We start from the raw sequence: 113448 nt of genomic DNA on the forward strand, positions 1-113448 counted from the left end.
TGCCTACCTGGCTCCAGCACTACAACCTAGAACGACCCCACCTCGGCATCGGCGGCCTACGACCCATCGACCGAGTCAACAACGCAACGAGTCAGTACACCTAGGTGGGAGTGCTGCACGAAGTGCCGGACAGTCGCACCTTAGCGGCACGACCGAGCAGTGCCCGTTTCGATCCCGATCAAGGCGGCGGTGCCTCTTGAAGCCGAATCGCCTTATCTACTGTGTAGATCCACCTGGGCACATTCTCCTCGAAGGTCTCGCGACTGAACTTCAGATCGTGCATCCAGAGCCCTGCCCGCCCAGGTGACAAGTCGCTGCGAACTGACGGTCTCGACGCCGGAACGTCGACAGCACCTACCAAATCGCAGAGGTGACCCCGTCACAGGGGTGTGCCATTACAGCGAGCGCGGGATACGAAGCCACCCACTTGGTCGCTTTGGAACGCCTGCGTACTGACTGCTGTCTTTGAAGCAATAAAACTCACGAGACCGTCCGGCGATATGCGCTGACGGGAGACCAATGGCGATCCGGAGGGCCTGGAGTCGTCTCGCACAAAGGTCCGTCACAACAGGACCCTCGTCACGGTCCGCTTTAGGAGCGTCCAGGGGCGAGTCGTGTGGTGCCCGAACCTGGTGGACGTGATCAATCGCGCTTGCGCGCTTGCTATAACTAGGGTACTAGTCATTGTCTGCGCGTTCCGGAAATGCAAACTGTTTTGTAAATCCCTCCCTAATGCCTAGAAGCTCGAATTCTGAGGATGGAACTACGACGTGCTTTCGGGTATGGCCTGGCGTATCCGGCCTACTCACGAAACTAACTACGTACTGGAAGTAGCTGACGCTCACAGGCGTAAGGGAGCCGCCACGCAGGTCAAACTCAATCGCGTCGAGGAGTTCGATCACGCCGGCAGAAAGGTCCGAACGCTGGTATGATTTCACCAGAGATACCACGTTATCCGCAAATCTGTTCCAACTGCGTGGAGCGGCGACTTCGTCTAAAAGTCCTTCCTCAACGAACATTCGGAACCGCTTTAGTACAGCTTCGGCTGCGTCGGTCTCGGGCCACGGTGAAGATCTCACCTGACTCGATGCCGCGTCGAATGCGGCGATCATCAATTCGATCTGCTCAACGCTGGCCTTCAAGTGTGCAGCGAGGCGCAGTCGTTTCCAATCCGCATGCTCCCCTTTGTAGACCAGATCATGAGTAACCTTGCCCCAGGCCCACTCGAATGCGGTTACGATCTGAACTTCGAAGACTAGTTCTCCGAACCCAGGTTGCTTCTCTGATGCGACTTCGGGCTGGACGTTTCCATACCATCTCAGCCCGTCGAATCTGAAGGTGGATGGATCCTTCCTCGTGGACCAGCGGGCGCGGACCTCGCTCCTCGAGAAGGCGCCATCGAGAAATGCCAGGACTGCGTCTTCGTGCTCCACGAGTGGTACGACGATGGTAGCGGCGTATAGGTCGTTTACTTCAGACCAGGAGTTGAACCTCCCCGTGTCAAGTTTTTCGGCAAGCGACTCTTCGTTTTTTACTCGATCCAGGAATAGGTAGCCGTTCCTCTTGGCCATTGGGCGGAGAGTCTTCTGAACGTAGCGCTCGACCTCGCGAACCACCGGTAGGGCTTGGTTGTACGCGGTCCGCACGGACTCAGGCGTCACCTTGGTCCTGCTTTGCAAGGATTACGTTCTTCAAGATGCGGATGCGGTCGCGCCGTTGTGCTGCGTCATTTGATGCAGACCTTGCCGCGTCGTAGTAGCGGCGCCCGTCCTTGTCGCCACTTCGAGAGTCTTCACTGCCAACCTTGACCATGAAGGCTGTGAGTCGCTCGATCACAGTCGACGGTTTGGGTAGTTCATTATCGCGCTGCAATTCGAGGACGGTGCCGTAAAGCGAATAGAAGTCCGCCTGGTTGCGCAATCTCTTGGTATCGGGGTTGGCGAGGATGCCTTCTTGGAGCCCCTTTAGTGCCTGTATTGTGTCGCGGAACTCTTGTTCGACTTCCGACTGACGCTCCCATTCTTCTTCTTTTGCGCTGTAGGCCGCATCTAGGTCGTCTTGGGACTGGCTGGCGACGCCGTTCTCGGTGAGTAGCAATAGTTGTGCAACAAACTCGACGTCCTTCATTTGGCGCCGCGACTGTGTTGCAACACGGGGAAAGTCCTTGGCCAGTTCCTCTTCCAAGTATTCGGCAAGGCGTTCGGTTGCACCAACAAATTGGCCTGAGTACTTCGCGTGTCGAAGTTCTTGACGGGTAAGGCGGGCAACATTCTTGTTAATTCGGTCAAATATGTTGCTCAGAGTGCCCTCATCCGTAGAGGGGAGTTGCTCGATTGAGAACTGGTAGCGATAGAAGTCGCGCTTCTCATCGGACGTAAGATCTGAGAAATAGGCTCCTCGGAGCCGTTCAACGGTTGCGGACTCGCTAACCGGGAATGCGCCTTCCAGAAACTCAATTACAGCCGACAATCGCTGTTTTCCGTCAACCACAGAGTACTCGGTTGTCCCGTCGTCCTGGATGTCCTCGTATAGAAAGATCGCAGGTGCCGGATATCCAAGAAGGACTGTGTCAATAAAGTAGTCTTTGTAGGGTTGTGACCAGACGCTCCGCCGCTGGTACGGCGGGTCGAGCTGTAGTAGGCTGCGCTTATAGAGATCCCAGAACCATGCAATCGATTGCGTCGTTAGTCTTCGGGTAGTTGCCATGTCTCCTCGGTCCTGTGCGCTGCCTTGACCTGTGACTATAGCGGAGCACTCTCGTGCGCACGGGGCCAGCTCTGAGGGCGTTGCCGACCGACTGAAGTTGCGGTTTCGTAGCACTTGACGATCAGGGGCGCCCGCGTCGTGGCCTGCGCTTCGCTCGCTGCGCGCGCTTAGGGAGCGCGGGCGTGCTCGGGACGCTCGACCACATCGAACGGCTCTCCTGAGTCTTCGCCATCGCGACGACGAACTCTCCCGCGTCGATTTGCCCGGCCGCCCAGCGAACGCCTGCTTCAACACAATTCTCGCGCTGCACCGTTCGGGCCTCGACGAGCGGTACGTATTGCCGAAGCGGGACTTGGTGCACGGGCTCGGACCTGCGCGAGGTCGCGCGTCGGGCGGTGCTCGAGCTGGGGACGTCGTTCGACGAGCGGGCGCTGCGGGACGTCGCCACGTCGGGACGGTGGAAGCCTCAGGCGGACGTCGGTCAGTACCTCTGACCGGTTCGCCGGGTTGTCGTCGGTCGCCGTCGCGCATCGCCGCAGACGCTCGCGCCGTCGCGACATGTCCGGTCCGCCCGAGATGAACCGGCCGGTCGTGCCCATTGGTGGAAGAGTGTCCCCGTGACCTCGAACGACGCCGACAGCGCAGACGACCAGCCGAGACCGTCCGGTGCGTTCGCCGCAGCCCCCGACGTCGACTCGGTCTTCCCCGCGCGGCCGGCACCGGACCCGGCCGACCCGGCTGGCCCGTCAACGCCCCAGCAGCCCGGCGACCTCGACGCGGAGCACGAAACGCACCAGGACCCCGCCCCCACCCGCCGCCCCTGGTCGTTCGTTCGCGAGGTCGGCATCATCGTCGTCGCGGCGCTGATCATCTCGTTCCTCATCAAGACGTTCCTGGTCCAGCCGTTCGTCATCCCGAGCGAGTCGATGGAGGACACGCTCATCGAGGACGACCGGGTCCTGGCGTCGCGCCTCGTCCCGCGGTTCCTCGACGTGCACCGCGGCGACGTCGTGGTCTTCAAGGACCCGGGCGGCTGGCTTGCGAGCCAGCCGCAGAACGAGTCGACGGGGCTGGTCAAGGCGGGGGAGACGTTCCTGACGTTCATCGGGATCCGTCCGGTGGACGCGAACGAGCACCTCATCAAGCGGGTCGTCGGCGTGCCGGGGGACCATGTGACGTGCTGCGACGCGCAGGGTCGGGTGTCGGTCAACGGTGTGCCGATCGACGAGACGTACATCAAGGCGGGTTCGGCCCCGAGCGAGGTCCCGTTCGACGTGACGGTGCCCGAGGGGCACCTGTTCGTCCTGGGCGACAACCGTCAGAACTCGGGGGACTCTCGCTACAACACGGACAAGCCGGGGCAGGGGTTCGTGCCCATGGAGAACGTGGTGGGCACCGCGGTCGCGAAGGTGTGGCCGCTCGACCGGGCCGCGTTGATGCGCAACCCCGGCAGCGTGTTCGAGGACGTCCCGGCGCCCTGAGCGGACTCACCCGCCCGACGATCCCGCCGCCCGGGCGCTCCGGCCCCGCATCCCCTAGCGTGAGGGCACTGCCCGCACGCAGAAGGGACTGCCCGTGTCGTGGAGCTCGGCCCGACCTGTCGGGGGACTGCGCCGTGCGGCGCTCGGGGCGACGGCCGCAGCGGTGGCGCTGGTGGTGGTCGCGGGCTGCACGGGATCGCCCTCGGCGTCCCCGGGCCCGACGCCGGAGCGCCCCTCCGCGGGCGCCTCGCCGTCGGAGCGGACCACGCCGGCACCCGCACCGGCCCCCAGCCCGACATCAACACCGACACCCACGCCCACCCCGACTCCGACGCGTGCCGCGTCGAACGTGCCCATGACGCGTCTCGCGCCGGGCGAGAACCCGCCGCAGTTCGTCATCTTCTCGTTCGACGGCGCCGGGTGGCACGACCGCTGGACCGAGTTCCGTGAGGCGGCGGCACAGGTGAACGCGCGGTTCACGGGGTTCCTCACGGGCATCTACCTCCTCACGGACGACCACCGCGACGCCTACACGGGTCCGGGGCATCCGACGGGCAAGGCGTCGGTGAGCTTCGGGGGTGACGCGGCGACCGTGACGACGCTCGTGGGCGACCTCAACGCGGCGTGGATGGAGGGGCACGAGATCGGGACGCACTACAACGGGCACTTCTGCGCCGACAACCCGCCGGGCGGGGCGTCGTGGTCCACGGCCGACTGGAACAGCGAGCTCGACCAGTTCTTCGGGTTCTGGAACGGCTGGCAGCAGATCGACGGCCTGCAGGGCACGCCGCCGCTCGCGATCCCCGCGTCCGAGGTCAAGGGTGGCCGGACGCCGTGCCTCGAGGGGAGCTGGGACCAGATCGCCCCCGCGTGGGCGGCGCACGGGCTGACCTACGACTCGTCGATCCCGGGCAGCGGCATCGCGTGGCCCAGGCAGGAGTACGGCGTGTGGGAGTTCCGCATGCAGACCACGAGCTCCCCGTCGCTCGGCAGCGTCATGGCCATGGACTACAACTTCTGGTACAAGTTCAACAAGGCTCAGAACCAGCCGGAGCGGGCCCCGGAGATCCGGGCCGCGGTCCTCGACACGTACCGCCACATGTACGACGCGGCCTTCACGGGCAACCGTGCTCCGGTGCTCGTGGCGAACCACTTCAACCAGTGGAGCGGCAACGCGTTCAACCCGGCGGCCAAGGACTTCATGCTCGAGACGTGCGGCAAGCCCGAGACGATCTGCGCGACGTACCAGGACGTCATCGCCTGGATGAACCTGCAGGACCCGGCGGTGCTCGCAGAGCTCCAGGCCCGCCCGGCGGTGTACTGAGCCGTGGTCACGAGCGCGGGGCTCCTGCTCTACCGGGTCGCGGACGACGGCGCGGTCGAGGTGCTGCTCGGCCACATGGGCGGGCCGTTGTGGGCCCGCAAGGACGAGCGCGGGTGGACGATCCCCAAGGGTGAGCACGCCCCCGGCGAGGACGCGCACGACGCCGCGGTGCGCGAGTTCACCGAGGAGCTGGGCTCGCCGCCGCCCGACGGCTCCGAGGTCGACCTGGGCGAGGTCCGGCAGCGCGCGGGCAAGACGGTCCGGGCGTGGGCGCGCCGCGCCGACCTCGACGTGAGCACCGCGGTGAGCAACACGTTCGAGATGGAGTGGCCGCCGCGCTCGGGCCGCCGGGCGACGTTCCCGGAGCTGGACCGGGTCGCGTGGGTGCCGCTCGCGCGGGCGCGCGACCTGGTGGTCGCGGGTCAGGTGAGCCTGCTGGACCGCCTCGAGGAGGCGCTCACGAACCCCTGAGGTGCCCGACGACGGAGCGCGCCCCGGGCGACCACCTCTCCGTCGTGAGGTGGCCGCCCGGGGCGCGCGGCGCCGTCGGGCAGGGGGGTGCGTTGGCGGCTAGCCTGCGAGGCCCGAGACGCCCGTCAGCTCGTTGGGCACGACGTCGAGCGTGGTGCTCGCGTAGACCTCTCCGGACTCGACGTCGACCGCGTGGACGGTCTTGGTCGCGGGGTCGGTCACGTACGCGGTGTGGTCGAGCACGAAGAGCGTGGGGCGCGGTGCCTGCCAGTCGTCGGGCTCGGTCCAGGCGCCCGTCACGGGGATCGTGCTGGTGATCGCGCCCGTCGCGGGGTCGATGACGCGCAGCGACCCGTCGGTCCCGAGGACGAGGGCCTCGCCGTGCGGGCCGCGGCCGAGCGAGCGGAACGAGTAGCTCGCACCGGTCTCGACCAGGGTGATCTGCTTGCTCACGGTGTCGACGAGCGAGACGCGCGTGGGGCGTTCGAGCTCGGCGTCGGGGTCCGCCTTGTAGTCGCCGAGGACGACCGCGGACTCCTCGGACCCGGCCTGGTTGCCGATGCGGCCGTACGCGTCGGCCGACGCGATCTTGGTCAGCTCGCCGCCCGCGTAGACGACCACGCCGTCCTCGCAGCCCACGACCACGGCCTCGTCGGACGCGACGGCCTCGCCGTGCACCCCCGGGCAGGCGTCGGTGCGCGCGATCTCGTGGTGGCCGCTGTCGAGGACGACGACGCTCGACCGGGCGTCCTCGGTGCCGTCGGTGACCAGCAGGTTCCCGTTCTCGAGCTCGACCGCGACGCCGTGGTGAGGCGACGGGGTCGTGTACGTGGTGGTCTTCGGCGTGCCGTCGGCGAGGTCGTGCGGGTCGAACGACTCGACGAGCCCCGAGCCGTCGTTGAACAGGACCGTGCGGCCCGCGTGGCGGACGACGTGCCCGGGGTGGTTCGCGGCGAACTCGACCTTCGTGAAGGCCGGGTCGGACGTGTAGAAGTGCGAGTGGTTGCCGTGCGCCTCGCCCCACGTGCCGAGGTCGAGGACCCGGAACGCGTCGCCCGCGGAGACGATCACGTGGCGTTCGTCGCCTGCGGGGTTGAGGCGCGTGAAGCCGTCGACCGGGAGGTCGGCGACCTGTTCGAGGCTCGTGCCGTCGAGCACGACGACCCCGCCGTCGTAGGTCAGGGCGATGCGCGGGGTGTCGGTCGCGGCCTCGGTCCCGTGGCCGCCCTGCTCGTGCTCGTGCTCGTGCTCGTGGTCGTGCTCTGCCGCGTCGGACGCGGCGGGTGAGGCCTCGCCCGTGGCGCAGCCGGCGAGGACGGCGGCGGGCAGGGCGAGGGCGATCCCCAGGGCGAGGCTGCGGTGTCTGGTGCTGGTCATGGCGTCACGGGACCCTGACGGGTCCCACCGTCCTTCCGGTAGGTGGATGGGTTCCGACGCAGGAGCGACGGACCTCGCACACCGTAGCAGAGAATGAGAATCACTCTCATTCTCAATCGACAGGGGTCCGCTCGACGTGCCGGAACGTCCGGCGCGCTGCTGACGACCTGCAGTTCTCCGGGGGGCTACGACGCCGGCGGTGCCGACGGTGCCTGCGGTGCGTGCGGTGCCGACGACCCCGCCTCGACGGTCGGCGTCGCGCCCTGCGGCACGCGGCGTCCCCGCTGGACGAGCCGGACCACCGCCCCGACGAGCAGCACGACGAGCGCGACGTTGCGGACCGCCGCGAGGAGGACGATCCACGGTGTGCCGACCGTGAACTCCCAGTACGCGACCGGGTAGAGCACCTGGGTCAGCACAGCGGTGCCCAGGACGGCGAGGGCGGGAGGCGACCAGACCGGCCGTGCGCCCGGCCCCGCGAGCGCGATCGCGACGGCGACCGGGGGCCCGATCCACGCGACGAACTGCGGCGAGCCCACCTTGTTGAACACGATGAGGCTCAGCAGCAGCGCCGTCACCGCGAGGAGGAACACGTCGGTGCGGGCCTCGGGCCGGCGGCGGACGGCCCACCAGGAGGTCGCGGCGATCGCCACGACCGCGAGGGGCAGCAGCACGTCGAGGAGCCTGCCGGTCGTGCTCGTGCCGGGACCGAGGATCTCCAGGGTGCGGATGTCGGGGTTCATCCAGACCCGCCACTGCGGATCGACGAGCCGCAGGACGCTGAACGGCGTCGCGAACACCGACTCGGACTGCAGGCCGCGCGAGTCCTGCGTGCCGAACACCCCGAGGACCCGGGCGCCCGAACCACCCGCCAGGGCGAGCGCGACGACCACGACGCTGACCGCCGCGCCGGGCAGGATCACGGTGCGCCACGGGCGCCTCGCGGTCGTCAGGAGTGCGACGACCACGGCACCCGGCGCGATCTTGACCCAGGCGCCGAACGTCGCGATCGCCGTCGCGACAGCGGGCCGGCGGACCGCGACCGCCAGCGAGACGACCAGCAGCGCCCCGGCCACGCCGTCGAGGCGCCCCAGGAAGATCGGCCCGAGCGCGACGAGGAACAGCAGCCACCACCAGGCCGCGACCCGGCCGCGCCCCGGCAGGCGCGCGAGGAACCAGAGCGCGACCGCGTCGAGCACGACGACCAGGGCCAGGAACTGCGCGTAGTACGCCTCGAACGACGTGCCGACGACGGCGGGGGCCGACACCGGCAGCAGGGCCCCCACGGGGTACACCCAGTCGTAGTCCAGCACGGGCCAGATCCCGCGGTCCCAGCCCGCACGGGCCCAGTACCAGTAGAGCTGGACGTCGCCCGAGATCCGGTACCCCCAGGTCAGGGCGTCGACGATCAGCCAGGCGTGCACGAGCGCGAAGCCCGCGACCAGGGCCCAGGGGGAGCGCAGCATCCAGGCGAGGAACCGGCGTCCGGTCGAGAGGGGCCGGGCGGCGGTGGTCTCGGGCACGGGCTCATCGTCGCACGACGGCGCCACGCACGGAGGGAGAGCAGGGCGCCGTGGACGGGGGCGCCGTCGGGCACGAAGAAGCGGCCCGCCCGGACGGAGAGGAGGCCCGGGCGGACCGCTGGGTCGCGCGGTGAGGCAGCACCGCGCGACGCGAGGAGGAACGACTCAGGCGCGCAGGATCAGCGCATCCCCCTGACCGCCGCCGCCGCACAGCGCGGCGACGCCCACGCCGCCCCCGCGGCGCTGGAGCGCGAGGGCCAGGTGCAGGGCGAGGCGCGCGCCCGAGGCCCCCACGGGGTGGCCCAGGGCGATCGCGCCGCCGTCGGCGTTGACGACCGCGGGCTCGACCCCGAGGTCCGCGATCGACTGGAGCGCGACGGCCGCGAAGGCCTCGTTGATCTCGACGAGGTCGAGCTCGTCGGCCTTCATGCCCTCGCGTTCGAGCGCACGGGTGATCGCGCGCGCAGGCTGGGAGTGCAACGAGTTGTCGGGGCCCGCGACCTGGCCGGCCGACCGGATCTCGGCGAGCCAGGTGAGGCCGCGCGAGACCGCGAAGGCCTTGCTGACGACCACGACCGCCGCGGCGCCGTCGGACAGCGGCGACGAGGACCCGGCCGTGATGGTGCCGTCCTTCACGAACGCAGGACGCAGCCCCGCGAGCGCCTCGACCGTGGTGCCGGGACGGATGCCCTCGTCGTCGGCGACGACGACCGGCTCGCCCTTGCGCTGCGGGACCGTGACGGGCGCGATCTCCTCGGCCAGGCGGTCCTCCGCGCGGGCCGCGGCGGCGAGGGCGTGCGAGCGGGCCGCGTACTCGTCCTGCTCGGCGCGGCCGATGCCGCGCGTCGCGCAGCCGCGGTCGGTGGCCTCGCCCATGATCTGGCCGTCGAACGGGTCGCGCAGGCCGTCGTGCGTGAGCGAGTCCGCCATGGTCACGTCGCCGAACGCGAAGCCCTTGCGCGAGCCGAGCACGAGGTGCGGCGCGTTCGTCATGGACTCCTGGCCGCCCGCGACGACGACGGACGCCTCGCCCGTGCGGATCAGGCGCGCCGCGTCGATGATCGCGGTCAGGCCTGACAGGCACAGCTTGTTGATCGTGACGGTCGGGACGTCCCAGCCGATCCCGGCGGCGATCGCGGCCTGGCGGGCGGGGCCCTGCCCGCCGCCCGCCTGGATGACCTGACCCATGACGACGGCGTCGACGTCGGCCGCCTCGACCCCCGCCGCGTCGAGCGCTCCGCGGATCGCGTGCGCACCCAGCTCGTTCGCCGACAGGGACGCGAGCGCGCCCTGGAAGCGCGTGAACGGCGTGCGCGCGCCGTGCAGGAGGACGGGGACGTGTGCGTCGTTGCTCATGAGGTGCTCCGTGGGAAGGGTCGAGGTCGGGCGGGTGCGGCGCTCCCGGTACGGGGGAGCGCCGCCGACGAGGGGCTACGCGAACGCGGAGACGCCCGTGATGTCGCGGCCCACGATGAGGGCCTGGACGCTCTCGGTGCCCTCGTACGTGTGCAGGGCCTCGACGTCCGCGAAGTGCCGCGCGACGCGGTTCGCGAGCAGGATGCCGTTGCCGCCGAGCATGTCGCGCGCGCTCGCCGCGATCTCGCGGGCGCCGCGGGTGCACGTGTACTTGGCGATCGACGCCTGCGGGCCGCTCAGCGTGCCCGCCTCGTCGAGGCGCGTCATCTGCGCGACGAGGAGCTGCATCTGGGTGAGGGTCGAGAGCATGCGGGTCAGGCGCTCCTGGACCATCTGGTTCGCGGCGAGCGGGCGCCCGAACTGGACGCGCTGCTTCGCGTAGGCGACGGCCGTCTCGTAGCAAGCGGTCGCATGCCCGACGGCGGACCACGCCACCCCGAGGCGCGTCGCCTGGAGCACGCGTGCGGTGTCCTTGAACGACCGGCCGCCCGGGAGCATGGCCGAGGCCGGGACGAAAACGTCGGTCAGGACGATGTGGGCCTGCCAGATCGCGCGCAGCGAGACCTTGCCCTCGATGGTCGTGGCCGCGTAGCCCGGGGTGTCCTGCGGGACGAGGAACCCGTGGACCTGCTGGTCCTCGGTGGACCGCGCCCACAGGACCGTGACGTCGCCGCACGACCCGAAGCCGATCCACTTCTTCTCGCCGTCGATCACGTAGCCCTCGACGCCGTCGCGGGTCTCGCGGCGGGCCGTGGTCTCGAGCGAGACCGAGTCCGAGCCGTGCGTGGGCTCGGTCAGGGCGAACGCGCCGAGCTTCTCGCCGCGCGCGAGCGGGCCGAGCCACGCGGCCTTCTGCTCGTCCGAGCCGAGGAGCTGGATCGAGCGGAGCGCGAGGCCGCCCTGGACGCCGCAGATCGTCGCGACCGAGCCGTCGCCGCGCGACATCTCCATCTCGGCGAGGCCTGCACCCATGAGGCTGATCGGCGGCGCGCCGGGGACGTCGACGCCGTCGCGCAGGAAGTCGAGCTCTCCCATGCGCTTGGCCAGGCCGAACGGGACCTCGGCACGCTCCCAGTACCCGTCGATCACGGGCAGGACCTCGTCCTGGACGAACGTGCGGACCCGCTGCTGAAGGTCGCGGTCTGCGGGGGTCGCGTCCGAGAACGCGCCGGCGTAGTCGATGTCGAGGGGCTGCGAGAGGTCGTAGTCCGGCTCGGTCACGGTGCGGCGGACGGGGTTCTCGATCGTCATGGGGGTGCTCCCGGGGCTCGGGCCGGACGTCGGTGTCGGGCGATGCTCCCATGGTGCGTGATATCGCGTCTCAGGTCAAGAGACGGAGTATCAGTCCCCTTGTCTGGCCGCCTCGACGAGGACCGGCAGGTGCTGTGCGGCGAGCCGGAGCGGCTCGTCGTCGCCCGAGACGCGGCTCAGCAGCTCGGCGCCCTCGAGCGTCGAGAGCACCGTGCAGGCCAAGGAGTCTGCGGCGTCGTCCGGGAGCCCGCCGCGGCGGAGCTTGTCGGCGATGAGGGCGCGCCAGTCGCGGAGTGCGTCGTCGGAGGCCTGCTGGAGGAGGGGGGAGCGGCCGATGAGCTCGAGCGCGGTCGCGGCGACGGGGCAGCCGTCGGTCCACTCCGACTCCCGCAGGGTGTCGGCGAGCAGGAGTGCGCAGCTCGCGACGGCCTCGGCCGGGTCCTCGGTGCTCGCGAGCCCCTCGCGGAGCAGCCGGGCGAAGTCGTCGGCGCCGAAGCGCAGGGCCTCGGCCGCAAGCTCCTCCTTGCCGCCCGGGAAGAAGTGGTAGAGCGACCCGAACGTGGCTCCCGCGTCCGTGGTGATCCGCTTGATGCTCGTGGCCTCGTAGCCCTGGCGCTGGAGCAGGGAGGCGGTCGTGGTGACGAGTCGGGTCCGGGTGTCGGGCGCGGTGGAGGTCTCCGTCGTGCCGTCGGGGCTGCTCATGCCTCAAGCGTACCCCCTGTTAGAACGATCGTTCTAGCGTCTGCTACGGTCCACTAGAACGATCGATCTAGTGGAGGCGTGATGCAGCAGCACCCAGGACCGGGCACCGACCCGAACCCTCTGACCCAGGAGCACCCGGGATTCGCCCGGATGTTCGCGCCGGGACGGCTGACCGTGGGCCTGTTCCTGCCGCTCTGGCCCTACGCCGGGGACATGAGGGGCATGGCCGGCCAAGGCGAGGTCGTCCGCCGTGCCGACGAGTCCGAGCTTGCCGCGCTGTGGGTCCGGGACGTCCCGCTGAACGTGCCGGGCTTCGGTGACGTCGGGCAGGTCTACGACCCGTGGACGTACCTCGCCTGGCTCGCCGCCCGCACGAGCAGGCTCTCCCTCGCCGCAGGCAGCGCGGTCTTCTCGCTGCGCCACCCGATCGACCTGGCCAAGCAGGCCACCTCGATCGACCACCTCAGCGGCGGACGGCTCGTGCTCGGGGCCGCCTCGGGAGACCGAGGGCAGGAGTTCCCGGCGTACGGGCTCGACCTCGCGACCCGGGGGAAGCGGTACCGCGAGGCCGTCGAGTGGTTCCGGGCGCTGACCGAGTCCACGAGCCCGACCCTCACGGGCGACCTGGGGCATCTCGACGGGAGCGTCGACCTGCTCCCCAAGCCCGTCGTCCGCCGGGTCCCGCTCGTGGTCACGGGCTCGTCGCAGCAGACGCCGCAGTGGATCGCGGACAACGCCGACGGCTGGCTCGTCTACCCCGGGGCGACCGTCACCCAGGACGGACCGGCCGCACTCGGGCGCAAGATCGCTGCCTGGCGCGAGCTCGTGCCGGGCGGTGCGTTCCGCCCCGTCGCGACCAACGAGTGGCTCGACCTCGTCGAGGACCGGAGCTCCAGGCCCACCGCCTTGCGGGGCGGGTTCGTGCTCCGCACCGGGACCGACGGGTTGCTCGACCTGCTGCAGCGCTGGCAGGACGCGGGCGTGAACCACGGCGCGCTCGGGGTCCAGCACGGTGCTCGCCCCGCGTCCGAGACCGTGCAGCAGATCGTCGAGGAGGTCGCCCCGCACTTCCCTGCGCTCCTCGGACCGGCGCCCGAGGCTCCCGTGTGGTGACCCGTCAGGTCGGCGGGACCCCTCCGGTCGGCGCGCCAGTTCCGGTCGGCGCGCCCGCGGACGCGCTCGCGACGTCGTTCCACGGCGCGATGCGCCGTTTCCCCACGGGCGTCACGGTCATCACGACCGCCACGGCGGACGGGCCCCACGGCATGACGGCGAGCGCCGTGCTGTCCGTCTCGCTCGATCCGCCGACCGTCCTCGTCTCGCTCGACCACCGCTCCCGCACGTGCGAGATCCTGCGCAGCCGGGGCGCGTTCGCGGTCAACGTGCTTGCCGACAGTCAGCACGAGGTGGCGAGCCTGTTCGCCCGCTCGGGCGGGGCCGAGGCGTTCGACGGCGTCGACTGGCACGTGCTGCCGGGTACCGGGACGCCCGGCCTGGCCGGCGTCGTCGCCTCGCTCGACTGCCGTGTGGTCGAGAGGTTCGACGTCGCGGACCACCAGATCGTCGTCGGTCGGGTGGTCGGCGTCCACGGGCGGCCGGACGTCGAGCCGCTCGTCCACCTCGACCGTGCCTACGGGACGGTCGTGCGGAGGTGAGCCGCGCCGGGACGAGCGACACGGCCGCGGGCTCGGCTACGGCCGCGACGGCCGAGCGAGTCGGGACTCCGGTCGGCCCGCTCTGGGTCGTCACGGAGGGTGAGGTGCTCGTGCTCGCGGGCTTTGCCCCCGACCTGGAACAGGTCACGGGCGCGCTCGGGGTGCCGACGGTCGCGGCGCGGGTACGGACGCGGCAGGAGGGGGCGAGCCGGGCCGCAGCAGCTGTGGCGGCCTATCTCGAGGGCGACCTCGGGGCGCTCGACCGCGTCGCGGTGCGTCAGCCCGGCACTCCTCGGATGCAGGACGTCTGGCGCAGGCTCCGCGCGGTCCCCGCAGGCGCCACGACGACCTACGGGACGCTACTCCCGGAGGCGCCTCGCCTGGCCGCGAGGGCGTGCGCGGTGAACCGTGTGACTCTGTTCGTCCCGTGCCACCGCGTGCACCGGGCCGACGGCCACCTGGGCGGCTACACGTGGGGGCTGGAGGTCAAGACCTGGCTGCGAGACTTTGAGGCCTCGTCCCCTACGGGAGGTTCCTGACGCGGCCTCAGCCCTGCGCGGCCGCGATGTTGACGAGCCAGCCCACGCCGAACCGGTCGACGCACATGCCGAACGCGTCACCCCACGGCGCGACCTCGAGCGGTACCGTCACGGTCCCGCTCGACGACAGCCTGTCCCAGTAGCCGCGCAGCTCGCCGTCGTCGGCCTGCTCCCCGCTGAGCGACACCGAGATGCTGGAGCCCGACGTGTACTCCATCGAGCTCGGGGTGTCGGCGGCCATGAGGACCAGGCCGTTCGGCGCCTCGAGCTGGGAGTGCATGACCTTGTCGGCGTCGGCCGGGTCGTCGGCAGCCTGGAAGTCCGCGAACGTGCTGATCGTCAGCTCGCCACCGAACACGTCGCCGTAGAACTCGATCGCTGCACGGGCCTCGTCCCGGAAGTTCAGGTATGGGTTGAGTCGAGTCATGGTGTCGCCTTCTCCGTCGAGATCGTCCGCCTTGCCGCGTCGTCCCGGCTGCGGCCTGCCCTCGGGCCTGCGCCGGCCCGGACGTGGTGCGCCCCGCGCGAGCAGGGGCGCACCTTCGAGTATCCGCCCGGACCAACGGGACGCAAGAGGTGACGCGAAGGGCCTGATCAGGCCTGCCCGCCGGACGAGGCGGTGGGAGACGCAGCGGGCGAGGCGCCTTCCCGGAGCAGCGCCTTCGAGCGCCGGTCGATGCGCCACCACACGAAGAACCCGACGAGCGTGAACGCGCCGTAGAACACGTACATGAACGCCGACGCGTAGAACCCGGCGTCGATCAGCAGCGGCACGCCCACGATGTCGACCGCGACCCAGATGAGCCAGAACTCGACCCAGCCCTTGGCCATGCCGTACGTCGCGAGCAGCGAGCCCATGAAGATCCAGGCGTCGGCCCACACGGGCTCGTACGACTCCAGGGCACGGAAGAGCGGGGTCAGCAGCGCGGTCCCGGCCACGAGCGCGACGACCAGGAAGACGCGCTGGCGCCACGTCGCCCAGCGCGGCTCCACGGCCACGCCGTGGCTGTCGGCCTCGGCCTCGCCGAGGCGGTCGCGCGTGCGGCGCCACTGCACCCACCCGTACACCGACACGACGACGAACATGACCTGCCGTCCGGCCTGGCCGAGCAGGTTGACGGGGTTGGGCGTCGCGAACACGGCCCCGAGGAACACCGTGAGCAGCAGGAGGTTCCCGACGATCCCCACGGGCCACGCCCAGATCTTGCGGCGCATGCCACCGAGCGCGGACGCCAGCCCGAACCCGTTGCCCACGATCTCGCGCCACAGCAGGTGCTGGTCGCCGATCGTGAGCTGCGCGTCGAAGAGCGCGTGGATCAGGTCCATGGGGTGTTTCCTCGTCGTCCCGGGCGCGTCGGCTCCGGGGTGAGGGCGGGCGGCGGGTCGGCGCGCCCTCCCGGGCTTCCCGACGGCGTCGCTCACCACGGCCGGACCGCTACCGCCGGTCGTGGGCGGGCTCGACGGATCGTCGTGCCCGACCCGGCCGGGGACGGCCGTGCCGCACGTGCTTCCTCCCATCCGGACTTTCACCGTCGGTCCTGGAGTTCCACCAGGTCAACCGCGCGTGGGCGCGGGTCGCGGACTGTCACCGCCGGCTCGGAATTGCACCGACCCCGGAGCACGTTCGTGCGTACTGCTTGCTGTGTGCTGCAACCGCCGATGCTACCCGGGCATTCCCCGGGGCCCGTCAGCGCGACGCTGAGTGCATGATTCGGCGGCGACACGCCCGGCGAGTCGCGGCCGAGTCACGCACTCAACGCGTCGCGGACCGCTCGCGCGACCTCGTCGGGGTCGGCGTCCGCGTCGAGCACGGTCACGACCACACGCCGAGCGGGTGCGTCATCGGTCCGTGCGGCGCCGTCCTCCGAGCCGCGCGCGGGCGACGTGGACGCGGGGGCGGGCTCCGCCGTCGGGCCGACGGGGTTGCGGGCCGCGCGACGCAGGTCCGCGAACGCCTCCTCGAGCTCGGGGCGCAGGTCCTGGTCGGGGTCGCGCAGCCAGCGGCGCAGGATCGCGTTGTGCACCGCGACGACCGACGCCGCGAACGCGACCGACGCGGTCGAGTTGCGGGTGTCCGCAGGCAGCGAGTCGCGCAGGTAGGACGTGAACGCGCGCTCGTAGCGGTGCGTCGTCACGAGCTCGCGGTCGCGCAGCGCAGGCACGTCCTGCAGCAGGCGGTGCCGTGCGACCGACGTCTCGCGCTGGCCCACGTGGTGGTCGAACACGAGCCGAGCCGCCCGGCACACCTCGACGTACGGGTCGACGTTCTCGAGCTCCTCGGGCGTCACGCCGCGCGCCGCGGGACGCGTCTCGCCGAGCAGGACCACGACCGCGTCCAGGAGCAGCTCGTGGTCCGCGAAGACCACGTCCTCCTTGGAGCGGAAACGGCGGAAGAACGTGGCGCGGCTGATCTGTGCGGCGTCGGCGATGTCCTCGACCGTCGTCTGCTCGTAGCCCTTGCGGGTGAACAGCTCGATCGCCGCGTCCACCGCCTGCGCGTGCGTGTTGCTTCGTGCGGCACTCATGGACGCCGACGCTACACGCCGCGCGCGGCAGCCGAGCAGCGGCGGGGGGCGGTGGGCGCGCTGCGTTCGTCAGGTGGTCGGCGGAAGGTCGCCGCGCGAGAGGCCCGACGGCGTCGCTACAGTGACGAGAGAGGCGGCGGCAGGCGGTGCGACCGGGAGGCGACGCGGATGACGGACGGCGACGAAGCCAGGGCGAGCGACCCCGACGAGGGACGCGTCGAGGGCGGTGAGAGCACGGCGCGCTCGTGGAAGAACGTCGACCACCACGCCCAGCGGGACGCCATGAGCGACCGGTTCGCGCGCGGCGGCCCGGCGGACTTCCTCTACGGGGCCGTGGTGTCCGGATTCATGCTCGCCGTCTCCAGCACGCACTCCGCGTCGGACGACTTCGTGATCCTCGCGGTCGCGGGCGTCCTCGTCGGGTACTGGGCCGCGCACGTGTACGTGTCCGCGATCGGTGGCCGCTTCCGCGACTCCGACCACACCATCGCCGAGCGGCTCAGGCTCGCGGCGTCGGAGGAGGTGTGGGTGCTGATCGGCGGGGTGCCGGCGCTCGCGGTCTTCCTGGTCGGCAGGGTGTTCGGGCTCGGCGTCACGGACTCCGCGCTGATCGCGCTGTGGTTCACGGTGCTGATGCTGGGAGTGGTCGGCCACCTCGCGGCGCACCGTGCGGGTGTGCGCGGCTGGGCGCTGACCGTGGAGACCGCGGTCGCGGCCGGGTTCGGGCTGCTCATCATCGGGTTGAAGACGCTGCTGCACTGAGGTGCGGTGGCGCCTTGGCTACGGCGAGCTGGTCAGCTCACCGCACGCCAGCTCGACCGCGAGCGTGTTCCCGGGCGGTGCGAGCGGGCACGCCCACGCCGGGTCGTACGCGCACGACGGGTTGTACGCGAAGTTGAGGTCGACGACCAGGGGCGCGACGCCGTCGGGCCCCGGACGGGTCGACGCGGACCCCAGGTCCGCGCCCTTGATCGTGTCCAGCAGGTACCGCCCGCCGCCGTACGTCGCGGTCGACCGGTCCTTGACCGGCACGAACAGCCCGCCGCCGTACGACCGCAGCGCCCACACGTCGAGCGACCCCAGGCCCGGGAGGTCGAGGCGCCCGACGCGCTCGAACGGCACCACGCCGTCGGTGCCCGTGGGGACGTCGAGACGGGCGGCGTCGGGGGTGCCGCACGCGGGGTCGGGTACGAGCGGCACCTCGAAGCGCAATGCTGCGTCGTACGGGGCGACCGGGACCCCGGTGAAGGTGGGGCGGTCCTCGGGCAGGATCGGCGACGCCGGGTGCTCGGCCAGCAGGGCGTCTCGCGACGCCACCCAGCACTCGTGCGCGGCGGCGGGGTCCTCTGCCGCCAGGTCGCGGACGTGCGCGTACAGGTGCTGGACGCGGCGGCGCCAGTCGACGACGTGCAGCTCGGTGATCATCTGGCCAGGGTGCCAGCCGGGGCGCCACCCGGCACCCTGTCGGACGTGGTCGGCGGTCGCTAGTGACCGGCGCCGAGGTTGCCGGCGAGACGGCCGTGACGTGCGGCGCTGTCGGCGTTCATGCCGACGATGGTGACCGTCTTGCCGCGGGCTGCGTACTTGGTGGTGATGGCGTCGAGCGTCGCGACGGTGGAGGCGTCCCAGACGTGGGCGCCGGTCATGTCGATGACGATGTTCTTCGGGTCACCGGTGTAGTCGAACTGGTAGACGAGGTCGTTGGAGGAGGCGAAGAACAGCTCGCCCTCGACGGCGTAGACGCGCTGGTCGTCGGCGTCGGAGGCGTCCAGGCGGGTGACGGTGGTGAAGTGCGCGACGCGGTGGGCGAACAGGACCATCGCGACCAGGACGCCGACGACGACGCCGTAGGCGAGGTTGTGGGTCGCGACCGTGACCGCGACGGTGGCGATCATGACCGCGGTCTCCGACTTCGGCATGCGCTGGAGGGTGCTGGGCCGCACGGAGTGCCAGTCGAACGTGCCGACCGAGACCATGATCATGACCGCGACCAGGGCGGCCATGGGGATGATCGCGACGACGTCGCCCAGGCCCACGACGAGGATCAGCAGGAAGACACCGGCGAGGAACGTGGAGATGCGGGTGCGCGCCCCGGAGACCTTCACGTTGATCATGGTCTGGCCGATCATCGCGCACCCACCCATGCCGCCGAAGAAGCCGGTGATGATGTTCGCGGCGCCCTGCCCCCACGTCTCCCGGGTCTTGTCGGAGTGCGTGTCGGTGACGTCGTCGACGAGCTTGGCCGTGAGCAGGGACTCGAGGATCCCGACCAGGGCCATCGCGAGGGCGAACGGGGCGACGATGCGCAGCGTCTCGAGGTTCAGCGGGACGTCAGGCAGGAACAACGACGGCAACGATCGCGGCAGCTCACCCTGGTCGCCCACCGTGGGGACGGTGATCGCGGCCAGCACGGTCGCAGCCGTCAGGAGCACGATCGCCACCAGCGGGGCGGGGACGACCTTGGTCCAGCGCGGCATCAGGACCATGATGACCAGGCCGACCGCGACCAGCGGGTAGACCATCCACGGCACGCCGCGCAGGTGCGGGAGCTGGGACAGGAAGATGAGGACGGCGAGGGCGTTGACGAACCCGACCATGACGGAGCGGGGGATGAACCGCATGATCTTCGCGATGCCCAGGAGGCCCAGGACCACCTGGAAGACGCCCGCCAGGATCACGGTCGCGATGAAGTAGTCGATGCCGTACTCCCGAGCGACCGGCGCGATGACCAGGGCGACGGCACCGGTCGCGGCCGAGATCATCGCGGGGCGCCCGCCCAGGAACGCGATCGAGACGGCCATCGTGAACGAGGCGAACAGGCCCAGGCGCGGGTCGACCCCCGCGATGATCGAGAACGCGATCGCCTCGGGGATCAGCGCCAGGGCGACGACCAGGCCCGCCAGCACCTCGGTCTTGAGACGCCGCGGGGACCTCAACGCGGCCAGCACGGAGTGCGCCTGGTCGGCCTCGGGGGCCCCGGTCGAGGGCTGTGGGTGAGGGGCGGGATCGGGCAGGGACGCCCGGGGCTCGTCGGACACGGTGAGTGTCTCCGTTCAGGTGCTCGGGGCGCGCGAGAGCCCCACGGCCCGGGCGCACGGCCCGGCCCAGATGGACAAGACAGGGGGCGCGCAACGGTGCGCACGAAGTCGAGGGTGGGCCGACGTCGGCAAGGGGGCGCTCGCGCCGACCCGGAACCAGACTCTACCCTAACGTGAGGGTAGAGTTGGCGGCGGAGAATCAGGGGAGACTGGACGCATGAGCGAGCACAGCACGACGACGACCGGCGAGGCCACCATGCACATCGGGGCCGTCGCCGAGCGCACCGGGCTCTCGCTGCGCACCCTGCGCCACTACGACGAGGTCGGCCTCCTGCGCCCGTCCGGGCGCACCGACGGAGGCTTTCGCCTCTACACCGAGCCCGACGTCGAGCGGCTCCTGCTCATCCGCCGCATGAAGCCCCTGGGCTTCACGCTCGAGGAGATGTCCGACCTGCTCACCGTCGTCGACGAGATCGCGGCCGCCGCGGGCGACCGGTCACCCGCGCTCGCCCAGCGGCTCGAGGGCTACATCACGGCCGCGCAGACCCGCCGGGAAGAGCTCGCGCGCACGCTCGACATGGCCGACGAGTTCATCACGCTCCTGCGCGACCACCAACCCCACGAGGAGACCCGCTCATGAAGAGAACGTCCCTGCTCTGGTTGGCCGTCTGTGCCGGAGCCATCGTCGCCACCCTGCTCGTCATCTCGCTCCTCACGGGCTAGGGGTGTCGCCAGGATCGCAGGAGTCGCTGGACGACTCGCCGACGGCGCTGGTGACGAGCCTGAAGCGTTCCCTGGGACTCTTCGACGCCGTGGTGATCGGGTTGGGCTCGATGATCGGAGCGGGGATCTTCGTCGCACTGGGTCCTGCGGCCGACGTGGCGGGATCGGGGCTGCTGCTCGCGCTCGCCGTGGCGGCGGTGATCGCGTTCGCCAACGCCACGTCCACGGCCCGGTTGGCGGCGTTGTACCCGGCCTCGGGCGGGACGTACGTGTACGGGCGCGAGCGGCTGGGACCGTTCTGGGGCTACCTCGCCGGGTGGGCGTTCATCGTGGGCAAGACGGCCTCGTGCGCGGCGATGGCCCTCACCGTCGGGCTCTACGTCTGGCCGCAGCACGCCAACGCGGTCGCCGTGGCTGCGGTCGTCGTCCTGACGACGGTCAACTACCTCGGGGTGCAGAAGGCCGCGTGGGTGACGCGCGGCATCGTGGCCGTGGTGCTCGGGGTGCTCTGCGCCGTTGCCGTCGCATCCTTCTCGGGACCGGCTTCCGCGCAGTGGACCCCGCTGGGTGACGCCACCGTGACCGGGGTGCTGCAGGGCGCAGGCCTGCTCTTCTTCGCGTTCGCCGGCTACGCCCGCGTCGCCACTCTCGGCGAGGAGGTGCGCGACCCGGCTCGCACGATCCCGCGGGCTGTCGTGATCTCGCTGGGTGTCACGCTCCTGCTCTACGTGCTCGTCGCAGGTGCAGCACTCCGGCAGCTCGGTCCCGAGGGCCTGGCTGCTTCACCCGACCCGCTCGTCGACGTCGTCCGCCTGGCCGGTGCACCGTCGTTGGCCCCCCTGGTCCAGGTCGGTGCCGGCGTCGCCGCTCTCGGAGCGTTGCTCGCCCTGATCCTCGGTGTGTCTCGCACGACGTTGGCGATGGCCAGGGACAGCTACCTGCCCCGGTCGCTGGCCGTCGTGCACCCGCGCTTCCAGGTCCCGCACCGGGCCGAGGTCGTCGTCGGTGTGATCGTGGCGCTCGTGGCAGGTACCAGCGACGTGCGTGCGGCGATCGGGTTCTCCTCGTTCGGCGTGCTGGTCTACTACGCGATCGCCAACGCCAGCGCGCTGACGTTGACGGCCGCGGAACGCCGACCTCCCCGGGCGGTCCCGCTGGTGGGCCTGGTCGGGTGCCTCGTCGTGGCGGCTCTCCTTCCGGGGGCGTCGGTCCTTGCCGGGGCGGGTGTGCTCGCCGTGGGGGCTGTCGCGTTCGCCCTGACCCGTGGTCCGCGTCGGCGGTCCGGCGCCGGCTGACGTCCCGCGCGCCCGTCCCGGGACGCGGCGGCCCAGCGGCGTCCCAGGGCACCTCAGCGGCGGCCCAGGGCGGCTCAGTGGTGCAGCCGGTAGAACCGGAAGAAGCCGAACCCCTCGATCGGCAGCACCTCGACGCGCTCGAACCCGGCGTCGAGCGCGTACCGTTCGAGCGTCGCGGGCCGCATGACGGTGCCCGTGCCGACCGACGGCGACGACGACAACCCGTCGGGCAGGCACACGAACTGGCTGAAGCCGTACATGAGCCGCTCCACCTCGTCTCCTGGCGCGGCGAACTCCTCGGCGACGGCCTCGTCCATGACGACCACGGCGCCGTCGGGCAGGACGGCGCGCCGGACGGCGGACAGGACCTCGACCGGGCGCGGCATGTCGTGCGTGCACTCGAACGCGAAGGCCGCGTCGAGCGGCACGTCCGCGGGCAGGGCCGCGGCGTCCGCGGCATGGAACACCACGCGGTCGGCGACGCCCGCGGCGTGCGCGTTCGCCCGGGCCATGTCGACCGAGGGGCCGTCGACGTCGTACCCGTCGAACCGGGCCTGCGGGTAGGCGCGTGCGAGCGCGACCGTCGACCACCCTGCCCCGCAGCCCACGTCCGCGACGCGCGCGGTGGGCCGCGACAGGACCGCGTGCAGGTCCGGCGCTCGGCTGAGAGCCCCCGCGAGCTCGTGCTCGAACCACGGCCGGTTGAGGTCCGCCTGCGCCTCGCGCGCGTCCGCGCCGAGCCGCTCCCACGACACCCCGCCACCGTCGCGGTACGCGTCGAGGAGCTCGTCGAACGTCCGCCCCACGGCCGCGAAGAGCCGCGGCAGCGGCGCCAGGTACGCGAGGCTGTGCTCGTCGGTCAGCACCTCGGCGGGGCCGGGCGGCAGGGCGTAGCGTCGCCCGGCACCACCCGGCGTGCCCGACGGCGGAGCGTCACCCTGCGCGGGCCCCCGTGCGTCGGGTGCCACGAGCGTGAGGATCCCCGCGACCGCCTGGCCTTCCAGCCACTCGCGTGCGTAGCGCTCCTGCGTCCCCGTCCGGGCAGCGAGCTCGGCCGTGGTCGCGGGCCCGTCGGCCGCGAGCGACCGGTACCAGCCGAGCCGGTCACCCAGGTAGACCGAGAAGACGTCGAGGGCGCCGAGCGCCGACGTGAACAACCGCTCGGCGAACTCGTCGGCCCCCGACCCCTCGCCCGACGGGCCGCCGGGGGTGCCGGGGCCGCTCGGGCCACCGGGGCCACCGGGGCTGCCGGGGGTGCTGACCGGGACCTGCGGTGTCGTTGACATGACTGCTCCGTCCGTCGAGGACGCGCTGCCCGCGGTCGTCGTCGACGCGCGGACGCACGGACCACCTCCAGCGTAAATCCGTTGCGCCCCCGTGGGACCATGCACAGCATGCTGGTCACCCTCACGACGACCGCCGGTGCGCCGGCCGGGTCCGTCGAGCACGGAGCCCCCCTGACGGACGCGACCGACCTCGGGTACCTGCTGCACAAGCACCCGGCACGGGCCCAGTCGTTCGACCTGCCCGTCGGCACCGCGCACGTCTTCTACCCCGAGGCCGACGCCGCCCGCTGCACGGTCGCGCTGCTGCTCGAGGTCGACCCCGTGGGGATCGTGCGCAACAAGCGGTTCGGCGGGCGCGACGCCTTCTCGCTGGCCCAGTACGTCAACGACCGCCCCTACGCGGCATCCTCGATGCTCGCGGTCGCGCTCGGGGCCGTGTTCCGCACCGCGATGACCGGCCGCTGCGACGCCCGGCAGGCGCTCGCGGACGGCCCGGTCCCGCTCGAGATCCACGTCCCCGCCCTGCCCTGCCGGGGTGGCGCACGGCTCGCCGAGCGCCTGTTCGGACCCCTCGGCTGGATCGTCGACGCGACGCCCGAGCCGCTCGACCCGACCGTGCCCGAGTGGGGCGACTCGCGCTACGTCGACCTGCGCCTGACCGGGACCGCGCGCCTTGCCGACGCCCTGCACCACCTGTACATCCTGCTGCCCGTGCTCGACGACGCCAAGCACTACTGGGTCACGGGCGACGAGGTCGACAAGCTGCTGCGCGCGGGCGAAGGATGGCTTGCCGAGCACCCCGAGCGCGACCAGATCATGCGCCGCTACCTCGCGCACCAGCGCCGGTACGTCGAGGACGCGACCGACCGGCTCGTGACGCTCGACGGCGTCGCGCCGCCGGAGGACGACACCACCGAGGGTGAGGTCCCCACCGCGGGGAGCGACGCCGTCGGGCAGGGGAGTGCGCCCACGCTCGCCCGGCAGCGTGCCGAGGCCGTGCTCGCGGCGCTGCACGAGGTCGGGGCGAGCAGCGTCGTCGACCTCGGGTGCGGCGAGGGCGCGCTCCTGCGCCTGCTCGCCGCGGACCGCCGCTTCACGCGCGTGCTCGGGACCGACGTCGCCGCGCGCGAGCTCGAGCGGGCCGCGACCCGGCTGCGCCTCGACGACGCGAGCGACGCCGAGCGTGAGCGCGTACGGCTCGTGCAGTCCTCGCTCACGTACCGCGACGAGCGGATCGCGGGCTTCGACGCCGCGGTGCTCATGGAGGTGATCGAGCACGTCGACCCGCCACGCCTGGGTGCGCTCGAACGCGTCGTGTTCGCCGAGGCGAGGCCGGGGACCGTCGTCGTCACGACGCCCAACGTCGAGTACAACGCGCTGTACCCGTCTCTCGAGGAGCACGGGCACCGGCACGCCGACCACCGGTTCGAGTGGACGCGCGCCGAGCTCCAGGCCTGGGCCGACGGCGTCGCGCACCGCCACGGGTACGCGGTGACGTTCCGCGACGTCGGGCCGCAGGACGTGGGGCCGCGTGTGCTGGGCGCACCGACGCAGATGGCACTCTTCACGCTCGGGTTGTCAGAACGAGCGAGCACCGGAGACCACGCTGGTTCTGACAACTCCCAGGACGTGACCGACCGGAACGAGGCGAGGGCATGACCGAGCAGCACGAGACCAGCGGGGAACCGCGCGTCCTGGCCGTCCCCGAGCTCTCGCTCGTGGTGCTCGTCGGGGTGTCCGGGTCCGGGAAGTCCACGTTCGCAAGCGAACGTTTCGCGCCGTTCGAGGCCGTGTCCTCGGACTTCTGCCGGGGACTCGTCTCGGGGGACGTCAACGACCAGTCGGCCACGTCCGCGGCGTTCGAGGTGCTCGAGACCATCGTGAGCAAGCGCCTGGAGGCCGGCCGCCTGACGGTCGTCGACGCGACCAACGTCCAGTCCGCGGCGCGCAAGAACCTCGTCGCGCTCGCGCGGGCGCACGACGTCCTGCCCGTCGCGATCGTGCTCGACGTGCCCGAGTCCGTCGCGATCGAGCGCAACCGCTCCCGCCCCGACCGCGACTTCGGCGACCACGTCGTGGGGCGTCAGCGCCAGGCTCTGCGCGCCTCGCTCAAGTCCCTGAGCCGCGAGGGCTTCCGCAAGGTCCACGTGCTGCGCGGCGTCGACGAGATCGAGCGCGCCACGATCTCGCGCGAACCGCTGCTCAACGACCTGCGCGACCAGACCGGGCCGTTCGACGCGATCGGCGACGTGCACGGCTGCCGCGCCGAGCTCGAGACCCTGCTCACCGAGCTCGACTACGTGATCGAGCGCGACGACGCGGGCCGCCCGGTCGACGCCGCGCATCCCCAGGGGCGGCGCGCGATCTTCCTGGGCGACCTCGTCGACCGCGGGCCCGACTCGCCGGGCGTGCTGCGCCTCGTGATGGGCATGGTCCGGGCGGGGCACGCGCTCGCCGTCCCCGGCAACCACGAGCACAAGCTCGTGCGCGCGCTCTCGGGGCGCAACGTGACCGTGAGCCACGGGCTGGAGACGACGCTCGCACAGCTCGCCGAGGAGCCCGAGGAGTTCCGCCAGGACGTCGAGACGTTCTGCCGCGACCTGGTCTCGCACCTCGTGCTCGACGGCGGTCGGCTCGTGGTCGCGCACGCGGGCCTCAAGGAGTCGTACCACGGGCGGGCCTCGGGCCGGGTGCGCAGCTTCGCGCTCTACGGCGACACGACGGGCGAGACCGACGAGTTCGGCCTGCCCGTGCGCTACCCGTGGGCGAACGAGTACCGCGGCCGGGCCATGGTGCTCTACGGGCACACGCCCACGCCCGAGGCCGAGTGGGTCAACAACACGATGTGCCTCGACACGGGCGTCGTGTTCGGCGGCAAGCTCTCCGCGCTGCGCTACCCGGAGAAGGCGCTCGTACAAGTGCCCGCGGGCCAGGTGTACTACGAGCCGGCGCGCCCGTTCCTGCCGGATGCGGATGCCGTGGAAGCCGGCCCGCAGCGCGACCCCGACGTCCTCGACGTGACCGACGTGCTCGGCCGCCGCTCGGTCGTCACGGGCACGCGCGGGCGCATCACGATCCCCGAGGAGAACGCCGCCGGGGCCCTGGAGGTCATGAGCCGCTTCGCGACCGACCCGCGCGCGCTGCTGTACCTGCCCCCGACCATGAGCCCCGTCGCGACGTCGCAGCGCCCCGGCTACCTCGAGCACCCCGAAGGTGCGTTCGACGCGTACGCGAGCGACGCCGTCGGGCAGGTCGTGTGCGAGGAGAAGCACATGGGCTCGCGCGCCGTGGTCCTCGTGAGCCGTGAGGCTCACGGGGCCTCGGCCCGGCGCTTCGGCGTCGACGCCCAGCCGGGCGGGCGCGGGGTCGCGCACACGCGCACGGGCCGCCCGCTCGTCGACGGCCCGACGGCGCAGGCCCTCCTCGAGCGCGTCGCGAAGGCCCTCGACGGGGCCGGGGTGTGGGACGAGCTGGACGCCGACTGGGTCCTGCTCGACGCGGAGATCCTGCCCTGGTCCGCGAAGGCCGACCAGCTCATCCGCGACCAGTACGCGAGCGTCGGGGCCGCGGCCCGGGCCGTCATGCCCGCGGCGCTCGCGGCGCTCGACGCGGCCGTGGCCCGCGGCGTGGACGTCGGGGACCTGCGGGCGCGCACAGCGTCGCGGGCCGAGGACACCGAGCGGTACACGCAGGCCTACCGGCGCTACCGCTGGCCCGTCGACGGCCTCGACGGCGTGCAGCTCGCGCCGTTCCAGGTGCTCGCGAGCGGGTCGAGCGTGGGGGGAGAGCCGACCGGTGCGACCTATGCGACGCGCGACCACCTGTGGCACCTGGGGGTCGCCGACCGGCTCGTCGAGGTCGACCCCGTGCTCTTCCGCACGACGAGGCGCCTCGTGGTCGACCTCGACGACGAGGCCTCGCGCGCCCAGGGCGTCCGGTGGTGGGAGGAGATGACCGACGCGGGCGGCGAGGGCATGGTCGTCAAGCCGCTCGCCAACCTGGTGCGCGGCCCCAAGGGGATCGTCCAGCCAGGGCTCAAGGTCCGCGGCCGTGAGTACCTGCGGATCATCTACGGCCCCGAATACACCCAGGTGCACCACCTGGAGCGGCTCCGGGTCCGGTCGCTGGGGCGCAAGCAGTCGCTCGCGCTGCGCGAGTACGCGCTGGGGCTCGAGGCGGTCGAGCGCGTGGTCGCGGGCGAACCGCTGTGGCGGGTCCACGAGGCCGTCTTCGCGGTGCTGGCCCTCGAGTCGGAGCCGGTCGACCCGCGGCTGTGAGCGCACCGCGAACCTGTCAGAACGAGCGTGACCTCCAGGTCACGCTCGTTCTGACACGTCGGCGGGGGAGCGGGGATCAGGCGGCGAGGTCTCCCGCGGGGTCCAGCACGACGACGGTGATCCCAGGGGGCGCCGCGACGACCGTGAGATCTCCCGAGGCGTCGACGTCGACGTCGAGCGTGCCGCCGCCGATCCGCAGCCCTCGGACCGACAGGGCTCCGAGGAGCGCGGGGCGGGCGGGCGTCAGCTCGACGACGCCGGCCGGGACGTCGACCCGGAGGCCGAGCGCGGAGGTGACGAGCGAGACCGCCGTCGTCGCGGCCCAGGCCTGAGGCGAGCACGCCGTGGGGTAGGCCAGGGGACGCGCGGTCGATCCGCCGGGGCCGTGGGCGCCGGACTCTCCGCCCCAGAGCTCGGGCAGCCGGAAGTCGAAGGCGGGAGCCGCGGCCACGAGGCCGCGGGCCAGGCGACCGGCGACGTCGGGGAGCCCCTCCGCGACGAGGCCCGCGACCGTGATGGCGGTGTCGTGGGGCCAGACCGACCCGTTGTGGTACGAGATCGGGTTGTAGCGGGGTGAGGCGCTCGACATGGTCCGCAGCCCGAACCCCGAGTCCAGGTCCGGGGCACCGAGCCGCTCCGCGACGAGCCGAGCCTCGGCAGCGTCGACGATCCCCGTCCCGAGGAGGTGGCCCATGTTGGAGCCGACCGCGTTGGCCCGCCGCGCGTCGGGCCCGAGGGCGAGCACCGGGTACGACGGGCCGTGGCCGTGCTCCCAGAAGTGCTCGCGGAAGCGCGTGGCGAGCCGGTCGGCCCAGTCCCGCCAGTGCTGACCGTGGTCGCGGCCGAAGGCGTCCGCGAGGTCGGCCGCGGCCTGGGCGGCCTGGTAGGCGTACGCCTGCACCTCGGCGAGCGCGACGGGGCCGTCGATGAGCACGCCGTCGGCGTCGTGCACGGCGTCGCCCGAGTCCTTCCACCCCTGGTTCGTCAGTCCTTGGGCGTCCGGGACGTAGCGGACGAAGCCGTCCTCGTCTGGGGTCGCGTGCTCCCCGAGCCATGCGAGCGCGGCGTCGAGGTGGGGCAGGAGCGCCTCGATCTCGCGAGCGTCCGCCCCCCACCGCCAGGCCTCCCACAGCAGGATGATCCACAGGCATGTCGCGTCCACGGTGCCGTAGTAGACGGGGGGCAGGAACTCGGCGACCTCCGGGTCGCGGAGCTCGTGCAGGATCTTGCCGGGCTGCTCTCCCGTGGTCGGGTCGACGACCTGGCCCTGCCGTCGGGCGAGCGAGCGCAGGGTGCCGAGCGCGAGGTCGACGTCCACGGGGAGAAGCATCCGTGCGGACAGCAGGGAGTCCCGGCCGAACAGGGTGAGGTACCAGGGGCTGCCGGCGCACAGGTAGCGGTCCGTCGGGTCGTGCTGGTCGGTGCGCACGAGGGCGTCGGCGTCGGCGAGGGACCGGGCGACGAGGCGGTCGAGGAGGCCGTCCGGGGTCGAGACGGCGAGCGAGTCGGTGAGGGGAGGGGCAGGGGTGGGGGCCGGCGTCGACGGGGTCACCGTGGCGCGCGCGGACCACGGGGCGCCGTCGAGGACGACGTCCCACGTGGCGACGACCTCGTGCGAGTCGTCGTCGACCTGGAGCGTGTCCGGCCGGGGGTGAAATTCGACCGCGGGGCTGCCGTGCGTGGCGGGCCAGGTGGCGCCGCCGTCGAGCAGGGTGGGCGTCGAGGGGCGCGCGACGCTGCCTGCCCGCGCCGAGCTGACGGACACGCCGTCGGAAGCGAGGCGGATCTGGACGGTCGTGCGCAGCCCGCGCGCGTCGGCGCTGAGGAGCTCGATCGTCTCGACGAGCCGGCGGCGGTCGACCTTCCGTCGGCGGCGCAGCCGCACGGAGGCGTCGAGGTCGAGGCCCGCCGTCGCGGTGCCGTGAGCGGTCCCGACATCGGGCAGGAGAGCGACGAACTCGGCCGTCGACGGGTCGCTGAGCGTCGCGGAGACGGGCTGTGCCTCACCGTCGCCGACGCCGACCCAGAGCGCCGAGACCATGCGACGGTCGTCGAGGTAGTAGCCGTGGATCGCGCTGTCGCCGATGTCTCCGGAGCGGTCCGAGACCACGCATGCCGGTGCGGCGAGAACCGTGACGAGATCAGCCAGGAGGGGCTGTCGGGGTGTGGTGCTGGGCATCGTGCTCCTTGGAAGGGTCTCGCGGGTCGGTTGATTTGACCGTTCAAATTCGTTAACGTCCACCCTAGTTGCTGGGAATGAGCCCATCAACCACACCGGGCACCGACGCCAGGTGCCTTCGAGTGGATCGAGGAGTCATGAAGAGATCACTGTCTGCCGCAGCACTCGTCGCCGTCGCGGCGGTCGCGTTCGCAGGGTGCAGCACGGGAGAGTCCGGGCAGGAGTCGTCCGAGGGAGGGCGCGGCCCGATCACCTACGCACAGGGCAAGGACACCTCCGGCGAGCTGCAACGGATCGTCGACGCCTGGAACGCCGACCACCCGGACGAGAAGGTGACCTTCGTCGAGCTGCCCGAGTCGGCCGACGACCAGCGCACGGCCTTCGTGCAGGACTTCCAGGCAGGCGCGGGCGCGTACGACGTCGCGGGGCTCGATGTCGTCTGGACCGGCGAGTTCGCCGCGCGCAAGTGGCTCCTTCCCCTCGACGACATCGACACCAGCGCACTCTTCGAGTCGACCGTGGCGTCGGGCTCCTACGACGGGACGCTCTACGCCGCCCCGTTCAACACCAACGCCGGCTTCCTCTACTACCGGACCGACCTGCTCCCCACCCCGCCCACGACCTGGGCCGAGCTCGACGCAGCGTGCGACGTCGCCACCCAGGCCGGGATCGGCTGCTACGGCGGCCAGTTCGCGCAGTACGAGGGACTCACCGTGAACTTCTCCGAGGCGGTCAACTCGGCAGGCGGTGCCGTCGTCGACGAGAACGGCGACGCCTCGCTCGACACCCCTGAGGCAGCAGCAGCGCTCCAGCACATGGTCGACGGCTTCACGAGCGGGCGCACCCCCGCCGAGGCCATCACGTACCAGGAGGAGGAGGGGCGCCGCGCGTTCCAGCAGGGCAACCTGCTCTTCCTGCGCAACTGGCCCTACGTCCACGGCCTCGCCAGCGAGGAGGGCGAGGACTCCGTCATCCAGGGCAAGTTCGGCATCGCGCCGCTGCCCGGCCTCGACGGCCCCGGCGCCTCGACGCTGGGTGGCTACAACCTCGCCGTGTCCAAGGCGACGGACAACCCGGAGACCGCCAAGGACTTCATCCGGTACATGCTCACCGAGGACGTCCAGCGCAAGGTGCTCACCGAGATGTCCGGCGCCCCCACGGTCAGCGCCCTGTACGACGACCCGGCCCTCCAGGAGCAGGTGCCCTACCTCGCGACGCTCAAGTCGGCCCTCGAGGAAGCCGTCCCCCGTCCCCAGGCCGTCGCCTACAGCGAGCTGAGCCACCTCGTCTCGACGCAGGTGTACTCGGCGCTCCAGGGCAAGACGTCCGTCGAGGACACGCTCGCATCGCTCCAGAAGGACATGCAGAAGCTCATCGACGAGAGCGCCGACAAGTAGGTCGTCGGGGAGAGCCAGCCGAAAGGAAGTGAGATCGTGACAACGCTCCTCAAGCCGTCCGTGTCCGACGGCGCCTCCGCGCCCGACGGCGTCACCCGCCGTCGTCGTCGGACGACCGGTGACGGAAGGCTGGCCTTCTGGCTGGTTCTCCCGACCCTCGTCATCCTGCTCGCGGTCATCGGGTACCCCGTGGTGAAGGCCGTCTTCCGGTCCTTCTTCGACGACCCGATCTCGCGCGAGCCCGAGTTCATCGGCCTCGCCAACTACACCGACGCCCTGGTCGGCGACGGCGCCGCCGAGTTCTGGGGCGCGATGCGCGTGACCGCCTTCTTCACGGTCTCGACGCTGCTGCTCGAGATCGTGATCGGCCTCGCGATGGCGCTCGTCATGAACCGGACGTTCCGCGGACGAGCCTTCGTCAGGGCGGCGATCCTCGTCCCGTGGGCCATCCCGACGGCGGTGTGCGCGGTCCTGTGGCGGTGGACGTTCGACGCCAACGGGATCGTGAACCACCTGCTCGGGACCCAGGTCCTGTGGACGGGCTCCGAATGGCCCGCGAAGTGGGCCATCGTCTTCGCGGACACCTGGAAGACCGCGCCCTTCATCGCGCTCCTGATCCTCGCGGGCCTCCAGGCCATCTCGGCCGAGGTGTACGAGGCGGCGAGGGTCGACGGCGCGGGCCCGGTCCGCCGGTTCTTCTCGATCACCCTGCCGCTCGTGAAGCCCGCACTCGTCGTGGCGGTGCTCTTCCGGATGCTCGACGTCCTGCGGATCTACGACCTGCCGAAGATCTTCACGGGGGGAGCGAACGACACCACGACCATGTCCATGCTCGTCGTCCAGGAGTCCATCGGGAACCTCAACGCGGGAGCGGGGTCGGCGCTGTCGACGCTCACGTTCCTGTTCATCTTCGCCATCGCCTTCCTCTACATCCGCAGCCTCGGAGCCAAGGTGATGGACGGCCACGCAGGAGGTATGAAATGAGCACGACCGCCCTCTCCCGCAAGCGTCGGCGCACGGCGCGCACGTTCGCGGACCGGGTCTGGTTCGTCCTGGGCATCGGCCTGCTGGTCGCGTTCTGCCTCGCCCCGTTCTACTGGATGCTCGTCTCGAGCCTCAAGGCGCCGACCGCGATGTTCAACAACGAGCTCTGGCCCTCGAAGATCTCGACCGAGAACTTCGAGGCGGTCTTCAGCGGCGGGAGCGACTTCACCAGGGCCCTGTGGAACTCGTTCGTCGTGGCGGGGTCGACGACCATGATCGCCATGCTGATCGGCGTCTTCTCGGCGTACGCGCTGACGCGGCTGCAGTTCCGCGGCCGCAACGTGGTGCTCGCCGCGGTGCTGGCAGCGTCGATGTTCCCGGGTGTGGCCATCCTGACGCCGCTCTACCAGATGTTCGCCGACTGGGGGTGGATCAACACCTACCAGGCCATGATCGTCCCCGACATCTCGTTCGCCCTGCCGCTCGCGATCTGGACGCTGACGACGTTCTTCAACCAGATGCCCTGGGAGCTGGAGCAGGCGGCGAAGGTCGACGGCGCCACACCGGGCCAGGCGTTCCGGAAGATCATCATGCCGCTGGCAGCCCCCGGGCTCTTCACCACGACGATCCTGGTCTTCATCACGGCGTGGAACGAGTACCTCATCGCGTCCAACGTGTCGATCGACGCGAGCACCAACCCGGTCACGGTCGCCATCGCGAAGTTCACGGGCGAGTCGCAGTTCGAGCAACCGTTCGGCACCCAGATGGCCGCCGGGGTGATTGCTACGATTCCCCTCGTCCTGATGGTCCTGCTCTTCCAACGGCGCATCGTCGCCGGACTGACCGCTGGAGGCCTGAAGTAGATGACCAACGACCCCCCGGCGGCGTCCCGGCCGACCGTGCGGACGATCGCCGACCGCGCCGGGGTGTCGTACCAGACGGTCTCGAACGTCCTGAACTTCCCCGAGAGGGTGCGTCCGGCGACCCGTGAGCGCGTGCTCGAGGCGATCCGAGAGCTCAACTACCGACCCAACGCCGCGGCACGCTCGCTCGCGATGAGCACGACCAGGCTCGTCGCGCTGCGGGTCGGTGACGGTCGGCAGAACGAAGCCTCGATCCTCGACCCCTTCATGCGCGAGCTCGCCCGCATCGGCGGGCAGCACGGGTACCGGCTGGTCCTGGACTACGCCCCGGAGGACGACGCCGCGCAGATCGCGTCGTTCGAGGAGCTCCACGCGCGCCAGGCGGTCGACGGGGTCGTCATCCCGCAGACGCACGTCGGTGACCGGCGGCCCGCGTGGCTCCTGGAGCACGGTCTGCCGTTCGTCGCGTTCGGCCGGCCGTGGGGCGACCTGGACGCCGTCCACTCCTGGGTGGACGTCGACGTGTCGCTCGGCATCCGGATGGCCGCAGAGCACCTGCGCGACCTGGGGCACACGCGCATCGCGTTCCTCGGCGCGCCCCTGGACGGGGGCCTCGAGGACGCGCGCCTCGCGGGCTGGCGTGGCGTGGTCGAGGACCTCGTCGACCCTGGCACGCTCGCGAACCTGCAGCGGCTGGTCGACCAGTCCTGCCCGGCAGGCCCGGTCTCTGACCTCGTGAGGTCCGCCGCGCCCACCGCGCTGATCACGCGCGACGACTCGTACGCGGTCGAGGCGTCGCACATCCTCGAGCGGCTCGGCCTGCGGGTCGGCCGCGACATCGCGGTGGTCGGTTTCGACGACTCGGAGCTGGCCCGGCGTGCGAGCCCGCCCCTGTCGTCGGTCGCCCAGCCCGTCTCCGAGGTCGCCGAGCTGATCTGGGAGTCCCTCATCGATCAGCTCGACGAACGGCCGAACCCGCCGCTGCACCGGATCGTTCCCCCTCGCCTCGTCGTGCGCGAGTCCTCGGCGCACGCGCTCGGACGCTGAGGTGAGGAGGGACGCGCTCGCCCCCGGCTCCGGCGACGTGTCAGAACGAGCGTGACCTCGAGGCCACGCTCGTTCTGACAGGTGTGGGAGTCAGCCCAGCGTCGAGAACGAGCTCAGCGCGAGCGCCGAGAACAGCGCGATGGCGACGAGGACCGAGCCGGCGACGAGCCAGCCGTTCGCCCGCTCCGACGGGTCGGACGACGCGCCGGGGCGACGTTCCTGCGGGCGGGGCGCTCCGCCGTCGGGCCGGGAGGCGGGGGAGGGGCCCGCAGGGCGAGCCGACGTGCGCGCGCGGCGGGCCGTCGTGTCGTGGCCGCGGAGTGCGACGCGGATCGGCGTCGAGGTCGTGACCTGCGTGGTCATGGCTTCCTCCCCAGGAAAGTTGGCCGCCCTCGCTGTCGCGGGGCGTGCCACCAGTCTCTTCGGGGCGGGGGTGCGGGCACATCGGCCCTCCGAACCATCCTCGGCGGGGGGCCTGTCCTCCCGGAGGATGACGGGCGCCCGTCGGATGGGGGACATCCCTTCCGGGACGCCCCTGAGCCGGGGGCAGGGTTCAGCGCGGGGCGTTGCGCTGGTGGTCGATGCGCTGCAGGTAGCGGATCTCGCGGAAGCCTACCGCCACGGCGACGAGCAGCGGGAACCAGGCCCACGTGCGGCCCCTGAGCAGCGAGAACAGGCTCACCAGCCCGACGACGGCGCACCCGAGCACGGTCAGCAGGCTCGCCCAGCGGATGCTCTTCATACGGTCCTCGGCTTCTCGGTTGGGCTCGCTGGTCCAGGGGGTGAGGCGGGGGCGAGCACGACGCCCTCGATGCTGCGGACCGCCATGCGCAGCGCGTCGCTGCGCGACGTGCAGTCCTCGGTCACGACCGACCACGCGTTGAACAGGGTCCACCAGAGCGTGCGCTGGTCCCACGAGACCGTGAGGGTCCGGTCGAACACGCCGTCTCGCTGCCCGCGCTCGAACAGGTCGCGCACGGGGGCCTCGGCGGTGTCGCTCTCCTGCCAGAACGCCTCGTCGTCGGCGAGCAGCGGGTCGGCGAACAGCAGCATGTACCAGGGGCCGAGGTCGAAGTACTCGACCACGAGGCGGCGCAGGGCGGTCGCGGGGTCGCCGTCGTCGAGGCGCGCGGCGCGGATCGCGGCGCGCGTGCGGTCGAGGGCCTCGGCGCCGACGGCGCGCATGAGGTCGGCGCGCTCGGGGAAGTAGCGGTGCAGAGTGCTGCGCCCGACCTGGGCGGCCTGGGCGACCTCGCCGAGGGACGCCGCCTGGTTCGAGCTGAACACCGAGACCGCGGCGTCGAGGATCGCGCGCCGTGTCCGGGCGCGCGCGCCCGTGGCGGGGGCGTCGGGCGGGGTGCCGACGCTCGTCTCGTCCGGTGCGGCGTCGGTGTCGCTTGCTGTCACGTGCTCAGCGTAGCCGTCACGCGATGGGACGGGCCTTGTCTAAAATGGGACACCCATGTTCCACTGGAGCATGGCCGACAACGACCCCGCGCCCACGACCCAGCCGGCCCCGACGGCCCGGGCGACCGGACCCACGGACAACCCGACGACGGAGCCCAAGGGGCCGCTGCTCCCACGCCTCAAGATCCTCTGGACGTTCGTCACGCCTCACCGCAGGACGCTCGCCGTCGGACTCGCGCTGGGCCTCGGCGCGACGGCTGCGAGCCTCGCGACCCCCATGGTCACCAAGGCCGTGCTCGACACCCTGGGCACGGGCGCCTCGCTCGTCCCGGCCGTGAGCCTGCTGATCGGTCTGCTCGTCGTGGGCCTCGTCCTGGGGATGTGGCAGTGGATCCTGCTGGGCGCGCTCGCCGAGCGCGTCGTGCTCGACGCCCGCACCTCGATGGTCCGCCGCTTCTTCCGGGCCAAGGTCGGGGCGCTCGGGTCGCGCCCCACGGGCGAGCTCGTCACGCGCGTCACCTCGGACACGGTCCTGCTGCGCGAGGCCGCGTCGTCGAGCATCGTGAGCCTCGTCAACGGCGTCGTGAGCCTGGTCGGCACCGTCGTCCTCATGGCCGTCCTCGACATGGTGCTGCTCGGGACCACGCTCGCCGCGATCGTCGTCATCGGCATCCTCGTCGGCCTCCTCATGCCGCGGATCGCCAAGGCCCAGGAGCAGGCGCAGGAGTCCCTCGGCCGTCTCGGCGGCGTCCTCGAGGGCGGCCTGCGGGCCCTGCGCACCATCAAGGCGAGCCGCGCCGAGGAGCGCCAGATCGACCGCGTCGTCGCCGACGCGCAGGACTCCGCGCGCCACAACCTCAAGGCCGTCCGCACAGGGGCCGTCGCGTGGACCATCGCAGGCGGCGGCATCCAGCTCGCGATCATCGTGATCCTCGCGCTCGGGGCGTGGCGCGTCGACCAGGGGCTCCTCGCGGTCTCGAGCCTGGTCGCGTTCCTGCTCTACGCGTTCCAGATCGTCGACCCCGTCACGACCCTCACGCAGAACGTCACCGAGCTCCAGGCGGGTATCGCGGCCGCGGGCCGCATCCGCGAGGTCGAGGCCATCGAGACGGAGGAGCCCGAGCGCACCTCGGGCGCACCCGGGCGAGACGCCGCGGGGAGCCGCGTGCCGTCGTCGGGCCCGGGGACCTCGCTGCCCGACGGCGCCGCGCACCACCCCCCGCACCTCGCCGCCGCGGAGGCCGAGCCGCCCGTGCTCGCGTTCCAGGACGTCACAGCGCGCTACCTGCCCGGCGGCGAACCCGTCGTGCGTGACCTGACGTTCGAGGTTCCTCGACGAGGGCAGGTCGCGATCGTCGGGCCGTCGGGCGCGGGGAAGACCACGACCTTCTCGCTGCTCCTGCGCTTTCTCCAGCCCGAGTCAGGGACGCTGCTGCTCGACGGTCGGCCGTACTCCGACTACACGTTCGACGAGGTGCGCTCACGCATCGCGTACGTCGAGCAGGAGACGCCCGTCGTGCCCGGCACGATCCGCGAGAACCTCCGCCTCTCCGACCCCGCCGCGTCCGAGGATGCCATGTGGGACGCGCTCGCCAAGGTGCGTCTGGACGCCAAGGTGCGCTCGCTCGCCGACGGGCTCGACACGTCGCTCGTCGGGACCACGGTCTCGGGCGGCGAACGCCAGCGCGTCGCCCTCGCCCGCGCGGTGCTGCACGCGCCCGAGGTCCTGCTGCTCGACGAGGCCACGGCCCAGGTCGACGGCCTCACCGAGGCCGCCGTCCACGCCGTGATCGAGGACCTGTCGCAAGACCGCGCCGTCGTGACGATCGCCCACCGGCTCTCGACCGTGATCGACGCCGACCAGATCCTCGTCATGGAGGACGGGCGCGTGCGGGCGCGCGGCACGCACGCCGAGCTGCTCGCGACCGACGAGCTGTACTGCGACCTCGTGGCCGCGCTGCGGATCTCGACCGAGGCGTCCGCGGGGGTCGAGGTGCTCTGAGACCCGTCAGGGCGCACGGCACGAGATGCTGCTCGTCGTCGGTCGACGGCCCGCCCGGGCGACGACGAGGACCATCTCGGCGGGGTCGGGCTCAGCCGAGCTGCGCGAGCCCCTCGACCGCGATCCTCTCGAACGTCGCCTGGTCGGCCGCGAACTGCGAGTCGGCGACCGGCCAGTGCAGGACGATCTCCGTGATCCCCTGCTCGCGGTACGCGGCCGCGGTCCGCACGAACGCCTCGACCGAGTCGAGCGGGCGGTCCGGCGTGAAGCCCGTCAGGAGGATGCGCTCGATGCCGCGCGGGTCGCGGCCCGCCTCGGCGCACGTTGCCTCGAGCCGGGCCACCTGGGCGCCCACGGCGGCACGCGAGGCGGCCGGTGTCCCGTCCTCCCCGACGGCGGCGTCGCCCGTCGTGACCCATGCCTGCCCGTAGCGGGCGGCCAGCCGCAGCCCGCGGGGCCCGGTCGCGGCGATCGCGAACGGGATGCGCGGCGACTGGACCGGGCCGGGGATCGTCCGGGCCTCGTGCGCGCGGTAGTGCCCCTCGTCGTGCGTGACGGCGGGCTCGGTGAGCAACCGGTCGAGCAGCGCCGTGAAGTCCCGCAGCCGGTCGGCGCGCTCGCGCGCCGACCATCCGCTGCGACCCAGGACCGTCGCGTCGAACCCTGTGGTGCCGGCGCCGAGCCCGAGGGTGATGCGACCGTCCGACAGGTCGTCGAGGGTCATGAGGTCCTTGGCGAGCGTCACGGGCTCGCGGAAGTTCGGCGAGGTCACGAGGGTCCCGAGCCGCATCCGCTCGGTGACCCCGGCCGCCGCCGCGAGCGTGGGCAGCGCACCGAACCAGGGGCCGTCGCGGAAGGTCCGCCACGACAGGTGGTCGTACGTGTACGCCGCGTGGAACCCCAGGTCCTCGGCACGGCGCCAGACGTCGCGCCCCTCGGACCAGCGGTAGATCGGCAGGATCACGGTGCTCAGTCGCATGGCCCGACCCTACGGTGCCGCGGGCCGCCGGGTCCGGCTCGAACCGCGCCGCCGAGGTGTGATGTGCTGTCCGGAGCTTCGTCCACGCACCACCGGAGGTTCCTCATGGCTGTCGTCGTCAACGTGTCCCACCGCTTCCCGCGCACGGGATCGCGCGCCGAGCAGCTCGCTGTCGTCCGTGGCGACTGGCCCGTGCCCGAGGTCGACACCCCTGAGGCCTTCGCCGACTCCGACGACGCGCAGGAGCTCCTCGACGCGGCGGACGTCCTGATCGCGGCGGCGGGCAACGAGGTCGTCGACGTCCAGCGCATCACGGGGCTCCAGGTCGACGAGGGCGGGCACGTGCGCTTCGAGACGGTCGACGAGCCGGTCCTCGTGGGGATGATCGGGCAGCGCCTGCGGCCGGGGGCTGCCTGGGAGCCGGGCGAGAGCTGGCCCGTGAAGCTCGCCGAAGCGACGGGGGCCGTGAGCGAGTACCTCGACCTCGTGGGGGGACCGGTCCGGGAGGAGCCCGCACCGGTGGCTGCCGGCGCACCCGAGGCCGCGGGCGCACCGGAGGGCGCGGCCTCGGCGACGGCAGGCGACCCGTCCGACGATCTCGAGCTCGGCGGGTTCCGCCTCGCCCTGGGCGCTGACGGGAACCTCGTGGTCACGGCCCCGGCGGGCCGTTCGGTGACCGTGCTGGCTGCGCGCGAGGCGTGAGCCGGGGCGTGCGGGAGCGCGACCACAGCACGCGTGGCGACGTGGCAAGGTGGACGCCATGACGATCGACCTCCGCATCTTCACCGAGCCCCAGCAGGGCGCCACCTACGACGACATCCTCGCGGTCGCGCGCGCGACCGAGGAGCTCGACTTCGACGCCTTCTTCCGCTCCGACCACTACCTCGTCATGGGGGACGGCGACGGGCTGCCCGGACCGACCGACGCCTGGACCACGCTCGCGGGCCTCGCGCGCGAGACGAGCCGCATCCGCCTGGGCACGCTCGTGTCGTCGGCGACGTTCCGCCACCCGGGCGTCCTCGCGATCCAGGTCGCGCAGGTCGACCAGATGTCGGGCGGCCGCGTCGAGCTGGGCCTGGGCGCGGGCTGGTTCCCGCAGGAGCACTCGGCGTACGGCATCCCGTTCCCGGCCAAGCGGTTCGGGCTCCTCGAGGAGCAGCTCGCGGTGATCACCGGGCTGTGGGAGACGCCCGTGGGGGAGCGGTTCGACTTCGCGGGGGAGCACTACACGCTCACGGACTCCCCGGCGCTGCCCAAGCCTGCGCAGTCGCGCGTGCCGGTCATCGTGGGTGGTCACGGACCGCGTCGCACCCCGGCGCTCGCGGCGCGCTACGCGACCGAGTTCAACGTCGCGTTCCCCGACCCGGGCGTGCTGGGCGACCGCATCGAGAACGTGCGCGTGGTGTGCCAGGACGCGGGTCGCGACCCCGACGACCTGATCTGCTCGGCGGCGTTCGTGGTGTGCGTGGGCAAGGACGAGGCCGAGTTCCGGCGTCGCGCCGAGGCGATCGGCCGCGCCCCCGAGGAGCTGCGGGTCAACGGCATCGCGGGTACGCCCGCCGAGGCCGCGGACAAGCTCGCGGCCGCGAGCGAGCAGGGCGCGACGCGCTTCTACCTGCAGGTCCTGGACCTCGCGGACCTCGACCACCTGGAGCTCGTCGCGCGCGAGGTGAGGCCTCAGGTGAGCTGACGTCGGCCTCCTGCCCGACGGCGGAGCGCACCTTCTTCCCGAGGGTGCGCTCCGCCGTCGGGCGCGTCGTGGTGCGAGGCGGGCGCGAGCGCGGTGACGGGCTGGGGGCGTGGGACGGGGCTGTCCACGCCCTACCGGCCGGTAACGGGCGGGGCGGGGGCGGCAGTACCCTTCCCTTCGGCACTTCACCAGAACTTCACGAACGGAGCCCCCCTCATGGCAGCACTCGGCTGGAAGATCCACGGAGACGGGAAGCGCGTCGAACCCGGCGCCGTGGTCAGCACCGACGAGCGCCTGAGCTGGCCCCGCACGATCGGGATCGGCATGCAGCACGTCGTCGCGATGTTCGGCGCGACGTTCCTCGTCCCGCTCCTGACGGGCTTCTCGCCCGCGACGACGCTGTTCTTCTCCGCGATCGGGACCATCGGGTTCCTGCTCGTCACGCGCAACCGTCTCCCCAGCTACCTCGGGTCGAGCTTCGCGTTCATCGCCCCCATCACCGCCGCGACCGCCTCCGGGGGGCAGTCGGTCGCCGTCGGCGGGATCCTCGTCACCGGTGTGGTGCTCGCGCTCATCGGCGTCGTGGTGCACTTCGCGGGACCGCGCTGGATCGACCTGACCATGCCGCCCATCGTGACCGGCACGATCGTCGCGCTCATCGGCCTCAACCTGGCCCCCGCAGCCTGGAACAACTTCCAGCAGTTCCCCGTCACGGCCGTCATCACGCTGGCCTCGATCATCCTCATCACCGTGCTGTTCAAGGGCATCGTCGGGCGCCTCGCGATCCTGCTCGGCGTGGTCGTCGGCTACGTCGCGGCCTGGATCCAGGGCGAGGTCGACTTCGCCCCGGTGCGCGACGCGTCGTGGTTCGGCTTCCCCGAGTTCGTGACGCCGACGTTCGACGTCGCCGTGCTCGGCCTGTTCGTCCCGGTCGTGCTCGTGCTCGTCGCGGAGAACGTCGGCCACGTGAAGTCCGTCGCGGCCATGACGGGCAAGAACCTCGACGACCTCACGGGCCGCGCCCTGTTCGCCGACGGCCTCGCGACGACGTTCGCGGGCATCGGTGGCGGCTCGGGCACCACGACGTACGCCGAGAACATCGGCGTCATGGCGGCCACGCGCGTCTACTCGACCGCGGCCTACTGGGTCGCCGGCGCCACGGCCCTGCTGCTGAGCATGTCGCCCAAGTTCGGTGCGCTCATCGCGACCATCCCCGCGGGAGTGCTGGGCGGTGCGACGACCATGCTCTACGGCATGATCGGCATCCTCGGCGCGCGCATCTGGGTGCAGAACAAGGTCGACTTCTCCGACCCGGTCAACCTGACCACGGCGGCCGTCCCGCTCATCGTCGGCATCGCGAACTTCACGTGGGTCGTCGGCGACGTGACGTTCGAGGGCATCGCCCTGGGTACGGCGTCGGCCCTCGTGATCTACCACCTCATGCGCAACATCGCCCGGTGGCGCGGGACGTCCCAGGAGCCCGCGAGCCCGGCGTCGGTGCCGGGCGGCACGGAGATGGCGGACCGCTGACCCTGGTGCCGCAGCCGAGGCCGGTCCGGCCCCCCTCGGGCAGACCTCGGCTGCGGCAGCCGGAGACCGGCCAGCTCTAGAGCTTGAGCCCCAGCACGTAGCCCTCGTCCGTCGGCACGCGTTCGAGGCCGAGGTGCTCGTAGAAGCCGATCGCCGACGTGTTGGTCTCCGAGACACCCAGGTGGACCCCCTGGACGCCACGTTTCCGGAGCGCGTCGAAGAGCACCTCGAGCAGGCGCCGCCCGTTGCCTCCGCCCTGGGCCGCGGGCAGCAGGTCGACGTGGAGGTGCGCGGGGAAGAGGTCGAGCACCGCGCGCTCGGCGGTCGACGGGGAGTGCAGGGTCTGCACGAGGCACGCGTCGTCGGTGTCCGAGGGGAAGGAGCCGATCGGGTAGCGGGCACGCAGGGCCGGCCACCAGTCCCGCGCGCAGCGTTCCTCGAACGCCGCCGTGTCGACCGTGCCGACGACGTACCCGAGCGCACCCGTCCCGTCGTCGACCACGAACGCGAGCTCCGGCTCGAACGCCAGGTACGCCCCGAGGTAGATCTCACCGAGCAACCGGGGGTCGCGATACCTCGCCGTGGCGTCGCCGCCGTCGTCGCCGGTCCGCAGACAGATGTCGTACAGGCGGTCGACCTCGCGAGGGTCGGTGGTGCGAGCTGGGCGGATCGGGAGGGAGACCATCGTGTGCCGGACCGTTCGAGAGCAGGGAGAAGGATGCGCCGCGCCCAGACAGTAGTCGCGAACCCGGCGCAGGGCCACCGGGGTCGGCGTGCTGCCGGGGAGCACGGTCAGCCTCCGACGGCGGGGGCCTCGTCGGCGGGTGCCTCTTCGACGGGCGGTGCCGGCGGGACGTAGGCCGCCCGCGGCGTGATGGTCTCGACCCCGACGCACTTCGCCGGGTTCACGAGCGGCACCGCGGGGTCGATCTCCACGAGCTCCTCGTCCACGAGGTTCACGAAGTTCTCGCCCAGCACGAGGTCGACGCCCGCGTCGACCCGGTCGTCGAGGACGAGCACCGGGTCCTGGTAGTGGGCCGCGAGCGTGTACGCCTGCGCGATCCCGGCAGCGCCGAACGAGATCTGGGTGCTGCGCTGCGTCGTGTTCTTGCCTTGTGGCGTCTTCAGGTCGCCGACCATGGTGACGGTGAAGCCACGGTTCTCGAGGATCTGCCGGTTGGCCGCGGCCATCCCGCCCTTGCCCGAGGCGTTGAAGATCCGGACCTGCACCTCGCTGTAGGGGATCGGCAGCGTGCCTTCGGCCACGCAGGGGGCCTTCACGTCGGCGATGGCGTCGTCGACCTTGGGCGAGCTGAACGTGCGGTCGAACGGCGGTTCCACGGCGCCCGTGTAGACGGCGAGGGCGCCGATGCCGGTGATCGCGAGGAACGCGACGAGCAGCCCGAAGACCACGGCCTGTCGCTCGTGCATGTGCCGTCGACGGACGGATCGAGAGGGGTCGGAGCCGGGCTGCGTGGTCACGCCAGAAACCTACCCGACCGCGGGGGCGTTGAGCATGAGCACACGAGCGTGCAGGATGGCCCGCTGCTGCAGTGCTGCGCGGACGGCCCGGTGCAGGCCGTCCTCGAGATAGAGCACCCCCTGGTACTCCACGACGTGCGCGAAGAGGTCACCATAGAACGTCGAGTCCTCCGAGAGCAGGTTGTCGAGGTTCAAGGTCCGCTTGGTCGTCACGAGCTCGTCGAGCCGGACCTGCCGGGGCGGGACGCTGGACCAGTCCTTGGGCGTGACCAACCCGTGATCCGGATACGGGCGCCCGTCACCCACGGCCTTGAAGATCATGCGGGCCAGTCTAGGGGGACGCCTCGGCGGGGTGCTGCGGATCGTGCCCCGGTGCCCCACAACTCCACAGGCCCCGCACATCCGGCCGTCACCACCCGGTCGGGATCCGGGACCCCGTCACGCACCTCCCACGTCCCGGCGCCGGAACCCGACGAACGCGACCCCGACGAGGGCCGTGGCGACCCCCGTCAGGGCGAGGACGGGCCCGAGCGAGAACGGGTCGAGCGGAACCTGGGGCACGTGCGTGAACGGGGACAGGTCACGGACCCACTGCGGCAGCCCGAACAGCTCGCCGAGCTGCCCCACGACCAGGAAGACCGTGACGACGCCCCAGCCCAGAGGGACGAGCCGCGGCCACCACCCGTACAGCACGAGCACGAGCCCCGCGACGACCAGCGCCGCAGGGACCTGCACGAGCCCGGCACCGACCGCGTCGGCGAAGGCGCTGCCCCACCCGCCCGACACCAGCGCGCGCCCCAGGCCCATCATGAGCCCGGCCCACAGCGGGACGGCGGCGACGCCGACGACCAGCAGCACGACCGACGCGGTCAGGTATCGCGTCCGGGACGTGCCCGTCGCGAGCACGAGCTCGGTGCGGCCGGAGGTCTCCTCCGCGTGGACGCGGGACACGAGCGTCACGGCGAACGCCGCCGCGGCGATGCCGACGAAACCCATGATCGCGACCTGGAAGACCTGGGCGAGCGCCCCGGCTCCACCGAGCTGCGCGATGATCTGCTGCATCTGCGGGGACGACCCGGCGAGGTCGTCGACCGAGTCCAGGAGGAACCCGACGAGCAGGCAGTACGCCCCGACGCCCAGCGTCCACGACACGACGCCGGGGAGCTGGAGCCGTGCCGCGAGAGCGAGCGGGCTCGTGAGCGACGCCGAGCCGGCCGGACCCGGGCGGGGCTGGAGGAGACCCGCACCGAGGTCTCGCCCGAGCGAGAGCCGGGCCGCGACCGCCACGCACACGACGAACAGTAGGAGGCACAGCAGCGCGGGACCCCAGGCGTTCGCACCGAACGGGTCGATCTGCTGGGCCCATCCGACGGGGGTGGCCCAGTGCAGCCAGTCCGCAGAAGGTTCGACGTCGGCCACACCGCGCAGCGCGTACCCCGCGACGAGCAGCAGCACGCCGATCGTGTTGGCCGTCCGCGAGGACGTCGCGACCTGCGCGCACACGGCCCCGATGCCCGTCCCGGCCAGGCCGAGCGCCGCGAACTGCAGGCCGAACGCGACGGACGAGACGCCGTCGGCCCCTTGCGTCACGTACAGCCCGGTGACGAGCGCGCCCGTCACCACGGACGTCCCGGCCGCGACGAGGACCCCTGTCGCGAGCGGGGCCAGCGACCCCACGCGGGCGGCGCGCACGAGCTCGAGCCTGCCCGTCTCCTCCTCCTTGCGCGTGTGGCGCACCACGGTCAGCACGGCGAGCACGCCCAGGAGCAGGGTCAGGAACAGGCCCACGCGCCAGGCGGCCGTCGAGGCGACCGACCCGGTGTGCTGGAGCGGCCCGAGCAGCGCGAGGAACGCGCTGTTGGTGCCCATGCTCGCGGCGAGCTCGTCGCGTTCGGCCTGCGTCCCGTACACCGTGGCGATCGACGAGTACGTGACGGTGATCATGACCAGCACCACGACGACGTACACGGGCAGCACGACGCGGTCGCGCCGCAGCGCGAGGCGGGTCAGCGCCGCCGTGCCCGCGAACGCTCCGCGCAGGGACAGCGGAGGGGAGGCCGCGGGGCGGGGCGCGGCGGCGGCCGGACCGGCGGAGGTGAGCGCGGTCATCGCAGCGCCTCGCCGTCGAGCAGGGCGAGCTCGTCGCCGTACTGCCGCAGGAAGAGCTCCTCGAGGGACGGGGGCGCGATCGTCAGGCCGTGCGGCGCCAGGTCGGCGAGCGCGCGCGTGACCTGCGGCAGGGCGTCGTCGTCGACGTGGAACGTCACGTGCGAGCCGTCGACGGCGAGGTCGTGGACCCCGTCGAGCGCCCCGAGGGCACCGGTCGACGGTGTCCCCGAACCCACCGTCACGACGACCTTGGAGCGCGTGAGGTGCCGCAGCTCGCGCAGCGTCCCGGACTGCACGGCCCGGCCTCCCCGGATGATCGTCACGGTGTCGCACAGGGCCTCGACCTCGGCGAGGATGTGGCTCGACAGCAGGACCGAGGTGCCGCGGGACGTGGCCTCGCGCACGCAGTCCTGGAACACGGCCTCCATGAGGGGGTCGAGGCCCGACGTCGGTTCGTCGAGCACGAGCAGCTCGGCGTCGGCGCTCAGCGCGGCGACGAGCGCGACCTTCTGCCGGTTGCCCTTGGAGTAGGTCCCGGTCTTCTTGGTCGGGTCGAGCTCGAAGCGCTCGAGCATGCGGGCCTTGCGCCGTTCGTCGACGGTCGCGCCGCGCAGGCGCAGCAGCAGGTCGATCGTCTCGCCGCCCGAGAGCTGGGGCCAGAGCATGACGTCGCCCGGGACGTAGGCGAGACGCCGGTGCAGGGACACGGCGTCGCGGAACGGGTCGCCGCCCAGGAGGGTCGCGCTGCCCGAGTCGGGTCGCAGGAGGCCGAGCAGCACACGGATGGCCGTGGACTTCCCGGCGCCGTTGGGCCCGAGGAAGCCTGCGACCTCTCCGGCACGGACCGTGAGGTCGAGCCCGTCGAGGGCCTTGGTCGTGCCGAAGGACTTGTGCAGGTCGTGGATCTCGACGGCCGGCCCAGGGGTGGCGGTCGTGCGTGCGGTCGTGGTCATGGTTCCTCGTCGGGTGCGGGAGGGCGGGCGGAGAGAGTGGGGTGGGGGCCGCGGTCGGGCGGGGCGGGGCCCGGTGCCCGACGGCGCCGCTCGCCCAGGGGGCTCGGCTGCGGACCGTGTCCGTAGTCCTGGGCTACGGTGCCGACGCTGCGGCCTGCTCGCCGGGTGGAGGTTCGGCGTACCGCAGGTACGCGTCGAGGAACCTGCGGTCGGTGAGGAACCCGCCGGTGAAGAGCTCGATCGACGGCAGGCCGTGGCGGTCGACGTACCCCCGGATGACGGACCCGGTGTCGCCCGGGTCCGTGGGCGGGTGGAGCGTGAGGTCCAGGAGGACCGTCCCGAGCGACTGCGTGACGAGGTACCGGGCGCGTGCGCGCTCGTCGAGCGAGGGCTTGATGGTCCCCGTGGCGACCCCGTCCGCGATGTAGGCGACGGCGTCGTCGATCATGCTCTCGACGAACGAGCGGGCGAGGTCGCCGCCCTCCTGGAGGCTGCGCAGGACGTAGCCGAGCACGGGGCCGAACTCCTCGATCGAGGCGAGCTGCGTGAGGACGTCCACGGGGCCGCTCCGCGAGCCGTGCTCGTCGCCCAGGACGTTGCGCTTGTTCTCGCGGATGACGACGAGGACGTGCTCGTCGCATGCTCGGCGCAGCCCTTCCTTGGACCCGAAGTGGTGGATGACGAGCCCTGGGCTGACCCCGGCGTCGGCCGCGATGGTGCGGACCGGCACCCGGAAGCCCTCGGACGCGAACCGGAGCAGGGCGGCGTCGCGGATGCGGGCACGCGCGGTGAGGTCGGGGGCGTCGGGCGCCTCCGTCTCGTCAGGTGCTCGCGGGCCGGTCCTGGTCGGGACGGGCTCGTCGATCCGTGATGCTGAACGCATGTTCAACACGCTAAACACGCGTTCAGCAGGATGCAAGAGGTGGTGCGTCAAGAAGGCGTCAAGGTTCGAGGTCGCCGAGGGCGTGGCCGGAGGTGCCGGGAGTCCGCCGCGAGGATGACGGTCGTCCTTCCGGGAGCGGACCCGCGGATCAGGGGCGGACCAGGGGAGTCCCCGATGTGCGCGCGCCGGGCCCGGGCGTACCGTCGAAGCATGAGCCACATCCTCGCCAGACCGCGCCGCGGCGCCGTGATCGCCGGCGTCTGTGCGGGCCTCGCCCGCCGCTTCGACATCAGCCCGACGCTCGTCCGCGTCATCGCGGTCGCCTCGTGCATCCTGCCCGGACCGCAGATCCTGGCCTACGTCGTGCTGTGGATCATGCTGCCCCGCGACCCGGAGTGACAGGGGGCGCCGCGGCGCGGCACGTCGTCCTCGTCAGAGCCGCAGCGCCAGCCACCGCTGCGCATACCGGTCCTCGTTGAACGCCGGGACGTCCACGTACCCGCGCCGTGCGTAGAGGGCGAGGGCCTCGACGAGGTCGTGCCGGGTGTCGAGCCGCACCACCACGGCGCCCAGGTCCCGTGCTGCGGCCTCGGCCGCGCCGAGCAGAGCGCTCGCGACGCCTCGGCCACGGAACGCCGGTTCGACGAAGACGCGCCGGAGCTCCGCGGTCGGCTCGGTGGCGTCGGGCGCGAGCTCGACCCCCGCGCACCCCACGGCCACCGGGCCGTCGCCGCCGTCCGCCCAGGCGAGGTGGAACGAGCCGTCGGGAGCGGCGAGCCCTGAGTCGTCCTGAGCGGCGAAGCCCGCTGCGAGGTCGTCCGGCGGCGTCGCGTGGCCGTAGAACCGGTCGCTGACCTCGGTGTAGTACCGGAACAGGATCGCCCGGGAGTCCGGCGCGTGGACCGGGTGCTCGGCGACCTGCCAGGCCGCCGCTCGGTCGACGGGGAGCGTGCGGTCTGCGTGGGGCACGCTGGTCAGTATGCACCGACCCGGTCTCCTTCTGGACCGTTGCCCGAGGCTTTTGTCCGACACAGGTCGGCATGGCACCATCCGAGGGTGCGCTCCCACCCCACCCGATTCGTCCTGCTGCCCCTCGGTCTCGGCGTCGTCGCCGTGACGCTCGCAGGTTGCTTCTCCACCGCCTCGCCCATGGCCACCGCGGAGCAGACCCCTGCTGCCGCAGCCCGTGCGACCCCCCGACCGACGTTCGACGGCTCGACGAGGGAGGGGGTGCTCCTGCAGGCCGCGTCGGCCGAGCTCGACCCGGGCGTCCTCCCGGCAGGGTTCCGCTTCGTCGAGACCGTCGACCTCGACCTCGCAGGATCCACGAGCTCGGTCTACGTGCAGGGGCAGCCCGAGGACCAGGGGCCAGGCCTGTACGTCCACGCGATGCACGCGGGCGTGACCGTCGAAGGTCTGGGTGACGGCTGGGTGTTCGAGGAGGTCCCCGAGCTCTCGGGCGAGGAGACCGTGACCGTGGCCTCGCACCCTGAGGGGCTGGAACGCACGGTCGTCTCGATCGACGCGTCCCCGGCCGGGACGGTGCGGCTCATCGGCGACGGTGTCCCGCGCGACGAGCTCGTCGCGACCGCGGGTCGGCTGCTCAGCAGCGTCGACGACCTGGGCTGAGAGCCCGGGGCGATGAACCACGAAGGGCCCGCAGCGCAGGCTGCGGGCCCTTCGGTCTGCGGAGGATGGGGGATTCGAACCCCCGAGGGCTTTTAACCCAACACGCTTTCCAAGCGTGCGCCATAGGCCACTAGGCGAATCCTCCGTGCTGCAGCGTCGACCCACGCGGGGCGTCAGGCAGCGTGTCGAGAATACCGGACGCCGGGCCTGCGACCGAATCGGCCCGTCCCGGGGCCGCGCGGCGCCGTCCTTGAGGGCCGGTTTCAGACGACCGGCACTCCTGGGCTAGTCTGGGTCCAGACCCCTCGTGCGGCGCTAACTCACTGAACTCCCCCAGGGCCGGAAGGCAGCAAGGGCAGGTGGGCTCTGGTGGGTGCACGGGGGGTCCTTGCATGTCCCGGCCCAGGTGGCTCCGGGGTGTGGCCTGCGTCATAGCCGACCTGGTGATATCGCCACAGAACATGACATGTCGCCCGCGAATGACCATGATGCGGACGAAATTCCGTCCACTATCTGGAATATCGACCACTGCAGTGGTTTTGAGGCGTCGAGCGTGCGCATCATGGAGCCATGACCCGCACCACGAGCACCGAGCTCACGACGCACCGCGCAGCCGCCTGCTGCCGAATGTCGTGTCGCTCCGTCCTGCGTGGCGCCGGTCGAATGTGCTGTCAGCTCTGACCTGACCCCAGCACCGCACCGCCCGCTCCGCGAGCGCAGCCCGGAGACGACCGGAGCCCGCGCCGCAGCGCCCCGCCTCATCCCTTCCTGAACCACCGACCACCGGTGACGTGTCCTCGCGACGCGCGCGCCGTCGTCGGGCAGGAGGACGTTCCACCTCCCACACCGTCACCACCGTGACGCCCCCACGGACGCCCCGCGACAACCGCCGGCGCCCGTCACCGGAAGGACAGACCATGCTCCGCAAGAACCTGACCCTCGCCGCCTTCGCGGCCACCGCCGCCCTGACCCTCGGCGCGTGCGCCACGACGCCCGCCGACAGCGGCGCCTCGGCAGGCGGCGCGGACGACGTCGTGAAGATCGGCGTGGTCGGCGCAGCCGACGACAAGTGGGCCGTGTTCGAGAAGGTCGCCGAGGAAGAGGGCCTGAACATCGAGATCGTCGACTTCGGCGACTACCAGCAGGCCAACCCGGCGCTCGCGCAGGACCAGATCGACCTCAACCAGTTCCAGCACCTGCAGTTCCTCGCTGGGTACAACGTCGAGGCCGGCGACGACCTCCAGCCGATCGGCGCGACCGCGGTCTACCCGCTCGCGCTCTACTCGACCAAGCACACGGCGCTCGCGGACATCCCGGCGGGCGGTGAGATCGCGGTCCCCAACGACGCGACCAACCTCGCCCGCGCGCTGCTCGTGCTCCAGGAGGCCAAGCTCATCGAGCTCAAGGACGGCGGCAGCTCGCTGTCGACCGAGGCCGACGTGCTCCCGTCCTCGAAGGTCAAGGTCACCCCGGTCTCGGCCGAGCAGGCGCCCATCGCCCTCAAGTCGGTCGACGGTGCCGTCGTCAACAACGACTTCCTCGCGGACGCCGGGCTCGAGCCCGAGGACGCCCTGTTCCAGGACGACCCCGACTCCGCGGTCTCCGAGCCCTACATCAACATCTGGGTCGCGCGCGCCGAGGACAAGGACAACGAGACGCTGCTGAAGATCGCCGCGCTCTCGCAGAACGAAGAGGTCATCGCTGCCGAAAAGAAGGCCTCGGCGAACTCCGCGGTCATCAAGGACAACTCCGCGGCGGACCTCCAGAAGATCCTCGCGGGGATCGAGGAGAACTACCGCGCCCAGGGCTGAGCCCTCGGCACGAGCCACCGGTGCCCGACGGCGTCGCTCACCCGACGCCGTCGGGCACCGGTGTGCCCTCGCCCACGCACCACCCGCGTGTTGGACTGTCCGTACACGCCTGTCGTCCCCCCGCACACGATGCGCGGCCGCGCGGCCCTCACGAGGGGCCCGGCCGTCGCACCCCCGCACGAGAGGTTCCTCCGTGAGCACCACCTCGGACACGATGGTCCGTTTCCGCGACGTGACGAAGGTCTTCGGGACCGGGTCGTCCGCCGTGGCGGCCGTCGACGGCGTCACCCTGGACATCCGGGCAGGTGAGATCTTCGGCGTCATCGGCTACTCGGGCGCGGGCAAGTCCACGCTCGTCCGGCTCATCAACGCGCTCGAACCCGTCACCAGCGGGAGCGTCGTCGTCGACGGCGACGAGGTGAGCGCGCTCTCCGAACGCGAGCTGCGGCCCGTGCGGGCGAGCATCGGCATGATCTTCCAGCAGTTCAACCTGCTGTCCTCGCGGACCGTCGCCGGGAACGTGGCCTACGCGCTCAAGGTCGCAGGCTGGGACAAGCCCCGGCGCGAGGCCCGCGTCGCCGAGCTGCTCGAGTTCGTCGGCCTGTCCGACAAGGCCACGGCCTACCCGTCGCAGCTCTCGGGCGGGCAGAAGCAGCGCGTCGGGATCGCCCGCGCTCTCGCGACGTCGCCCAAGCTCCTGCTCGCGGACGAGGCCACGAGTGCCCTGGACCCCGAGACCACGCGTGACGTGCTCGCGCTCCTGCGCCGCGTCAACGCCGAGCTCGGCGTCACGATCGTCGTCATCACGCACGAGATGGACGTCGTGCGATCGACGTGTCACCGCGTCGCGGTCATGGAGCACGGCAAGGTCGTCGAGGTCGGCGAGGTCTACGACGTGTTCTCCTCGCCGCAGGCCACCGCCACCAAGAAGTTCGTCGGGACGGCGCTGCGCGACCGCCCCGGCCCCGAGGCGCTCGAACGCCTGCGGCGACGGCACCCCGGGCGCCTCGTGACCGTCGGTGTCCACGAGGACGGGACCTCGGGCGCGAGCCTGACGCGGCTCCTGCGCGAGCACGGGCTCGACGGCGCCGTGGTCTTCGGCGGCATCTCCGAGATCGGGGAACGGCCCTTCGGCTCCCTCACGCTCGAGCTCGCGGGCGACGACGCCACGATCACGGCCTTCCTCACCGAGCTCGCGGCGACCACCGACGTCGTGGACCTCGGCACCGCCGCGGACCCGCGCGACGACCCGCGTGTCGTGGCCGGGGCGAGCGACGAGTCCGGCGAGGTCGACGACGCGACCGGGGCTCCGCCGTCGGGCCGCGTCGACGAACCCGACCCGCGCGACGCGTGGCAGAGCGAGAGATGGCCCGGGACGGGAGGCCCCGGCGGCACCCAGGGCACCCAGCCCGGTGACTTCGGCGGCGCACCCGGCACGTTCGGAGGGAAGCGATGAACCGCGACTGGTCCACCCTGCTGCCGATCCTGTGGGACGCGCTCGGAGAGACGCTCTACATGGTCTCGATCGCGCTCCTCGCGGGCGGGCTCGGCGGTCTGATCCTGGGGCTCGCGCTCTACTGCACGCGCAAGGGCAACCTGCTGGCCAACAGCGTGGTGTTCAACGTCCTCAACGTGCTCGTCAACATCGTCCGACCCATCCCGTTCATCATCTTCCTGACGATGATCTACCCCGTGACGCTCGCGGTCGTCGGGACCACGATCGGCACCGAGGCGTTCATCCTGCCGCTGTCCGTCATGACGGCGTTCGGGACCTCCCGCATCGTCGAGCAGAACCTCGTGAGCATCGACCCGGGCGTCGTCGAGGCCGCGCGCGCCATGGGCGCCTCGCCGTGGCGGATCATCCGGACCGTCCTCATCCCCGAGGCGCTCGCTCCGCTCATCCTGGGCTACACGTTCATCTTCGTGGCCGTGATCGACATGTCCGCGATGGCGGGCTACATCGGCGGCGGCGGCCTGGGCGACTTCGCGATCCGGTACGGCTACCAGCGCTACAACTGGGCCGTGACGGCCGTGACGGTCGTCGTCATCATCGTGATCGTGCAGGTCGTGCAGTTCTTCGGCAACTGGCTCGCGCGCAAGGTCCTGCGGCGCTGACCCGCGGTGCGGGCTGTCAGCCACGCCGTCTAGAGTTGCCGGGGTGAGCACCGCCCTGTACCGCCGCTACCGGCCAGAGACCTTCGCCGAGGTCATCGGGCAGGACCACGTCACCGGACCCCTGCGGCAGGCACTGCGCAGCGGACGCGTGAACCACGCCTACCTCTTCTCGGGCCCTCGCGGCTGCGGCAAGACGACCTCGGCGCGCATCCTCGCCCGCACGCTGAACTGTGCGCGCAACACCGAGGAGACGCCCATCGACACCCCCTGCGGGGAGTGCTCGTCGTGCATCGAGCTCGCGCGCGGGGGGTCGGGCAGCCTCGACGTCATCGAGATCGACGCGGCCTCGCACAACGGTGTCGACGACGCCCGTGAGCTCCGCGAGCGCGCCACCTTCGCACCCGCCCGCGACCGGTACAAGATCTTCATCCTCGACGAGGCCCACATGGTCACGCCGCAGGGCTTCAACGCGCTCCTCAAGCTCGTCGAGGAGCCCCCGCCGCACGTGAAGTTCATCTTCGCGACCACCGAGCCGGACAAGGTCATCGGGACCATCCGCTCGCGCACCCACCACTACCCGTTCCGCCTCGTCCCGCCGGACGTCCTGGGCCCCTACCTCGAGCAGCTCTGCGCCGCGGAGGGCGTGACCATCGGCACGGGCGTCGTGCCGCTCGTCGTCCGCTCGGGCGGCGGCTCGGTGCGTGACTCGCTGTCCGTCATGGACCAGCTCATCGCGGGCGCCGAGGCCGGGAGCGTCGACTACGAGCGCGCCGTGGACCTCCTGGGCTTCACGCACGCCTCGCTGCTCGACGACGTCGTGGAGGCCCTCGCGGCCCGCGACGGCGCGAGCATCTTCCGCGTCGTCGAGCAGATCATCACCACGGGGCACGAGCCGCGCCGCTTCGTCGAGGACCTCCTCGAACGCCTGCGCGACCTCATCGTCATCTCGGTCTCCGGCGGTGCCGCGGACGCGGTGCTGCGCGACGTCCCCTCGGACCAGCTCGACCGCATGAAGACCCAGGCGCAGAACCTCGGCGCGGCCGAGCTCTCGCGCGCCGCCGACCTCGTCAACGCCGCACTCACCGAGATGAGCGGCGCCACGTCACCCCGCCTGCACCTCGAGCTCCTCTGCGCGCGCCTCCTGCTCCCCGGGGTGGACGACGGCGCCGCGGGGCTCGCAGCCCGCATCGACCGGTTGGAGCGGGGCGGCCTGGGAGCCGGCGGCCTCGCACCGGCCGCCTCCGCGCCACGGCCCGGCGGCCCTGAGGGGCTCGTCGCGGCACCCCGCGTCGCACGGGTCGAGGACGCCGCGCCCGCCGCACCCGTCAACGGGCTCAGCGGGGCCGCCGCCGCACGGGCTGCGCTCCAGGCCCGCAAGGCGGGGGAGGGGGCTGCTGCTGCGCCCGCTGTGCCCACTGCTGCTGTGCCCGCCGGGACGTCGGCTCCGGGTGGGAGCGACGCCGCCGCCGAGGCGGTCCCCTCCAGCGCACCGGTCGAGAGCGACGACTGGCCCGTCGTGGTGCCCGTCGGCACCGTCGAGCCCGCGACCAACGAGCCAGGAACCGCCGCGCGCGCGGCAGCTCCGGTCGACGCCGCCGACACCTTCGGGGTCTCTCCGGTCGAGGGTGACGGCCAGGACGCCGGCGGCACCACGCCCCTCGGATCCGTGACGGCTCCCGGCGACGTCCGGGTCGATCCCGCGCCCGCACCGGCTCCTGCGGCGCCGGCTCCGGCTCCGGCTCCGGTGGTCACGGCGCCCCCGGCCCCCGCTGACCCGCCGACCGCCCCCGCCCCCGTGGTGACGCCTGCACCCGCGGCGAGCGACGCGGACGCGCTCAGCACCGACGTGCTGCGCCGCCGCTGGCCCGAGGTCCTCCAGACCCTCAGCTCGAGCCGTGTCACCTGGTCGCTCGTGAGCGGCAACGCTCAGGTCGGGGAGCTCACGCCGGACACCCTGTACCTCGCGTTCCAGACGCCCGCGCTCGCACGGACCTTCTCCACGTCGCGCCACACGGGAGCCGTCCAGGAGGCCGTCTACCAGACGCTCGGTTTCCAGGTCCGGGTCGAGGCCCGCCTCGACGAAGGGGGCGGCTCGGGCCCGAGCAACCCCGCACCCGTCGCGCCCCCCGCGCCCCACCACGACGAGCCGTCCGGCGCCGGAGAGCCGACCGGTGGCAGCACGTCGACCGGCGCAGGCCCGGCTGCGCCCGCCCAGGGCGGGCCGGCCGCAGACACGGCCGTTCCGCACGCGACCGTTCCGCACGCGACCGTTCCGCCCACGACCGTTCCGCCCACGTCGGCGGAACGCGTCGGCGTCGTCTCGGCCCCGACGGCGCCGAACCCTTCTGCAGGCCACCATGGGACTGGTGGCCCGGACGGGACCAGCCCCGCGGGGGCCGGCCTCGCCGCGTCCTCGCAGCACAGCAACGTCGCCCTTCAGGAGCGCCCCGCCGCCCGGTCCGCAGTCGCGGCCCCACCGGCCCACGAGGTCGAACCGGCCGTCAACGCGGCCGACGAGGCCTGGCTCGCAGGCCTGCCCGTGACCGAGCCCCCCGCCGACCTCGACGAGGACCACGAACCGCCACCCGCGGACGTGCGGCGAGCGGCGCCGTCGGGCAGTGTGCAGCGCCCCGCCGTTCCGCCGGCTGCCTCCGCTCCGTCGGCGCCCAGCGCACCGACGCCCGCCGGGCCCGCGCCGGGCGTGCGCGAGACCCGCCGCCAGACGCTCGAACGGCAGGCCGCCGAGCAGAAGGCCCGGCAGTCGGCGGCGCGCGTCACGGTCTCGATGGACGACGACTCGCCGTCCGACGACGACCCGGACCTCGCGTCGTCGGGCCTGGTCGGTGCCCCGCTCGTCGCACAGCTGCTCGGCGGCGTCGTGATCGACGAGACCATCGACACCGGGATCTGACCGTGAGCCCGCGCGGGGAGCTCCACCACGTCGAGCTGTGGGTCGAGGACCTCGACGCCGCGGAGAGCTCGTGGGCGTGGCTGCTCGACGAGCTCGGCTACACGCGCTTCCAGACGTGGGCCTCGGGCCAGAGCTGGCTGCGCGGAGCGACGTACATCGTGCTCGAGGCGAGCCCGGCCGCCCGCGCCGCGAGGCACGACCGCCTGCGCCCCGGCCTCAACCACCTGGCGTTCTCGGGCGGGCGCCGCACCGAGGTCGACGACCTGGTGACGCGCGCGGCCGAGCACGGGTGGAGCCTGATGTTCGCCGACGCCCACCCCTACGCGGGCGGCCCGCAGCACTACGCGGCCTATCTCGAGAACGCCGACGGCTTCGAGGTGGAGATCGTCGCGGCCGACGACTGACACGACGACTGTCGTGCGCCCCGTGCCGCCCGCGCGCCGGACCGCGGAGCCGGCGGCGCCACGTAGGCTGGGGGCGTGTATGAAGGCGCGGTCCAGGACCTGATCGACGAGCTCGGCCGACTCCCCGGGGTCGGCCCCAAGAGTGCCCAACGCATCGCGTTCCACCTCCTCGCGGCCGACGCCGCGGACGTGCGACGGCTCGCCGACGCGCTCACCGAGGTCAAGCTGCGCGTGCGCTTCTGCGAGATCTGCGGCAACGTCGCGGAGTCCGAGCAGTGCCGCATCTGCCGCGACCCCCGGCGCACCGCCGAGGTGATCTGCGTCGTCGAAGAACCCAAGGACGTCGTCGCGATCGAGCGCACGCGCGAGTTCCGCGGCAAGTACCACGTGCTCGGCGGGGCCATCAACCCCATCGACAACGTCGGCCCCGACGACCTGCGCATCCGCGAGCTCCTCACCCGGCTCGCCGACGGCGCGGTCCAGGAGGTCATCCTCGCGATGGACCCCAACGTCGAGGGCGAGGCCACGGCGACCTACCTCACGCGCATGCTCTCGCCCATGGGGCTGCGCGTGTCCCGCCTGGCGTCCGGACTGCCGGTGGGTGGAGACTTGGAGTACGCCGACGAGGTGACGCTCGGCCGGGCGTTCGAGGGACGGAGGGTCGTCAGTGGTTGAGACCGAAGAGGCCGTGGGGTCTGACCTGCGGTCCGTCGCGGCCTCGGTGTCCGCGCAGGCGCGCACCTTCCTCACGACGACCGCCGAGGTCGCGTCGGGCGCGGCCCCGGAGGCTGCCATCCCGCTGCTGCTCCTCGCCACGTCGGACCTGCTCGCCGCCGGTGCACGGCTCGGCGCGATGATGGACGTCGTCCCGGACCAGCGCTTCGAGCCCGACGCCGGGCCCGAGACCGACCTCGACCCGTTGCGCGAGGGCCTGGCCCGGCTGCTCGACGGCCTCGACGACTACCCGGAGATCGAGGACCCCGTGCTGGGGGCCGTCGTCGGGCAGGCTTCCGTGTCCGGGGACATCGCGTGCATCGCCGAAGCCCTCGCCAAGGGGCTCCAGCACTACGACTCGGGCCAGGAGCTCGAGGCCCTGTGGTGGTGGCAGTTCTCCTACCTGTCGCTGTGGGGCGAGCGCGCTGCGAGCGCGCTGCGCGTCCTGCAGCTCGTGCTCGCGCACCTGCGGCTCGACGTCGAGGACGACGTCGCCGCCGAGGCCGAGTACGACGCGCTGCACGCCTGAACTGCGGCCACCCGCGGCCACCCGTGTCCCCCGGTGTTGCCCGGGCAGACGCTCGACGGGCGCGACCAGCAGGTCGCGCCCGTCCTTGTTCCTGTCCCCGAGCCCCTGCTCGGGATCAGGCCACGCGCGTCCCGCGCGGCAGCTTCGCGGTCGGGATGCGCAGGCGCCGCACCGCGACGACCACGCCTCCGGCCCCGAGGAGCAGGTTCGCGCCCAGACCCCACGGCCACACCACGGAGTCGTCCGGCTCGGGGGCGTCGACGGGCGACACGTAGCCGGGGCCACCGCCGCACCAGTCCTCCTCGGGCGGCGGGCCCGTGCGGGCGTAGCGCACCCCGGTGCGGATCATGCTCAACGGGTCGGACATCGAGTAGTACGCCTCGTCGCTGTCCGCGTAGGTGGGTTGCGGTGCGGCGTCCGCGACGATCACGAACGGGTTCACGGCGAGGAGCCACCAGGTGCGTTCGGTGTGGACCCGTGCGCTCTCCATGGTCTGCCACTCGCACTCGATCGGGCCCACCGACTCCCAGTCGTTGTCCGCGGACACCGTCCACACCCGGATCTCCTCGGTCTGGGTCACCAGCGACGTCGTGAGACCGAACAGGATCGGGCTCACGATCGCCAGGCCTGCCACGGTCAGGTAGGTGAGCACGGCGGACCCGGACGTCTTGGTCGTGAGCGCGGAGAACCCGAGGCCGATCGCGCACACGACCGCGAGGAGCACCGCGAGCAACAGCACGGTCGTGACCAGCGAGAGGAACGGCACGCCGCCCGCGACGAGCGACCACGCGATGAACGGCACGCTCACGACGAGGAACGCGAGCGCCGCGCTCCACGCGGCGACGAGCTTGCCGACGACGATCTCTGCCGCCGTCAGGAGCGTCACCTGGAGCGTCGCGAGCGTCCCCGCGTTGCGATCCCCGTTGATCGAGGAGGCGCTGAGGGTCGGGGCGACGAGGAGCCCGAGGAACAGGACGAAGAACACGACAGCGCCGAACACGATCGGGCCGTAGAGCACCTCGTCGGCGGCGTCGTCGGTCCAGAAGGCGAGGGCCCCGGACGTCAGGAGCGTGATGCCGCCGACGACCACGAACCACACCACGAGCGCGATCTTCCACCGGGTCGAGCGCACGCGCTGGCGCAGCTCGAGGGCCGCGACGGTCTTGACGCCGTGCCACGACAACGACCAGTCGCCCTTGGCCGCGGGGATGGTCGGGACGGGGGACGCTGCCTCGACCGGGGTCAGGGGGTGCTGCACGGTGCTCATCGACGCTCCTCCTCGAGGGCGAGGTAGGCCTGTTCGAGGACGCTCCCGGCGGGGGCGCTCGCGACCACGGGGACCCCGGCGACGACCGCGTCGCGCAGGAGGGCCGCTGCCGAGGTGTCGCTGTCGAGGTCGACGAGCGCGGCGCCGTCGGGCTCCGTGCCGAACGCGACCCCCACGCCGGTGAGCCACGCGTGCAGCGCGGCCGGGTCGAGCGCGCGCACGCGCCACGTGCGGCGCGTCGTCGCTGCCTCGCCCACGGACTCGGACGCGACGGTGCGCCCGCGCGAGAGGAACACGGCGTCGTCGGCCATCTCGTCGAGCTCGGTCAGGACATGGCTCGAGATGAGGACGGTCTTGCCGCGCGCGGCGAGCTCGCGCACGAGCACGCGCAGGTCGACGCGCGAGCGCGGGTCGAGGCCGCTCGCGGGCTCGTCGAGGAGCAGGACGTCGGGGTCGTGGACCAGTGCGCGGGCCAGACCCAGGCGCTGCTTCTGCCCGCGCGACAGGACGCTCGCCGGAAGGTCGGCGTACTCGGTGAGGTGCACCAGGGCGAGCAGCTCGACAGCGCGCCCGGCCGCCACGTGGGCGGGCATGCGGTACGCCGCGGCGAACGTCGTGAGGACCTCGCGGGCCGTGAGGGAGTCCCACGTCCCGAACGCGTCGGGCATCCACCCCGTGCGGGCGCGCGTCGCCAGACCCTGCGTGACGGGGTCGAAGCCCGCGATACGTACCGAGCCGGCGTCGGGCGTGAGCAGGCCGGCGAGGACGAGCAGGAGCGTCGTCTTGCCCGAGCCGTTCGGCCCCACCAGGGCCGTCACCCGGCCCGGCCGCGCCACCAGGTCGACGCCGTCGACCGCGCGCACCGCCCCGAACGCCCGCCGCACGCCCTGGGCGACGATCCCGCCGAGCGCGGCGTCGCCGTCGGGCGCGCGCTGCACGTCAGGTGCCGCCGGAGGCGTCGCGGGCGGACCTGCCTGCCCGGGTGGTCGGTGGTCTGCTGGATCCCCCTGGGGAGCCTCTGTGCTCGTCATGGCGCCGAGCGTAGCGGTGCGGGCCGGGGCGCGTGGTGCCCGACCGGGTGACGTCCGCCGGCCGCTCGTGGGTCGCCGGGTGCCCCGCCCGGTGCCCCGCCCGCCGTCGTGCAAGACTTCCGTGTGACCTGGGACCTCGCCGCGACGCCGCCTCTCGTGGCGCACGCGCCCCTCGCCGCAGGAGACGGGATCGTGCTGCCCGGCTCGGGCGGCCTCGAGCTCGACCTCCTGACGATCGCCCTGCTGGTCCTCGCGGGCCTCACCGCAGGGTGGATCGACGCCGTGGTCGGCGGGGGAGGGCTCGTGCAGCTCCCCGCCCTGTTGCTCGTCCCCGGGATCAGCCCCGTCCAGGCCCTCGCGACCAACAAGCTCGCGAGCATCATGGGCACGTCCGTGAGCGCCACGACGTACTACCGGCGCGTGGGGCCGGACCTGCGGACCGCGGGTCCCATGGCGCTCGCGGCGCTCGTCGGGGCGGTCGGTGGGGCCGCGCTCGCGTCGAAGATCCCCGCCGAGCTGTTCGAACCCATCATCCTGGTGGTCCTGATCGCCGTGGCGGTCTACACGATCGCGAAGCCCACGCTCGGGCACGCCACGAACCTGCGCTGGGAGGGCAACGGGCACCGGTGGGCCGCCGCCGGGATCGGGCTCGCGATCGGGTTCTACGACGGGCTCCTCGGGCCGGGCACCGGGACCTTCTTCGTCATCTCGCTCGTCAGCATCCTGGGGTACGCGTTCCTGCCCGCCTCGGCGCTCGCCAAGATCGCGAACTTCGCGACCAACGCCGGGGCGCTCATCTTCTTCGTCCCCTACGGCGCCGTGCTGTGGGGCTTGGGCCTCGCGATCGGTGCCGCGAACCTGCTCGGCGCGTACATCGGGGCACGCATGGCCGTGGCCAAGGGCAGCGGGTTCGTGCGGGTCGTGTTCGTCGTCGTCGTGGGGGCGCTCATCTGCAAGCTCGGGTACGACGTCGTCACGAGCCTGGGGGAGTGAGCGTGCGCGAGGAAGGGGTGTCGGGCGGGGCTGGTCATGAGGGGTCCGGCCGGCCGGGGCCGAGACGGGTGGTCCGGTCCGAGACGGGTGGCTGCGCGACCGCCCGGGAGATCCGTCTCGTGCGGAGCCACCCGTCTCGCTTGTGGCTGCCCTCGTCCTCGACCTCGACGGGACGCTCGTCGACCATGTCGGGTCCGCGCGGGCGGCGCTCGCGGCCTGGCTCCCGGGCCTCGGCGTCGAGGTGACCGACGAACTGGTGACGGCGTGGTTCGCGGCCGAGGAGAAGCACTTCCGCGCGTGGCGTTCACGCGAGATCAGCTTTGCGGAGCAGCGTCGGCGGCGTCTGCGCGACGTCCTGCCGCTCACAGGCCTCGACACGAGTGTCGACCTGGGGAGCGACGCCGAGCTCGACGGGGTGTTCGTCGGCTACGCCTCCCACTACGAGGCGTCGTGGACCGCGTTCGACGATGTGGAGCCGATGCTCGCGGCGCTCTCGGACCTGCCCGTGCGGCTGGCCGTCCTGACGAACGGGACCGACGAGCAGCAGCACGCCAAGCTCGGCGCTGTGGGGCTCGCCGGCCGCCTCGGTCCCGTGTTCACGGCTGAGCGGCTGGGCGTCGCCAAGCCCGAACCGCGGAGTTACCTGCGGGTGTGCACGGCGCTGGGGGTGGCCCCGGGCGACGTGCTGCACGTCGGGGACCGGTACGACCTCGACGTCGTCGCGGCGCGGGCGGCCGGGCTCCGCGCCGTGCACCTGGACCGGACCGGGCAGGGGCCGCACGACGAGCCCGCGCGCATCACGTCGCTGGCCGAGCTGGTCTTGCGGGTGGGGGCGTGACGGCGCCGGAGGGGTCCGTGCGCGAACGCCCCCGCCGCCGAGAACGGGATGGAGGCCGCCGACGGCCCGGAAGCGTCCCGAACCTCGTTCTCGGCACCTGACCAGCACGGCGTCAGCGCTGGTCAGCGCACGACACCCGTTTCCGGGTGGCCGCATCCTGAGCCCGCTTTCCGCGGCCATGACCCCCGGGGCTATCATCGACCGACTCGTAAAGCACCCGGCGGGCCGTTGAGAGAGACGGAGGCCGGCGACGTAACGGAGCAGCAAGTGGCACTTGTCGTGCAGAAGTATGGTGGCTCGTCGGTCGCTGATGCGGACAGCATCAAGCGGGTGGCGAAGCGCATCGCAGAGACCAAGCGGGCCGGACACGACGTGGTCGTCGTGGTCTCGGCCATGGGGGACACGACGGACGAGCTCATCGATCTCGCCCAGCAGGTCACCCCCCTCCCTCCCCAGCGCGAGATGGACATCCTGCTCACGGCAGGCGAGCGCATCTCGATGTCGCTCCTGGCGATGGCGATCAACAACCTCGGTGTGAAGGCGAAGTCGTTCACGGGCCAGCAGGCCGGTGTGATCACGGACGCCGTGCACGGCAAGGCGCACATCGTCGACGTCGTCCCGCACCGAATCCGCGAGACCGTCGAGAAGGGCTCGGTGGCGATCGTCGCCGGGTTCCAGGGCGTCACGCAGAGCACCAACGACGTCACGACGCTCGGCCGCGGCGGCTCGGACACCACGGCCGTGGCGCTCGCGGCGGGCCTGAGCGCCGACGTGTGCGAGATCTACACCGACGTCGACGGCGTGTTCACCGCGGACCCGCGCATCGTGCCGACGGCCCGCAAGATCGACCACATCTCCTACGAGGAGATGCTCGACATGGCGGCGAGCGGGGCCAAGGTCCTGGTGCTGCGCTGCGTCGAGTACGCGCGCCGTTACGGCGTGCCCATCCACGTCCGTTCGTCGTTCTCGACGAAGGCCGGGACGATCGTGTCGAACGACGCGCGCTCGGTGCCGAACGTCCCCCAGCAGGCTCCCGGCTCCCCGGCCGGCAACGAGGCAGAGGTCATCATGGAAGCTCCGATCATCTCCGGCGTCGCGCACGACCGCAGCGAGGCCAAGATCACCGTCGTCGGCGTCCCGGACGTGCCGGGCACGGCCGCACGCATCTTCGAGGTCGTGGCCGGTGCGGGCGCGAACATCGACATGATCGTCCAGAACGTCTCGGTCGCGGCCACGGGGCTGACGGACATCTCGTTCACGCTGCCCATGGACGACGGCGCCCTCGCGACCACGGCCCTGGACGCCGTGCGCGAGGAGATCGGCTTCGCGTCGCTCCAGTACGACGACCAGATCGGCAAGGTCTCGCTCATCGGGGCGGGCATGAAGTCGAGCCCGGGCGTCTCGGCGCAGCTCTTCGGTGCGCTGCGCGACGCGGGCATCAACATCGAGATGATCTCGACGTCGGAGATCCGCATCTCGGTCGTGACTCGCGCGGACAGCCTCGACGACGCGGTGCGGGCCATCCACACCGCGTTCGAGCTGGACGGCGAGAGCGAAGCAGTCGTCTACGCCGGCACCGGCCGTTGAGCGAGGAGAGAATCATGAGCAACCAGAACTCTGCAGGCCTCGTCGTCGGCGTCGTCGGGGCGACCGGTCAGGTCGGTGCCGTCATGCGCCGTCTGCTCGAGGAGCGCGACTTCCCGGTCGCGCAGATCCGCTACTTCGCGTCGGCGCGTTCCGCGGGCAGCACGCTGCCCTGGAAGGGTGAGGACGTCGTCGTGGAGGACGCGGCGACGGCCGACGTCTCGGGCCTCGACATCGCGCTGTTCTCCGCGGGCGGCGCGACCGCCAAGGCGCAGGCCGAGCGCTACGCGGCGGCGGGCGTCGTCGTGATCGACAACTCGTCGGCGTGGCGCATGGACCCGGACGTCCCGCTCGTCGTGTCCGAGGTCAACCCCGAGGCGATCCACGAGGCTCGCAAGGGGATCATCGCGAACCCGAACTGCACCACGATGGCCGCGATGCCGGTCCTCAAGCCGCTCGCTGACGAGGCCGGTCTCGAGCGCCTGATCGTGGCGACGTACCAGGCGGTCTCGGGCGCCGGGCTGGCGGGCGCGGCAGAGCTGAGCGACCAGGTGGTCGCGGGCGCAGCGCAGGACCTCACGGGCCTCGTGCACTCGGGCTCCGCGGTGGACCTGCCCGCGCCGGACAAGTTCCCCCGGAACATCGCGTTCAACGTGGTGCCGCTCGCGGGCTCGATCGTGGACGACGGCGAGGAGGAGACCGACGAGGAGAAGAAGCTCCGCAACGAGTCCCGCAAGATCCTCGGCCTGCCTGACCTCCTCGTGGCGGGCACGTGCGTGCGCGTCCCGGTGTTCACGGGCCACTCGCTCGCGATCCACGCCGAGTTCGCGCAGGCGATCACGCCGGACCGTGCGCGCGAGCTGCTCGCGGGCGCCCCGGGGGTTGCGCTCTCGGACGTCCCGAACCCGCTCGAGGCTGCCGGTGCCGACCCGTCGTTCGTGGGCCGCATCCGTACGGACCAGAGCGTGCCGGGCGGTCGTGGCCTGGTGCTGTTCGTGTCGAACGACAACCTGCGCAAGGGTGCCGCGCTCAACGCGGTGCAGGTCGCGGAGCTGGTCGCGGCGGACCTCGCGAGCAAGGCCTCGACCCCGGCGTGACCCGGCTGTCAGAACGTGCGTGACCTCCAGGTCGCGCTGGTTCTGACACGGATCACGCAGAGCAGTGCCCGACGGCGCCCCTCACCTTCTGGTGGGCGGGCGCCGTCGTGCTGTGCGCCGTCGCGCTGTGCGCCGTAGTACTTGCTCAGCCTCCAGAGCGATAGGTCAACTCGGTTGCCACGTCCTCTGGATGTGTAAATTCTGGGCGCCAGATTTTACCCATGACGTAGTCTCTCGGCATGGCCTGGAACCCTGACGAGCCGTACGACACCCTGCCTCTGCTGCCTCCCGGGGTCGAGGTCGAGACTCGGCGTGTGCTGAAGGCGACGATCGAGGCGCGTGACGCGTTGGCTCGCTTCGACGCGCGGGCGCGGGCGCTGCCGAACCCGACGGTGCTCCTCAACGCGATCCCGCTTCTCGAGGCGCAGGCGAGCTCGGAGATCGAGAACATCGTGACGACTACCGACGAGCTGTTCTCGGCGGTGGCCACCGACTCGACGGCGTCGCCGGCGGTGAGGGAAGCGTTGCGGTATCGCACCGCCCTGAGGGCCGGGTTCGACCAGGTGGGACGAAGGCCGCTCTCTGCGCGGACGGCTGCCGAGGTGTGCACGGTGATCCGGGGGCATGACGAGGGATTTCGTCGGGGCGAGGTCTTCATCGGGGACCCGCGGTCCCGGCGTCGCGTCTACACGCCTCCCGCGGGCCGTGAGGCGCTCGAGCTGCTGCTCGACAACTGGTCGGTGTTCCTCAACGAGCCGTCCGACCTCGATCCCCTTGTCCGCATGGCGGCCGCGCACTACCAGTTCGAGGCGATCCACCCGTTCACCGACGGCAACGGCCGCACGGGTCGCATCATGAACATCCTGATGCTGTGCGACGCGGGTCTGCTGCACCTGCCGCTCCTGTACCTGTCGCGATACGTCATCGAGACCAAGGGCGAGTACTACCGCCTGCTCGGGCTCGTGACGTCCGACGAAGCGTGGGAGGAGTGGGTGCTCTACATGGTCGAGGGCGTGCGATCCACGTCGGTGCGGACGGTCGGCCTGATCGAACGTGTCGAGGCGGTCCAGGCGCACCTCGTCGACGAGGCGCGGAAGGCGCTCGGATCGGTGAACCACGACCTGGTCGCCCTCCTGATGGAGCACCCCTACGCGCGGTCCCGGGACGTCATGGAGAGGTGTGACGTCTCGCGCCCGACCGCCGCGAAGTGGCTCCGGGCCCTGGTCGCGACGGGCGCTCTCCAGGAGATGAAGGTCGGGCGAGGGGTCCTGTTCATCAATGTCGAGATGATGAAGGCCCTGTCCTGACCCTTGTGCCCGACGGCGCCCCTCACCTTCTGGTGGGCGGGCGCCGTCGCGCTGCGTGCCGTCCCCGAGAAGTGAGTTGTGGCCCCTGATCCGAGGTGATCAGGGGCCACAACTCACTTCTCGTCGTGGAAGCCCTTGCGCTGGGGGAGGGTTCTGTGGTTCATTACTCATGTAATGAACCACGGAACGTGCGATCGACGAGAGGATGGGCCCCATGTTCGACGGACCTGAACCCATCTACCTGCAGATCGCCCAGCAGATCCGCGCCCAGATCCTGAGCGGCGACCTCGCCGAGGAGGAGCAGGTCATGTCCACGACCCAGTACGCGACGACGTTCCGCATCAACCCCGCGACGGCCGCCAAGGCCTTCGCGGGGCTGGTCGACGAGGGGGTCCTCTACAAGCGCCGTGGCGTCGGCATGTTCGTCGCGACCGGAGCCCGCGAGAAGCTGCTCGCCGAGCACCGCGACCGCTACTTCGCCGAGGTCCTGCGCCCCGCGCTCGTCCAGGCCGACCTGCTGGGCATCACACCCGCGGAGATCGTGGACCACGTCCTCGGCCGCGACGTCGCAGGGTCCTCACGGTCCGCCGGTTCCGCCGGTTCCGTCGGCCCTGCCGCCAACCACCCCCCGACGGGAGAGACCTCATGACCGCCCCCACCCGCCCCGAGCCGTTCGGTGTCGAGCTCCGGGACGTGACCCTGAGCTTCGGCAAGGACGAGAAGCGCCCCGCGCTCGACGGCCTGAGCCTCCAGGTGCGGCCCGGCACCATCACGGGCCTGCTGGGCCGCAACGGCGCGGGCAAGACGACGGCCCTCTCGCTGATCGCCGCCATGCGTCGGCCTGACGCCGGCACGGTCCTGGTCGACGGCGAGGACCCGTTCGAGAACGCCTGGGCCATGGCCGGCACGCAGCTCGTCCGCGAGAGCGGCGACACGATCGCCGCGACCAAGGTCGCCGACAGCCTGGGCTACTACGCCGAGCTGCGCGAGCACTGGGACGCGGACCTCGCGGCCCGTCTGATCGACCTGTTCGAGATCGACCTGCGCAAGAACCCCGAGGACCTCTCGCGCGGCAAGCGCTCGGCGCTCGGTGCGGTCATCGGGCTCGCGTCGCGGGCGCCGCTGACGATCTTCGACGAGGTGTACCTCGGGATGGACGCGCCCAGCCGGTACGCGTTCTACGACGCGCTCGTCGAGGACTACACGGAGCACCCGCGCACGATCGTCCTGTCGAGCCACCTGATCGACGAGGTCGAGCGGATCTTCGAGGACGTCGTGATCGTGGACAAGGGGCGGGTGCTCCTCGCGGAGAGCGTCGAGTCGGTCCGCGCCAGGGGAGTGAGCCTCACGGGGGCCGCTGCCGTGGTCGAGCAGTTCGTCGACGGCCGCCGCGTGCTGGCCCGCCAACGCCTGGGCAGCACGGCCCAGGTCACGCTGTTCGGCACGCTCGACGAGACCGAGCGCACCGCGGCGACCGAGGCGGGCCTGGAGCTCGGCGCGGTGCCGTTGCAGGACCTGTTCGTGCACCTGACCCGAGAGGAGCGGTCATGACCGAGAACCTGACGGGCCCCACGGCCCTCACCGACCGCGAGGTGCAGCGTGCCACGGTGCGTCGCGCTGCCGAGAGGCGGGCGCTGCGCAGCTCGGCCTGGTCGATGTGCGCCGGGACGTGGCAGATCGGCGCGTGGTTCTGGGCGATCGTGCTGATCATCGCGGGCATCATCGGCTACGTCGAGGTCCGCACCGACATCCTCGACGGCAGCGTGATCGACGGCGTCGTGAACGGCTCGGCGAAGTTCTTCCTGTTCGTCATGGGCATCGTCACGCCCCTCGCCATGATCGCGGTGCACGTCGCGGCGGGGGGCACCCGCCGCTCGTTCATCCGGTCGACCTGGTTCACGGCGGTGTTCCTCGGGCTCACGTTCGCGGTCGTGGGGGCGGCGCTCGGCTACGTGGAGTGGCTCGTGTTCCGGGCGCAGGGCTGGTCGCCCGGGTTCGACCGTGCCCAGCTCTACGCCGACGGCGGTCAGGTCGGCACCGCCTTCCTGGTGCAGCTCTTCTTCTGCAGCGTGTACTGGCTCGCGGGCGCGGCGGTCGGCATGGGGTACTACGGCTTCGGCGTGTGGCGCGGGAGCTTCACCCTCCCGCTGTTCCTGCTCCCCATGGTCCTCGTCGAGCTCGCGTTCCAGAGCGGCTACTTCGGCAGGCCGTTCGCCCAGGCGGTCGGTCTGGCCGATGCCCAGGTGCTCACCGCGGTGGCAGGCGGTCTGGTGAGCCTCGCCGCTGCCGCGTTCGCGTTCCACCTGGTCACGAGGTCGGTGGCCATCGCTCCCGTCACGACCTGACGGCCCTGGCGTCCCCGACGCCTTAGCGCGCCGTGTCCCCGAACGGGGACCGGCGTACCCACCACAGCGTTCATCCCGTCCGACGGACGGCTCCCGGTCCACCGGTGCGCCGCCCGGCGGGCGAACACACCCTCAGGGAGGTCGCCATGACCACCGCACATCCTGTCCCGTCCGTCCCGCCTTCGGCCGCGTCGTCGCTCTCGGCACGCTCCTCGCAGTCGGCCGTCACGCTGCCCGACGGCGCCGCACCGGCGATCGAGGTCGTCGCCCTGCGCAAGGCGTACGGGAGCACCGTCGCCGTGCGCGACGTGAGCTTCGCCGTCGGGCAGGGGGAGATCTTCGGCATCCTGGGCCCCAACGGGGCCGGCAAGACGACCACCGTCGAGTGCCTCGCGGGGCTCCGGCAGGCCGACTCCGGGAGCGTCCGGATCCTCGGTCTCGACCCGCAGTCGGAACCGGCCTCGGTCCGCGAGCTCCTGGGCGTCCAGCTCCAGGAGGCCGAGCTCAACGAGCGCATGACCGTGGCCGAGGCGCTACGGCTCTACGCCTCGTTCTACGAGGACCCGGCCGACACGGCCGAGCTCATGGACCTGCTGGACCTCGCCCCGCACCGCGACCAGCAGTTCGCGAAGCTCTCGGGCGGGCAGAAGCAGCGGCTCTCGATCGCGCTCGCGCTCGTCGGGAACCCGCAGGTCGCGATCCTCGACGAGCTGACCACGGGGCTCGACCCGCAGGCCCGCCGGGCCACCTGGGAACTCGTCGAACGCGTGCGCGACCGGGGAGTGACGATCCTGCTCGTGACGCACTTCATGGACGAGGCCGAACGGTTGTGCGACCGCCTCGTCGTCATCGACCAGGGTGTCGTCGTCGCGGCCGGGTCGCCGGCCGAGCTCATCGAGTCGGTCGACTCCACGCGTGTGCTGCGGCTGCGGGTCGAGCCTCACGAGGAGGACGGCGTGCTCGGCGTCCTCGGCGGCCTCGCGGACGTCCGGGCCGTGACGCGAGCGGGCCGCGAGATCGAGGTGACGGGGACGCGGCGGGTGCTGCCCGCCGTCGTGCTGGCCCTCGCGGAGCGCGACGTCGTGCCCGACGTCCGGACCATGACCCGCTCGCTCGAGGACGTGTTCGTGCACGTCACGGGCAGGACGTACGACCACACGGGGGCGACGGGCCCCGCCACGACCGCAGACCGGTCCGACGACGACCGGTCCGAGACCGAGGGAGCAGCGCGATGACCACGCAGACGGCACGGACGACGACACAGGGCACGCGGCGGTCGGCCGGCCCCCGGCGCCGCAGGATCGCGGGCACGGGGTGGCACGGCCTGCGGACGCTGACCCTGACCGAGGCCCGGCTGCTGCTCCGCGACCCGGGGACGGTCTTCTTCGCGCTCTTCTTCCCGACGGTCCTGCTCGTCGGAGTGGGCTTCGCGTTCCCCGGCATGCAGGACGTCATCACCGACGCTCCGCCGCCCTGGGAGGGGCTGACCGCGGTCGCGGTCTACGTCCCCGTGGCGCTCGCGACCGCGCTCGCGACGGTCGCGCTCACGACCCTGCCTGTCTACTTCGCGACGTTCCGCGAGAAGGGCGTGCTGCGCAGGCTCTCGACGACCCCCATGAAGCCGCAGGGGCTCATCGGGGCGCACCTGTTCATCAACCTGGTGACGGTCTGCGTCGCGGCGCTGCTCGCGGTGGTCGTGGGGAGCGTGGTGTTCGACCTCGCGGGCCCCACGAACCTCGCGATCGTCCTGGGGAGCTTCCTGCTGGGGATCCTGTCGATGTTCTCGATCGGGATGCTCATCGCGTCGCGCGCCGGGAAGGCGAGCACAGCGTCGGCGATCGGGATGACGCTGTACTTCCCGATGCTGTTCCTCGCGGGCATGTGGACGCCCGGGCCGGTCATGCCCGAGGTCGTGCAGACCATCGCCGGGTACACGCCGCTCGGCGCGGCGACGCAGGCCATGACGACGGGCTGGTTCGGGACCGGCGTCCCGGTGTCGCAGCTCGTGGTCATGGCGGTGTGGACCGTGGTGCTGCTGCCGCTCGCGGCGAGGCTGTTCCGCTGGTCGTGACGTCGGGCTCCCGGACGACGGGTCGGCAGGACGTGTCAGAACCAGCGAGACCCCGGGGTCTCGCTGGTTCTGACACGAGCGCCTCACGTCGGGCGCTCGGGGAGTGAGACAGCACGCCGACACCTCGAAACCCCTGTGCTACGGTCCTCGGGTGAACATGGTTCGTCGGTATTGGCGCTTTACGCTGGCTCCTGGAGGGGCCGAGCGGGCGTTCGCCTGACCAACCTTCCCCGGAGCCAGCACAGGGCCTTGGACGCAGACCGCGTCCGGGCCCTTCGTCATTCAGACGGGCCGACTCCGGACACAGAGCAGGCCGCGCGGCTCCGTCTGAGTCACCTTCAGATCAGGAGCCCTCGCATGACCGCCACGACCTCGACCGCCGTCCCTGCAGAGACCGTCGACGAACGTCACCACGAGACGACCACGTCGCCCACCGGTGCAGGTGACACCATGGAACGCGTGACCTCTCACCCCGAGTACGAGCTCCAGGCGCCCACGTCCGACCTGCGCATCCGCGCCCTCGACCCGCTGCCCGCCCCCGTCGACATGCTCGCGGAGCTGCCGCTCGGCGCGGCGCGCGGCGACCTGGTCACCCAGTCGCGCCGCGAGATCCGTGACGTCCTCGCGGGCGACGACGACCGTCTGCTCGTCATCGTCGGGCCGTGCTCGGTCCACGACCCCGAGGCCGCTCTCGACTACGCGCACCGCCTCGCGGCCGTCGCGAAGGAGCTGTCCGAGGACCTCGCGATCGTCATGCGCGTGTACTTCGAGAAGCCGCGCACGACGGTCGGCTGGAAGGGCCTCATCAACGACCCCGACCTCGACGGGTCGCACGACGTCAACCGTGGCCTGCACCTGGCGCGTGAGGTCCTGCTCGGTGTCCTCGACGCGGGTGTCCCTGCGGCGACCGAGTTCCTGGAGCCCACGAGCCCGCAGTACATCGCGGACGCCGTGTCGTGGGGGGCGATCGGTGCGCGCAACGTCGAGAGCCAGGTGCACCGCCAGCTCGCGTCGGGCCTGTCGATGCCGGTCGGCTTCAAGAACGCGACCGACGGCGACATCCAGATCGCGGTCGACGGCTGCATCACGGCGGCGAGCGAGCACACGTTCTTCGGCACGGACGGCGCGGGTCGCGCCGCTGCTGTGGAGACCGCGGGCAACCCGGACTGCCACATCATCCTGCGCGGCGGCCGCAGCGGCCCCAACTACGGGCCCGACGACGTCGCGTCCGCCCTGCGCGTGGCCGCGGCCTCGGGACTGGGCGGGGCCGTCGAGCACGGTCTGGTCATCGACGCGAGCCACGGCAACTCGGGCAAGGACCACGTGCGTCAGGCCGAGGTCGTGCGCGAGGTCGCGACGCGCATCGCCGAGGGGGAGGCCGGGATCACGGGCCTCATGATGGAGAGCTTCATCGTGGCCGGGGCGCAGGCGCCGGCTCCGCGAGGGCTCGTCTACGGGCAGTCCGTGACGGACAAGTGCATCGACTGGGACACCACGGCCGAGCTGCTCGGAGAGCTGGCCGAGTCGGTGCGGGCGCGCCGGGCGCTCTGAGTCAGGGGGCGGTGCTGCTCGGGGTGGTCCAGGCGCCGACCTCCACGGTCGCCCCGTCGAGGATGTCGACGCCGCCCTCGCCGCCCCTGTGCGAGGTCACGGGCAGGCGGACGGCGTCCGCGCCGATCACGGTCTTGACGAGGAGGCTCGTCGTCAGGTCCGGGTCGTCGGCCGTGGACATCGCGCCCCACCGGACCAGGGACTCGACGGTCCGGCCGGGGAGGACGACGACCCGGGCGGTGCTGCCGCCGTCCAGGTAGGGCTCGAGGGTGACCTCGGGCTCGGTGCCCGAAGCGCGCAGGAAGCTCAGCGCGGGACGACCGTCCACGGCGCACGGCGCGCCCGAGTGGTTCGTCGCTCGGAGGATCGCGAAGCGGGACCCTGCTGCGGCGTCGAACCCGACGAGCTCCGGGGTGAGGTCCGGGCCGGTGCAGGCAGGGATCCCGTCGGCGGCGGCAGCCGCGGCGTCCGCAGCGTCCTGCTCGGCGAACGCCGGGTCGGGTCCGGCGGGTGCGAGGTCGCTCACCCAGCCCGTCCGGGACGTCTCGTCGCCGTCGACCACGAACTGGATGGGGCGTCCGAGCAGCTCGGCCTGGCCTGAGGCGCGCAGCCACGCAGCCGTGGACGCGGGGTCCCCGGCGACGCGGACCGTCAGGACTGGAGGGTCGCCGTCGCCCGCCGGGGCGTCCTCGATCGAGGGACCGGCGTCGTACGAGACCTCGGTGACCTCGTCGCGCGCGGAGGCCTCGGCGAGCAGCGCGACGGCGGGCAGGGGCGGGGGCGTGAGGTGGTGGCCGCCGAAGTACCGGGCACGGGAGTCGTCGGTCGAGAGGGAGACGATCCCGTGCCCGAGGTCCTGGGCGGCCTCGGCGATCGTGGTGAGCCCGGCCGGGGAGCGGACGGTGACTGCCGTGGTCGTCGCGTCGGCCAGGACCGAGGTGGCCCCGGCGTCGAGGAACCCGACGCCGGCGGCGACCGAGTACATCCCGGTACCGTCCATCCCGACGCGCAGCGTCGCGCCGGTCCCGGGGACCTGGTTGACGACCCAGGTCTCGTGGAAGCCCCGGATCCCCGCCTCGACGAGAGCGGCGCGCGCCCTGTCCGCGGTGTCCTGCGAGGCCTGGGGGCCTGTGAAGCTCTCGAGGTCGATCGTCATGACGAGCCGCAGGACCGGGACGTCGAAGCCGGGCTCGTCCGTCTCGGTCTGCTCGATCTCGACCAACTCGACGCCGTCGAGCGCCCTGACCTTCTGCTCGAGCGCGGCGACGGCCTCCTCGTCGGAGAGCGGGGCGGGGGTGCTGGCGGCGTTGCCGGGACGGTTCACGGCCCAGAGGGCGAGGACGACCAGCACGACGAAGAGCACCGCCACGACCAGGTGCTCGGGCTGCGCCCGGGGGGTCTGCGGCGTCTCGGTCACCCCGCGAGGGTAGCGGCTCCCGATCGCTGCCGGTCGTGACCCATCCGCCGACCCGTCGGTGACGAACCTCAGGTGCCTCGGTCGTCGCGGGAGGCCCACGTGCCGCGGGTAGTCCGCCGGTGCGCCGCGTCGGCCTGCCTGAGGCAGACTGGGCGGGTGCCACCTGTGAGGACGAGCGAGCCCGACGCTCTCGATGCTGCGCTCGCTGCGTGCGCCGGGGGCGACCCGGACGCGTTCGCGCCGGTGTACGACGCGTTGGCCCCGGCCGTCTTCGGCACGGCCCTGGGCGTGCTGCGCGACGACGACCATGCGGCCGAGGTGACCCAGGAGGTGATGATCGAGGTGTGGCAGACGGCGGTGCGCTTCGACGCCTCACGGGGTTCGGCGCGCACGTGGGTGGTCACGATGGCCCGACGGCGCGCGGTGGACCGGGTGCGGTCGGAGCAGTCCCGCCGGGTCCGGGACCAGAAGGACGTCGACGGCCGTCTCGCCGGTGGCGGGCACGACGTCGTGGCGGAGGAGGTCGAGCAGCTGCTCGAGTCCGCTGCGGTGAGGCAGTGCCTGGGGAGCCTGACCGAGACCCAGCGCGACGCCGTCGTGCGTGCGTACTTCGGTGGGTTGACGTACCGGGAGGTGGCCGTGGAGCTCGGTGCAGCCGTGCCGACCGTGAAGTCGAGGATCCGCGACGGGCTCCTGCGCCTGCGTGACTGCCTGGGGGTGAACCGTGGTTGACGGCACGGGGCACCCACGCGTCGGCGCGCAGGGCCCGGGCGGGCCGGGCGAGTCTCGTGACCTGCTCGCGGCCTACGCGCTCGACGCGGTCGACGATCTGGACCGCCGCCTGGTCGAGCGGTTGCTGGCCGCCGACCCGGAGGCGCGTCGTGAGCTCGACGAGCACCGCGCGGTGGTCGCGGCGTTCACGGTGGACGCGCCGCCGCCCGTGGCGCTGCGCGAGCGTGTGCTCGGGAGCATCGCGTCCGTGCCGCAGGTCGCCGAGCCTCCCCGCGGCGCGGGCGCGGCCGGCACGTCCGGCGGGGCGCGCCCGGGCACGGCGCGGCGCCCGCGGAAGCGGTGGGCCGTCGTCGCGGTGGCCGCCGCGGCGGTCGTGGCCGTCGCGGTCCCGACGTCGCTCGCGATCCAGGCTCGACAGGAGCAGGTCCGTCTCCAGGCGCAGGCCGACGCGCTCGCCTCGATGCTGGCCGACCCGACGGCCGAGATCGTCCGCGGGGAGATGGTGGGGGGCGGGGACGCGAGCGCGCTCGTCTCGGGTGACCGGGTGCTCTTCTCCGTCACGGACCTGCCGCAGGCGGGCTCGGCGGAGGACTACCAGCTCTGGCTCGTGGACGGCGAGGAGATGATCTCGGCCGGGGTGTTCGACGCGCGGGACGGGTCGGCGGCCCTGCTCGTCGATGCCGCCGGGAGTGCGGGTGTCGCGGTGACCCGCGAGCCGGCGGGAGGCTCTCCGCAGCCCACGAGCGACCCGCTCGTCGTCCTCGAGACGTGATACTCGACACCGGATAAGGAACCCTGGGAATACGGGGTTGAGATACCCGCTCTCGGGTAATTCCTTGGTCCGATTCCGGATATATGCCAGGGTTTGTGCAAATCTGGGTATTGGTGATGCAATACGACACGTTCCCACCTGTGTCGTCGTGCGAAGGCGCTCCGACATCACCCCGGAAGGAATCCACCACCCGTGAAGAAGCTCCTGGCGAGCGGCGCTGCCGCGCTGCTCGCGCTCGGCGGACTGGTCGCCACCGCGGCCCCCGCCACCGCCCACACCCCCCGCGTCATCGCGGACTGCTCCGGCCTCGAGGTCGACCTGAGGGCCTATTCCGACGACGCCAACTCCGTCGTCGTGAAGGTCGACGGAGAAACGGTCACGAAGGACACCTTCAAGCGTTCGTACGCCACGTCCTACACCTTCCCCGACACGACCGTCGGCCACACGTGGGAGGTCGTCGTCAAGGCCTCCGACGGCAAGCGGTTCGACTTCCGCGACGACGGCAGGACCAAGCCGTGCGCAGGCACCTCGACGCCGAGGCCCGGCAAGGAGGTCGGTCTCTATCTCTACCAGAAGAACGACTTCGCGAAGCCGGCCTCCTGGACGAACTCCGGGCCGCAGACGCTCGTCGACCACCGGCCGGGCACAGAGTGGTACACCACGTTCCCGACCGACCTGCCGACAGGGGTCTGCGGCGACGGCTGGGCCGTCCAGCAGGACAGGGTCAGGCAGGACGGCACGTTCGACTGGCCCGGGACCATCACCCCGCCGACGTCGGCCCTGGGCGGCGTCCTCGTCGACTCGAAGCACCACGACCTCGGTGACCTGATCGAGGTGCCGGCGTGCGACCAGGAGTCGGCCCCGCCGCGCCCGTCCAGGCCTGCACCTGAGACGCCGGCTGAGCCCGTGACCCCGGTCGTGCCGACCGTCGGCGACGTGTGCACCGCCGAGGGGCAGGACGTCGAGCTCCCGACGGACACCGAGGAGGTCACCTACGAGCGCTCGGGCGACACCGTGGTGGCCCGACCGGCCGCCGGGCGCACCCTGGCCGCCGTCGAGGGCTACGTCCTCGCCGAGGACGGCTCGTCCGCGACGTTCGCGATCGACCGGGCCGCGGCCGACTGTGCACTGGTCCCGGGCGAGATCGGCGCGGTCTGCGAGGCGGACACCCCCTACCTCGGCTACGAGGTCTTCCTGCCCGAGGGCTACGTCGCGGACAGCGACCGCCCGCTGAGCATCACGTTCCTCCACCCCGGCGACGGCGAGGACCACACGGTCGAGGGCCTGCCGCTCGACGGCACGCTCCTGTGGCCCGGCGCCTCGGCGAGCGAGCCGCTCTCGTGGCCCGGGTGGGAGCGTCAGGCCGACGGCACGTACACCGAGACCGACGGCAACTACGCGTGGACCCGGTCGGGCGTCGAGGTCCTGTTCGAGGTCAACCCGGGCTGGTCGACGACCGTCAGCTACCCCGAGGCCACGGAGGCCTGCGCGAACCCGCGCGTCCTGGCGGCGACCGGCCCGCTGGAGGGTCCCGCGACCCCGGCGAGCGCCGAGAAGCCGACCGGCCCGTCGCTCGCGGCGACCGGCGCGACCGTCGGCGGAGCCGCCTTCCTGGCGCTGCTTCTCGTCGGTGGCGGCGCGGGGATCATCTGGGCACGGCGCCGGGCGAACGCCTGACCTGCTGAGGTGAGCGGTGCCCACCGACGACGGGTGGGCGCGAAGAGGAGCCGACCGCTCCGGGCATCCCACCCGGTGCGGCCGGCTCCTCGCTCGTCGTCCCCGTGAGCGGCTCGCAGGCCGGTGAGGACCGGCCGCCGCGGCACGGGGACAACCGCGGCGGCCGGCGTCGGGGGTCACATGGTCGGCATGAGGACCGTGTCGAGCAGGTAGACCGTGGCGTTCTGCGTCATGACGCCGCCGCAGATCACCGTGGCGTCGTTGACCATGAGGTCGTCGCCCGAGCCCGTGACGGTCACGGTCCCGCCCTGGACGGTCTCGTGCTCGCCCACGACCTGGTCCGGGGTGAGCTGGCCGGGCACCACGTGGTACGTGAGGATCGAGGTCAGCGTGTCGGAGTCGGTCTTGAGGCTCTCGATGGTCGCGGGGTCGATCTTGGCGAATGCGTCGTCGACCGGCGCGAACACCGTGAACTCGTCGCCGTTGAGCGTGTCGACCAGGTTCACCTCGGGGTTGAGCTGCCCGCTCACCGCGGCCGTGAGGGTCGTGAGCAGCGGGTTGTTGGAGGCGGCGACCGCGACCGGGTCGGTCGACATGCCCGTCACGGAACCGGCGCCGTCGGGGACCTGCTCGGCGTAGGCGGCGCAGCCCGGTCCGACGAGGTTCGCCGCGGGGTCGACCTCCATGGTCTCCTCGGACATCTCGTCGCTGGGGGTCGTCGACTCCGCCGCGCTCGACGTGTCGTCGCTCCCGCCGTCGGTGTCGGAGCTGCAGGCGGACAGGCCCAGGATCGCCAGGGTGGCCATGCCGACCACCGCGTATGAGGTACGGGTTCGAACGTTCATCGGTCTCTCCTCGTTGTCGTCGCCCCCTCAGTTGCGGGGGCGTCTTGCACGAGGTTCGGAGCGGTGCGCCGGCCGGATGGGTCCGATCTCCGACGAACTTCCTCGCCCATCCGGACCGCCTTCCGCGCCGAACCCGGGCCATGGAAACCCTCGTGCTCATCGGCCTGATCGGTGGCCTCATCACCGGCATCTCGCCGTGCATCCTCCCGATGCTCCCCGTGATCTTCTTCGCGGGGGGTGTGCAGGGCGCCCGCGGCACCGTGGCCGCAGCGCCCTCTCCCGTGCCCGACGACGCAGCGCCCACCACGGACCCGTCGCCCTCGGCGGGGGCCGGTTCGAGTGCCCCGACCGCCTCGCTGTTCGCGGGCGTACCCGGCGCGGTCCAGGTCGGTGCGCGCGGCCAGGTCGTCACGGCGGTCCGCCCGGACGGCGGCACGGCGCCGGGTGGCACGCCCGACCCGACCACTCCGGGCGGGGCGCCGCCCACGGACGGTGAGCGGCGCCGTCGGGCGGGGACGGGGAGCGTCGGCGACACCGGAGAGGGCAGGGACGCGCGCCGCTCGTGGCGGCCCTACCTCGTGATCGCCGGGCTCGTCGTGAGCTTCAGCGTGTTCACGCTGCTCGGTTCGCTGCTCCTCGGGGCGCTCGGGCTCCCGCAGGACCTGCTGCGCTGGGTGGGTCTGACGCTGCTCGCGGTGATCGGGGTGGGCATGATCGTGCCCCGGTTCGAAGAGGTGCTCGAACGGCCGTTCCAGAAGATCGCGGCGCTGGGGTCACGGCGCGGTGCGCGCAGCCAGGACCGCGGGGCGTTCGTGCTGGGCCTGGGCCTCGGGGTCCTGTACGTCCCGTGCGCGGGACCGGTCCTCGCGGCGATCACGGTCGCGGGCGCGACGGGGAACATCGGACCGGAGACGGTTGCGCTCACGGTGTCGTTCGCGATCGGCGCCGCGGTCCCGCTGCTCGTCTTCGCGCTCGCGGGACGTCGCGTGGCCGAGCGGGTCAAGGCGTTCCAGCGCCACGCGCGCGGGATCCGCGTGGCCGGTGGCGTGGTCATGATCGCGCTCGCCGTCGGGCTCGCGTTCAACCTGCCCGCGTACCTCCAGCGCGCGCTGCCCGACTACACGGGCAGCCTTCAGGAGCGCGTCGACGCGTCCGGGACGGTGCGCGAGGCGCTCGACCTCGGCGGGATCGTCACGGACGAGAACCGTGAGCTGTCGAACTGCTCGAACGGTGCGCCAGAGCTCGAGGACTGCGGCCCGGCCCCGGCGCTGCGCGGCATCGACACATGGTTCAACACCCCTGGCGACCAGCCGCTCGCTCTCGACGACCTGCGGGGCAAGGTCGTCCTCGTCGACTTCTGGGCCTACTCCTGCATCAACTGCCAGCGCGCGATCCCGCACGTCAACGCCTGGTACGAGCAGTACAAGGACGTGGGCGAGGGCTTCGAGGTCATCGGCGTGCACACGCCCGAGTTCGCGTTCGAGCGAGAGACGCGCAACGTCGTCGCGGGTGCCGAGGACCTGGGCGTCACGTACCCGGTCGCGCAGGACAACTCCTACGCGACGTGGACCGCGTACCGGAACCGCTACTGGCCCGCGCAGTACCTGGTCGACGCCGACGGGACCGTGCGGCACATCCGGTTCGGCGAAGGTGGGTACGAGGACACCGAGGGCCTGATCCGCGAGCTCCTCGCGGACGCGAACCCGGACGTGGACCTGCCCGCCGCGACGTCGGTCGAGGACGGCACCCCCGACGGGTCGACGACGCCCGAGACGTACCTGTCGGTGGGCAAGGTCGGCAACTACGCGGGCGAGCCGCGCTACGCCGCCGGAGAGCAGGGCTTCACGCTCGCCGACGAGCAGGCTCCCGACACGTTCTCGCTGGGCGGGACGTGGGGCGTCGACTTCCAGGGCGCCACCGCGGTGTCCGACGACGCCCGCGTCCGCCTCGCGTATCGCGGCACGGACGTGTTCAGCGTCCTGGGCGGCGAGGGGACGGTCAGCGCGACGGTCCGGGACACGGCGGGGAAGGTCGTCGAACGACGCGAGATCGACGTCTCCGGGAACCCGACGCTCTACCCCGTGCTGGAGGGGGACGCACCGAGCCAGGGGATCGTCGAGCTCGACGTGCCCGCCGGGATGCAGGTCTTCACGTTCACGTTCGGGTAGGCCGGGTGAGAAGAGGGCGCGGACTGAGACCGCGCGTTCCACCAGACGACCCCTGTCGTGGCCTTAGATGGAAGGGGTGGACCATGAGAGGGTGCTGAGCCTCTCCGAGAACCTGACCGAGCAGTCCCGCGCAGCTCGCACCAAGGTCGACGGCACCCGACACCCGTGGCGCTACCTCGTGGCCGCGATGCTCGCCGGCGCCTACATCGGCGTCGGCGTGGTCCTCATGGTCGCCACCGCAGGCCCGTTCCTCGCGGCAGGTGCCCCGGCCGAGCGGCTCGTCGCCGGCGGCGTGTTCTCGGTCGCGCTGACCCTCGTCGTCTTCGCGGGGGCCGAGCTCAGCACCTCGGCCATGATGATCCTGACCCAGGGAGCGGTGACCCGGACGATCCCCGTGCGCTCCGCCGTCGGGACGTTGCTGTTCTGCTTCGGTGGGAACCTGCTCGGCTCCATGCTCTTCGGCTGGATGGTCGTGCAGTCGGGCATCCTGCACACCAACGCCGCCGCGGGCAAGATGATCGCGTCGATGCTCGCGGGCAAGGGGCACGAGACCGGCGGTCAGCTCTTCTTCCGCGGCGTCCTGTGCAACGTCCTGGTGTGCGCCGCGATCTGGGCGTGCGGACGGCTGCGCTCCGAGGCGGGCAGGGCCATCGTCATCTTCTGGGCGATCTTCGCGTTCATCTCCTCGGGGTTCGAGCACGTCGTCGCGAACATGACGACGTTCAGCATCGGGCTCTTCAGCCCCGAGGCGCTCACGACGTGGGGCGAGTTCGGGCGCAACCTGCTGTTCGTCGGGCTGGGCAACGTCGTCGGAGGTGCCGTCGTGGTCGGGCTCGGCTACACCGCGGTCGCGGGGCGGCGCCGGCCTGTCGCGAGCGGCACCGACGCCGTCGACACCCTGGTGAGCGGGCCCCTCGCGGAGCGCGACGTCGAGGCCGTCCGGGTCGGGAACGGCGATCGCTAGTCTCGTCAGATGGACCGCCCACCGGGTGGTTTTCGGCGGAATTCCGGGGTTTGTTCGCCAGGAAAGTCCGGAAAAGATGCACACATGGGACGGATCAGGTAGCGGATTCTTCGCAAGGTGTCGGAATTCACCGCCGTCCATGGCATGATCCCCGATCATGGGCATCAGGACGGTGGTGGATCTCACACAGGTCGACGAACCTGCCTGGCCCACGCTCGCGCGGATGTTCCAACGTCCGGGCGTCGAGGTCCTCGCACCTCCCGAATGGGCCCCCGAGGTCCTGTACCGCCTCCAGATCACGACCCGCTCGACGTTGGGAGCGCTTGCGCTCCACACGGGGGGAGTGCTGGTCGACCACGGCTGGCTGCGGCTCCTCGGCGGCGGCGCCTACGGCCTGCCGGACCTCGCCACGATCAACGGGCTGGGCGACCCGGCCGAGGGCAGCGTCGCGCCGCAGCGACTCGTGGTCGCGTTCGACGTGCTCGGGGGGACGTTCGCCGTCAACGGCGGCGGGCTGCCCGGGCCGCTGGGCGACGTGCACTACTTCGCGCCCGACACGCTCGAGTGGCACTGCCTGGGATTCGGGCAGGGGGCCTTCACCGAGTGGGCGGTCAGCGGCGGTCTCGGCGAGTACGTCGCCGACCTGCGGTGGCCGGGGTGGCAGCGGGACGTCGAGGCCCTGCCCCCAGACATGGGGCTGAGCGTCTACCCGCCGCTGTGGTCGGGTCAGGGCGCGGGGTCCTGGGTCGAGCGACGGGCCGTGCTGCTCGAGGGCCTCGCGGTGTGGCACCACGAGCTGGCCGAGCGTATGAGGCCCCTGGACGACGACGCCACGCTGGTGAACCCCGCGACCGACGGCTGCTAGGACCGGGGCCGTTCCTCGGCAGGGACCACTCGCGTCGATAGTTGTATACAAGTACGCAGGATGTGTGAAACGATGGCCGCATGACCAGCGCCCCGACGACGTCGTCCGTGCCGCGCGACGAACCCCTCGCCGCCGTCCGCCGCCAGTCCGGCGCCCGCGCGGTCTACGAACTCCTGAGGTCCCGCATCATCGACGGCTCGCTCGCGGCCGACACCCGGCTCACCGAACCCGTCCTCGCGGCCCAGCTCGGCGTGAGCCGCACGCCCGTCCGCGAAGCCCTGCGCCTCCTCCAGGCCGAGGCCCTCGTGGTCGAGCAGCCGACCGGGGGAGTGCGCGTCGCACCCCTCGCGGTCAACGACCTGCACCGGGTGTACGACGTCCGCGCCCGCCTCGAAGGACTGCTCGCCCGGGACGCGTGCGAACGCGCACAGCCTGCCGACGTCGCTCGACTCTCCCGGCTCGTCGACCTCATGGACACCGTGCGCGACCACGAGGACGAGGTCCTGCGCATCGGAGCCCAGTTCCACGGCGAGATCGCGACCCTCGCCGACAACCGCTGGTGCTCCGAGCTGCTGCGCCAGATCCGCGGGCACGTCGACCGCTACCGCTCGCTGTCCGCACGCGAGCGCGTCGGGACGACCGACCACGTCGACGAGCACCGCGCGGTCGCGTCCGCCATCGCGAGCGGCGACCCGGACGCCGCCGAGCGCGCCATGCGCGAGCACATCGAACGCAGCGGCGCCATGGCCGCCAAGGCCCTGGGCGAGGCGCCACCGCCCGGCTGACGACACCGCGCGCCCCAGCGGGCCCCCGCCGACCGCAACCGGCACCCTCGGGCCCGAGCGACGCCGTCGGGCAGGCCGCACCTCCCGCGCACCTCAGCACCGCACGCACCACGCAGACGCACCAGACCACCGGAGGCACCGATGCCCACGACCCACCACCTGCGCACCCACCGCTCCGCGGAGAACCTCGCCCGCACCGACCAGCTCGCGTGGAAGCTCGCCGAGCTCGCGACCGACCCGGTCGAGGTGCCGGACGACGTCGTCGACATGATCGTCAACCGCGTGATCGACAACGCGGCCGTCGCGGCCGCGAGCCTCACCCGCGCCCCGGCCGTCGCGGCTCGCGGGCAGGCCCTCGCGCACCCGTACGAGCCCGGCGCGACGGTCTTCGGTACCCCGCTCGCGACCCGCACGAGCCCCGAGTGGGCCGCCTGGGCCAACGGCGTCGCGGTCCGCGAGCTCGACTACCACGACACGTTCCTCGCAGCCGAGTACTCGCACCCGGGGGACAACATCCCGCCCATCCTCGCGGTCGCCCAGCACGCGGGCCGCGACGGGGCTGCGCTCGTGCGCGGCATCGCGACGGGCTACGAGATCCAGGTGGACCTGGTGCGGGCCATCAGCCTGCACGCGCACAAGATCGACCACGTCGCACACCTGGGCCCGTCGGCCGCCGCAGGGATCGGGACCCTGCTCGGGCTCGACACCACGACGATCTTCCAGGCGATCGGCCAGGCCCTGCACACCACCACCGCGACGCGACAGTCCCGCAAGGGCCAGATCTCGACGTGGAAGGCCTACGCGCCGGCCCTCGCGGGCAAGGTCGCGGTCGAGGCGGTGGACCGGGCGATGCGCGGGCAGACCTCGCCCGAGCCGATCTACGAGGGCGAGGACGGCGTGATCGCGTGGCTGCTCGACGGCCCCGAAGGACGCTACGACGTCGTGCTGCCGTCGCCCGGCGAGCCCAAGACCGCGATCCTCGACACCTACACCAAGGAGCACTCGGCGGAGTACCAGTCGCAGGCGCTCATCGACCTGGCGCGGGCCCTGCACGCCGAGCACCCGTGGCTCGCGGACCCTGAGAACGTAGCCAACATCACCATCCACACGAGCCACCACACCCACTACGTGATCGGCTCGGGCGCGAACGACCCGCAGAAGTACGACCCCACCGCGTCGCGCGAGACGCTCGACCACTCCATCCCGTACATCTTCGCGGTCGCGCTCCAGGACGGCGGGTGGCACCACGTCGACTCCTACACGCCCGAGCGAGCCGGCCGCGCCGACACGGTCGCGCTGTGGGGCAAGGTCACCACGGCCGAGGACCCCGGGTGGACGCGTCGCTACCACTCGGTCGACCCGGCCGAGAAGGCGTTCGGCGGCCGCGTCGAGATCGAGCTGGCCGACGGCGGGCGGATCGTCCGCGAGATCGCCGTCGCCGACGCGCACCCCCTCGGCGCCCGCCCCTTCGCCCGTGCGCAGTACGTCGCCAAGTTCCGTCTCCTCGCCGAGGACGTGCTCGAGCCCGCCGAGATCGAACGCTTCCTCGACCTCGCGCAGCGGCTCCCGTCGCTCACCGCCGCCGAGGTGCGCGAGCTCTCGATCGTCGCGCGACCCGGGCTGCTGGACACGGTCCCCGCCCCCACGGGCATCTTCGAGCTGGGCCGCCCGCCGCACGACCCCACCCGCTCGACCACCGCAGGAGGCAACTGATGCTGTACTCGCACGCGACGCCGTCGGACAAGCGCGCCACGCTGCGCGCCCGGCTCGCAGCCGGAGAGCTGCTCCAGCTCCCCGGGGCGTTCAACCCGCTCTCCGCACGCCTCATCGAGGACAAGGGCTTCGACGGCGTGTACATCTCGGGCGCCGTCATCTCGGCGGACCTGGGCCTGCCGGACATCGGCCTCACGACCCTCACCGAGGTCGCGACCCGATCCGGGCAGATCGCGCGCATGACGAACCTGCCCGCGCTCGTCGACGCCGACACCGGCTTCGGCGAACCCATGAACGTCGCCCGCACCATCCAGACCCTCGAGGACGCAGGCGTGGCCGGCTGCCACATCGAGGACCAGGTCAACCCCAAGCGCTGCGGCCACCTCGACGGCAAGGCGACCGTCGACCTCGAGACCGCGACCCAGCGCATCCGCGCCGCGGTCGACGCCCGTCGCGACCCGAACTTCCTCGTCATGGCGCGCACCGACGTCCGGGCGAGCCTCGACGGTCCTGCGGGGCTGGCGACCGCGATCGACCGCGCCAAGGCGCTCGTCGACGCGGGCGCCGACGCGATCTTCCCCGAGGCCATGCGTGACCTCGCCGAGTTCGAGGCCGTGGCCGCCGCGGTCGACGTGCCCGTGCTCGCCAACATGACCGAGTTCGGCAAGTCCGAGCTGTTCACCCGTGACCAGCTCGCAGCGGCCGGCGTGCAGATCGTGATCTACCCCGTGACCCTCCTGCGTAGCGCGATGGGGGCCGCGGAGCGCACGCTGGACATGATCCGGGAGACCGGCACGCAGGACGGGGTGGTCGGCGAGATGCAGACGCGCGCGCGGCTGTACGAACTGGTGGACTACGCCGGCTACAACCACTTCGACACCGAGATCTTCACCTACCGGCCGTAGGGCGCCGGGGTTGTCAGAACCAGCGAGGGCTGGGGCCCTCGCTGGTTCTGACAACCCCTGAACGCAGCAGCACGACCCCGCATCACGAAGGAGTGAGCACATGACCACCAGCACCCCCGCGCAGGTCCCCGAAGACACCGAGGCACCCGCGACCGCCCCGGGCACGGCGTCACCCGCCCCGGCAGCTCCCGACCCCGAGATCCGCAAGGGCCTCGCGGGCGTCGTCGTCGACACGACGTCGGTCTCCAAGGTCAACCCCGACACCAACTCGCTGCTCTACCGGGGCTACCCCGTGCAGGAGCTCGCCGCGCGCAAGAGCTTCGAGGAGGTCGCCTACCTCCTGTGGCACGGCGACCTGCCCACGCCCGAGCAGCTCGCCGAGCAGACCGCCGTCGAGCGCGCACACCGTGCACTGCCGGGCGCCGTGCGCAACGCGATCCTCGAGCTCCCCACGACCTGCCACCCCATGGACGTGTGCCGCACCGCCGTCTCGGTCATCGGCGCGCACGACCCGACCGCCGAGGACTCGTCCCCCGAGGCCGAGCACGCCAAGGCGCTGCGCCTGTGGGCCATGCTGCCCGCGGTGGTCGCGCTCGACCAGCGCCGACGCCGCGGCCAGCAGATCGTCGACCCCGACGAGGACCTCGGCTACGCCGAGAACTTCCTCCACATGACCTTCGGCGAGGTCCCCGACGCGTGCGTCGTGCGGGCCTTCGAGGTGTCGATGATCCTGTACGCCGAGCACTCGTTCAACGCCTCGACGTTCACGGCCCGCGTCATCACCTCGACCCTGTCCGACCTGCACTCGGCCGTCACGGGCGCGATCGGCGCCCTCAAGGGAGCCCTGCACGGCGGCGCGAACGAGGCCGTCATGGCGACCTTCGCCGAGATCGGGACCGCCGACCGGGCCGCCGCCTGGCTCGACCAGGCGCTGGCCGACAAGCGCAAGATCATGGGCTTCGGTCACCGGGTCTACAAGCACGGCGACTCCCGCGTCCCGACCATGAAGAAGACGCTCGACGACCTCGTCGCGCACCTCGGCACCGACGAGGCGACCGCGCTCGACGCGCTCTACGACGCGCTCGAGGCCGCCATGACCGAGCGCAAGGGCATCCTGCCGAACCTCGACTACCCGACCGGCCCCGCCTACCACCTCATGGGCTTCGACACCCCCACCTTCACGCCCCTGTTCGTCGCGGCGCGCGTCGTGGGCTGGACCGCGCACGTCGTCGAGCAGCGGTCCGCGAACGCCCTCATCCGGCCGCTCAGCCAGTACGTCGGGCAGGCGCAGCGCGAGGTGCCGTAGAGGGGGGTGCGGGACCACGGCCCGGGCCCGGGGCTCCGGCTCCGGCCGGGCTCGTGCCGGGGCCGGTCAGGCGCGGAACGCCACCAGGGCGTCCCGGTCGACCGGCCCGGCGGACCGGACGATCTCCTCGACGCGCTCCATCTGCTCCCAGACGTTGACCGTCATGCCCGCCTGGACCCTGTCGCCCGCGACCCAGAACGCGACGAGCTCGTGGTCCTCGAGGGACCCGCTCACGACCACCTCTGTCCCGGCCGGGTCCTCGACGAACCCCAGGTACTCCATGCCCACGTCGTACTGGTCGGAGAAGAAGTAGGGCAGCTTGTCGTAGGGCTCGCGCGAGCCCAGCATGGCGCGCGCCGCGTGCGGCCCGGTCTCCAGGGCCACGGCCCAGTGCTCGACCCGCAGCGGGCGGCCGTAGCGCGGCGAGGGGACGCTCGCGATGTCTCCCGCGGCCCACACGTCCGGGGCCGACGTCCGCAGGGTCGCGTCGACGGCCAGCCCGCCACCCAGGCTCGCGTCGCGCAGGTCGATCCCCGCGGCCTCCGCGAAGCCGACGTTGGGCGTCACTCCCACACCGACCACGACGACGTCGGCGGCCACGTGCGTGCCGTCCGCGACGTCGAGCCCCGTGACCCGCCCCTCGCTGCCCGTGATCCCCACGACCTGGGCGTTGCGGTGCAGGTGCACGTCGTGGTCCGCGTGGACCTTGCCGTACATCTCTCCCATCAGCGGGCCCAGCACGCGCCCGAGGGGGTGCACGCCGCGCCCGACGACCGTCACGTCCAGGCCGAGGCTGCGCGCCGAGGCCGCGACCTCCATCCCGATCCACCCGTCACCCACGACGGCGAGCCGGCCCGCGCCCTCGCGGGCCGAGGCCTCGAGCGTCGCGGCGAGCAGGTCGGCGTGCTCGATGGTGCGCAGGTAGTGCACGCCCTGGAGGTCCGCACCGGGCACCGCGAACGAGCGCGGTGTCGATCCCGTCGCGAGGAGCAGGCGCGCGTAGGGCAGCGTCGTCCCGTCGATCAGCGTGAGCGAGTGCGCGTCGACGTCGATCCCCGCGGCGCGCGTCGCGGTCCGCAGGTCGACGTGGTGGTCGGCGTACCACTCCTCGGACAGGGGGAACAGGACGTCGCGCTCGGCCTCGCCGCGCAGGTAGTCCTTCGAGAGCGGTGGGCGTTCGTAGGGCCGGTGCGGCTCGCTCGAGACGACCACGAGGTCGCCGTCGTACCCCTCGGTCCGCAGGGACTCGGCGGCCTTCGCGGCCGCCAGGCCGCCTCCGACGATGACGATCGGCTCCTCAGCCATGACGACGACCTCCGACGCTGGGGGTGCAGGACCCTCATCGTGACACCGGAACGGGGGACCCGCATAGGGCCGTCACCCTCGGCGGACAGGGCGGTCACCCTCGGCGGGTGGGGCGTCACCCTCGGCGGACAGGGGCGTCACCCTCGGCGGGTGAACGGGGGGGGCGGGAACGACGAAGGCCCGGAGTCCAGTGGACTCCGGGCCTTCGTGCTGGTCGGGGTGACAGGATTTGAACCTGCGACCTCGTCGTCCCGAACGACGCGCGCTACCAAGCTGCGCCACACCCCGATTGCTCCCGTGGCGACCGGCCTGCGGAGGGTCCTCGAAAGGTCCCGCCAAACCTGCGCGCTGGAGCCTGCCTAGAATAGCCGACGTTTGCCCCTGCGACGAAACCGGCCCCTCAGTGCGTGCTCACGGTGCCGTGAGGGTCACGAGCGTCGCCTCCGGACGGCACGCGAACCGGAAGGGCGCGTAGGGCGAGGTGCCCGCCCCGGCCGACACGTGGAGCCAGGTCGAGTCCTCGCCGCCGGGGGCGTCGGGCCGCGCCCCGGGCCAGCCGTGCAGGCCCTTGGCCCGCCCGCGGTCCAGGTCGCAGTTGGTCACGAGCGCCCCGTAGAACGGGACGCAGAGCTGCCCGCCGTGGGTGTGGCCGGCGAGGATCACGTCGGCACCGTCGTCGTGCATCTGGTCGAGGACGCGCACGTAGGGCGCGTGCACCACGCCCATCCGCAGGCCCGACGACGCAGCGTCCGTCCGGCCGTCGCTCGCCGCTTCGTCGCGTGGGGCAGGAAAGACGTCCCTGTCCAGGTGCGGGTCGTCGACGCCCACGAGGTCGATGTGCACACCTCCGACGTCGATCGCGTCGCGGCGGTTGGTGAGGTCGATCCAGCCCGCGGCGCTGAACGCGGCGGCCAGCCTGTCCGCGGGGAGCCGCGGCGGGTCGATCTTGTGGAAGATCCGCGCGTCGGGCAGCAGGTACCGCGCAGGGTTCTTGGGCGAGGGCGCGAAGTAGTCGTTCGACCCCATGACGAACGCGCCGGGAGCGCTGCTCAGGAGCGGCTCGAGGGCGTCGAGGAGGGGCTCCAGCGAGTCCACGTGCGCCAGGTTGTCCCCCGTGTCGACCACGAAGTCGGGGCGAAGGGTCGCGAGCGACCGGATCCACTCGATCTTGCGCTCCTGCGTGGGCGTGAGGTGAAGGTCCGAGAAGTGCAGGACCCGCACGTCGGACGCCCCCCGAGGGAGCACCGGGACCGTGACCTCACGCAGCGTGAAGAGCGTGGTCTCCAGGTGGGCGTAGGCGAGCGCCCCCGCTCCGGCAGCGGCGAGAGCGCCGACGCCGACGAGTGCGGGGTGCACGCGGGCCCGGGTCAGTCCTGCTCCTCGTCCGTCGTGCCGGTCTGGCCGCCACCGTTCCCGTTGCCGCCACCGTTGTTGCCGCCACCGTTCCCGTTGCCGCCGCCGTTGTTGCCGCCACCGTTCCCGTTGCCGCCGCTGTTTCCGGTCTCACCGTCGCCCGGCGGGGTCGTGGGGGTCGGGGGAGCCTGGACCTGGCCGACCATCTTCGGGTCCGGCGCCGGGAACGGCTGGGCAGGGGTGCCTGCGAGGACGGTGTTCATGTAGTCACGCCAGGTCGGCGCAGCGAGGTCCGACCCGAACCACCACTGCTTGCCGACACCGTTGATGACGAAGCGACCACGTCCGTTGCTGCGCATCTCGACGTTCTTCTCGGCGTTGCCGATCCAGACGGCCGTGGAGACCTGCGGGGTGTAGCCGACGAACCAGGTGTGGGTGTTGAGGTTCGCGGTACCGGTCTTTCCGGCGCTCGGGCGTCCGTCGAGCTGCGACTTCTTGCCCGAGCCCTGGGTCATGACGTTCTCGAGCGCGTAGGTCACGGTGTTGGCCACCGCGGGGTCGATCGCGGCCGTGCAGTTGGCCGAGGGGACCTCGAGGTCGTTGCCCTCCGCGTCGACGATGCGGGTGATGGCGATGGGGTCGCAGTAGGTGCCGCCGCTCGCGAACGTGGCGTAGGCCGCAGCCATCTGCAGGGGAGAGGACTCCTGGGTGCCGATGACCATCGACGGCATCATCTTGACGCCGTTCTCCTTGTCGGCCGTGACGGCCGGCTTGAAGCCGATGGCCTCCGCGGTCGACTTGACGTCGCACAGCCGCAGCTGGGCCTCCATGGTCGCGTAGGCCGTGTTGATCGAGTTGTACGTCGCGCGCAGGACGGTGATGTTGCCCTGGTCGTTCTTGCCGTCGGAGTTGCTGGGGCTCCAGGGCTTCGGTTCGTTGCGCACCCGCGCACCGCACCAGTCGAAGTCGGTGTTGTTCCATGCGCGCTTGTTCGCGCTCACCGTCTCGTTGAGCGTGTGGCCGGACCTCAGCCACTCGGCCAGGAGGAAGGGCTTCCAGGTCGATCCGGGGGAGAAGCCGCGCGAGGAGCCGTGGGCCTGGTCCGCGCTGTAGTTCTGTGCCGTCGTGCCAGGCTCGGGTTCGAGGGCGGCGTCGTACGGTCGGTTCTGGGCCATCGCCAGGATCTTCCCGGTGCCGGGCTCGATCGAGACGATCGCGTCCTCGATGCCGCTCGGGTCGTCCGTCGGCACCGCTGCCAGGGCGTTCTCCTCGGCCGCGGCCTGCATCGCGGGGTCGAGCGTCGTCGTGATGTCGAGGCCTCCGCGGTAGAGCAGGGCCTTGCGGTCCTTCTCGGTCTCGCCGAAGCTCGGGTTGGAGATGATGACCTTGGTGACGTAGTCGCAGAAGAACGCCGCACCGTTCGCGGCCTCGCAGCCGACCTGCACGGGCACGACGTTGAGCGTCGCGGGCACGGGCAGCGCGATCGCCTCGTCGCGCTCCTGCGCCGTGATGTAGCCCTGGTCGTGCATGGCCTTCAGCACCAGGTCGCGACGCTCCTGGGACTTCGCCGGGTTGGTCACGGGGTCGTACTTGCCGGGGGCGTTGGTCACGCCGGCGATGGTCGCCGCCTCGACGATGGTGAGGTCGGACGCGCTCTTGCCGAAGTAGTGCTGTGCTGCGGTCTCGACGCCGTAGACACGGACGCCGAACTGCGCGATGTTGAGGTAGCCCTGGAGGATCTCGTCCTTCGTCATGCGCTTCTCGAGCGAGATCGCGAGCTTGGCCTCGCGGGCCTTGCGCTCGATCGTGTCGTCCTTGACGGCCTCAGCGGCGATGGGGTCCTCGTCGCGCACGGCCTGCTCGATCAGGACGTTCTTCACGTACTGCTGCGTCAGGCTGGACCCGCCCTGCTTGGCGCCGCCCGAGGCGTTGTTGAGCGCCGCGCGCAGGGTGCCCTGCGTGTCGATCCCGCCGTGCTCGTAGAAGCGTCGGTCCTCGATCGCGACGACCGCGTTCTTCATGTGCTCGGAGACCTGGTCCAGGGGGACCACGATGCGGTTCTCCTGGTAGAAGGTCGCGAGCAGCGTGGTGCCGTCCTTCGCGTAGACGCGCGACAGCTCTGCCAGGGGGCCCGGCTCGAGCTCGTCGGGCAGCTCCTCGAAGATCTGGGCGCTGCTGTCGGTGACCTGGCTGGCGCCCGCCGCGAGGGGGATCAGCAGTCCCGCGCCCAGCACGCCGCCGACCCCGGAGACCAGGACGAACGCCAGCAGCAGGGCGATGAGCTGATAGGCGTTGACTTGTCGACGGGGACGCGCAGGGGAAGCCATAGGCGCAAGCCTACGGGAGGGCGCCGACGCTCCTCCGGGGATTGCGGCCCCACCGCGTGTGCGGGTTGTGTGAGCATCCGTGGGCCGGTTCGGGGAGCAGGTGTGACCTGTGCGCGGGCTGGATGGCGACTACGCTCGGGCCCATGGCAACCACCTGGGAGTACGCGACCATCCCCCTCATCATCCACAACACGAAGGCAGTCCTCGACCAGTGGGGCTCGGACGGCTGGGAGCTCGTCCAGGTCGTCACGGGACCCGACGGCAACGGCCTCGTGGCCTACCTCAAGCGCCCGACCGGCGAGAAGTAGTGGCCGGCGTCGTCGACGCCCGGCTCGCCGAGCTGGGCATCACCCTGCCCGACGTCGCAGCGCCCGTCGCGGCGTACGTCCCCGCGGTGCGCACCGGCCGGTACGTGTACACCTCGGGTCAGCTCCCGTTCGTGGCGGGCGCCCTGCCGGAGACCGGCAAGGTCGGTGACGGCGACGGGCTCGTCGCACCGGCCGACGCTGCCGGCTACGCCCGCACGAGCGCGCTCAACGCGGTCGCTGCGGTCAAGGCGATCGTGGGGGACCTCGACCAGGTCTCCCGGATCGTGAAGGTCGTCGGGTTCGTCGCGAGCGACCCGTCGTTCACGGGTCAGCCGGCCGTGATCAACGGTGCCAGCACGGTGCTCGGGGAGGTCTTCGGCGAGGCGGGCATCCATGCGCGCAGCGCGGTGGGCGTCGCGGTGCTCCCGCTCGACTCCCCGGTCGAGGTGGAGCTCGTCGTCGAGCTGGAGGACACCGCGGACGCCTGAGCCACGCTCCCGGGACGGCGAGAGGCCGGTCGCGCCACCCTCGGGTGGTGCGACCGGCCTCTCGACGTCTGGTGCGTCCGCGGTCAGCGTGCCCGGCGCTCGAGCCGGTCGACGTCGAGCAGGACGACCGCACGGCCCTCGCGGCGGACCCACCCGCGCGTGGCGAAGTCGGCGAGAGCCTTGTTGACCGTCTCGCGCGACGCGCCGACGAGCTGGGCGAGCTCCTCCTGCGTGAGGTCGTGCGCGACGCGCACGCCCTCGTCCGTCTCCTCGCCGAAGCGGGTCGACAGGTCGAGGAGGGCCTTGGCGACACGTCCGGGCACGTCCGAGAACACCAGGTCCGCGAGCGTCTCGTTGGTGCGGCGCAGGCGTCGGGCCAGCGCGTTGAGCAGGTGCTTCGCGACGCTGGGGTGCTTCTCGATCCACTCGATGAGCTGCTCGTGGCGGAGCTCGTAGAGCAGGGCGTCGGACACCGAGCTGGCCGTGGCGGTGCGTGGCCCCGGGTCGAAGAGCGAGAGCTCTCCGAACATCTCGCCCGGACCGAGGATGGACAGGAGGTTCTCCCGACCGTCGTTCGAGCGGCGGCCGAGCTTGATCTTGCCCTGTGCGATCACGTACAGCCGGTCGCCGGGCTCGCCCTCGCGGAAGAGCACGTCTCCACGGGTGAGCTCGATCTGCTGCATCGAGTCGAACAGCGTCCGGGTCTCTTCGCGGTCCATGGTGGCGAAGAGGGGGGCCGAGAGCACTACGTCGTCGTCCACGCGATGTCCTTCGAGTGTTGAGCGGACTTTCCCGGCATGAGCCCGTCTGCATCGGCGGAGTTCGAGCGAACCGGTACTCGTGATTCCTCCCACAAGTCTGCCTCATGCGCGCAACTCGGACCGCCACCGACCCTGCGGGAGCTGCGCGCAAGGCGTGGGAGAGGCGTGTGGGTGGGGCCGAGTAGGCTGCCGAACGTGACCACTTCGGGCGGTACCTCGAGTCCTGCACCAGCCCCGCACGCCGAGTCACGGCTCGCCCTGGTGCGACGAGCACGGCGGACCAACCGCGAGCTGGCGTCGACCTATCCGGACGCGCACTGCGAGCTGGACTTCACCACGCCGCTCGAGCTGTTGATCGCGACGGTCCTGTCGGCGCAGACCACGGACAAGCGCGTCAACCTGACCACGCCGGAGCTCTTCGCCCGCTACCCGGACGCGGCCGCGTACGCGGCCGCGGACCGGGAGGACCTCGAGGACATCCTGCGGCCCACCGGCTTCTTCCGGGCCAAGGCGCAGTCGGTCATCGGGATCGGGCAGGCGCTCGTCGAGCGCTACGACGGTCAGGTCCCCCGGAGCCTCGACGACCTGGTGACGCTGCCCGGCGTCGGGCGCAAGACCGCCAACGTCGTGCTGGGCAACGCGTTCGGCGTCCCGGGGCTGACGGTCGACACCCACTTCGGGCGCCTCGTGCGCAGGCTGGGGTGGACCACCGAGGAGGATCCCGTCAAGGTCGAGACGGAGGTCGGAGAGCTCATCGAGAAGCGCGAGTGGACCATGCTCTCGCACCGGCTGATCTTCCACGGACGCAGGGTCTGCTTCGCGCGCAGGCCGGCGTGCGGGGCGTGCACCATCGCGCAGCTGTGCCCGTCGTCCGGGGTCGGTGAGACGGACCCGGTGGTCGCGGCGGGCATGGTCAAGACGGACTGAGCCCGCTCAGCCCCGTGTGGTGGGCAACCAGTCCAGCAGGAGGCGCGTGACGTCGTCGGGCGCCTCTTCCGGGAGGAAGTGCCCCACCCCTTCGAGGACCTCGAAGCGCAGCGAGCGCGAGACGGCGGCGGCGTCCGCGTCGGTGAGCTCGCGCCGCAGGAAGCCGTCGGCCCCGCCGTGGACCTGGAGCGTCGGGATGGTGATCGGTCGGCGCAGCGCGCTGCGGAAGCGGCGCCCGTCGGGCCGCGGCGCCGAGCGCACCGACCAGCGGATGGCCTCCATCGCGGAGTGCGCCGCGAACGGGATGCGCATGACCGTGCGGTAGGTGTCCACCGCTTCAGGGGTGAACGGGGTCGTGGCCCCGGCGGCCAGGACCCGGCCGACCAGGTCGTCCTGCGTGAGGGCCCGCTCGGGGAACGTCGGGAGCTGGGCGAACGCGAGGTGGCGCTGCGCGAGCGGCGTCAGGAGCCTGCGGCCCGACGTGTGGACGTGCGAGGGGTGCGGGGCGGCGAACGCCGCGACACCCGCGGTCACCGCGGGCTGGAGCGCGGCCATGGCCCAGGCGAGGCCGCCACCGGTCCCGTGCCCGACGACGACGGCGCGGTCGGCACCCAGCGAACGGACCACGCCCGCGACGTCGCGCGTGCGGGTCGGGGCGTCGTAGCCGATCGGAGGCTTGTCCGACGCGCCGGTGCCGCGCAGGTCCATCGCGGCGACCCGGTAGCCGGCCTCGGCGAGCGCCTCGAGCTGGTGCCGCCACGCCCACCAGAACTGCGGGTAGGAGTGCAGCAGGAGCACGAGGGGGGCGTTCGAACCGCCGCCGCGGGACTCGGGGCCCGCCACCGCGAGGTGGAAGCGGGCACCGTTGGCGGGCACGAACTCGTGCCGCCAGGGGCCGTCGACGAGGGCTGCGGAGAAGTCGCTCGAGTCGGTCGTCACCCGGACGAACCTACCTGCTCGCTCGAGGCAGTGTGTCCGGTCGCCCCGGTCCCCGGCGCGTCGCTCGTGCCCTCGTCCGCGTCCGCGTCCGCGTCCGAGGCCGCGGCCGTGCGTCGGTCCTTGGGCGGGTCGAAGCGGTAGCCGACGTTGCGCACCGTCCCGATGAGCTGCTCGTGCTCGGGGCCGAGCTTGGCACGCAGCCGACGCACGTGGACGTCGACCGTCCGGGTGCCCCCGTAGTAGTCGTAGCCCCAGACCTCCTGCAGGAGCTGGGCGCGCGTGAACACGCGCCCCGGGTGCTGCACCAGGTACTTGAGGAGCTCGAACTCCTTGTAGGTCAGGTCGAGCGGGCGTCCCCGCAGGCGTGCCGTGTACCCGCCCGCGTCGATCGCGAGCTCGCCCGCCGAGATCTCCTGCGGGACGTCCTCGGCACGGCCGTGCGACGAGCGCTCGATCACGAGCCTCAGCCGGGCCTCGACCTCGGCCGGGCCCGCGTGCTCCAGGAGCAGGTCGTCGGCCCCCCACTCGGCGGTGACCACGGTCAGGCCGCCCTCCGTCAGGACGAGGACGAGAGGGACCGTCAGGCCGGTCGCGTGGAGCAGGCGGCAGGTGGTGCGGGCAGCCGCGAGATCGCGGCGTGCGTCGAGCAGCACGACGTCCGAGTCGGGCGCGTCGACGAGTGCCGACGGCTCCATGGGTAGCACCCGCAAGCGGTGCGACAGCAGTCCCAGCGCAGGCAGGATGTCGACGGACCCACCTGTCGCCGGTGTCAGGATCAACAGCTCTGCCACCGACGCACCTCCTCCCAGTGACCCCCGAGGAGGCCGGAATCATTACCGTAGCGCGTGGAACAGGGGTCGACGGGGTGACCAAGGCCTGTGCGCTGTTACAACCTTGTTTCGTGTTCTCGTGCGGCGTCATCTGGGAGACTCATGTTCGTGCTCAGCCTCTGCGGACCCGGTGCCGCCCCCGCAACCTCGCCGCTCGCGTCGCCGGGGGAGTGTGCCTAGTGGGCCTCTCCTCACGTGCCGTCGCCACGTCCGTGGTGGCCGCGGCGGTCGCCGCCGCCGCGTTCTTCGGACTCGTGCCCCTGACGATCGCGGCCGCCGTGCTCGTCGTGCTGGTCGCCGTCGGGTGGCCCGCGCTGCTGGGGCAGCCCGCCCCGGGCGGTTCGGGTCTGGTGATCGGTCTGACCGGTGTCGGCGCGGTCGCCGCGGTGTTCGCGACCGACGGCGAGCCCGCGCTGCGCAACCTGCCGCTCGTGCTCGCGATGGGCATCGTGCTGGCGTTCGTCGCCGAGATGCTGCGTCGGGACGGCCGTCCGCGGCTCGTCGAGTCGCTCCTGGGCACCGTGAGCGGGCTGGTCGTCGCGGTCTCGGCCGCGGGCTGGATCGCGACCGACCGTACCGACGCCGGGGCGGAGCTCGTGGTGACGTGCGCGGCGACGCTCGCCGTCGCGTCCGCGATCTCGGCGCTGCCGCTCGCCGGGTGGTGGAGCTCGATCGCGACGGTCGCCGCTGCCGCTGCGGCCGGGGGCGGCCTCGGGTACGTGCTGCCCGAGGTCGCGATCAGCAACGGGCTGTGGACGGGCATCGTCTCGGGGATGCTGGTCGCGGGGCTGCGCGCCCTGTTCGACCAGCTGCCGGCCCTCGAACGCAGGCAGGCCGCAGTTGCTGCGACAGTGCTGCCCGTGACGGTCGGGGGGATCCTGGTCTTCGTGGTCGGTCGCGTGGTCGTGGGCTGAGCGACCTGCCGCACGGCGGACCTGCCGTGCTGCTGTCCGAGAGAGAGGTCGACGCCATGGTCTGGCGCATCGTGGTCCTGGTCGTGGTGCTCGCTGCGAGCGTGCTGCTCGGGCTCTGGTGGCAGCGCCGGCAGGGAGTGGTCCGCGCAGCCCGGCACGCGCACGAGGACGGCGCGGTCGACTGGGCGGCCCTCGGCATCGTGCTGGGGGAGCACCGGACGTTGGTGCAGTTCTCGAGCGAGTTCTGCTCGCCCTGCCGGCACACGGCCCGCGTGCTCGACGAGGTCGTCGCGGCGCGCACCGACGTGACACATCGCGAGATGGACGTCGACGAGCACCACGATCTCGTGCGAACCTTCGGCATACTGCGCACTCCGACGGTGCTCGTCCTCGACCCGTCCGGTCGAGAGGTCGCTCGGATGAGCGGCAGCGTGAACCGGGCCCAGGCGGTCGAGGCGCTCGACGTGCCCGCCGGGTCCGTCGCCTGACACCGCTCGCCCACCGGGGCGGGCCGACCGAGGAGCCGCCATGTCGCACGACCCGCACCCTTCTTCGAGCGTGGCCCCGGGCATCGACCCGCGGGGCCCTCGCGTCGGGGCCGGGATCACCGCACTGCTGCTCGCCGTGACCCTGCTCCTGGGCGCCTCCCAGGCGGGGCTGTGGTTGCTGACGTTCGTCGCGCTGAGCTTCCTGCTGGGGGCGTTGCGCGGCGCGCAGGGCACGTGGCAGGGCTGGGTCTTCAAGGCGCTCGTCCAACCCAGGCTCGGCCCGACGGCGGAGCGCGAGGACCCGCGTCCGCCCCGGTTCGCGCAGGGTGTCGGGTTCGTCATCACGGGGGTCGGCGTGGTCCTGGGCTTCACGGTGTCGCTCGTGGCCGTGCCGGTCGCTGCGGCGCTGGCCCTGGTGGCGGCCGTGCTCAACGCGGCGTTCGGCCTGTGCCTGGGGTGCGAGATGTACCTGCTGATCCGGCGGTTCGCGCCCGCCCGCTGACGTCTCGCGGCGGCACGGAGGCGCCGCGGCGTGGGAGGCGTAGGGTCGTGCGGTGCCTGCGCAGAACATGTCCTCGACCACCGTCCCGCCCCGGATCAAGCGGCTGCGTGCCGGGGTCCGTCACCCGGGCGACGCCGAGGGGATCGGCGCGGAGGACCGCCGCCACGACGAACGGTTCGAGGGGGGCGACCTGTCCCACGCGGACCTGTCCGACGTCACGTTCGAGCGCTGCGACCTCGTCGGCCTCTCGCTGCACCACGCGGACCTGCGGGCCGCGACGTTCAGCGAGTCCCGGCTCGAACGGATCGACGCACCCGTCCTGAGCGCCCCGCGGTCCGTGTGGCACGACGTCGTCGTGGCCGGGTCGAGGATAGGGTCGGCGGAGCTCTACGAGTCGGGCTGGCGGTCGGTCGAGCTGGTCGACTGCAAGCTCGGGTACGTCAACCTCCGCGGCGCGACGGTCCGCGACCTGCGCCTCACGCGGTGCACCGTGGACGAGCTCGACCTGACGAACGCCCAGGCCACCCGTGTCGTGTTCGAGGACACCTCGGTCGACCACCTCGTCCTGGCCGGCGCCCGGCTGGCGCACACCGACCTGCGCGGGGCGACGCTGCGCCGGATCACGAGCATCGAGAGGCTCGCGGGGGCCACGCTCAGCCCGCCCCAGCTCGTCGAGATGGCGCCGCTGTTCGCGGCGGAGATCGGCATCCGCGTCGAGGACTGAGCACGGGGTCCGGCTGAGACCGCCACCCCGGGGCGAGTCCCGGCGCCCACGCCCCGCCACCGTGCCGCGAGAGGCGAGGTGCTCGCGCGGGGCGAGCACCGCCGTCGGGCAGCGGGGGAACGCGTGGCGAGGGCCACGGAGCGTCAGTAGACGAGGGCCTGGGCCCCCGGGCGCAGCGCCTCCTCGACGAACACCGACGCCCCGGCGATGCGGACGCCCGGCAGCAGGTCGGCCTCCGTGATGCCGCGTCGCACCGCACACTGCGTGCAGACCGTGACCGTCCCGGCGGACAGGATCACGTCCAGCAGGTCCGGCAGGGCCGTCGCGTGCTCGAGCTCGAGCTCGCTCGCGCGCCCCGGGAGCCCGAACCACGAGGACTCCCCGGTCAGCCACACGCTGACCTCGACCCCGGCCGCGACCGCGGCGGCCGCGACCGTGAAGGCCTGGTTGGTCGCCTCGGGGCGTTCGAGGCCCGCGGTCGACTTGACGACGAGCGAGCGGGAGACGGCGGCCGGGGCGGCCGAGGACAGCGGCGGGACGGGCTGGGAGGTCACGTGCGCGAGCCTAGAGGCCGGACGGTAGGATCGGCGACATGTCCACGCATGCACTCGAACTCATCTTCCTGGGACTGCTGATCGCCGCGACCGTGACCATCACGTGGTTCGCCGGGTTCGTCGTCTACAAGCTGTACAAGGGTCAGCGCTGACCTGAGCGTCGCTCCGGGCGTCCGCGCCCGGTGGGACCACGGTCCCGCTCCCCTCGTCGTCGTCACCGGTCCGCTGGGACCGTCGGAGGTACCACCAGATGGCTTTCGCGTTCCCTGAGGGGCTCGCCCCCGAGGCCTACCCGCTCGCGTGGCTCGTGGGTTCCTGGCGCGGTGAGGGAGTCATCGCCTACCCCGGGATCCCCGAGACCCCGTTCGTCCAGGACGTCGTGTTCGACCACGACGGCGGCCCGTACCTGCGGTACGAGTCGACCATCCGCGTCCTCGAGGCCGAGGTTCCCGAGACCGTGCCGGAGGACTGGACCACTGACGACACCGCCGCACCGCCCGCTCACCCGTCGAGCGACCAGACCGAGCCGAGCACCGAGGGACACCTCGCGCCCGGCCGCATCTGGTCCACCGAGACGGGCTACTGGCGCGTCTCCCCCGAGCGCCCCGAGGGGCTGCCCGAGGACAAGTCCGCGATCGAGGTCATGATCGCGGACCCGTCGGGCCGCATGACCCTGTACCTGGGGGTCGTCGGCAACGGTCGGGTGGACCTGTCGAGCGACGCCATGATGCGCACGGCCACCTCGGCCGAGGTCACGGCGTCGAACCGGCTCTACGGCAACGTCCAGGGCCAGCTCCTGTGGGTGTGGGAACTGGCGGCCTTCGGTCAACCGTTGCAGTCGTACGCGTCGGCGAAGCTGGACCGCCTCTAGCCCTCCGACGCATGAGGCACGGCCGACGCCACCGCGCGGCCGGACGGACGTGCGCCCACCGGCGCCGAGGAGGTTGTTGCACCGTGACCGCTGGACCTGACGACGCCCCCCAGACCGACCCCGCGGTCCGGACGAGCCCGCTGCTCTCGCGCCCCGGCGCGGTCGCGGGCTCCGGCCCCGACGCGGGCGTCGCCTGGCACTACGGCGACCCGACGGGCGAGCAGCGTGCGCTCGGGTCGGGCGGTGCGGTCGTCGACCTCTCGCACCACGGCGTCGTGCGGGTCACGGGCCCCGACCGCCTGACGTGGCTCCACTCGATCACGTCGCAGGACCTCCTGGGCCTGGCGCCCCGCACCTCGACCGAGCTGCTCGTCCTGAGCCCGCAGGGGCACGTCGAGCACGCGGCAGGGGTCGTCGACGACGGCGAGTCCACGTGGCTCGTGACCGAGGGCTCGCACGCCCCGGCCCTGGCCGCCTGGCTCGACCGGATGAAGTTCTCGCTGCGCGTCGAGATCACCGACATGAGCGACGAGATCGCCGTCCTGGGCGAGCCCCGCGACGCGGAGGGCGTGGAAGGCGAGCCCGTCACGTGGCGCGACCCCTGGCCACGCACCGCGCCAGGCGGCACGCGCTACGGTCCCGCGGACGACGAGCACCCCGGCGCCCACCGCCCGTGGCGCCTGGTCCTGGTGCCCCGCGCCGAGCTGCCCGACGCCGTCGCGTCCCGAGAGGCCGCCGGGTGGCGGCTCGCCGGGACCTGGGCGAGCGAGGCCCTGCGCGTCGAGGCGTGGCGTCCCCGCCTCGCGACCGAGGTCGACCACCGCTCGATCCCGCACGAGCTCGACTGGCTGCGCACCGCGGTCCACCTGCACAAGGGCTGCTACCGCGGCCAGGAGACCATCGCGCGCGTGCACAACATGGGCCGTCCGCCGCGGCGCCTCGTGATGCTCCACCTCGACGGCTCGGGACACCTGCTCCCCGTCGCCGGCGCCGAGGTGCGCCTGCCGGGCGGCTCCCCGGGGCCGGACGGGGTGGTCGCGCCCGGCCGTGCCGTGGGGGTCGTGACGTCCGTCGCCCGGCACCACGAGCTGGGTCCGGTGGCGCTCGCGGTCCTCAAGCGCAGCGCCCCCGAGGACGTCGAGCTCGTCGTCGACTGCGACGGGGGAGCGGTCGCCGCGGCCCAGGAGGTCGTGGTCCCCGGCGAGGGCGTGTCGGTCGACCGGCCTGCGCCGCGCGGTCCGGTCGCACGAGGCGTCACCCCCAAGGGCGCGGGCGCACCCCAGAGCATGATCTAGAACAGAGTCTGAGGACCGTGCCGGGACTCCGGCACGGTGGGACGCGGTGAGCAGGAGCACATGACGCAGGCGCGGGAGTCGGCCGGGGGAGCGACGCCCCCGGAACCGGGGGCGGTCGAGACGGCCCGCAAGGCGTTCCGCCGGCTCGTGCTCCGCGCCCGGCTGCGGCAGGGGACCTCCCGGGTCCGGGTCGCGTTCTGGCCCATCATCCAGGCCTCGCTCGCCGCGGGCGTCGCGTACGGGATCGCGCACTACCTGCTCGGTCACCCGTACCCGTTCTTCGCCCCGGTCTCGGTGTGGGTCTGTCTCGGGTTCAGCCAGGACCGGCAGGTCCGCAAGGTCGGCGAGCTCGCGATCGGGGTCGCGGTGGGCGTGGGCCTGGGGGACCTGGTCGTCCACTTCATCGGGTCCGGCTGGTGGCAGGTCGCGGTCGTCCTCGCGTCGTCGGCCCTGGTCGCCCGCTTCATCGACCGCGGCGCCCTCCTCGCGACCCAGGCGGGCGTCCAGGCCATCGTCATCGTGGGTCTGCCCGCGACGCAGACGGGCGGCCCCGGGGGGCGGCTGGTCGACGCCCTGGTCGGAGGCGCGGTGGCGCTGCTCGTCGCGACGCTCACCCCGGGGGACCCACGCCGTCGGCCCCGGATCCTGGGCGACGAGGCGACGACCGAGCTCGCGGAGACGCTGGAACTGCTCGCCCGTGGCTTCCGCTCGGGCGACGTCGACGACCTGGACGCCGCGCTCGTGCGCGGGCGCGCGTCCGAGCCCGCGCTCGAGGAGTGGCAGGCCACCGCGACGAGCGCCCAGGAGCTGTCCCGGGTGAGTCCCGTGGGGCGCAAGCACCGCACCGAGCTGGGCGACATCGAGCGCAAGGCGGTCCTGGTGGACCGTGCCATGCGCAGCGTCCGCGTCCTGGCCCGACGCGCACGCCCGGTCGCGGGGGCCGACCACGACCTCCTGCCCGTCGCGGCGATCGTCGACCGGTTCGCGGCCGGCACGCGCGTCCTGGCCGAGGCGATCGGCGCGGGTCGCGACCCGTCGACCGCGCGCGAGATCCTGGCCGACACGGCGGCGGCAGCCGACCCGCGGACGGTCGGTGCGGGGGACTGGCAGGTCCAGTCGCTCGTGATGCTGCTGCGCTCACCGATCGTGGACACGCTCGAGGCCGCGGGGATGTCTCCCGAGGACGCCCGGGCGGCCCTGCACGAGCTCTGACCGGACGCCCCGGCGCGCCGGGAGCACGTCGCGAGCACGCGGGGAGCACGCTCGAGCACGCCACGGCGCACATGCGACAGATCCGCAGGACTGGCACGCGTGGAGGTCTACGCAATCCGGGCGTTGGCCGGTACCTTCGGGGGATGGAGGTTTCCGTCAGCGCCCTGCGGGCCGAGCTGAAGTCGTGGATCGAGCGGGCGCGTGACGGGGAGGACGTGGTGATCACCGAGCGCGGCGTCCCGGTCGCCCGGCTGAGCGCGATCGGCAGCGCGGACCTGATCACGTCGCTGACCCGAGACGGTCTGCTGTCCCCGGCCGTCGAGGAGCGGCCCGTGCACACGCCGCCCGCTCGCCCGGCCGCGAAGCAGTCGGCGATGTCGGGCCTCGTGCGCCGCATCCGCCGCTGACCCGGCGCACCCCATGGCACTGGTCTACTTCGACGCGAGCGCGCTCGTGAAGCTGTGCGTCTCGGAGCCCGGCTCCGAGCTCGCGAGCGCCCTGTGGAACCGGGCGGACGTGGTCAGCACGAGTCGCCTGGCGGACACCGAGGTCCGGGCCGCGCTCGCTGCGGGCGAGCGCGCGGGGGTCCTCGACTCCGTCGAGCGGGCTCAGGCGCTCGCCACGTGGGAGAGGCTGTGGCCCGCGCTGCACCTGGTCGAGGTCTCGCCCGAGATCCTGGACCGGGCGAGCGTGCTCGCGGGGGGCGACGGGCACTCGCTGCGCGGCGCGGACGCCGTGCACCTGGCCTCGGCACTGGTGCTGCGTCACGAGGACGCGATCTTCGCGGTGTGGGACGAGCGTGTCGCGAGCGCGGCGCGCGCGGAGGCGTTGCGCGTCCTGCCGTAGGCTCGTGTCGTGTTCGGTGCAGCCCAGACCCTCGTCTACCTCGTCCTCTTCCTCGCGGTGTTCGTCGCGCAGCTCGTCGCGCTCGTCGATGCCGCGAGCCGCCCCAAGAACGCCTACACGGCCGAGGGGAAGCTGACCAAGAACATCTGGCTGCTCATCCTCGGCGTCTGCGCCGCGCTGGGCTTCATCGCCCTGCCGCCCATGGGGGCGAGCGTCGGCTTCCTCAACATCTTCGCGGTGGCGCCCGCGGTGATCTACCTGGTCGACGTGCGTCCTCGCCTCAAGCCGTACGGCCGGGGCTCGGGTGGCTCCGGCGGTTCGGGTGGCAACCGCGGCGGACGTCCGGGCGGGTGGTGAACCCCGTGGTGCTGCGCTCCGCCGCTCCGCTCGCGGAGGTCGTCCGGGGCGACCTGGTCGAGTCCGTGCACCTGGGGCACCTGGTGACGCTCGACGCCTCGGGCGCCGCAGAGCTCGTGGTGGGCGACCCGTCGACCGTGATCTGGCCCCGGTCGTCGGTCAAGCCGTTCCAGGCCGTCGCGATGCTCCGCAACGGGCTGTCCCTGCCGCCGCGCCTGCTGGCGCTCGGCGCTGCGAGCCACAACGCCGAGGCCTTCCACCTGGCGGGGGCGCGCGAGATCCTCGCGGGGGTCGGGCTCGACGAGTCGGCGCTGCGCAACACTCCGGACATGCCGGTCCACCCGCCTGCGGCGTTCGCCTGGCAGGAGCAGGGGAACGGCCCGGCGTCGATCACGCAGAACTGCTCGGGCAAGCACGCGGCGATGCTCGCGACGTGCGTCGCGGCCGGCTGGGACACCGCGACGTACCTGGACCTCGCGCACCCGCTGCAGGTCGCGATCCGCGAGACCGTGCTCGAGCTCACGGGTGACGACGCCGCTGACCTCCACGTCACGGTCGACGGTTGTGGGGCGCCGCTCTTCTCGACGACGCTGCTGGGCATGGCGCGGGCGTTCGGGCGGTTGGCCGCCGCGCCGTCGACCGCCCCTGGGGGGCCCGAGGCGCTGGTCGCGCGCGCGATGTCCTCGTTCCCCGAGATGGTCGGCGGGACGGGGCGGGACGCGACCGAGGTCATGCGAGCCGTGCCGGGCCTGGTCGCCAAGGACGGCGCGGACGGCGTGTACGGTGCGGGCCTGCCGGACGGGCGGGCGCTCGCGTTCAAGGTCCTCGACGGTTCCCCTCGCCCGCGCCCCGCGGTGCTGGTCGCGGCGCTGGCGGCGCTGGGGGCGGGCGCCCTCCCGGGGGCCGACGGCGCCGCGCTCGACCGCGTCGGCCGTACCCCGGTCCTGGGTGGCGGAGAGCCCGTCGGTGAGGTGCGGGCCACGTTCGGACCGGGCCGCGCGGCATGAGGGCGGTCCTGCAGCGTGTGACGCGCGCGAGCGTGAGCGTGGGCGGCGAGGTCGTGGGCAGCATCGACCGGCCGGGCCTGGTCGTGCTCGTGGGCGTGACGCACGACGACGGGCCTGCGCAGGTCGAGCTGGTGGCGCGCAAGGTCGCCGAGCTGCGGATCCTGCGTGACGAGCGGTCGGTGCTCGACGAGGGTGCACCTGTCCTGGTCGTCAGCCAGTTCACGCTCTACGCGGACACCAGGAAGGGGCGGCGTCCGTCGTGGAACGGCGCGGCGAGGGGGGACGTGGCCGAGCCGCTCGTCGCCGAGGTGGTCACCGCGCTGCGTACGAAGGGCGTCGAGGTCGCGACCGGTGTGTTCGGTGCGGACATGCAGGTCGAGCTCGTCAACGACGGCCCGGTGACGATCCTGGTCGAGGCGTAGCGGCCCGTCGCCCGCGGAAACCTACCGTTCGTACCGTTTCGAGCGATTCACCGGTTAGGTAAGGGAAATCCCTTATGTGACCGCTGTGAACCGTGTGGAAGCCCCGTACATCTTTCGCGCGCGACGCTGGCTAGGTTCGGAAGTGCCCAGCCGCTGGGGTCCGTTCCGAGACCCCCAGCACCTGGGGCTCCGGAACGGACCGGAGTCAGCGCACGGAAGACGAAGAGGCCTCCCTTTGCACGCATCCCGCAACAACCCCTCGCTACCACGCCGCACCCGCCGTGCCGCCGGTGCCGTGGTGACCGCGACGACCCTCGCCCTCGTGGCGTCGGGCCTGGTCGCGGCAGGCACCGCGACGGCCGCGCCGGCCGCACCCGCCGCGGTCAGCCCCAACGGTGACAACGACATCAACGGGTACCGCAACGTCGGCTACTTCATGTCGTGGGCTCCCGAGAACTACGGCTACACGGTCAAGGACTTCCAGGAGTCCGGCCAGGCCGACCAGATCACGCACGTCAACTACGCGTTCGCGAACATCCACCCGACCGACCTGACGTGCTTCATCTCCGACAAGGACGGGTCGCCCGCCCCCGGCGGCAACGACGGGGCCGGTGTCGCCGGTGCCGACTTCGTCGACGCCGTCAGCGCGGCCGACTCGATCGACGGGGTCGCGGACTCTGCCGACCAGGCGCTCGCCGGGAACTTCAACCAGCTCCTCAAGCTCAAGGAGAAGAACCCCGACACCAAGGTGCTGGTGTCGATCGGTGGCTGGACCTGGTCCAAGTTCTTTTCGAAGGCCGCGGCGACGCCCGAGTCCCGCGAGAAGTTCGTGTCCTCGTGCATCGACCTCTACCTCGAGGGCAACCTGCCGGAGATCGACGGTCGCGGAGGCGCGGGCGCAGCAGCCGGCCTCTTCGACGGCATCGACATCGACTGGGAGTGGCCGGGGGCCCCGGACTGGTCGCAGCACCCCGAGAACTTCGTCGACCCGGTGAACGACAAGGCGAACTTCACGGCGCTGCTCGCGGAGTTCCGCGAGCAGCTCGACGAGTACGGTGCCACGAAGGACAAGGAGTACCTCCTGTCCTCGTACATCCCCGTGAACCCGACGGTCATCAACGCCGGCTGGGACGCCCCGGCGATCTTCGACTACCTCGACTACGGCAACATCCAGGGCTACGACCTGCACGGTGGCTGGTCGCCGAACCTGGCCGGGCACCAGTCCAACCTGCACGACGACCCGACCTACACGGGCGAGATCTCGGTCGAGCAGGGGATCGACCTGTACCTGAGCCGTGGCGTCGACCCGCAGCAGATCACGCTGGGCATCCCGGCGTTCGGCCGTGGCTGGACGGGCGTCGTGGCCGGCGACTCGGACGGTGCGTGGCAGTCCGCCGCGGGCGTGGCCGAGGGCACGCACGAGCCCGGGTACAAGCAGTACTTCGAGCTGCGCGACCTGGGCACCGAGTACTTCGACGAGACGACCGGTTCGTCCTGGCGCTACGACGGCAACGAGTGGTGGACGGTCGACACCCCGCGCGCCGTCGAGTTCAAGGCGAAGTGGGTCGCGGAGAAGGGCCTGGGCGGCTCGATGTGGTGGGACCTCGCAGGTGACTACGAGGACGAGCTGGTCGGTACGGCCGCGGACGTCTACCGCGCGTCGCAGGCCGGCCCGGTCGACTCGGACGCTCCCGGTGGATGCTACGGCGACTGGACCACGGCGGGCATCTACACTGCTGGCCAGGTGGCGTCCCACCAGGGCGTCAACTACCAGGCCAACTGGTGGGTCCACACCAACGCACCGGGCACCGAGACGCACTGGAGCCCGTGGCGCGTGGTCGGTTCCTGCGTCTGACCTGACGCGGTAGCGGCCTCTGCCCTGCGCAACCTGACGCCGTCGGGACCACGACCTGCCTGTCGTGGCCCCGGCGGCGTCCGCGCGTCCGGGGGGGTGGGGGGGCGGGGAGCGCGGCTCAGCGGAGCCAGCCGCGCCGTTTGATGTACACGAGCGGGATGACCGCGGCGACGAGCGTCACGAGCACGACCCACGGGAACCCGAGCTCCCACTCGAGCTCGGGCATGCGCGTGAAGTTCATGCCGTAGAACGACGTGATGAGCGTGGGTGGCAGGAACACCGCGGTGATGATCGTGAACACCTTGACGATCTGGTTCTGCTTGACGTCGAGCGACGTCATGATGGCCTGCTGGAGGTAGCGGACCTTGTCGTGCTCGAAGCTCGCGTGCTCCTTGACGCCGTCGACGTCCGCGATGAGGGTCTCGACCAGGCCCGCGAGCACGGGGTCGGTGTCGGCGATCTCGCTGCGCAGGTGCCGGGCGGCGCGGGCGAGGGAGAGCTGGGACTCCTGGGTGCTGGAGACGATCTCCTCGGCCCGGTTCATGCGCGAGATGGTGCCCTGCATGTCGGTCACGCCGATCTCGCGCCCGCGCCGGTCGTAGCCGAGCGTGGCCTCCTCGATCTGGTCGGACATGTCCTCGAGCAGGTCGCTCGCGTGGTGGATGACGCGTTCGGCGGCCTCGTTGAGCGCGTACAGCAGCGCGTACGTGACGCCGTACGACGTCCGTGTCAGTCGGGGCGTGCGCCGCATGCGGGCGATGGCCTTGTCGAAGATCGGGTAGTACCGGCTGGGCTGGAGGGTCACGACACGTTCGGGCGACAGCGCGAGCATGAGGACCTCGCGCTCGACGTGCTCGCCGCGCCGGTGGGTCGCCACGACCGGCAGGTAGACGTGGTCGTCGGTCTCCCACACGCGCCCTGACGCCGGGGAGAAGTCGACACCGACCTCTGCCGCACGCTCGAGGGCGCCCGGGTCCCCGGACGCGACCTGGAGCCAGCGGGCGCGCAGGGCCTGCGGGTCGAACCGCGGCGCCGGCCGGGCCGGTGCGGGCGCCCGGCGAGCGGCGCCGTGGGCCGGCGTCCCGGTGCGGGGAGCATCGGCGATCGCGGGCGTCGCCGCGGTCACGGTGCCACCACCGTCTCTGCCGCGAGCTGTGCGTCCGTGCCCGACGACGTCGCACCCGCCGGTGCGGTCGTCGTCACCAGGGACGCCGGGACGGGGGCGTCGTCGTGCCCTGCGGCCAGCAGGTGCGTCCCGAGGAGGGCCGTGCAGATGAACAGGTACAGGCCGATCGTGAACGTGATCGACTGGCGTTCGAGGTCGGGGCGGCGCGCGGCGGGCGCGGGGGGCGTGGCCCGGTTCGTCCGTGGTGGTGCGGAGCCCTTGCGAGTGGTCGTGGGGCAGGGTGCACTGAGGTGTGTGCTCGTCGACATGGTGGTCCTTCCCGGCGCCGTGCTCTCGACGGTGCCGACCGGACGCCGGGCCGCCCTGCGTGCGGGCAGGGCAGGTCCTGGCGAGGGGGTGACGGTGCATGGAGCGCACTGGCGACCGCCCCGAGGGCCGTGCCGGGATAGCCGACCGGAAGGGTCAGCGGGCAGGGTGGAGGGGAGCGAGCGCGCAGTGCGGGGATCTATGACTGCTGCCGTCCGGCATCGCTCTCACCTCCTTCTCATCTGCTTCTGGTTCCGTGCTCGTCTGAGATACCGAGATCTCTCGGCAGAAGCAGACAGAGGAACGAGGTCACCCTAGACCTGGTCGAAGGACCCGGCAAGCCGCCCCGGCGGAAGCCACCGAAGACACCGACGGGTAGCAGGACAGGATGCCCGCCTTTACGTCGGGTTGTTAACATTCCTGAGAGTCGTCCGGCCATCGTTGCCCCGGACGGGAGGGTCTGACATGCCAGCCAGCCAGCAAGAAGTCCTGACCTCAGATCAGGTGCGTACGTCCCGCACGTCCACCGAGCACCGGCCCGAGCGGCTCTCGTCGCGGCGGGCAGAGATCGACCTCGCGCTCTCGGCGGTCGCCGAGGGGCGGGGCGCGTTCGTCTGGACCGGCGAGCCCGGCATGGGAGCGAGCACCACGCTCGAGCGTGTCCACGAGGCGCTCCACGGGGCGAGCGGTCCGCACCCTCCTCTCGTCCTGAGGGTCGCCCAGGGCGTGGGCCCGCAACGTTCCGGCGGCGCGGTGCGTTCGCTCGTGTCTCAGGTTGCCCAGGTCACCGGGTGCGCGGTCCCGGACCGGCTCGTGCGCCCGCTCGACGTCGCCGACCCGGAGTACGGGTACCTGCCGGAGGTCGGCGCGGTCGCGCTCGCCGAGTACCTGGAGGAGGCGGTGCCGGACCGGACGGTCGTGCTCCTCGCCGACGACCTCCACCTGGTCGACGAGATCAGCCGCGCCGTCGTCGTCGGGCTCGTCGCCCAGCGCCGCGCCGCGCTCGTGCTCCTCGCGACCGCCGTCCCCGGCGGCTTCGACCGCCCGCTGCCGTACCCCATCGAGGTGCGCGAGCTCGCGCCCCTGGGACCGCCCGAGGCGCTGCACCTGCTGCTCGTCGAGGAGCGCCTGGCCGTGGCCCCGCACGTCGCGGCGCGGCTCGCCCAGAACCTCGCGGGCAACGCGGCGGCGATCGCCCAGACGGCCCGCCTGCTGTCGAGCGAGCAGCTCGCGGGCACGGCGATCCTCCCGGACCCCCTGCCTCCCGTGCCCGCGGTCCGCACGCTGCTCGGCGACCGGCTCGACGGGCTCGCTCCCGAGGAGCGGCGGGCGCTGCTCGTCGCGGCGGTCGCGGTCGTCGAGCGCACGGACGTGCTGCTCGCCGCGTCGGGGCTGAGCATCGAGGAGGTGCTCGACGGGCCGCTCTCGGGGCAGCTCTCCCTGGTCTCGGGTCGCTTCGCGTTCACGGACCCCAGGGTGCGCTCGCTGGTCCACGGCGACGCCCGCCTGGCGGACCGCACGGCCGCGCACCTGCAGCTGGCGGCGGTCCATGCTGCGGTCGGCGAGGACGACATCGCGACCTGGCACACGGCACTCGCGACCCTCGCGGGGGACCCGACGCTCGCGCCCGGCCTCGTGTCCCTGGCCCAGCGGCTCCTCGATCGCGGCGACGTGGTGTGGGCCCACGAGGTCGCGCGCGAGGCTGCGAGCCAGGCTGCCGCCACGGACCGCGGAGAGGCGTACGTGGTCGCGGGGACGGCCGCGCTCCAGTCGGGTCACGTCCACGACGCGGCCGACTGGCTGCGGCGGGCCGCGCGCTGCGAGGGCGGCGTGAGCTCGGCCCACATCCTCGGCCCGCTCGTCACGGCGCTCACGCACGTCCAGGGCCAGGTGCCCGACGACGTGATCGCCCCGTTCCTCGCGCTCGCGGACAACGACGACGCCTGCACCTGCTGCGTCGACCACGAAGGACGGCCCCGTGACGCGGCCGGTGGATGCGAGATCGGCGACGTCGTGCGAGGGCTGACGAGCGCGGCGACGCTGCACGCCGAGCGCGGCGACGGCGTCGCCGCGTCCCAGGCGTTCGACGCGGCGAAGCGGCTCGCGCGGCGGTGCACGCAGGGCGTCGGCGGGCTCGACGTCGTGCGGTCGTGGCTCGCCAACTACGGGGTGGGGGAGCGCGGCAAGGGGGCCACCCTGCCAGGCTCGTGCCTCTCGCCGGAGCAGGAGGCGTACGCACAGGTCAGCCGCGCGATCTCCCTGGCCGACGAGGACGCCCTGGACGTCGCCGGCCAGGCACTGGCCAGCGCGGTCGCGAACCTCGCGCCCGTGCGGAACGGTGGCCGGTGGTTCGACGCACCGTCCGGGGCCGTGACCCCGTACGTCGAGGCGCACCTTCGCCTGGCGCAGGTGCTCGTCCACTTCTGGTCGGGGAACATCACCAAGGCACGCCGCGAGCTCGAGGAGGCGGCGTTCCGCCTGCCCGTCGGGCTGCCGTTCGCGGGGACCGGGGTCGCGGTCGCACGCCGCCTCGACATGGCGGTGCACGGCAGTGTCGGGACGGTCGCGACCGCGCTCGAGGAGACCTGCTCGTGCCCGACGTCGCGGCCGGTCAGGCTGGGCCTCCTCGTGGACCGGGCCATCGGTGCGTCGTTCGCGCGCCACCACACCCAGGCGGCGACGCTGCTCGAGCTGGCCGCCGAGACGGACCGGCGCGACTGCGCCCACATGCTGCACCTGCCCGGAATGGACGACGTCGAGGCCTGGGTGCTCGCCGGACGTCCCGACGCCGCCGAACGGGCGCTCGCCCGACGGCGCGTCGAGGCCAAGGACCTCTCCCCGGCGAACCGGGTCGCGACGCTCGCCCGCGCAGAGATCGCCCTGGCACGCCCCGAGGACGCGGTCGCGCTGCGCGACGTGGTCGCCTCGGCGGGCCGGGGGATCGCGTCGCCGTTCGAGCACGGACGCACCGAGCTCTGTCTGGGGCGGGCACTGGCCCGCTGGGGCGACCTGCCCGCGGCCCACGAGCACCTGCTCTCCGCGGTCGAGCTCCTCACGCAGTCCGGGGCGTGGGCGTGGGCGCGGCAGGCCCAGGGAGAGCTCGCCGGCGTCCTCGAGCACCTCCATGCCCTCCAGGTCGCTTCCGCGCGCACCGACCACCCGCCCGTGCCGACCACGTCGCCCGGGGGAGGCGGCCCGCACACGGGGGCTGCGCCGTCGGGCAGACCGCGCCTCGCCGCACGCGAGAGCGACGTGTCCGACGACGCGCTCGACGAGCTGCGGGCCCGCTGGGCCGACGAGCTCACCGAGCGCGAGCTCGACGTCGCGCTGCTGGTCGTCCAAGGGGGCTCCAACCGTGAGGCCGCGGACCAGCTCTACCTGTCCGTGCGCACCGTCGAGGTGCACCTGGGTCGCGTCTTCCGCAAGCTCGGGGTGCGCTCGCGGGTCGAGCTCGCGGTGCTCGCGCACCGGGTCGGTCGATGAACAGGACGGGTCGCGGTACCGGCGCGACCCGTATGCCCCGCGCGGGTACGTAGGGGGGAACACCTACGCGCCGCTGTGCGTGTACGCGAGGTGAACACTGTGGGAAACGCTGATTCACGAGGGCAGGGTCGCTCCCTAGGGTCGGGGTGTTCCTGGGCAACGACGTCCGGGTCACCGGGCACAGAGCCCCCAGCCAAGTGAGGCAGACACATGCGACTGAGAACACCACGAGGACGCGCGAGGAAGGTGGCAGCAGGACTGACCGCAGCAGCCATGCTCGCGACGTCCCTGGTCGCCGGCACCGTCGCCGCGACCGCGACCCCCCTCCCCTCCGCAAGCCCCCTCCCCGCAGCCACCACGACCGCCGCGACCGGCGACAGCGCGATCAACGGCTACCGCAACGTCGCCTACTTCACCCAGTGGGGTGTGTACGGGCGCGACTTCAAGATGAAGGAGCTCCAGGACTCCGGAGCGGCCGCCGACCTGACGCACCTCAACTACGCGTTCGGCAACATCCACCACCAGACGCTCACGTGCTTCGAGGCCAACAAGGCGCAGGGCACCGGCCCCAACGGGTCCGACGGCGCGGGCGACGCCTGGGCCGACTACGGCATGGGCTACACCGCGGCCAACTCGGTCGCGGGCGTGGCCGACACCTGGGACCAGCCCCTCGCCGGCTCGTTCAACCAGATCAAGCAGCTCAAGGCCAAGAACCCGCAGATCAAGGCCCTGCTGTCGATCGGCGGCTGGACCTGGTCCAAGAACTTCTCCAAGGCCGCCGCGACCGACGCGAGCCGCAAGAAGCTCGTGTCGTCCTGCATCGACCTGTACCTCAAGGGCAACCTCCCCGTCATCGACGGCCGCGGCGGGCCCGGCTCGGCGGCCGGCGTGTTCGACGGCTTCGACATCGACTGGGAGTGGCCCGGCTCGCTCAACGGCGAGGCCGGCAACATCGTCGACGTCGCGAACGACAAGGCGAACTTCAAGGCACTCCTCAAGGAGTTCCGCACCCAGCTCGACGCCTACGGCGCGACTACGGGCAAGAAGTACCAGCTCAGCGCGTTCCTCCCGGCCAACCCCGAGGACATCGCGTCGGGCGGCTGGAACGACCCCGAGAACTACCAGTACCTCGACTTCGGGAACATCCAGGGCTACGACCTGCACGGTGCCTGGAACAAGACCCTCACGGGGCACCAGGGCAACCTGTACGACGACCCCACCGACACCCGCCCCGCGAACCGCCAGTACAGCGTCGACAAGGCCGTCAAGGCCTACCTCGACGCCGGCGTGCCCGCGAAGCAGCTCACCATGGGCCTCGCGATGTACGGACGAGGCTGGAAGGGCGCGACGTCGTCGGCCCCCTGGGGCGTCGCGACCGACGCAGGCCCCGGCACCTGGGAGGCCGGCAACGAGGACTACGACAAGCTGAAGAACCTCGGCACCGGGTACTACGACCCGGTATCGGTGGCCTCGTGGCGCCACGACGGTAACCAGTGGTGGAGCTTCGACGACCCGAAGTCCGTCGCGGTCAAGGGCGACTACATCGCCGCCAAGAAGCTCGGCGGAGCCATGTGGTGGGACCTCACGGGCAACCAGGACGGCTCGCTCCTCAAGGGGCTCGCGACGAAGTTCCGCGCGGCACCGGCCGGGCCGGTGATCGGTGACCCGACGGGCGGCGGCGGCACGACCGGCGGGACGACGGGTGGGACCACTGGTGGGACCACTGGTGGGACCACCGGTGGGACCACTGGTGGGACGACGGGTGGGACCACTGGTGGGACGACGGGCGGCACGACGGGTGGGACCACTGGTGGGACCGGGACCGAGTGCGCTGCGGCGTGGACCGCGACCGGTACCTACCACGGCGGAGCGACGGTCTCCCACAACGGCAAGAACTACAAGGCCAAGTGGTGGACCCAGAACGAGACCCCCGGCACGGCCGGTGGGCCCTGGGAGCTCGTCGGGACGTGCGGCACCTCTGGTGGGACGACCGGTGGGACCACAGGTGGGACGACCGGTGGCACGACCGGTGGGACGACAGGTGGGACCACAGGTGGGACGACCGGTGGCACGACCGGTGGGACGACAGGTGGGACGACCGGCACCGGGACCTGCACCGCCCCCGCCTGGTCCGCCACGGCGGTCTACGTCGGTGGGGCCCAGGTCTCGCACAACGGCCAGAAGTACACGGCCAAGTGGTGGACGCAGAACAACGTCCCCGGGGCCGAGCAGTACGGCCCGTGGCAGGCGCTCGGCGCCTGCTGAGAGCTGAGCCGGGGGGCGGGATCCCCGCCCCGCCCCCCGGCTCTCTCCTCACGACCCCCGCCGAGGACCGACGCCGAACGAGGCTCCGTCACCGGCGGGTACCACGCAGCGGTTCACCGCTGCCGAACCCGAGGTCCGGCCGACCGGCCGACGTCTGCTCCGGCCGACCTCGGGTTCGGCGACCTTCCACCTGAGGTCCCCGATTCCCCCTGATCTCCGCCGGGCCCCGCCCTGCGGTCTTTCGGCGCTCCACGCACACCGCGCGTTGCGCTCCGCACAACGAAGGCAGATTCGATGCACGTGAAACTCACCGGGCACCGCGCCCGGGTCGGCGCGGCCCTCGCGACCACGACGGCACTGCTCGCGACGATGCTCGTCGCGGCCGCCACATCGTCGGCCGCAGCCGCCGACTGCGCCCCGGCCTGGTCGGCGACGGCGACTTACACCAACGGCGCGACCGTCTCGAAGGACGGCGTGAACTACTCGGCGAAGTGGTGGACCCAGAACAACGTCCCCGGCGCCGAGGCGTCCGGCCCCTGGGCC

The 113448-nt window shown here is 72.1% G+C and carries 107 protein-coding genes, 2 tRNA genes, 1 other RNA gene and 1 riboswitch (1 of these 111 only partly in view); of the genes, 69 read left to right on the forward strand and 41 right to left on the reverse strand.

Annotated elements, in window-relative coordinates:
* Positions 1-677: 677 nt before the first annotated feature.
* Both IE95_RS19905 and IE95_RS19910 read right to left on the reverse strand, forming a co-directional pair.
* The gene (locus IE95_RS19905) at positions 678-1661 is read right to left on the reverse strand and encodes a nucleotidyltransferase family protein (protein WP_084689627.1); all 984 of its coding nucleotides are present in this window, start codon (positions 1659-1661) and stop codon (positions 678-680) included.
* Positions 1651-2706, reverse strand: a complete 1056-nt coding sequence (locus IE95_RS19910) for a DUF262 domain-containing protein (RefSeq protein WP_084689628.1) — start codon at positions 2704-2706, stop codon at positions 1651-1653. The genes IE95_RS19905 and IE95_RS19910 overlap by 11 nt, the downstream gene beginning before the upstream one ends.
* 617 nt (positions 2707-3323) lie before the next feature.
* Between IE95_RS19910 and lepB the strand changes: the two genes are divergently transcribed.
* Positions 3324-4187, forward strand: a complete 864-nt coding sequence (lepB, locus tag IE95_RS0100010) for a signal peptidase I (RefSeq protein ID WP_129429455.1) — start codon at positions 3324-3326, stop codon at positions 4185-4187.
* Positions 4188-4241: 54 nt separating this feature from the next.
* Here lepB and IE95_RS20940 read toward each other — a convergent pair whose 3' ends face one another.
* The gene (locus IE95_RS20940) at positions 4242-4544 is read right to left on the reverse strand and encodes a hypothetical protein (protein WP_240666181.1); all 303 of its coding nucleotides are present in this window, start codon (positions 4542-4544) and stop codon (positions 4242-4244) included.
* Here IE95_RS20940 and IE95_RS0100015 point away from each other — a divergent pair.
* Both IE95_RS0100015 and IE95_RS0100020 read left to right on the forward strand, forming a co-directional pair.
* Positions 4543-5511 carry a polysaccharide deacetylase family protein gene (locus IE95_RS0100015; protein ID WP_084689629.1) on the forward strand — a complete coding sequence of 323 codons (969 nt, stop codon included), beginning with the start codon at positions 4543-4545 and terminating at the stop codon, positions 5509-5511. The two genes, IE95_RS20940 and IE95_RS0100015, sit on opposite strands and share 2 nt — an antisense overlap.
* 3 nt (positions 5512-5514) lie before the next feature.
* Positions 5515-5982 (forward strand): NUDIX hydrolase, encoded by a 468-nt coding sequence (locus tag IE95_RS0100020; protein WP_030143919.1) that lies wholly within the window; start codon positions 5515-5517, stop codon positions 5980-5982.
* A 99-nt stretch (positions 5983-6081) separates the two neighbouring features.
* Here the strand turns inward: IE95_RS0100020 and aztD are convergent, their stop codons facing one another.
* From aztD to IE95_RS0100045, 5 genes are all read right to left on the reverse strand, one after another.
* On the reverse strand, positions 6082-7359 hold the full coding sequence (gene aztD / locus IE95_RS0100025; protein WP_030143920.1) for a zinc metallochaperone AztD: 1278 nt from the start codon (positions 7357-7359) through the stop codon (positions 6082-6084).
* Between the two features lie 185 nt (positions 7360-7544).
* A complete protein-coding gene (locus tag IE95_RS0100030) occupies positions 7545-8882 on the reverse strand; it encodes a glycosyltransferase 87 family protein (protein ID WP_240666182.1) in 1338 nt (445 codons plus the stop codon).
* Positions 8883-9047: 165 nt separating this feature from the next.
* A complete protein-coding gene (locus IE95_RS0100035) occupies positions 9048-10238 on the reverse strand; it encodes an acetyl-CoA C-acyltransferase (protein WP_030143922.1) in 1191 nt (396 codons plus the stop codon).
* A 75-nt stretch (positions 10239-10313) separates the two neighbouring features.
* Positions 10314-11549, reverse strand: a complete 1236-nt coding sequence (locus IE95_RS0100040) for an acyl-CoA dehydrogenase family protein (protein WP_030143923.1) — start codon at positions 11547-11549, stop codon at positions 10314-10316.
* Positions 11550-11639: 90 nt separating this feature from the next.
* Positions 11640-12251, reverse strand: coding sequence for a TetR/AcrR family transcriptional regulator (locus IE95_RS0100045; RefSeq protein ID WP_036570230.1), 612 nt, complete (start codon positions 12249-12251; stop codon positions 11640-11642).
* An 81-nt stretch (positions 12252-12332) separates the two neighbouring features.
* Between IE95_RS0100045 and IE95_RS0100050 the strand changes: the two genes are divergently transcribed.
* Genes IE95_RS0100050 through IE95_RS0100060 form a run of 3 tightly spaced genes read left to right on the forward strand, consistent with a single transcriptional unit; the run spans position 12333 to position 14445 of the window.
* Positions 12333-13364 (forward strand): TIGR03571 family LLM class oxidoreductase, encoded by a 1032-nt coding sequence (locus IE95_RS0100050; protein WP_051702512.1) that lies wholly within the window; start codon positions 12333-12335, stop codon positions 13362-13364.
* Positions 13361-13906, forward strand: a complete 546-nt coding sequence (locus IE95_RS0100055; RefSeq protein WP_129429454.1) for a flavin reductase family protein — start codon at positions 13361-13363, stop codon at positions 13904-13906. Before IE95_RS0100050 ends, IE95_RS0100055 begins: the two co-directional genes overlap by 4 nt.
* Positions 13903-14445: a methylated-DNA--[protein]-cysteine S-methyltransferase gene (locus IE95_RS0100060; protein ID WP_030143927.1), complete on the forward strand. Its 543-nt coding sequence runs from the start codon at positions 13903-13905 to the stop codon at positions 14443-14445. The genes IE95_RS0100055 and IE95_RS0100060 overlap by 4 nt, the downstream gene beginning before the upstream one ends.
* Positions 14446-14452: 7 nt before the next feature.
* Here the strand turns inward: IE95_RS0100060 and IE95_RS0100065 are convergent, their stop codons facing one another.
* The 3 genes from IE95_RS0100065 to IE95_RS0100075 all read right to left on the reverse strand — a co-directional run bounded on the left by IE95_RS0100065 (position 14453) and on the right by IE95_RS0100075 (position 16970).
* Positions 14453-14872, reverse strand: a complete 420-nt coding sequence (locus IE95_RS0100065; RefSeq protein ID WP_030143928.1) for a VOC family protein — start codon at positions 14870-14872, stop codon at positions 14453-14455.
* A 167-nt stretch (positions 14873-15039) separates the two neighbouring features.
* Positions 15040-15771 carry a nicotinamide riboside transporter PnuC gene (pnuC, locus tag IE95_RS0100070; protein ID WP_051702514.1) on the reverse strand — a complete coding sequence of 244 codons (732 nt, stop codon included), beginning with the start codon at positions 15769-15771 and terminating at the stop codon, positions 15040-15042.
* 174 nt (positions 15772-15945) lie between these two features.
* A riboswitch (FMN riboswitch) is annotated at positions 15946-16071 on the reverse strand.
* A gap of 119 nt (positions 16072-16190) precedes the next feature.
* The gene (locus IE95_RS0100075) at positions 16191-16970 is read right to left on the reverse strand and encodes a TetR/AcrR family transcriptional regulator (protein WP_030143930.1); all 780 of its coding nucleotides are present in this window, start codon (positions 16968-16970) and stop codon (positions 16191-16193) included.
* A gap of 168 nt (positions 16971-17138) precedes the next feature.
* Here IE95_RS0100075 and IE95_RS0100080 point away from each other — a divergent pair, with 168 nt between their 5' ends.
* Positions 17139-17732 carry a hypothetical protein gene (locus IE95_RS0100080; RefSeq protein WP_030143931.1) on the forward strand — a complete coding sequence of 198 codons (594 nt, stop codon included), beginning with the start codon at positions 17139-17141 and terminating at the stop codon, positions 17730-17732.
* Positions 17733-17750: 18 nt separating this feature from the next.
* Here the strand turns inward: IE95_RS0100080 and IE95_RS0100085 are convergent, their stop codons facing one another.
* Positions 17751-18395, reverse strand: a complete 645-nt coding sequence (locus IE95_RS0100085) for a DUF1684 domain-containing protein (protein WP_030143932.1) — start codon at positions 18393-18395, stop codon at positions 17751-17753.
* 59 nt (positions 18396-18454) lie between these two features.
* Positions 18455-20008: a SulP family inorganic anion transporter gene (locus tag IE95_RS0100090; RefSeq protein ID WP_030143933.1), complete on the reverse strand. Its 1554-nt coding sequence runs from the start codon at positions 20006-20008 to the stop codon at positions 18455-18457.
* Positions 20009-20225: 217 nt separating this feature from the next.
* Here IE95_RS0100090 and IE95_RS0100095 point away from each other — a divergent pair, with 217 nt between their 5' ends.
* Both IE95_RS0100095 and IE95_RS0100105 read left to right on the forward strand, forming a co-directional pair.
* Positions 20226-20648 (forward strand): MerR family transcriptional regulator, encoded by a 423-nt coding sequence (locus IE95_RS0100095; protein ID WP_030143934.1) that lies wholly within the window; start codon positions 20226-20228, stop codon positions 20646-20648.
* Between the two features lie 193 nt (positions 20649-20841).
* Entirely contained in the window at positions 20842-22026 is a 1185-nt protein-coding gene (locus tag IE95_RS0100105; protein ID WP_084689679.1) for an APC family permease, read from the forward strand.
* Positions 22027-22100: 74 nt separating this feature from the next.
* On the opposite strand, the gene IE95_RS0100110 is transcribed toward IE95_RS0100105, so the two are convergent.
* The gene (locus IE95_RS0100110) at positions 22101-23312 is read right to left on the reverse strand and encodes a class I SAM-dependent methyltransferase (protein WP_084689630.1); all 1212 of its coding nucleotides are present in this window, start codon (positions 23310-23312) and stop codon (positions 22101-22103) included.
* Between the two features lie 108 nt (positions 23313-23420).
* On the opposite strand from IE95_RS0100110, the gene IE95_RS0100115 reads away from it, so the two are divergent.
* A complete protein-coding gene (locus tag IE95_RS0100115; protein ID WP_030143937.1) occupies positions 23421-24971 on the forward strand; it encodes a 3' terminal RNA ribose 2'-O-methyltransferase Hen1 in 1551 nt (516 codons plus the stop codon).
* Positions 24968-27589: a polynucleotide kinase-phosphatase gene (locus tag IE95_RS0100120; protein WP_051702515.1), complete on the forward strand. Its 2622-nt coding sequence runs from the start codon at positions 24968-24970 to the stop codon at positions 27587-27589. Before IE95_RS0100115 ends, IE95_RS0100120 begins: the two co-directional genes overlap by 4 nt.
* A 76-nt stretch (positions 27590-27665) precedes the next feature.
* Here the strand turns inward: IE95_RS0100120 and IE95_RS0100125 are convergent, their stop codons facing one another.
* Entirely contained in the window at positions 27666-29768 is a 2103-nt protein-coding gene (locus IE95_RS0100125) for an MGH1-like glycoside hydrolase domain-containing protein (RefSeq protein WP_164984106.1), read from the reverse strand.
* A 137-nt stretch (positions 29769-29905) separates the two neighbouring features.
* On the opposite strand from IE95_RS0100125, the gene IE95_RS0100130 reads away from it, so the two are divergent.
* The 4 genes from IE95_RS0100130 to IE95_RS0100145 are packed head-to-tail and all read left to right on the forward strand — an operon-like array spanning position 29906 to position 34059.
* Positions 29906-31165, forward strand: a complete 1260-nt coding sequence (locus IE95_RS0100130) for an ABC transporter substrate-binding protein (RefSeq protein WP_030143940.1) — start codon at positions 29906-29908, stop codon at positions 31163-31165.
* Between the two features lie 36 nt (positions 31166-31201).
* On the forward strand, positions 31202-32149 hold the full coding sequence (locus tag IE95_RS0100135) for a carbohydrate ABC transporter permease (protein ID WP_240666184.1): 948 nt from the start codon (positions 31202-31204) through the stop codon (positions 32147-32149).
* The gene (locus IE95_RS0100140) at positions 32146-33012 is read left to right on the forward strand and encodes a carbohydrate ABC transporter permease (RefSeq protein WP_030143942.1); all 867 of its coding nucleotides are present in this window, start codon (positions 32146-32148) and stop codon (positions 33010-33012) included. The genes IE95_RS0100135 and IE95_RS0100140 overlap by 4 nt, the downstream gene beginning before the upstream one ends.
* Positions 33013-34059, forward strand: coding sequence for a LacI family DNA-binding transcriptional regulator (locus IE95_RS0100145; RefSeq protein WP_030143943.1), 1047 nt, complete (start codon positions 33013-33015; stop codon positions 34057-34059).
* A 90-nt stretch (positions 34060-34149) separates the two neighbouring features.
* Here IE95_RS0100145 and IE95_RS0100150 read toward each other — a convergent pair whose 3' ends face one another.
* The 3 genes from IE95_RS0100150 to IE95_RS0100160 all read right to left on the reverse strand — a co-directional run bounded on the left by IE95_RS0100150 (position 34150) and on the right by IE95_RS0100160 (position 35466).
* Positions 34150-34422 carry a hypothetical protein gene (locus tag IE95_RS0100150; RefSeq protein WP_030143944.1) on the reverse strand — a complete coding sequence of 91 codons (273 nt, stop codon included), beginning with the start codon at positions 34420-34422 and terminating at the stop codon, positions 34150-34152.
* 190 nt (positions 34423-34612) lie between these two features.
* Complete coding sequence (locus tag IE95_RS0100155; protein ID WP_030143945.1) at positions 34613-34801, reverse strand: hypothetical protein; 189 nt, start codon at positions 34799-34801, stop codon at positions 34613-34615.
* A complete protein-coding gene (locus tag IE95_RS0100160) occupies positions 34798-35466 on the reverse strand; it encodes a TetR/AcrR family transcriptional regulator (protein WP_051702517.1) in 669 nt (222 codons plus the stop codon). Before IE95_RS0100160 ends, IE95_RS0100155 begins: the two co-directional genes overlap by 4 nt.
* A 55-nt stretch (positions 35467-35521) precedes the next feature.
* Between IE95_RS0100160 and IE95_RS0100165 the strand changes: the two genes are divergently transcribed.
* Positions 35522-37468, forward strand: a complete 1947-nt coding sequence (locus IE95_RS0100165; protein ID WP_030143947.1) for an ABC transporter ATP-binding protein — start codon at positions 35522-35524, stop codon at positions 37466-37468.
* 91 nt (positions 37469-37559) lie between these two features.
* Here the strand turns inward: IE95_RS0100165 and IE95_RS0100170 are convergent, their stop codons facing one another.
* A complete protein-coding gene (locus tag IE95_RS0100170; RefSeq protein WP_030143948.1) occupies positions 37560-38447 on the reverse strand; it encodes an LLM class flavin-dependent oxidoreductase in 888 nt (295 codons plus the stop codon).
* 105 nt (positions 38448-38552) lie between these two features.
* On the opposite strand from IE95_RS0100170, the gene IE95_RS0100175 reads away from it, so the two are divergent.
* The 3 genes from IE95_RS0100175 (at position 38553) to IE95_RS0100185 (ending at position 41667) form a co-directional block, all read left to right on the forward strand.
* Positions 38553-39149, forward strand: coding sequence for a hypothetical protein (locus IE95_RS0100175; protein WP_030143949.1), 597 nt, complete (start codon positions 38553-38555; stop codon positions 39147-39149).
* 64 nt (positions 39150-39213) lie between these two features.
* Positions 39214-40137: an LLM class F420-dependent oxidoreductase gene (locus tag IE95_RS0100180; protein ID WP_036570342.1), complete on the forward strand. Its 924-nt coding sequence runs from the start codon at positions 39214-39216 to the stop codon at positions 40135-40137.
* Between the two features lie 216 nt (positions 40138-40353).
* On the forward strand, positions 40354-41667 hold the full coding sequence (locus tag IE95_RS0100185) for a uracil-xanthine permease family protein (RefSeq protein WP_030143951.1): 1314 nt from the start codon (positions 40354-40356) through the stop codon (positions 41665-41667).
* A gap of 76 nt (positions 41668-41743) precedes the next feature.
* On the opposite strand, the gene IE95_RS0100190 is transcribed toward IE95_RS0100185, so the two are convergent.
* From IE95_RS0100190 to IE95_RS0100215, 6 genes are all read right to left on the reverse strand, one after another.
* The gene (locus IE95_RS0100190) at positions 41744-42352 is read right to left on the reverse strand and encodes a GNAT family N-acetyltransferase (RefSeq protein WP_030143952.1); all 609 of its coding nucleotides are present in this window, start codon (positions 42350-42352) and stop codon (positions 41744-41746) included.
* Positions 42353-42459: 107 nt separating this feature from the next.
* Complete coding sequence (locus IE95_RS0100195; protein ID WP_036570239.1) at positions 42460-43149, reverse strand: LytR C-terminal domain-containing protein; 690 nt, start codon at positions 43147-43149, stop codon at positions 42460-42462.
* A 9-nt stretch (positions 43150-43158) separates the two neighbouring features.
* Positions 43159-43470 (reverse strand): type II toxin-antitoxin system VapB family antitoxin, encoded by a 312-nt coding sequence (locus IE95_RS0100200; protein WP_030143954.1) that lies wholly within the window; start codon positions 43468-43470, stop codon positions 43159-43161.
* 117 nt (positions 43471-43587) lie between these two features.
* Positions 43588-45258 carry an ABC transporter permease gene (locus tag IE95_RS0100205; protein ID WP_051702519.1) on the reverse strand — a complete coding sequence of 557 codons (1671 nt, stop codon included), beginning with the start codon at positions 45256-45258 and terminating at the stop codon, positions 43588-43590.
* A complete protein-coding gene (locus IE95_RS0100210) occupies positions 45255-46211 on the reverse strand; it encodes an ABC transporter ATP-binding protein (protein ID WP_051702520.1) in 957 nt (318 codons plus the stop codon). Before IE95_RS0100210 ends, IE95_RS0100205 begins: the two co-directional genes overlap by 4 nt.
* Before the next feature lie 133 nt (positions 46212-46344).
* Entirely contained in the window at positions 46345-47094 is a 750-nt protein-coding gene (locus IE95_RS0100215; RefSeq protein WP_084689632.1) for a TetR/AcrR family transcriptional regulator, read from the reverse strand.
* A gap of 210 nt (positions 47095-47304) precedes the next feature.
* Between IE95_RS0100215 and IE95_RS0100220 the strand changes: the two genes are divergently transcribed.
* Positions 47305-47493, forward strand: a complete 189-nt coding sequence (locus tag IE95_RS0100220; RefSeq protein ID WP_030143958.1) for a PspC domain-containing protein — start codon at positions 47305-47307, stop codon at positions 47491-47493.
* 33 nt (positions 47494-47526) lie between these two features.
* Here the strand turns inward: IE95_RS0100220 and IE95_RS0100225 are convergent, their stop codons facing one another.
* On the reverse strand, positions 47527-48063 hold the full coding sequence (locus IE95_RS0100225; protein WP_030143959.1) for a GNAT family N-acetyltransferase: 537 nt from the start codon (positions 48061-48063) through the stop codon (positions 47527-47529).
* 87 nt (positions 48064-48150) lie between these two features.
* Between IE95_RS0100225 and IE95_RS0100230 the strand changes: the two genes are divergently transcribed.
* Entirely contained in the window at positions 48151-48723 is a 573-nt protein-coding gene (locus tag IE95_RS0100230; protein ID WP_030143960.1) for a hypothetical protein, read from the forward strand.
* Between the two features lie 59 nt (positions 48724-48782).
* On the opposite strand, the gene IE95_RS0100235 is transcribed toward IE95_RS0100230, so the two are convergent.
* Positions 48783-48868, reverse strand: a tRNA-Ser gene (locus tag IE95_RS0100235).
* Between the two features lie 151 nt (positions 48869-49019).
* On the opposite strand from IE95_RS0100235, the gene ffs reads away from it, so the two are divergent.
* The 8 genes from ffs (at position 49020) to IE95_RS0100270 (ending at position 57207) form a co-directional block, all read left to right on the forward strand.
* Positions 49020-49116: signal recognition particle sRNA small type (gene ffs, locus IE95_RS19920), an RNA gene on the forward strand.
* 524 nt (positions 49117-49640) lie between these two features.
* Positions 49641-50534: a MetQ/NlpA family ABC transporter substrate-binding protein gene (locus IE95_RS0100240; protein ID WP_030143961.1), complete on the forward strand. Its 894-nt coding sequence runs from the start codon at positions 49641-49643 to the stop codon at positions 50532-50534.
* A 193-nt stretch (positions 50535-50727) separates the two neighbouring features.
* A complete protein-coding gene (locus IE95_RS0100245; RefSeq protein WP_420819376.1) occupies positions 50728-51990 on the forward strand; it encodes a methionine ABC transporter ATP-binding protein in 1263 nt (420 codons plus the stop codon).
* Complete coding sequence (locus IE95_RS0100250; RefSeq protein ID WP_030143963.1) at positions 51987-52649, forward strand: methionine ABC transporter permease; 663 nt, start codon at positions 51987-51989, stop codon at positions 52647-52649. The genes IE95_RS0100245 and IE95_RS0100250 overlap by 4 nt, the downstream gene beginning before the upstream one ends.
* Before the next feature lie 43 nt (positions 52650-52692).
* On the forward strand, positions 52693-55560 hold the full coding sequence (locus IE95_RS0100255; protein ID WP_030143964.1) for a DNA polymerase III subunit gamma and tau: 2868 nt from the start codon (positions 52693-52695) through the stop codon (positions 55558-55560).
* 2 nt (positions 55561-55562) lie between these two features.
* On the forward strand, positions 55563-55964 hold the full coding sequence (locus tag IE95_RS0100260) for a VOC family protein (RefSeq protein WP_030143965.1): 402 nt from the start codon (positions 55563-55565) through the stop codon (positions 55962-55964).
* 75 nt (positions 55965-56039) lie between these two features.
* The gene (gene recR, locus IE95_RS0100265; protein WP_030143966.1) at positions 56040-56639 is read left to right on the forward strand and encodes a recombination mediator RecR; all 600 of its coding nucleotides are present in this window, start codon (positions 56040-56042) and stop codon (positions 56637-56639) included.
* Positions 56632-57207 (forward strand): DUF5063 domain-containing protein, encoded by a 576-nt coding sequence (locus IE95_RS0100270; protein ID WP_030143967.1) that lies wholly within the window; start codon positions 56632-56634, stop codon positions 57205-57207. The genes recR and IE95_RS0100270 overlap by 8 nt, the downstream gene beginning before the upstream one ends.
* Before the next feature lie 115 nt (positions 57208-57322).
* On the opposite strand, the gene IE95_RS0100275 is transcribed toward IE95_RS0100270, so the two are convergent.
* Together IE95_RS0100275 and IE95_RS0100280 are read right to left on the reverse strand one after the other, a co-directional pair.
* On the reverse strand, positions 57323-58474 hold the full coding sequence (locus IE95_RS0100275) for an ABC transporter permease (RefSeq protein WP_084689634.1): 1152 nt from the start codon (positions 58472-58474) through the stop codon (positions 57323-57325).
* Entirely contained in the window at positions 58471-59505 is a 1035-nt protein-coding gene (locus IE95_RS0100280; RefSeq protein ID WP_084689635.1) for an ABC transporter ATP-binding protein, read from the reverse strand. Before IE95_RS0100280 ends, IE95_RS0100275 begins: the two co-directional genes overlap by 4 nt.
* A 195-nt stretch (positions 59506-59700) precedes the next feature.
* Here IE95_RS0100280 and IE95_RS0100285 point away from each other — a divergent pair, with 195 nt between their 5' ends.
* The 11 genes from IE95_RS0100285 to IE95_RS0100335 all read left to right on the forward strand — a co-directional run bounded on the left by IE95_RS0100285 (position 59701) and on the right by IE95_RS0100335 (position 71291).
* Positions 59701-60498: a TSUP family transporter gene (locus IE95_RS0100285; RefSeq protein WP_036570349.1), complete on the forward strand. Its 798-nt coding sequence runs from the start codon at positions 59701-59703 to the stop codon at positions 60496-60498.
* Between the two features lie 142 nt (positions 60499-60640).
* The gene (locus IE95_RS0100290; RefSeq protein ID WP_030143971.1) at positions 60641-61336 is read left to right on the forward strand and encodes an HAD family hydrolase; all 696 of its coding nucleotides are present in this window, start codon (positions 60641-60643) and stop codon (positions 61334-61336) included.
* A 267-nt stretch (positions 61337-61603) separates the two neighbouring features.
* Positions 61604-62923, forward strand: a complete 1320-nt coding sequence (locus IE95_RS0100295; RefSeq protein ID WP_030143972.1) for an aspartate kinase — start codon at positions 61604-61606, stop codon at positions 62921-62923.
* 14 nt (positions 62924-62937) lie between these two features.
* A complete protein-coding gene (locus tag IE95_RS0100300) occupies positions 62938-64017 on the forward strand; it encodes an aspartate-semialdehyde dehydrogenase (protein WP_030143973.1) in 1080 nt (359 codons plus the stop codon).
* 239 nt (positions 64018-64256) lie between these two features.
* Positions 64257-65324 (forward strand): Fic family protein, encoded by a 1068-nt coding sequence (locus tag IE95_RS0100305; protein ID WP_030143974.1) that lies wholly within the window; start codon positions 64257-64259, stop codon positions 65322-65324.
* A 214-nt stretch (positions 65325-65538) separates the two neighbouring features.
* Positions 65539-65973 carry a GntR family transcriptional regulator gene (locus IE95_RS0100310; protein ID WP_051702521.1) on the forward strand — a complete coding sequence of 145 codons (435 nt, stop codon included), beginning with the start codon at positions 65539-65541 and terminating at the stop codon, positions 65971-65973.
* Positions 65970-66875, forward strand: a complete 906-nt coding sequence (locus IE95_RS0100315; RefSeq protein ID WP_030143976.1) for an ATP-binding cassette domain-containing protein — start codon at positions 65970-65972, stop codon at positions 66873-66875. Before IE95_RS0100310 ends, IE95_RS0100315 begins: the two co-directional genes overlap by 4 nt.
* On the forward strand, positions 66872-67669 hold the full coding sequence (locus IE95_RS0100320; RefSeq protein WP_030143977.1) for a hypothetical protein: 798 nt from the start codon (positions 66872-66874) through the stop codon (positions 67667-67669). Before IE95_RS0100315 ends, IE95_RS0100320 begins: the two co-directional genes overlap by 4 nt.
* Positions 67670-67815: 146 nt before the next feature.
* Entirely contained in the window at positions 67816-68904 is a 1089-nt protein-coding gene (locus IE95_RS0100325; protein ID WP_084689636.1) for an ABC transporter ATP-binding protein, read from the forward strand.
* Positions 68901-69740, forward strand: coding sequence for an ABC transporter permease (locus IE95_RS0100330; RefSeq protein ID WP_084689637.1), 840 nt, complete (start codon positions 68901-68903; stop codon positions 69738-69740). The genes IE95_RS0100325 and IE95_RS0100330 overlap by 4 nt, the downstream gene beginning before the upstream one ends.
* Before the next feature lie 450 nt (positions 69741-70190).
* Positions 70191-71291, forward strand: a complete 1101-nt coding sequence (locus IE95_RS0100335; protein ID WP_030143980.1) for a 3-deoxy-7-phosphoheptulonate synthase — start codon at positions 70191-70193, stop codon at positions 71289-71291.
* Position 71292: 1 nt separating this feature from the next.
* Here IE95_RS0100335 and IE95_RS0100340 read toward each other — a convergent pair whose 3' ends face one another.
* Positions 71293-72708, reverse strand: a complete 1416-nt coding sequence (locus IE95_RS0100340; protein ID WP_030143981.1) for a DUF4232 domain-containing protein — start codon at positions 72706-72708, stop codon at positions 71293-71295.
* Between the two features lie 156 nt (positions 72709-72864).
* Between IE95_RS0100340 and sigK the strand changes: the two genes are divergently transcribed.
* From sigK to IE95_RS19330, 3 genes are all read left to right on the forward strand, one after another.
* The gene (sigK, locus tag IE95_RS0100345) at positions 72865-73440 is read left to right on the forward strand and encodes an ECF RNA polymerase sigma factor SigK (protein WP_051702522.1); all 576 of its coding nucleotides are present in this window, start codon (positions 72865-72867) and stop codon (positions 73438-73440) included.
* Complete coding sequence (locus tag IE95_RS0100350) at positions 73433-74212, forward strand: anti-sigma factor (RefSeq protein WP_030143983.1); 780 nt, start codon at positions 73433-73435, stop codon at positions 74210-74212. The genes sigK and IE95_RS0100350 overlap by 8 nt, the downstream gene beginning before the upstream one ends.
* A gap of 192 nt (positions 74213-74404) precedes the next feature.
* Positions 74405-75889, forward strand: coding sequence for a hypothetical protein (locus tag IE95_RS19330; protein ID WP_051702523.1), 1485 nt, complete (start codon positions 74405-74407; stop codon positions 75887-75889).
* Positions 75890-76065: 176 nt separating this feature from the next.
* Here the strand turns inward: IE95_RS19330 and IE95_RS0100360 are convergent, their stop codons facing one another.
* Positions 76066-76734, reverse strand: coding sequence for a fasciclin domain-containing protein (locus tag IE95_RS0100360; protein WP_030143985.1), 669 nt, complete (start codon positions 76732-76734; stop codon positions 76066-76068).
* Between the two features lie 140 nt (positions 76735-76874).
* Here IE95_RS0100360 and IE95_RS0100365 point away from each other — a divergent pair, with 140 nt between their 5' ends.
* The 7 genes from IE95_RS0100365 to IE95_RS0100395 all read left to right on the forward strand — a co-directional run bounded on the left by IE95_RS0100365 (position 76875) and on the right by IE95_RS0100395 (position 85440).
* Positions 76875-78902, forward strand: a complete 2028-nt coding sequence (locus tag IE95_RS0100365) for a cytochrome c biogenesis protein DipZ (protein ID WP_030143986.1) — start codon at positions 76875-76877, stop codon at positions 78900-78902.
* A gap of 91 nt (positions 78903-78993) precedes the next feature.
* On the forward strand, positions 78994-79866 hold the full coding sequence (locus IE95_RS0100370) for a formate/nitrite transporter family protein (protein ID WP_084689639.1): 873 nt from the start codon (positions 78994-78996) through the stop codon (positions 79864-79866).
* Between the two features lie 157 nt (positions 79867-80023).
* A complete protein-coding gene (locus IE95_RS0100375; RefSeq protein WP_084689640.1) occupies positions 80024-80731 on the forward strand; it encodes a DUF2625 family protein in 708 nt (235 codons plus the stop codon).
* A gap of 80 nt (positions 80732-80811) precedes the next feature.
* Positions 80812-81516: a GntR family transcriptional regulator gene (locus tag IE95_RS0100380; RefSeq protein WP_051702525.1), complete on the forward strand. Its 705-nt coding sequence runs from the start codon at positions 80812-80814 to the stop codon at positions 81514-81516.
* A 141-nt stretch (positions 81517-81657) separates the two neighbouring features.
* On the forward strand, positions 81658-83229 hold the full coding sequence (locus IE95_RS0100385) for an MmgE/PrpD family protein (protein WP_051702526.1): 1572 nt from the start codon (positions 81658-81660) through the stop codon (positions 83227-83229).
* Positions 83229-84134, forward strand: a complete 906-nt coding sequence (gene prpB / locus IE95_RS0100390) for a methylisocitrate lyase (RefSeq protein ID WP_030143991.1) — start codon at positions 83229-83231, stop codon at positions 84132-84134. The genes IE95_RS0100385 and prpB overlap by 1 nt, the downstream gene beginning before the upstream one ends.
* 100 nt (positions 84135-84234) lie before the next feature.
* Positions 84235-85440, forward strand: coding sequence for a bifunctional 2-methylcitrate synthase/citrate synthase (locus IE95_RS0100395; RefSeq protein WP_084689641.1), 1206 nt, complete (start codon positions 84235-84237; stop codon positions 85438-85440).
* Between the two features lie 66 nt (positions 85441-85506).
* Here the strand turns inward: IE95_RS0100395 and IE95_RS0100400 are convergent, their stop codons facing one another.
* The 4 genes from IE95_RS0100400 to IE95_RS0100415 all read right to left on the reverse strand — a co-directional run bounded on the left by IE95_RS0100400 (position 85507) and on the right by IE95_RS0100415 (position 90425).
* Positions 85507-86745 (reverse strand): NAD(P)/FAD-dependent oxidoreductase, encoded by a 1239-nt coding sequence (locus tag IE95_RS0100400; RefSeq protein ID WP_030143993.1) that lies wholly within the window; start codon positions 86743-86745, stop codon positions 85507-85509.
* 211 nt (positions 86746-86956) lie between these two features.
* Positions 86957-87033, reverse strand: a tRNA-Pro gene (locus IE95_RS0100405).
* 123 nt (positions 87034-87156) lie between these two features.
* A complete protein-coding gene (locus IE95_RS0100410) occupies positions 87157-88101 on the reverse strand; it encodes a metallophosphoesterase (protein ID WP_036570250.1) in 945 nt (314 codons plus the stop codon).
* Between the two features lie 11 nt (positions 88102-88112).
* A complete protein-coding gene (locus IE95_RS0100415) occupies positions 88113-90425 on the reverse strand; it encodes a transglycosylase domain-containing protein (RefSeq protein WP_051702527.1) in 2313 nt (770 codons plus the stop codon).
* Between the two features lie 143 nt (positions 90426-90568).
* Between IE95_RS0100415 and sp36 the strand changes: the two genes are divergently transcribed.
* A complete protein-coding gene (gene sp36 / locus IE95_RS20620) occupies positions 90569-90733 on the forward strand; it encodes a Sp36 family protein (protein WP_021481786.1) in 165 nt (54 codons plus the stop codon).
* A complete protein-coding gene (locus IE95_RS0100425; protein ID WP_030143996.1) occupies positions 90733-91221 on the forward strand; it encodes a RidA family protein in 489 nt (162 codons plus the stop codon). Before sp36 ends, IE95_RS0100425 begins: the two co-directional genes overlap by 1 nt.
* An 83-nt stretch (positions 91222-91304) precedes the next feature.
* Here the strand turns inward: IE95_RS0100425 and IE95_RS0100430 are convergent, their stop codons facing one another.
* Positions 91305-91982: a Crp/Fnr family transcriptional regulator gene (locus IE95_RS0100430; RefSeq protein ID WP_030143997.1), complete on the reverse strand. Its 678-nt coding sequence runs from the start codon at positions 91980-91982 to the stop codon at positions 91305-91307.
* Between the two features lie 195 nt (positions 91983-92177).
* Here IE95_RS0100430 and nth point away from each other — a divergent pair, with 195 nt between their 5' ends.
* On the forward strand, positions 92178-92909 hold the full coding sequence (gene nth, locus IE95_RS0100435; RefSeq protein ID WP_240666185.1) for an endonuclease III: 732 nt from the start codon (positions 92178-92180) through the stop codon (positions 92907-92909).
* Positions 92910-92915: 6 nt separating this feature from the next.
* Here nth and IE95_RS20775 read toward each other — a convergent pair whose 3' ends face one another.
* Together IE95_RS20775 and IE95_RS20780 are read right to left on the reverse strand one after the other, a co-directional pair.
* Positions 92916-93848 carry an alpha/beta fold hydrolase gene (locus tag IE95_RS20775; protein WP_030143999.1) on the reverse strand — a complete coding sequence of 311 codons (933 nt, stop codon included), beginning with the start codon at positions 93846-93848 and terminating at the stop codon, positions 92916-92918.
* Positions 93845-94639, reverse strand: a complete 795-nt coding sequence (locus IE95_RS20780; RefSeq protein WP_240666186.1) for a winged helix-turn-helix transcriptional regulator — start codon at positions 94637-94639, stop codon at positions 93845-93847. Before IE95_RS20780 ends, IE95_RS20775 begins: the two co-directional genes overlap by 4 nt.
* A 218-nt stretch (positions 94640-94857) precedes the next feature.
* Between IE95_RS20780 and IE95_RS0100450 the strand changes: the two genes are divergently transcribed.
* Genes IE95_RS0100450 through IE95_RS0100465 form a run of 4 tightly spaced genes read left to right on the forward strand, consistent with a single transcriptional unit; the run spans position 94858 to position 97306 of the window.
* Positions 94858-95592 (forward strand): hypothetical protein, encoded by a 735-nt coding sequence (locus IE95_RS0100450; RefSeq protein ID WP_030144001.1) that lies wholly within the window; start codon positions 94858-94860, stop codon positions 95590-95592.
* 56 nt (positions 95593-95648) lie between these two features.
* On the forward strand, positions 95649-96080 hold the full coding sequence (locus IE95_RS0100455; RefSeq protein ID WP_030144002.1) for a thioredoxin family protein: 432 nt from the start codon (positions 95649-95651) through the stop codon (positions 96078-96080).
* Positions 96081-96120: 40 nt separating this feature from the next.
* On the forward strand, positions 96121-96582 hold the full coding sequence (locus IE95_RS0100460; RefSeq protein ID WP_030144003.1) for a DUF4395 domain-containing protein: 462 nt from the start codon (positions 96121-96123) through the stop codon (positions 96580-96582).
* 52 nt (positions 96583-96634) lie between these two features.
* A complete protein-coding gene (locus IE95_RS0100465) occupies positions 96635-97306 on the forward strand; it encodes a pentapeptide repeat-containing protein (RefSeq protein WP_051702528.1) in 672 nt (223 codons plus the stop codon).
* A 143-nt stretch (positions 97307-97449) separates the two neighbouring features.
* On the opposite strand, the gene IE95_RS0100470 is transcribed toward IE95_RS0100465, so the two are convergent.
* Complete coding sequence (locus IE95_RS0100470; RefSeq protein ID WP_240666188.1) at positions 97450-97860, reverse strand: DsrE family protein; 411 nt, start codon at positions 97858-97860, stop codon at positions 97450-97452.
* 250 nt (positions 97861-98110) lie between these two features.
* On the opposite strand from IE95_RS0100470, the gene IE95_RS0100480 reads away from it, so the two are divergent.
* From IE95_RS0100480 to IE95_RS0100520, 9 genes are all read left to right on the forward strand, one after another.
* A complete protein-coding gene (locus IE95_RS0100480) occupies positions 98111-98731 on the forward strand; it encodes a heme-binding beta-barrel domain-containing protein (protein ID WP_030144006.1) in 621 nt (206 codons plus the stop codon).
* An 83-nt stretch (positions 98732-98814) separates the two neighbouring features.
* Entirely contained in the window at positions 98815-100026 is a 1212-nt protein-coding gene (ygfZ, locus tag IE95_RS0100485) for a CAF17-like 4Fe-4S cluster assembly/insertion protein YgfZ (protein ID WP_051702529.1), read from the forward strand.
* A gap of 60 nt (positions 100027-100086) precedes the next feature.
* A complete protein-coding gene (locus IE95_RS0100490) occupies positions 100087-101238 on the forward strand; it encodes an FUSC family protein (protein WP_030144008.1) in 1152 nt (383 codons plus the stop codon).
* Positions 101239-101381: 143 nt separating this feature from the next.
* Positions 101382-101645, forward strand: coding sequence for a type II toxin-antitoxin system Phd/YefM family antitoxin (locus IE95_RS0100495; protein ID WP_030144009.1), 264 nt, complete (start codon positions 101382-101384; stop codon positions 101643-101645).
* A gap of 13 nt (positions 101646-101658) precedes the next feature.
* Complete coding sequence (locus tag IE95_RS0100500) at positions 101659-102084, forward strand: type II toxin-antitoxin system VapC family toxin (RefSeq protein ID WP_030144010.1); 426 nt, start codon at positions 101659-101661, stop codon at positions 102082-102084.
* A 9-nt stretch (positions 102085-102093) separates the two neighbouring features.
* Entirely contained in the window at positions 102094-102441 is a 348-nt protein-coding gene (locus IE95_RS0100505) for a DUF2516 family protein (RefSeq protein WP_036570254.1), read from the forward strand.
* Between the two features lie 5 nt (positions 102442-102446).
* Positions 102447-103448 (forward strand): asparaginase, encoded by a 1002-nt coding sequence (locus tag IE95_RS0100510; RefSeq protein WP_420819375.1) that lies wholly within the window; start codon positions 102447-102449, stop codon positions 103446-103448.
* Entirely contained in the window at positions 103445-103870 is a 426-nt protein-coding gene (dtd, locus tag IE95_RS0100515) for a D-aminoacyl-tRNA deacylase (protein WP_030144013.1), read from the forward strand. The genes IE95_RS0100510 and dtd overlap by 4 nt, the downstream gene beginning before the upstream one ends.
* Before the next feature lie 298 nt (positions 103871-104168).
* Complete coding sequence (locus tag IE95_RS0100520; RefSeq protein WP_206053272.1) at positions 104169-105725, forward strand: glycosyl hydrolase family 18 protein; 1557 nt, start codon at positions 104169-104171, stop codon at positions 105723-105725.
* 118 nt (positions 105726-105843) lie between these two features.
* On the opposite strand, the gene IE95_RS0100525 is transcribed toward IE95_RS0100520, so the two are convergent.
* Together IE95_RS0100525 and IE95_RS20280 are read right to left on the reverse strand one after the other, a co-directional pair.
* Positions 105844-106851, reverse strand: a complete 1008-nt coding sequence (locus IE95_RS0100525; protein ID WP_051702530.1) for a CorA family divalent cation transporter — start codon at positions 106849-106851, stop codon at positions 105844-105846.
* On the reverse strand, positions 106848-107159 hold the full coding sequence (locus tag IE95_RS20280; protein ID WP_030144016.1) for a hypothetical protein: 312 nt from the start codon (positions 107157-107159) through the stop codon (positions 106848-106850). The genes IE95_RS0100525 and IE95_RS20280 overlap by 4 nt, the downstream gene beginning before the upstream one ends.
* Positions 107160-107622: 463 nt before the next feature.
* Here IE95_RS20280 and IE95_RS18470 point away from each other — a divergent pair, with 463 nt between their 5' ends.
* The 3 genes from IE95_RS18470 to IE95_RS0100545 form a co-directional block, all read left to right on the forward strand.
* Positions 107623-110640: a helix-turn-helix transcriptional regulator gene (locus IE95_RS18470; RefSeq protein WP_129429453.1), complete on the forward strand. Its 3018-nt coding sequence runs from the start codon at positions 107623-107625 to the stop codon at positions 110638-110640.
* Between the two features lie 246 nt (positions 110641-110886).
* Complete coding sequence (locus IE95_RS18475) at positions 110887-112905, forward strand: glycosyl hydrolase family 18 protein (RefSeq protein ID WP_276319045.1); 2019 nt, start codon at positions 110887-110889, stop codon at positions 112903-112905.
* A 294-nt stretch (positions 112906-113199) separates the two neighbouring features.
* Positions 113200-113448, forward strand: partial view of a glycosyl hydrolase family 18 protein gene (locus IE95_RS0100545; protein ID WP_206053273.1) — the 5' end (the start) only. The gene runs 2421 nt beyond the window's last position; 249 of the gene's 2670 nt are visible here — the first part of the coding sequence; it begins with the start codon at positions 113200-113202; its stop codon lies beyond the right edge, outside the window.

It is taken from the genome of Oerskovia turbata (genome assembly GCF_000718325.1).
In the GTDB taxonomy this organism is placed as follows: domain Bacteria; phylum Actinomycetota; class Actinomycetes; order Actinomycetales; family Cellulomonadaceae; genus Oerskovia; species Oerskovia turbata.

Bases quoted from the DNA above. Each gene is read 5' to 3' on its own strand.
- IE95_RS19910 (WP_084689628.1), bottom strand. From the start codon at position 2,706: ATGGCAACTACCCGAAGACTAACGACGCAATCGATTGCATGGTTCTGG.
- IE95_RS0100015 (WP_084689629.1), top strand. From the start codon at position 4,543: ATGACGCGTCTCGCGCCGGGCGAGAACCCGCCGCAGTTCGTCATCTTC.
- IE95_RS20940 (WP_240666181.1), bottom strand. From the start codon at position 4,544: ATGGGCACGTTCGACGCGGCACGCGTCGGAGTCGGGGTGGGCGTGGGT.
- aztD (WP_030143920.1), bottom strand. From the start codon at position 7,359: ATGACCAGCACCAGACACCGCAGCCTCGCCCTGGGGATCGCCCTCGCC.
- IE95_RS0100035 (WP_030143922.1), bottom strand. From the start codon at position 10,238: ATGAGCAACGACGCACACGTCCCCGTCCTCCTGCACGGCGCGCGCACG.
- IE95_RS0100040 (WP_030143923.1), bottom strand. From the start codon at position 11,549: ATGACGATCGAGAACCCCGTCCGCCGCACCGTGACCGAGCCGGACTAC.
- IE95_RS0100045 (WP_036570230.1), bottom strand. From the start codon at position 12,251: ATGAGCAGCCCCGACGGCACGACGGAGACCTCCACCGCGCCCGACACC.
- IE95_RS0100050 (WP_051702512.1), top strand. From the start codon at position 12,333: ATGCAGCAGCACCCAGGACCGGGCACCGACCCGAACCCTCTGACCCAG.
- IE95_RS0100065 (WP_030143928.1), bottom strand. From the start codon at position 14,872: ATGACTCGACTCAACCCATACCTGAACTTCCGGGACGAGGCCCGTGCA.
- pnuC (WP_051702514.1), bottom strand. From the start codon at position 15,771: ATGGACCTGATCCACGCGCTCTTCGACGCGCAGCTCACGATCGGCGAC.
- IE95_RS0100075 (WP_030143930.1), bottom strand. From the start codon at position 16,970: ATGAGTGCCGCACGAAGCAACACGCACGCGCAGGCGGTGGACGCGGCG.
- IE95_RS0100080 (WP_030143931.1), top strand. From the start codon at position 17,139: ATGACGGACGGCGACGAAGCCAGGGCGAGCGACCCCGACGAGGGACGC.
- IE95_RS0100085 (WP_030143932.1), bottom strand. From the start codon at position 18,395: ATGATCACCGAGCTGCACGTCGTCGACTGGCGCCGCCGCGTCCAGCAC.
- IE95_RS0100095 (WP_030143934.1), top strand. From the start codon at position 20,226: ATGAGCGAGCACAGCACGACGACGACCGGCGAGGCCACCATGCACATC.
- IE95_RS0100105 (WP_084689679.1), top strand. From the start codon at position 20,842: ATGATCGGAGCGGGGATCTTCGTCGCACTGGGTCCTGCGGCCGACGTG.
- IE95_RS0100110 (WP_084689630.1), bottom strand. From the start codon at position 23,312: ATGTCAACGACACCGCAGGTCCCGGTCAGCACCCCCGGCAGCCCCGGT.
- IE95_RS0100115 (WP_030143937.1), top strand. From the start codon at position 23,421: ATGCTGGTCACCCTCACGACGACCGCCGGTGCGCCGGCCGGGTCCGTC.
- IE95_RS0100120 (WP_051702515.1), top strand. From the start codon at position 24,968: ATGACCGAGCAGCACGAGACCAGCGGGGAACCGCGCGTCCTGGCCGTC.
- IE95_RS0100125 (WP_164984106.1), bottom strand. From the start codon at position 29,768: ATGCCCAGCACCACACCCCGACAGCCCCTCCTGGCTGATCTCGTCACG.
- IE95_RS0100130 (WP_030143940.1), top strand. From the start codon at position 29,906: ATGAAGAGATCACTGTCTGCCGCAGCACTCGTCGCCGTCGCGGCGGTC.
- IE95_RS0100140 (WP_030143942.1), top strand. From the start codon at position 32,146: ATGAGCACGACCGCCCTCTCCCGCAAGCGTCGGCGCACGGCGCGCACG.
- IE95_RS0100145 (WP_030143943.1), top strand. From the start codon at position 33,013: ATGACCAACGACCCCCCGGCGGCGTCCCGGCCGACCGTGCGGACGATC.
- IE95_RS0100150 (WP_030143944.1), bottom strand. From the start codon at position 34,422: ATGACCACGCAGGTCACGACCTCGACGCCGATCCGCGTCGCACTCCGC.
- IE95_RS0100155 (WP_030143945.1), bottom strand. From the start codon at position 34,801: ATGAAGAGCATCCGCTGGGCGAGCCTGCTGACCGTGCTCGGGTGCGCC.
- IE95_RS0100165 (WP_030143947.1), top strand. From the start codon at position 35,522: ATGTTCCACTGGAGCATGGCCGACAACGACCCCGCGCCCACGACCCAG.
- IE95_RS0100170 (WP_030143948.1), bottom strand. From the start codon at position 38,447: ATGCGACTGAGCACCGTGATCCTGCCGATCTACCGCTGGTCCGAGGGG.
- IE95_RS0100175 (WP_030143949.1), top strand. From the start codon at position 38,553: ATGGCTGTCGTCGTCAACGTGTCCCACCGCTTCCCGCGCACGGGATCG.
- IE95_RS0100185 (WP_030143951.1), top strand. From the start codon at position 40,354: ATGGCAGCACTCGGCTGGAAGATCCACGGAGACGGGAAGCGCGTCGAA.
- IE95_RS0100190 (WP_030143952.1), bottom strand. From the start codon at position 42,352: ATGGTCTCCCTCCCGATCCGCCCAGCTCGCACCACCGACCCTCGCGAG.
- IE95_RS0100200 (WP_030143954.1), bottom strand. From the start codon at position 43,470: ATGATCTTCAAGGCCGTGGGTGACGGGCGCCCGTATCCGGATCACGGG.
- IE95_RS0100205 (WP_051702519.1), bottom strand. From the start codon at position 45,258: ATGACCGCGCTCACCTCCGCCGGTCCGGCCGCCGCCGCGCCCCGCCCC.
- IE95_RS0100210 (WP_051702520.1), bottom strand. From the start codon at position 46,211: ATGACCACGACCGCACGCACGACCGCCACCCCTGGGCCGGCCGTCGAG.
- IE95_RS0100215 (WP_084689632.1), bottom strand. From the start codon at position 47,094: ATGCGTTCAGCATCACGGATCGACGAGCCCGTCCCGACCAGGACCGGC.
- IE95_RS0100220 (WP_030143958.1), top strand. From the start codon at position 47,305: ATGAGCCACATCCTCGCCAGACCGCGCCGCGGCGCCGTGATCGCCGGC.
- IE95_RS0100240 (WP_030143961.1), top strand. From the start codon at position 49,641: ATGCTCCGCAAGAACCTGACCCTCGCCGCCTTCGCGGCCACCGCCGCC.
- IE95_RS0100250 (WP_030143963.1), top strand. From the start codon at position 51,987: ATGAACCGCGACTGGTCCACCCTGCTGCCGATCCTGTGGGACGCGCTC.
- IE95_RS0100275 (WP_084689634.1), bottom strand. From the start codon at position 58,474: ATGAGCACCGTGCAGCACCCCCTGACCCCGGTCGAGGCAGCGTCCCCC.
- IE95_RS0100280 (WP_084689635.1), bottom strand. From the start codon at position 59,505: ATGACGAGCACAGAGGCTCCCCAGGGGGATCCAGCAGACCACCGACCA.
- IE95_RS0100300 (WP_030143973.1), top strand. From the start codon at position 62,938: ATGAGCAACCAGAACTCTGCAGGCCTCGTCGTCGGCGTCGTCGGGGCG.
- IE95_RS0100305 (WP_030143974.1), top strand. From the start codon at position 64,257: ATGGCCTGGAACCCTGACGAGCCGTACGACACCCTGCCTCTGCTGCCT.
- IE95_RS0100310 (WP_051702521.1), top strand. From the start codon at position 65,539: ATGTTCGACGGACCTGAACCCATCTACCTGCAGATCGCCCAGCAGATC.
- IE95_RS0100315 (WP_030143976.1), top strand. From the start codon at position 65,970: ATGACCGCCCCCACCCGCCCCGAGCCGTTCGGTGTCGAGCTCCGGGAC.
- IE95_RS0100320 (WP_030143977.1), top strand. From the start codon at position 66,872: ATGACCGAGAACCTGACGGGCCCCACGGCCCTCACCGACCGCGAGGTG.
- IE95_RS0100325 (WP_084689636.1), top strand. From the start codon at position 67,816: ATGACCACCGCACATCCTGTCCCGTCCGTCCCGCCTTCGGCCGCGTCG.
- IE95_RS0100330 (WP_084689637.1), top strand. From the start codon at position 68,901: ATGACCACGCAGACGGCACGGACGACGACACAGGGCACGCGGCGGTCG.
- IE95_RS0100335 (WP_030143980.1), top strand. From the start codon at position 70,191: ATGGAACGCGTGACCTCTCACCCCGAGTACGAGCTCCAGGCGCCCACG.
- IE95_RS0100360 (WP_030143985.1), bottom strand. From the start codon at position 76,734: ATGAACGTTCGAACCCGTACCTCATACGCGGTGGTCGGCATGGCCACC.
- IE95_RS0100365 (WP_030143986.1), top strand. From the start codon at position 76,875: ATGGAAACCCTCGTGCTCATCGGCCTGATCGGTGGCCTCATCACCGGC.
- IE95_RS0100375 (WP_084689640.1), top strand. From the start codon at position 80,024: ATGGGCATCAGGACGGTGGTGGATCTCACACAGGTCGACGAACCTGCC.
- IE95_RS0100380 (WP_051702525.1), top strand. From the start codon at position 80,812: ATGACCAGCGCCCCGACGACGTCGTCCGTGCCGCGCGACGAACCCCTC.
- IE95_RS0100385 (WP_051702526.1), top strand. From the start codon at position 81,658: ATGCCCACGACCCACCACCTGCGCACCCACCGCTCCGCGGAGAACCTC.
- prpB (WP_030143991.1), top strand. From the start codon at position 83,229: ATGCTGTACTCGCACGCGACGCCGTCGGACAAGCGCGCCACGCTGCGC.
- IE95_RS0100395 (WP_084689641.1), top strand. From the start codon at position 84,235: ATGACCACCAGCACCCCCGCGCAGGTCCCCGAAGACACCGAGGCACCC.
- IE95_RS0100400 (WP_030143993.1), bottom strand. From the start codon at position 86,745: ATGGCTGAGGAGCCGATCGTCATCGTCGGAGGCGGCCTGGCGGCCGCG.
- IE95_RS0100415 (WP_051702527.1), bottom strand. From the start codon at position 90,425: ATGGCTTCCCCTGCGCGTCCCCGTCGACAAGTCAACGCCTATCAGCTC.
- sp36 (WP_021481786.1), top strand. From the start codon at position 90,569: ATGGCAACCACCTGGGAGTACGCGACCATCCCCCTCATCATCCACAAC.
- IE95_RS0100455 (WP_030144002.1), top strand. From the start codon at position 95,649: ATGGTCTGGCGCATCGTGGTCCTGGTCGTGGTGCTCGCTGCGAGCGTG.
- IE95_RS0100460 (WP_030144003.1), top strand. From the start codon at position 96,121: ATGTCGCACGACCCGCACCCTTCTTCGAGCGTGGCCCCGGGCATCGAC.
- IE95_RS0100480 (WP_030144006.1), top strand. From the start codon at position 98,111: ATGGCTTTCGCGTTCCCTGAGGGGCTCGCCCCCGAGGCCTACCCGCTC.
- IE95_RS0100490 (WP_030144008.1), top strand. From the start codon at position 100,087: ATGACGCAGGCGCGGGAGTCGGCCGGGGGAGCGACGCCCCCGGAACCG.
- IE95_RS0100495 (WP_030144009.1), top strand. From the start codon at position 101,382: ATGGAGGTTTCCGTCAGCGCCCTGCGGGCCGAGCTGAAGTCGTGGATC.
- IE95_RS0100500 (WP_030144010.1), top strand. From the start codon at position 101,659: ATGGCACTGGTCTACTTCGACGCGAGCGCGCTCGTGAAGCTGTGCGTC.
- dtd (WP_030144013.1), top strand. From the start codon at position 103,445: ATGAGGGCGGTCCTGCAGCGTGTGACGCGCGCGAGCGTGAGCGTGGGC.
- IE95_RS20280 (WP_030144016.1), bottom strand. From the start codon at position 107,159: ATGTCGACGAGCACACACCTCAGTGCACCCTGCCCCACGACCACTCGC.
- IE95_RS18470 (WP_129429453.1), top strand. From the start codon at position 107,623: ATGCCAGCCAGCCAGCAAGAAGTCCTGACCTCAGATCAGGTGCGTACG.